92 protein-coding genes and 1 pseudogene (1 of these 93 cut by a window edge) are annotated in these 96,312 nt (G+C 43.5%); 80 read left to right on the forward strand and 13 right to left on the reverse strand.

What is annotated here, in order from left to right:
* The 42 genes from GPK60_RS10270 to GPK60_RS10475 form a co-directional block, all read left to right on the forward strand.
* Positions 1–99, forward strand: partial view of a VRR-NUC domain-containing protein gene (locus GPK60_RS10270; RefSeq protein ID WP_173725839.1) — the end only. The gene continues 354 nt to the left of window position 1, outside the view; the window shows 99 of its 453 coding nt (coding positions 355–453); its start codon lies off the left edge, out of view; its stop codon occupies positions 97–99.
* Positions 100–261: 162 nt separating this feature from the next.
* Positions 262–1,041 (forward strand): AAA family ATPase, encoded by a 780-nt coding sequence (locus GPK60_RS10275; protein ID WP_215659844.1) that lies wholly within the window; start codon positions 262–264, stop codon positions 1,039–1,041.
* A gap of 3 nt (positions 1,042–1,044) precedes the next feature.
* Complete coding sequence (locus GPK60_RS10280; protein ID WP_215659846.1) at positions 1,045–1,317, forward strand: hypothetical protein; 273 nt, start codon at positions 1,045–1,047, stop codon at positions 1,315–1,317.
* 4 nt (positions 1,318–1,321) lie between these two features.
* On the forward strand, positions 1,322–1,717 hold the full coding sequence (locus tag GPK60_RS10285; protein WP_252191365.1) for a hypothetical protein: 396 nt from the start codon (positions 1,322–1,324) through the stop codon (positions 1,715–1,717).
* Between the two features lie 18 nt (positions 1,718–1,735).
* Positions 1,736–3,058: a ParB N-terminal domain-containing protein gene (locus GPK60_RS10290; protein WP_215659849.1), complete on the forward strand. Its 1,323-nt coding sequence runs from the start codon at positions 1,736–1,738 to the stop codon at positions 3,056–3,058.
* Between the two features lie 71 nt (positions 3,059–3,129).
* Positions 3,130–3,741 carry a type II toxin-antitoxin system PemK/MazF family toxin gene (locus tag GPK60_RS10295; RefSeq protein WP_215659852.1) on the forward strand — a complete coding sequence of 204 codons (612 nt, stop codon included), beginning with the start codon at positions 3,130–3,132 and terminating at the stop codon, positions 3,739–3,741.
* On the forward strand, positions 3,738–4,331 hold the full coding sequence (locus GPK60_RS10300; protein WP_215659854.1) for a hypothetical protein: 594 nt from the start codon (positions 3,738–3,740) through the stop codon (positions 4,329–4,331). Before GPK60_RS10295 ends, GPK60_RS10300 begins: the two co-directional genes overlap by 4 nt.
* The gene (locus GPK60_RS10305; RefSeq protein ID WP_215659857.1) at positions 4,324–4,752 is read left to right on the forward strand and encodes a single-stranded DNA-binding protein; all 429 of its coding nucleotides are present in this window, start codon (positions 4,324–4,326) and stop codon (positions 4,750–4,752) included. The genes GPK60_RS10300 and GPK60_RS10305 overlap by 8 nt, the downstream gene beginning before the upstream one ends.
* A 23-nt stretch (positions 4,753–4,775) precedes the next feature.
* Complete coding sequence (locus tag GPK60_RS10310) at positions 4,776–5,150, forward strand: hypothetical protein (RefSeq protein ID WP_215659860.1); 375 nt, start codon at positions 4,776–4,778, stop codon at positions 5,148–5,150.
* Complete coding sequence (locus GPK60_RS10315) at positions 5,119–5,562, forward strand: hypothetical protein (RefSeq protein WP_118041374.1); 444 nt, start codon at positions 5,119–5,121, stop codon at positions 5,560–5,562. The genes GPK60_RS10310 and GPK60_RS10315 overlap by 32 nt, the downstream gene beginning before the upstream one ends.
* 226 nt (positions 5,563–5,788) lie before the next feature.
* Positions 5,789–6,298, forward strand: coding sequence for a hypothetical protein (locus tag GPK60_RS10320; RefSeq protein WP_252191366.1), 510 nt, complete (start codon positions 5,789–5,791; stop codon positions 6,296–6,298).
* A gap of 77 nt (positions 6,299–6,375) precedes the next feature.
* Positions 6,376–6,915, forward strand: a complete 540-nt coding sequence (locus GPK60_RS10325) for a phage terminase small subunit P27 family (RefSeq protein WP_118004651.1) — start codon at positions 6,376–6,378, stop codon at positions 6,913–6,915.
* A gap of 3 nt (positions 6,916–6,918) precedes the next feature.
* Complete coding sequence (locus tag GPK60_RS10330; protein WP_215659863.1) at positions 6,919–8,718, forward strand: terminase TerL endonuclease subunit; 1,800 nt, start codon at positions 6,919–6,921, stop codon at positions 8,716–8,718.
* Positions 8,719–10,125, forward strand: a complete 1,407-nt coding sequence (locus tag GPK60_RS10335; RefSeq protein WP_215659866.1) for a phage portal protein — start codon at positions 8,719–8,721, stop codon at positions 10,123–10,125.
* Between the two features lie 2 nt (positions 10,126–10,127).
* Positions 10,128–10,952, forward strand: coding sequence for a head maturation protease, ClpP-related (locus GPK60_RS10340; RefSeq protein WP_252191367.1), 825 nt, complete (start codon positions 10,128–10,130; stop codon positions 10,950–10,952).
* Between the two features lie 20 nt (positions 10,953–10,972).
* A complete protein-coding gene (locus GPK60_RS10345; protein ID WP_215659868.1) occupies positions 10,973–12,205 on the forward strand; it encodes a phage major capsid protein in 1,233 nt (410 codons plus the stop codon).
* Between the two features lie 51 nt (positions 12,206–12,256).
* Positions 12,257–12,565, forward strand: a complete 309-nt coding sequence (locus tag GPK60_RS10350; protein WP_118004646.1) for a head-tail connector protein — start codon at positions 12,257–12,259, stop codon at positions 12,563–12,565.
* Positions 12,562–12,879: a phage head closure protein gene (locus GPK60_RS10355; RefSeq protein ID WP_118041367.1), complete on the forward strand. Its 318-nt coding sequence runs from the start codon at positions 12,562–12,564 to the stop codon at positions 12,877–12,879. The genes GPK60_RS10350 and GPK60_RS10355 overlap by 4 nt, the downstream gene beginning before the upstream one ends.
* Before the next feature lie 28 nt (positions 12,880–12,907).
* A complete protein-coding gene (locus GPK60_RS10360; RefSeq protein ID WP_118041365.1) occupies positions 12,908–13,357 on the forward strand; it encodes an HK97-gp10 family putative phage morphogenesis protein in 450 nt (149 codons plus the stop codon).
* A 9-nt stretch (positions 13,358–13,366) separates the two neighbouring features.
* Positions 13,367–13,726, forward strand: a complete 360-nt coding sequence (locus tag GPK60_RS10365) for a hypothetical protein (RefSeq protein ID WP_215659871.1) — start codon at positions 13,367–13,369, stop codon at positions 13,724–13,726.
* 2 nt (positions 13,727–13,728) lie between these two features.
* Complete coding sequence (locus tag GPK60_RS10370) at positions 13,729–14,364, forward strand: major tail protein (RefSeq protein WP_118004642.1); 636 nt, start codon at positions 13,729–13,731, stop codon at positions 14,362–14,364.
* Between the two features lie 28 nt (positions 14,365–14,392).
* The gene (locus GPK60_RS10375) at positions 14,393–14,710 is read left to right on the forward strand and encodes a hypothetical protein (RefSeq protein WP_215659874.1); all 318 of its coding nucleotides are present in this window, start codon (positions 14,393–14,395) and stop codon (positions 14,708–14,710) included.
* A gap of 86 nt (positions 14,711–14,796) precedes the next feature.
* Positions 14,797–15,234 (forward strand): hypothetical protein, encoded by a 438-nt coding sequence (locus tag GPK60_RS10380; RefSeq protein WP_252191368.1) that lies wholly within the window; start codon positions 14,797–14,799, stop codon positions 15,232–15,234.
* 16 nt (positions 15,235–15,250) lie between these two features.
* Entirely contained in the window at positions 15,251–18,616 is a 3,366-nt protein-coding gene (locus GPK60_RS10385) for a phage tail tape measure protein (RefSeq protein WP_252191369.1), read from the forward strand.
* Between the two features lie 9 nt (positions 18,617–18,625).
* Positions 18,626–19,321, forward strand: a complete 696-nt coding sequence (locus tag GPK60_RS10390; RefSeq protein WP_215659881.1) for a phage tail domain-containing protein — start codon at positions 18,626–18,628, stop codon at positions 19,319–19,321.
* A 12-nt stretch (positions 19,322–19,333) separates the two neighbouring features.
* Complete coding sequence (locus GPK60_RS10395) at positions 19,334–21,604, forward strand: phage tail protein (protein ID WP_215659884.1); 2,271 nt, start codon at positions 19,334–19,336, stop codon at positions 21,602–21,604.
* Between the two features lie 16 nt (positions 21,605–21,620).
* Entirely contained in the window at positions 21,621–21,851 is a 231-nt protein-coding gene (locus GPK60_RS10400; protein ID WP_118004637.1) for a hypothetical protein, read from the forward strand.
* Between the two features lie 2 nt (positions 21,852–21,853).
* Entirely contained in the window at positions 21,854–22,147 is a 294-nt protein-coding gene (locus GPK60_RS10405; RefSeq protein WP_118004636.1) for a hypothetical protein, read from the forward strand.
* Between the two features lie 28 nt (positions 22,148–22,175).
* A complete protein-coding gene (locus tag GPK60_RS10410) occupies positions 22,176–23,237 on the forward strand; it encodes a BppU family phage baseplate upper protein (protein WP_215659886.1) in 1,062 nt (353 codons plus the stop codon).
* A 91-nt stretch (positions 23,238–23,328) separates the two neighbouring features.
* Positions 23,329–23,760 carry a hypothetical protein gene (locus tag GPK60_RS10415; RefSeq protein ID WP_118004634.1) on the forward strand — a complete coding sequence of 144 codons (432 nt, stop codon included), beginning with the start codon at positions 23,329–23,331 and terminating at the stop codon, positions 23,758–23,760.
* Between the two features lie 2 nt (positions 23,761–23,762).
* Complete coding sequence (locus GPK60_RS10420) at positions 23,763–24,161, forward strand: SH3 domain-containing protein (protein WP_215659889.1); 399 nt, start codon at positions 23,763–23,765, stop codon at positions 24,159–24,161.
* 3 nt (positions 24,162–24,164) lie between these two features.
* Positions 24,165–25,460, forward strand: coding sequence for a hypothetical protein (locus GPK60_RS10425; RefSeq protein ID WP_215659892.1), 1,296 nt, complete (start codon positions 24,165–24,167; stop codon positions 25,458–25,460).
* A 394-nt stretch (positions 25,461–25,854) separates the two neighbouring features.
* Entirely contained in the window at positions 25,855–27,210 is a 1,356-nt protein-coding gene (locus GPK60_RS10430; protein ID WP_215659894.1) for an RNA-directed DNA polymerase, read from the forward strand.
* Entirely contained in the window at positions 27,119–27,445 is a 327-nt protein-coding gene (locus GPK60_RS10435; RefSeq protein WP_173816733.1) for a hypothetical protein, read from the forward strand. The genes GPK60_RS10430 and GPK60_RS10435 overlap by 92 nt, the downstream gene beginning before the upstream one ends.
* A 1-nt stretch (position 27,446) precedes the next feature.
* A complete protein-coding gene (locus GPK60_RS10440) occupies positions 27,447–27,599 on the forward strand; it encodes an XkdX family protein (RefSeq protein ID WP_082426029.1) in 153 nt (50 codons plus the stop codon).
* A complete protein-coding gene (locus GPK60_RS10445) occupies positions 27,596–27,841 on the forward strand; it encodes a hypothetical protein (RefSeq protein ID WP_173717169.1) in 246 nt (81 codons plus the stop codon). Before GPK60_RS10440 ends, GPK60_RS10445 begins: the two co-directional genes overlap by 4 nt.
* The gene (locus GPK60_RS10450) at positions 27,831–28,136 is read left to right on the forward strand and encodes a hypothetical protein (RefSeq protein WP_071144195.1); all 306 of its coding nucleotides are present in this window, start codon (positions 27,831–27,833) and stop codon (positions 28,134–28,136) included. The genes GPK60_RS10445 and GPK60_RS10450 overlap by 11 nt, the downstream gene beginning before the upstream one ends.
* A 51-nt stretch (positions 28,137–28,187) precedes the next feature.
* Positions 28,188–28,541: a hypothetical protein gene (locus GPK60_RS10455; RefSeq protein WP_226972216.1), complete on the forward strand. Its 354-nt coding sequence runs from the start codon at positions 28,188–28,190 to the stop codon at positions 28,539–28,541.
* On the forward strand, positions 28,538–28,903 hold the full coding sequence (locus GPK60_RS10460) for a hypothetical protein (RefSeq protein WP_055296889.1): 366 nt from the start codon (positions 28,538–28,540) through the stop codon (positions 28,901–28,903). The genes GPK60_RS10455 and GPK60_RS10460 overlap by 4 nt, the downstream gene beginning before the upstream one ends.
* Positions 28,896–29,258 (forward strand): hypothetical protein, encoded by a 363-nt coding sequence (locus GPK60_RS10465; RefSeq protein WP_215659900.1) that lies wholly within the window; start codon positions 28,896–28,898, stop codon positions 29,256–29,258. Before GPK60_RS10460 ends, GPK60_RS10465 begins: the two co-directional genes overlap by 8 nt.
* Positions 29,255–30,061 carry an SH3 domain-containing protein gene (locus GPK60_RS10470; RefSeq protein WP_215659901.1) on the forward strand — a complete coding sequence of 269 codons (807 nt, stop codon included), beginning with the start codon at positions 29,255–29,257 and terminating at the stop codon, positions 30,059–30,061. The genes GPK60_RS10465 and GPK60_RS10470 overlap by 4 nt, the downstream gene beginning before the upstream one ends.
* An 11-nt stretch (positions 30,062–30,072) precedes the next feature.
* Positions 30,073–30,726 carry a hypothetical protein gene (locus GPK60_RS10475; protein ID WP_215659904.1) on the forward strand — a complete coding sequence of 218 codons (654 nt, stop codon included), beginning with the start codon at positions 30,073–30,075 and terminating at the stop codon, positions 30,724–30,726.
* 65 nt (positions 30,727–30,791) lie between these two features.
* On the opposite strand, the gene GPK60_RS10480 is transcribed toward GPK60_RS10475, so the two are convergent.
* Positions 30,792–31,193, reverse strand: a complete 402-nt coding sequence (locus GPK60_RS10480; RefSeq protein ID WP_055055840.1) for a type II toxin-antitoxin system HicB family antitoxin — start codon at positions 31,191–31,193, stop codon at positions 30,792–30,794.
* Positions 31,194–31,226: 33 nt separating this feature from the next.
* The gene (locus GPK60_RS10485; RefSeq protein ID WP_055055841.1) at positions 31,227–31,409 is read right to left on the reverse strand and encodes a type II toxin-antitoxin system HicA family toxin; all 183 of its coding nucleotides are present in this window, start codon (positions 31,407–31,409) and stop codon (positions 31,227–31,229) included.
* A 117-nt stretch (positions 31,410–31,526) separates the two neighbouring features.
* Between GPK60_RS10485 and GPK60_RS10490 the strand changes: the two are divergent.
* From GPK60_RS10490 to GPK60_RS10500, 3 genes and pseudogenes are all read left to right on the forward strand, one after another.
* Positions 31,527–31,697: pseudogene (locus tag GPK60_RS10490) on the forward strand (ABC transporter ATP-binding protein); the annotation flags it as partial.
* Entirely contained in the window at positions 31,694–34,138 is a 2,445-nt protein-coding gene (locus GPK60_RS10495; protein ID WP_215659908.1) for an ABC transporter permease, read from the forward strand. The pseudogene GPK60_RS10490 and the gene GPK60_RS10495, both read left to right, overlap by 4 nt.
* A gap of 346 nt (positions 34,139–34,484) precedes the next feature.
* Positions 34,485–34,721, forward strand: coding sequence for a DUF6061 family protein (locus tag GPK60_RS10500; RefSeq protein WP_118280433.1), 237 nt, complete (start codon positions 34,485–34,487; stop codon positions 34,719–34,721).
* Between the two features lie 265 nt (positions 34,722–34,986).
* On the opposite strand, the gene GPK60_RS10505 is transcribed toward GPK60_RS10500, so the two are convergent.
* The 4 genes from GPK60_RS10505 to GPK60_RS10520 form a co-directional block, all read right to left on the reverse strand.
* Positions 34,987–35,904: a HAMP domain-containing sensor histidine kinase gene (locus tag GPK60_RS10505; protein WP_118280432.1), complete on the reverse strand. Its 918-nt coding sequence runs from the start codon at positions 35,902–35,904 to the stop codon at positions 34,987–34,989.
* 19 nt (positions 35,905–35,923) lie between these two features.
* Positions 35,924–36,679 (reverse strand): ABC transporter permease, encoded by a 756-nt coding sequence (locus tag GPK60_RS10510; RefSeq protein WP_118178324.1) that lies wholly within the window; start codon positions 36,677–36,679, stop codon positions 35,924–35,926.
* The gene (locus tag GPK60_RS10515) at positions 36,672–37,586 is read right to left on the reverse strand and encodes an ATP-binding cassette domain-containing protein (protein ID WP_118178323.1); all 915 of its coding nucleotides are present in this window, start codon (positions 37,584–37,586) and stop codon (positions 36,672–36,674) included. The genes GPK60_RS10510 and GPK60_RS10515 overlap by 8 nt, the downstream gene beginning before the upstream one ends.
* Before the next feature lie 79 nt (positions 37,587–37,665).
* Positions 37,666–38,349: a response regulator transcription factor gene (locus GPK60_RS10520; RefSeq protein ID WP_118178322.1), complete on the reverse strand. Its 684-nt coding sequence runs from the start codon at positions 38,347–38,349 to the stop codon at positions 37,666–37,668.
* A 191-nt stretch (positions 38,350–38,540) separates the two neighbouring features.
* Between GPK60_RS10520 and GPK60_RS10525 the strand changes: the two genes are divergently transcribed.
* On the forward strand, positions 38,541–38,873 hold the full coding sequence (locus tag GPK60_RS10525; protein WP_242999547.1) for a helix-turn-helix transcriptional regulator: 333 nt from the start codon (positions 38,541–38,543) through the stop codon (positions 38,871–38,873).
* A 75-nt stretch (positions 38,874–38,948) separates the two neighbouring features.
* On the opposite strand, the gene GPK60_RS10530 is transcribed toward GPK60_RS10525, so the two are convergent.
* From GPK60_RS10530 to GPK60_RS10545, 4 genes are all read right to left on the reverse strand, one after another.
* Positions 38,949–39,695 carry a DUF6040 family protein gene (locus tag GPK60_RS10530; protein WP_215660000.1) on the reverse strand — a complete coding sequence of 249 codons (747 nt, stop codon included), beginning with the start codon at positions 39,693–39,695 and terminating at the stop codon, positions 38,949–38,951.
* Positions 39,634–41,355, reverse strand: a complete 1,722-nt coding sequence (locus tag GPK60_RS10535) for a MobA/MobL family protein (RefSeq protein ID WP_040893156.1) — start codon at positions 41,353–41,355, stop codon at positions 39,634–39,636. The genes GPK60_RS10530 and GPK60_RS10535 overlap by 62 nt, the downstream gene beginning before the upstream one ends.
* Positions 41,356–41,684: 329 nt before the next feature.
* Positions 41,685–41,999, reverse strand: coding sequence for a hypothetical protein (locus GPK60_RS10540; protein WP_005608351.1), 315 nt, complete (start codon positions 41,997–41,999; stop codon positions 41,685–41,687).
* A 140-nt stretch (positions 42,000–42,139) separates the two neighbouring features.
* Entirely contained in the window at positions 42,140–42,370 is a 231-nt protein-coding gene (locus GPK60_RS10545; RefSeq protein WP_004843519.1) for a helix-turn-helix domain-containing protein, read from the reverse strand.
* 171 nt (positions 42,371–42,541) lie between these two features.
* On the opposite strand from GPK60_RS10545, the gene GPK60_RS10550 reads away from it, so the two are divergent.
* The 21 genes from GPK60_RS10550 to GPK60_RS10650 all read left to right on the forward strand — a co-directional run bounded on the left by GPK60_RS10550 (position 42,542) and on the right by GPK60_RS10650 (position 62,093).
* A complete protein-coding gene (locus GPK60_RS10550; RefSeq protein ID WP_015530715.1) occupies positions 42,542–43,171 on the forward strand; it encodes a helix-turn-helix transcriptional regulator in 630 nt (209 codons plus the stop codon).
* An 86-nt stretch (positions 43,172–43,257) separates the two neighbouring features.
* Positions 43,258–44,553, forward strand: coding sequence for a tyrosine-type recombinase/integrase (locus tag GPK60_RS10555; protein WP_008400148.1), 1,296 nt, complete (start codon positions 43,258–43,260; stop codon positions 44,551–44,553).
* A 254-nt stretch (positions 44,554–44,807) separates the two neighbouring features.
* On the forward strand, positions 44,808–46,328 hold the full coding sequence (locus tag GPK60_RS10560; RefSeq protein WP_215659911.1) for a hypothetical protein: 1,521 nt from the start codon (positions 44,808–44,810) through the stop codon (positions 46,326–46,328).
* A gap of 157 nt (positions 46,329–46,485) precedes the next feature.
* On the forward strand, positions 46,486–47,727 hold the full coding sequence (locus GPK60_RS10565) for a hemolysin family protein (RefSeq protein WP_215659913.1): 1,242 nt from the start codon (positions 46,486–46,488) through the stop codon (positions 47,725–47,727).
* Between the two features lie 129 nt (positions 47,728–47,856).
* Positions 47,857–48,795, forward strand: coding sequence for an IS982 family transposase (locus tag GPK60_RS10570; RefSeq protein WP_215659918.1), 939 nt, complete (start codon positions 47,857–47,859; stop codon positions 48,793–48,795).
* A gap of 110 nt (positions 48,796–48,905) precedes the next feature.
* Positions 48,906–49,337 carry an FdtA/QdtA family cupin domain-containing protein gene (locus GPK60_RS10575; RefSeq protein WP_215659921.1) on the forward strand — a complete coding sequence of 144 codons (432 nt, stop codon included), beginning with the start codon at positions 48,906–48,908 and terminating at the stop codon, positions 49,335–49,337.
* Positions 49,334–50,296: a glycosyltransferase family 2 protein gene (locus GPK60_RS10580; RefSeq protein WP_215659924.1), complete on the forward strand. Its 963-nt coding sequence runs from the start codon at positions 49,334–49,336 to the stop codon at positions 50,294–50,296. The genes GPK60_RS10575 and GPK60_RS10580 overlap by 4 nt, the downstream gene beginning before the upstream one ends.
* The gene (locus GPK60_RS10585; RefSeq protein ID WP_215659927.1) at positions 50,280–51,380 is read left to right on the forward strand and encodes a DegT/DnrJ/EryC1/StrS family aminotransferase; all 1,101 of its coding nucleotides are present in this window, start codon (positions 50,280–50,282) and stop codon (positions 51,378–51,380) included. Before GPK60_RS10580 ends, GPK60_RS10585 begins: the two co-directional genes overlap by 17 nt.
* A gap of 6 nt (positions 51,381–51,386) precedes the next feature.
* The gene (locus GPK60_RS10590) at positions 51,387–51,947 is read left to right on the forward strand and encodes a GNAT family N-acetyltransferase (protein ID WP_215659930.1); all 561 of its coding nucleotides are present in this window, start codon (positions 51,387–51,389) and stop codon (positions 51,945–51,947) included.
* 18 nt (positions 51,948–51,965) lie between these two features.
* Entirely contained in the window at positions 51,966–52,487 is a 522-nt protein-coding gene (locus GPK60_RS10595; RefSeq protein WP_215659933.1) for a GtrA family protein, read from the forward strand.
* On the forward strand, positions 52,484–52,876 hold the full coding sequence (locus GPK60_RS10600) for a hypothetical protein (RefSeq protein ID WP_215659936.1): 393 nt from the start codon (positions 52,484–52,486) through the stop codon (positions 52,874–52,876). Before GPK60_RS10595 ends, GPK60_RS10600 begins: the two co-directional genes overlap by 4 nt.
* Before the next feature lie 30 nt (positions 52,877–52,906).
* Positions 52,907–55,027 (forward strand): YfhO family protein, encoded by a 2,121-nt coding sequence (locus tag GPK60_RS10605; RefSeq protein ID WP_346727764.1) that lies wholly within the window; start codon positions 52,907–52,909, stop codon positions 55,025–55,027.
* A 301-nt stretch (positions 55,028–55,328) separates the two neighbouring features.
* Positions 55,329–55,631 carry an urease subunit gamma gene (gene ureA, locus GPK60_RS10610; protein WP_022118357.1) on the forward strand — a complete coding sequence of 101 codons (303 nt, stop codon included), beginning with the start codon at positions 55,329–55,331 and terminating at the stop codon, positions 55,629–55,631.
* 59 nt (positions 55,632–55,690) lie between these two features.
* Complete coding sequence (ureB, locus tag GPK60_RS10615; protein ID WP_022118358.1) at positions 55,691–56,050, forward strand: urease subunit beta; 360 nt, start codon at positions 55,691–55,693, stop codon at positions 56,048–56,050.
* An 11-nt stretch (positions 56,051–56,061) separates the two neighbouring features.
* Positions 56,062–57,783, forward strand: coding sequence for an urease subunit alpha (gene ureC, locus GPK60_RS10620; protein ID WP_215659942.1), 1,722 nt, complete (start codon positions 56,062–56,064; stop codon positions 57,781–57,783).
* Positions 57,784–57,979: 196 nt separating this feature from the next.
* On the forward strand, positions 57,980–58,486 hold the full coding sequence (locus tag GPK60_RS10625) for an AmiS/UreI family transporter (RefSeq protein ID WP_173865901.1): 507 nt from the start codon (positions 57,980–57,982) through the stop codon (positions 58,484–58,486).
* A gap of 1 nt (position 58,487) precedes the next feature.
* Positions 58,488–58,967, forward strand: a complete 480-nt coding sequence (locus GPK60_RS10630) for an urease accessory protein UreE (RefSeq protein WP_173865900.1) — start codon at positions 58,488–58,490, stop codon at positions 58,965–58,967.
* Positions 58,924–59,748, forward strand: a complete 825-nt coding sequence (locus GPK60_RS10635; RefSeq protein ID WP_330592306.1) for an urease accessory protein UreF — start codon at positions 58,924–58,926, stop codon at positions 59,746–59,748. Before GPK60_RS10630 ends, GPK60_RS10635 begins: the two co-directional genes overlap by 44 nt.
* Positions 59,749–59,762: 14 nt before the next feature.
* A complete protein-coding gene (ureG, locus tag GPK60_RS10640; protein ID WP_022118363.1) occupies positions 59,763–60,371 on the forward strand; it encodes an urease accessory protein UreG in 609 nt (202 codons plus the stop codon).
* Between the two features lie 111 nt (positions 60,372–60,482).
* Positions 60,483–61,298 carry an urease accessory protein UreD gene (locus GPK60_RS10645; protein ID WP_215659945.1) on the forward strand — a complete coding sequence of 272 codons (816 nt, stop codon included), beginning with the start codon at positions 60,483–60,485 and terminating at the stop codon, positions 61,296–61,298.
* A 45-nt stretch (positions 61,299–61,343) separates the two neighbouring features.
* Positions 61,344–62,093, forward strand: a complete 750-nt coding sequence (locus GPK60_RS10650; RefSeq protein WP_215659947.1) for a prolipoprotein diacylglyceryl transferase family protein — start codon at positions 61,344–61,346, stop codon at positions 62,091–62,093.
* Between the two features lie 14 nt (positions 62,094–62,107).
* On the opposite strand, the gene GPK60_RS10655 is transcribed toward GPK60_RS10650, so the two are convergent.
* A complete protein-coding gene (locus GPK60_RS10655) occupies positions 62,108–62,920 on the reverse strand; it encodes a LytTR family transcriptional regulator (RefSeq protein WP_215659949.1) in 813 nt (270 codons plus the stop codon).
* Positions 62,921–63,200: 280 nt separating this feature from the next.
* On the opposite strand from GPK60_RS10655, the gene GPK60_RS10660 reads away from it, so the two are divergent.
* The 11 genes from GPK60_RS10660 to GPK60_RS10710 all read left to right on the forward strand — a co-directional run bounded on the left by GPK60_RS10660 (position 63,201) and on the right by GPK60_RS10710 (position 85,210).
* Positions 63,201–71,126, forward strand: a complete 7,926-nt coding sequence (locus GPK60_RS10660) for a Calx-beta domain-containing protein (RefSeq protein ID WP_252191372.1) — start codon at positions 63,201–63,203, stop codon at positions 71,124–71,126.
* Between the two features lie 70 nt (positions 71,127–71,196).
* A complete protein-coding gene (locus GPK60_RS10665) occupies positions 71,197–71,343 on the forward strand; it encodes a hypothetical protein (RefSeq protein ID WP_215659953.1) in 147 nt (48 codons plus the stop codon).
* A gap of 79 nt (positions 71,344–71,422) precedes the next feature.
* Positions 71,423–75,184 (forward strand): AMP-binding protein, encoded by a 3,762-nt coding sequence (locus GPK60_RS10670; protein ID WP_215659955.1) that lies wholly within the window; start codon positions 71,423–71,425, stop codon positions 75,182–75,184.
* Complete coding sequence (locus GPK60_RS10675; protein ID WP_215659957.1) at positions 75,159–75,644, forward strand: hypothetical protein; 486 nt, start codon at positions 75,159–75,161, stop codon at positions 75,642–75,644. Before GPK60_RS10670 ends, GPK60_RS10675 begins: the two co-directional genes overlap by 26 nt.
* Before the next feature lie 15 nt (positions 75,645–75,659).
* Positions 75,660–77,852 (forward strand): NHLP family bacteriocin export ABC transporter peptidase/permease/ATPase subunit, encoded by a 2,193-nt coding sequence (locus GPK60_RS10680; protein ID WP_215659958.1) that lies wholly within the window; start codon positions 75,660–75,662, stop codon positions 77,850–77,852.
* A 39-nt stretch (positions 77,853–77,891) separates the two neighbouring features.
* Positions 77,892–80,078 carry an ATP-binding cassette domain-containing protein gene (locus tag GPK60_RS10685; RefSeq protein WP_215659961.1) on the forward strand — a complete coding sequence of 729 codons (2,187 nt, stop codon included), beginning with the start codon at positions 77,892–77,894 and terminating at the stop codon, positions 80,076–80,078.
* 6 nt (positions 80,079–80,084) lie between these two features.
* Positions 80,085–81,080, forward strand: a complete 996-nt coding sequence (locus GPK60_RS10690; RefSeq protein WP_215659963.1) for a phosphatidylglycerol lysyltransferase domain-containing protein — start codon at positions 80,085–80,087, stop codon at positions 81,078–81,080.
* The gene (locus GPK60_RS10695) at positions 80,986–82,725 is read left to right on the forward strand and encodes an MATE family efflux transporter (RefSeq protein WP_215659966.1); all 1,740 of its coding nucleotides are present in this window, start codon (positions 80,986–80,988) and stop codon (positions 82,723–82,725) included. The genes GPK60_RS10690 and GPK60_RS10695 overlap by 95 nt, the downstream gene beginning before the upstream one ends.
* 29 nt (positions 82,726–82,754) lie before the next feature.
* The gene (locus GPK60_RS10700) at positions 82,755–84,452 is read left to right on the forward strand and encodes a PP2C family protein-serine/threonine phosphatase (protein ID WP_215659969.1); all 1,698 of its coding nucleotides are present in this window, start codon (positions 82,755–82,757) and stop codon (positions 84,450–84,452) included.
* A gap of 23 nt (positions 84,453–84,475) precedes the next feature.
* Positions 84,476–84,886, forward strand: a complete 411-nt coding sequence (locus GPK60_RS10705; RefSeq protein WP_215659972.1) for an ATP-binding protein — start codon at positions 84,476–84,478, stop codon at positions 84,884–84,886.
* Positions 84,887–84,913: 27 nt separating this feature from the next.
* On the forward strand, positions 84,914–85,210 hold the full coding sequence (locus GPK60_RS10710; RefSeq protein ID WP_215659975.1) for an STAS domain-containing protein: 297 nt from the start codon (positions 84,914–84,916) through the stop codon (positions 85,208–85,210).
* Here GPK60_RS10710 and GPK60_RS10715 read toward each other — a convergent pair.
* The gene (locus GPK60_RS10715; protein WP_252191375.1) at positions 85,158–87,320 is read right to left on the reverse strand and encodes a S8 family serine peptidase; all 2,163 of its coding nucleotides are present in this window, start codon (positions 87,318–87,320) and stop codon (positions 85,158–85,160) included. The genes GPK60_RS10710 and GPK60_RS10715 overlap by 53 nt on opposite strands.
* A gap of 378 nt (positions 87,321–87,698) precedes the next feature.
* Here GPK60_RS10715 and GPK60_RS10720 point away from each other — a divergent pair, with 378 nt between their 5' ends.
* Positions 87,699–93,794 carry a glycoside hydrolase family 2 TIM barrel-domain containing protein gene (locus tag GPK60_RS10720; protein WP_215659981.1) on the forward strand — a complete coding sequence of 2,032 codons (6,096 nt, stop codon included), beginning with the start codon at positions 87,699–87,701 and terminating at the stop codon, positions 93,792–93,794.
* A gap of 208 nt (positions 93,795–94,002) precedes the next feature.
* Positions 94,003–95,733, forward strand: coding sequence for an ABC transporter ATP-binding protein (locus tag GPK60_RS10725; RefSeq protein WP_022118366.1), 1,731 nt, complete (start codon positions 94,003–94,005; stop codon positions 95,731–95,733).
* A 378-nt stretch (positions 95,734–96,111) separates the two neighbouring features.
* On the opposite strand, the gene GPK60_RS10730 is transcribed toward GPK60_RS10725, so the two are convergent.
* On the reverse strand, positions 96,112–96,312 hold a 201-nt coding region (locus tag GPK60_RS10730; RefSeq protein ID WP_215659985.1), incomplete at its 5' end, for a hypothetical protein.

Raw genomic sequence — 96,312 nt, forward strand, 5'->3', positions numbered from 1 at the left:
GAATATCTGAATTTGTCGGATGCGGTACACATGGAGAGAAATCTGAACATGAGCATCCCGAACAACAGCATCCTCAAGGACGGGAAAATCAAGAATTGAGGAGAAAAGCGATGAAAGTATTGATTGCGTTAGGTATTGCAGCGGTTGTCATGCTTGCGATGGTATTTCTTGCGGTGATTTTATTCGTGGCAGCAGTTGCGGTCGATATAGCGTCCGAATTTATGGACTAAAAAATATAACAGGATAACAGGAGGAAACAACATGAGAATTATTGCAGTAATGTCACCAAAGGGAGGAATCGGAAAAACGACGACATCCGATTCAATCGCCTATATGTTGGGCGAGGAGCAGGGAAAGAGAGTGCTTGTGTTAGACGGAGACCCGCAGGGCGATACATCAAAGACGTTCGGGGTATTTGAACCGGACGGAATCGGAATGAGTGAGCTGCTTGAGAAACATGAATGTGTCGGCGGTACATACAAAACGGGTGATTTGATTCGCCCGACGGAATACTCACACGTTGACATCATTCCGGCGAACGGCTATCTCATGAAAACGGACATGAATTTGCTGCTCAAGTCAGAGGACAATCAAGTCACACGATTGCGTGAGGCGTTGGAGGAGGTAGCAGACGCATACGATTATTGCATTTGTGATTGTGGTCGACTGCTTGACATGGTGGTCATCAATATCCTCATATCGGCAGAGTTAATCATTGCACCCGTAAAGGTTGGAGGATATGAAATCGAGGCATTGCAGAACCTTGAGGAGCAGATTGAGGACTTGAGAGACATCAATCCGGATTTGAGAATCAAGGCACTTATGACCATGCGACAGAAAAACAAGACCTCTCTTGAGGTTGAGGAGTGGCTGAAAGCAGATTCCGGATTTGACATGTTTGTCACTCCGGTTCGCCGTTCCATTGTTGCAGAGAAATCAACAACGGCAATGATACCACTCCCGAAATTTTCAAAGCGTGGAATCGTGTCTCAAGATTACAGATGCGTTGTGCATGAGTTACTCAAGGAAATGGAGGGGTAGGACATGAAAGAACATGATTGGGCGAAATTATATGCGGATGCAGATAAATTCATGAAAAAAGTCGGAGGCACTGATTTCAATGTCAAAACAAACATAAAAACCGAAAGATGGGGAGAGGCACTTGTGACGGTAGACATCCCAAAAAGAAACAATCCCATTGCAATAATGAGAATGGATGCGAATGAATATTGCAGCAGATGCAAAGGGTTCAGACGAGACGGAAAATTATATCTCACATACATGTTGAGAATAGAGAAAATAAATGCGGAGGATTAAGCACATGGGAAACATCGTGAAAACAGCAAAATGCAGATTCTGCGGTCAAATGACGCAGATTGAGGCAGACGAAGAACTGACAGCAGCACAGGCAGAGGAACAGGCAACAATGACATGTAACTGCACAGATGCGGTTGAGTATCAGAAAGAGAAACAGAGAAAAGAAAAGGCGATGCAGAACGTCGCTGTATTGTTCGGAGAGGCAGCAACACCGGACAAAAGATGCGGAGAGGGAATTGTGAAGATTCTCAAGGCAGCAGTTGAGGAAATTTACACCGGAGGACTGGCAAAGGTCACGTTGAACCTCCGTGGAGGCGTGAAAGCCTCTATTTCGCAGAACAGCAAGGGCGAAATCAACGTCGAACGTACCGAGACAAAAAAACAGAAACTCACAGAGTAATGACAGGAGGGTGAACAGATGGCAGCAGGATTCAGCGTGAAAGACGCACTCAACAAGAACAGCAAAGCAGGGATTGACGAATCTCCGAGAGCAAGATTCCGCACAAAGGACATTTCAATTTTCAAGATGTACCGCAACGACATGAATTTTTATAGTGTTGCAGACATCGAAGAACTGGCAGGAGACATCCTCCTGTCCGGTTTGAAACAGAACCTCGAACTTGTATATGCACCGTGCGAAAAAGGCGAATACAGAATCGTCGCAGGTGAAAGACGGTGGGAGGCTCTCAAATACCTCGTATCAAAGGGGTATAAAGATTTTGAACTTGCAACCAGTAAATTGACCACACCACAGGACGATGACGAGGAACAGGTTGAAATTATCATCGCCAACTCATACCGTTCAAAGACCATTTCCGACATGATTGAGGAGGAAACACGCCTCAAGGCATCTCTTGAGCGTATGAAAGCAGCAGGAAAGAAAATCAAGGGATATGACCTGCAATCCGGACGATTGAGGGATGTGATTTCCTCAATGCTGCATGTGAGCAAAACAAAGATTGCACAGATTGAGGCAATCAATAACAATCTGATTCCGGAATGGAAAGAGGAACTCAAGAAAGAACGCCTCACATTCTCCGCAGCTTATGAATTGAGCGGAATGACGGAGGATGAACAGCGTGAGACACTGGGGAAATTTTCAGAGACCGGAGAACTGACACACAAAGAAGTGAAAGACATGAAAGAGGCGAAAGCAGCAGGGCAGCAGGTGTCAGAATCCGACACGGAAGAAAACGGCATGAATCCTCCGGAGGCAAGAGCGGGCGACGATTATGAGACACCTCATCCGGAGGGAATCACATCTCTCTGTTATTCCTGCACCGAATATGAGACTTGCAATGTTAAGACCGGAACATGTACCTCATGCGACCAGTACAAGAACCGTGCAGAGGCATACAAGACCGACGAACAGAGGTATTCAGAGGAACAGGATGCAATCGACCGTGAGACAAAGAAAAAACTCCGTGAGATGGAACAGGAGGAGAAGATGCAGAAACTCCCATCAACAGCACCGGAGGAAATAAAGACAATCAGAGTGTCACAGGACAAATTCGAGGAATACACGGGAGAATATAGGAAACCGTACATGATAACAAAAGACGACGGATTCAAGGTCGGAAATGTCGTCAAATTAGTAGTATTTGTAGCAGGTAAAGCAACCGGAGAGACGGCAGACATGAGAATCACCTGCAAAGACGATGACATCACATGCAGCGGACTGTCAGACGGTTGGTGCGTTATCGGTTTAGGCGTGGCACAGAGGAGACAGAATGAGTTATAAACAGAGACACCCGTATTTGATGCAGCTTGCATATATCATCAAATACAGTTTGAAGAATTGGAGGAAAAGACATGAATAACATCAAAAGAGGCGAAATGTTCTATATCAGCAGAGGGGGGGTGTCGTATAGCGGGAGCGAACAGCACTCCGACCGTCCGGCGGTCGTTGTAAGCAATGACAAGAACAATGAGAACAGCAATGTCGTTGAGGTTGTATATATGACCACGCAGCCGAAAACAGACCTCCCGACACATGTAACAGTGAGGTCAACAGGCAGACCAAGCACCGTTTTATGTGAGCAGGTCTATTCGGTATCAACAGAACGCATCGGAACGTATATCGGGGAGTGTTCAGACAAAGAGATGGAGAACATCGACATCGCTCTCATGATTTCCTTGCAGCTTGACGGCAACATGAAAACCTCGAAGAAATACAATGAGACAATCAAAGAGCAACAGGAGGAAATTGACCACCTCAAAACAGAAATCGAGGAAATGGAAAAAGACTGCAAAGAACTGATTGAACAGGTCAACCAGTATGCAGCAGCCAACACAGAGAAAAATGAGAAAATCGCAAAAATGGCATCATCAGAGGAGACAATCAGATTGCAGACAGAAAGAGACACATACAAGACCATGTATGAACAGTTACTCAACAGATTAGTGAATGGAGGAGCAGCATGAACAAAAGCACATTAAAGGCAGAATTTATCAATGCGAAAATCAAGGATGCAAAATACATCGGAGTGAGTATCAAGACGGAGGGCAGCAGTCAGCCGGAAATCATCATCAATCCGAGAGAGAATTTCGATGCGAAATTTGATTATTACATGGAGGCATACGATGACGATTTGATTCTGAATGCAGCAAAGGGCAAAAAGGACATCCGCATCGTGGCAGCAGGACACGGAAACCGATTCGAGGACATTGAAAACCAGTTAATCGGGGAAAAGGGCAAAGGTTGGAGAGAATTGATTGCAGGAGCGATTGACAACGCCTATGACCGTTTGGTTGCAAGCACACCTCCACAGACGGAGGAGGAAAAGACCCATTGCGAAATGATAAAAGAGGCAGTCAAGGGAATGTTTATCAATGAGAGCAGGACGGCAGCAGAGGCAGAGTTCATCAAGACCCATATTGTTGATTATGAGAAAATATTCGATGTCTGCATGAATGGCGATGACCTTGAGTTCAAAAAAGGACTTGTCAGATTGCAGAAAATGCAAAATGAATATGTGATGCAGAGAGAACGGGAGGAAACGGCGAATGAATAAAGTTATATTGATGGGGCGACTTACAAGAGACCCGAATGTCAGATATACACAGCAGAACAGTTCACAAGAATCCATGTGCGTGGCACGTTACACACTGGCAGTCGACCGCAGAGGTGCAAGAGACGGGCAGCAGTCAGCGGATTTCATTTCCTGCGTTGCATTTGGCAAAAACGGCGAATTTGCAGAGAAGTATTTCAAGCAGGGAACAAAAATTGCTATTACGGGCAGGATTCAGACAGGTTCATACACCAACAGAGACGGTCAAAAGATATATACGACCGATGTTGTGATTGAGGAACAGGAATTTGCAGAAAGTAAGAAAGCAGCAGGAGAACAGGAGCAAAATGCGGGTTATACGGATGCAGGTGACGGGTTCATGAGTATTCCGGACGGCGTTGACGAACAACTCCCTTTTGCGTAAATGGAAAGGAGGAGCGTGATAATATGGGAATTATGAGCATCGTGAAAAACGTGATTGAGCATTTCAGAAAAGCCGGAAAGACAGAAAATGAGATTTCGGACATGATTGAACAGGCAGCAGACAGGGCGACAGTCAACAAAGGCGTTACAGAAAAAAAGGAATATAAAAGACCGGAAATCAAGGTCGAAACATCGGCAGAACAGTTCGTCGAGGCAGTCATGCAAACGGGTGTCACAGCGGAGCAGGTAAAAACGGCAATTATGAAAATGTGCGATTCGCAAAGATGCACAAATCGCCAAAACACGAATAACTGGCGTAAAATGCACGGTCTGCCTATGAGAAGAAAGCAGAAAGCGAGGAAAAAGCATGAAAGAGGAAAAAGAGCAGACAGTCATTGACAAAACCCTGCTATATCTCGAAAACTATCGTGAAATGGAGCGGTACATCAAAGAGGCGGTATCAGAGACCTCTCAAGTGCCGGATATAGGCAAATACAACATATCAGCAGAAAGAGCGTTCCTGCAATCGGTTAGAGAGTGCCGTGCAGAGACGGTCATTCTGTTCGAGCATCTCAAACAGGCTCTTGCATCACTCAAAGAGGATGCAGAGGCAGCAGGTGAGGGGTACAAGTACGACGCACTTGAGGCAGTCTATATCAAGGGCAAGACATACGAGGATATAGTAAGGGAGACAGGATGCGGACGCAACTCACCGAAAAAGTGGTGCAAGGTCATGATTCAACGCCTGTCAATCAAATTATTCGGTGCAAAAGCGATTGAAAATGATAAAAACGGAGTGAAAACAGGGTGAAATGAGGGTGAAAATAGGGGTAAAAAGTGGGTGAACAAAAGGCAAAATAAACGTGATAATATGTTAGCGTGAACAGTTGAGACGAGCGATTGCAGATATGCAGTCGCTTTTTTCTTGCCTGTTTGCCCTCCTGTTATATGCGGGTAAGTGTACACAGTAATGTGCATAACTGCCCGCCTCTTGTGGATAACAGGACAGGAGAACCAATGAAGAGAGGAGAACGCAGATGCTTTTGAAATCATGCAGGTGTGGCAAGTTGATTCCACAGTCAGTAAAGATGTGCGAGGAATGTGAGCAACGGCAGCAGTCGAGGCACATGATATACAACAACACACGGCGAGACAAGAGAGCAGCCGAGTTCTATGTGTCAAAGGAATGGCGGGCGATGCGGGAGCATATCATTGAGGTCTATGACAACGTGGATATATACGCATTGTATGTCGAGAATGAACTACTCACATGCGAACCAGTACACCACATAGTTGAACTTGAGGACGACTGGGAACAACGCTTGAATCCGTTCAACCTCATACCTCTCAACCATAAGACACACAACACAATCACTGCTCTGTATAAGCAGAGCAAAGCGAGCATGAGAGCAACACAGAAACAGTTGAGGTCACTGATTGAGTACCACTTTCGAGAGGCAGGGGGATATAAAAAAGTTTTGTACGATTCATTTCTAGTCGCACCCCCTCTTTTGTTTGGAGAAAACTCCCCACGGGAATTTCAGTAGACAGGTGCATCCGAAAGGGGTGTCAGAATGTGACACAAAATCACTGAAATGTTGACGGAAAGGGGGTTTGTTGCTACATGGCAGGACAGAGACAACCCACGGATTTGGTTGTTATGAACGGGCGAAAACACCTCACAAAAGCAGAAATTGAGGCACGAAAAAACGCCGAGGTTGTAGCACCGAACGACAAAGTGAAACCTCCGTCATATTTGACACCGGAGCAAAAGAAAAAGTTCCGGAAGATTGCGAAAGAATTACTTGAAATCAAACTGATTGCGAATGTTGACTGCGATGCACTGGCGAGATTACTCATTGCACAAGACCAGTACATCGAAATCACGCAGCAAATCAGAACAACTCCATTGATGGAGGATGTTCCGGTATATGAGACAAAGACGAATCCGGACACGGGAGAAAAAGAACGTGTGCAGGTCGGTACAAGGCAGGTCGTGAACGGTGAACGTGAGCGTCTCATGATTATTCAAGACCGCTGCATGAAACAGTGCAGACAGGGAGCATCGGATTTCGGATTGACAGTCTCCTCACGCTGCCGTTTGGTCGTACCGAAACCACAGCAGCAAAAGCCGGAGAATAAATTTGCGAAATATGCAAATTAAGGTATGGCGAAAACAGGAGAAACACAAGACCGCTGCACACAATACGCCCTTGATGTTGTTTCGGGCAAGATAACAGCCGGAGAATATGTCCGACTTGCATGTCAAAGACACCTCGACGACATTGAGAAATCGAAAGCAGCACCGTACAAATACTATTTCGACGTTGAAAAGTCAGAGGAAATCATCAATTTCGCAGAGGAATTGACCATTGCAGAGGGCGAAGAAAACGAGCATGTGACCGCATATCCGTTCCAGTGCTTTATTTTAGGGTCACTCAACGGGTGGAGAACAAAGGAAAAATCATACAGACGGTTCAGAACGTCCTATGTGCAATTAGGCAGACAGAACGGAAAATCGTTCATCAACGGTATTTTGGCATGTTATTACGGGAATTTTGACGGGTACAAGTACGGAAAAATCTTTTGTACAGCTACCAAGCAAGACCAAGCGAACATCGTTTTTGACGAGGTCGCAAAATTCATCAATTCGGACGAGGATTTGTCGGAATGGTTCAAAGTGCATGACCACAACCACACGATTGACTGTCTATTGACACATTCGGAAATCAAAGCGTTGTCCGGTGATACAAAGTCGCTTGACGGACACCGTGCGTATTTGGGAATTGTCGACGAGTATCACGCACACAAGACGAATCAGATGTACAAGCTGCTTGAGGGAGGTATCAAGAAACTCAAGTCGGCATTGATTTCAGTCATCACGACAGCAGGGTTCGACCTCAAATCACCCTGTTATAAATTGTATGAATATTGCTGCAATCTGTTAAAGGGCGTTTTTGAAAACGACAGTCAGTTCGTATATATCGCACAGATGGACGAGCATGACGACAGATATGTTCCGGAGAACTGGATAAAAGCGAACCCGATTCTTGAATTTGACAGGGATGCTCTTGAAAACCTCATACCGATTGCACATACCGCCCGTGATATGGGCGGGGAGGATTTACGAGATTTCCTCGTAAAGCAGTTGAATATGTGGATGCAGTGGTCAAATTCACTGTATATCAAGGACATCGCAAAATGGAAAGCATGTGCCGTTCTGAAATCACTCAAGGATTTCAGAGGGTCAAAATGTTATGTCGGGGTTGACCTGTCATCCGGAGGCGACTTGACATCAATCGCAATCGTGATTCCGTTCATGGTTGACGGAGTAAAGAAATATTTTGTACACACACATTCGTTCATTCCGTCCTCAAGGGTGGATGAACACATCAAGACCGATAAAGTACCTTATGACGTATGGATTGAAAAGGGTCTTGTGACAGTGACCGAGACACTGGGAGGAATAAAGACAGATTACAAATACATCATCAAATATCTTGAGGATTTGGTGAAAGAATACGACCTCAAACCACAGTTGATATGTTATGACCCGCACAACGCATCGGCGTTCCTGTCAGACCTTGAGGCGTTGGGATTCGATTCAATCTCTGTCACGCAGACAGCGAAAGAGTTGAACGATGCGACAGTTGATTTCAGACTTGAGATTTTGGCGGGCAACGTGGAAATCGAGGGAATCGAGGTCGGAAAAGAGGGAAACAAGATTGTTGTTCCTGCCGATGGTTTGCTTGTGTGGTCTATCGCAAACGCAAAGACCATCTCAAACAACTACGGCGAAATAAAAATTGACAAAGACATCACGACAGAGAGAATCGACCCGATTGACGCTATCATCGACGCATGGAAACACGCAATGAAAGAGGAATACCGTCCGGATGTGAATGAGACTGTCAATGAATGGCTTGAGCAATTTGAAAAATACATGAAGAAAGGCGGTGAGAAATAAATGAATCCGTTTCAGAGATTAGGAGTGAAAATTTCAAATTGGTGGAGAGGTGAACCACAGGACAGCGGAGGCGTTGTGACACTGAACTCACCGTCGTTCATTGAACGGATAGGACTGAAAAGAAAAGGGAAACCGACATCAGAGGTCACATATTTCACATGTCTCAAGATGCTGTCGGAGACCCTTGCGAAAATGCCTATCAAATATTATCAGAAAACGGACAAGGGAATCATTGAGGCAGAGGCGACGGACACATCAAAGCTGCTCTCAAAAAGACCGAATCCGTTTATGACACCAACGACATTTTGGAACACGGTTGAAATCAACCGCAACCATTACGGAAACGCCTATGTGTACATGAGAAAGAAGTTTGACCGCAAGAAATACGGCGGTGAAATCAAAATCGTTGATTTGTGGGTTATGCAGTCAAATTGTGTGCAGATAGTCGTTGACGATGCGGGAATATTCGCAGGAGTTGGGCGTTTGTGGTATGTCTACACAGACCCGACATCCGGTCGTCAATATGTGTTCAGCACAGACGAGGTCATGCACTTCAAAACATCATTCAGTTTTGATGGAATCACAGGACTACCAGTGCAGCAGATATTGAGAGACACGGTTGCGGGTGCATCTGAATCACAGGCGTTCATGAATAACTTGTATGAGAGCGGTCTGACAGCAAAGGCAACTCTTGAATATACCGGAGAACTGAACGAAAAAGCGAAAACAGCACTTGTCAAGTCGTTTGAGGAGTTCGGCAGCGGGGCGAAGAATACAGGAAAAATCCTGCCTGTCCCGTTGGGGATGAAACTCACACCTCTCGACATCAAACTGACAGATTCGCAGTTCTTTGAACTGAAAAAATACAATGCACTGCAAATCGCCGGAGCGTTCGGAGTAAAACCGAATCAAATCAACGACTATTCAAAGTCGTCATACAGTAACAGTGAGATGCAGCAGTTATCATTCTACGTCGACACAGAACTATTCATCATCAAGCAGTATGAGGAGGAAATCAATTTCAAGATGCTGCCGGATGAAGATGCAGACGACGGATATTATTACAAATTTAACGAAAAGGTATTGTTCCGCACCGATTCAAAAACACAGATGGAATATTTGAGAAACGGTGTCGGGGGAATGATTATCAAACCGAATGAGGCAAGACGTAAACTCGACATGGAAGATGCGGAGGGAGGCGATGTCCTGCTTGCGAATGGCAGCATCGTTCCGTTGACTATGGCGGGAGCAGCATATTTGAAAGGTGCATCCGAACCGGATGAAACCGAAGAACCGGAGCAACCGGAAGAAAAGACAGAGCCGGACACAGAGCAGCCGGACACAGCAACAGAACCGGACGAAACCGACGAGGCAGAGGACGAGGATGAACAGGAGGGAGGTGAATAATCATGCCAAAGAGACGTTTTGATTTCACAAAGAAGAATAAACGCAGCGGAAAAGTCGAAAATGTCGGCTATTTGGATTTAGAGCAGGACGAGGAACAGAGCAGATGTTCCTTGTATTTCTACGGTGACATTGTATCGGCAACATGGGAATCCATGTGGTACGAGGAGGACAGATGCCCGCAGGACATCGCAGATTTTCTCAACCAGTTAGATGGCTATGAGGACATTGATATTTATTTCAATTCCGGAGGTGGAGACGTATTTGCAGGACTGGCAATCTATAACCAGTTAAAACGATACGACGGACACAAAGTCGGTTATGTCGACGGAATGGCTGCATCCATCGCATCGGTCATCATGTTCGCTTGCGACGAACTGCATTTTGCAACAGGAGCACAAGCAATGATTCACAAACCGTTGTGCATGGCATACGGCAACGCAGACGATTTCAAGGCAGTAATAAAACAGTTGAATCTCTGCGAGGATTCAATCCTTGACGTTTACATGGAACATGTGCAGGAGGGTGTCACAAGAGACAAGATTCAGAGCCTAATGAGCAATGAGACATGGTTCGACAGTAAGAAGATGCAGCAGTATTTCAATGTCGAAATCGAAGAAAAGGCAGCAGTCGCAGCGTGTGCATCCGACTATTTTGAGAAATACAACAATATTCCGGAGGCACTCAAGGGAACTGAAAAAGAAAACATTGTCGATGCGGTGCTTGCAGAACTGGAAAAGAGAAACAGTGCAGCAGCACAGGCAGAGGAACAGAGAATCGAGGCAGAAAAGCGGGAGATTCTCGATGATTTATACCTTTACGGTATGTAAGAAATGGAGGACAGAAAGTCATGAATAAGGAATTACAGAAGTTATTGAAACAGATTAACGACAAGAAAAATGAAGTCAAGAGCCTTGTGAACGACGGAAAACTCGACAAGGCAAAGGCAGCAAAGGAAGAACTCAAGGAGTTACAGAACAGATTCGACCTCCTCTATGATTTGGACGAGGACGAGCAGGGCGGTATTGAGGATAAGGTCAACAAAGGCACTGCAAAGCAGGTCGGCGGTGAGAAAAAGGTTGACAAAAAGAACCTTGTGAAAGCGTTCGTCAACATCGTAAAAGCGGGATTCCTGCACAGAGAGGCAGACGAGGCAGATGTTGAGGTGTACAAGAACGCACTCACATCCGACACAACCGCAGGAAGTGAGGGAGAGGTCGGAATCGGCGTGACTATTCCGGAGGACATCCGAACAGACATCATCGAACTGCGTCGTTCATCCGACAACCTTGAGCAGTATGTCAATGTTGAGGGAGTTGTGACAAAGACCGGAACACGAAACATTGAGGTCGATGCAGAATCAACACCGTTCGACAACGTGGATGAGGCTGCGGATTTTCCGGAGATGGACGAGCCGGAATTTTTACCGATTGAGTACAAGGTCAAGAAAAAAGGTGGAATCCTCAAGATGACCGCTGAACTGCTTGAGGACACAGCAGCCAACATCATGGCGTACATCAACAAATGGATTGCGAAAAAGACAAAGGCAACCCGTAACGCAATGATTCTCAAGGTACTCAACGAAATGACAAAGGGAAAAGAGGTCACAGTGGAGAATCTCGACAGCCTCAAGGATATTTTCAATGAGCAGTTAGACCCTGCGATTGCAGAATCCTCAATCGTCATCACAAATCAGAGCGGTTTCAACTACCTCGACAAGTTAAAGGACAAGGATGGAAACTATATTTTGCAGAAAGACCCGACACAGCAGACAAAGGGAAAAATGCTTTTCGGGGAATACAGAATCGTGAAACTGTCAAAGAAAACGCTCAAGTCTACACCGATTATGAACAGCGATGGTCATACAATCGACGGGTACAAGCACCCTGTTTTCTGCGGTGACTTGAAAGAGGCTATCACACTTTTTGACAGAAATGTTCTGACAATCGACCTCAATGACAAAGGTGCGGGGTTATGGGATAAGGACATGACAGGTCTCAAGGTTCGTGACCGTTTCGATGTGCAGGCTGTTGACAAGGATGCAGTCATCAAGGGTGAAATCACAGAGATTGTCAACGGGTAACAAGGCAGCAGGGCGGTGAATCCGTCCTGCTATTGAAAGCAGGTGAAAAACATGACGGATGAAGAAAAAGAGAAATACAGAGACGGTCTGATTGCCACATGCAAGGTATATTGTCACATCGACTATGATGACGACATGGAAATCCTTGAATTGATGTTTGATGTGACCATGCAGGAAATGACGGAACTGATTCCGAATTTCGACCAGTACAGCCTCACAAGCCGTCAAAAGCTGCTTGCATTTATATCCGTGAAAGAACTCTACGACAACCGTGACAAATACCGGAGCGACACGAAACTGCTTGCCTCTGCTGCCTCCTCAATGCTTTTGAAAGAAATATACGGAGGTGCAGCACAATGACAGGCAGAATCAAGATAATTCGCAAGGTGTCGAGCGTTGTTGATGGCAGACGGCAGCAGGAGGAAACGGAGTTTTATTCCTGTTGGTGCGAGGTCAAGAGTTTGGGAACAAATGAGAAATACACAGCCTTGCAGACCGGACTTGAAAACACAATCGTTTTTGAGACACGAACGTGCGACAAGATGGAAGAAATCCGACTGAACTTGAAAGAGTTCTATGCGGTGTACAAAGGCGTTGAGTTCAAGATATATGATGCGTCTCCAATGTTCACGGACGACAGGAAATACCAGTTGAAATGTAGAGCGGGAGCATAGTGTCATAATCTGACACCGGAGGGATGTGATGAAAATTGAAATGGAATTTCAAGGCTTGAAAGAACTCATGAAAGCATTTGAGGATGCAGCAAGCGACGAGGACATCCGAGCAGTCAACAAAAAGATTGTTGAACAGGGGGAACCAGTCGTGAAACGCATTATGTCGGGGAAGATTCCAAAATCGGCAGATATAAAGTTGAGCGGTCGAGGATTCGGCTCAAAATCATCGGTCACATCACACGCAGCGGACAGCGTTCCACTGGGGGCGGTCAAGGTGAAAGACACCGGAGCGTCAGCGGATGTCGGATGGGAAAAGTCGGATAATAGTGAACACTTTTATGTGAAATTCATTAACTGGGGAACTATTTACAGACCGCCTCAAGAATTTATCTATGCGACAGGGCGTGAGGCAGATGCGGAACTGCAAAAAATCGCAGAACAGGAGTATCAATCCTATTTAGATAACACAATGAAATGAGGTGATAGCGTGAACAGTCAGGACATCATAAAAGACGCATCGGATGCGTTGCAGCAGATTTCAGACAGGGGAATCACTGTCATGCAAGGGTGGTATGACAAGGACATCCATGAAACACATGTGACCTTGTGGGATTTGGGAGAAGTCGACGAGAACTTTTCGGATGATGATGCGGAGGGAGTGACGCTGTCATTGCAGGTCACTATTTTTTCGGAGAGTGACGAGGTTGAACTTGCGAGGGAAATCAAGAAACTCATGAAAGAAAAAGGCTTTTCGTTTGAGGGCAGGAACGGAGACGATTCCAAACCGGAGGACGGAATCTATATGAAAGCACAAAGATTTTCAAAATTTTATGAAATGGAGGAATAGACATGACTGAAACAGTAACACCATTAAGCGAAACAGTATCACAGATTGTTAGAAGTAGAACATGCGGTTGTAGGGATTTCTACATCGCAAAAATCACACAGAATGATGCAACAGGATATGTTGCGGGAACTCCGGTGAAACTGGCAAGAGCAATCAAAGCGAAAGTTGATGAAAAATGGACTTCTGAAAAGATTTACTCCGATGACGGAACGGAGGAGGTCATCAACTCATACGAGGGAACAGAGGTCGAACTTGAGGTCAATGCACTTGCACCACAGGACAGACAGATTTTATTCGGGCAGTTATACGAGAACGGTTTCCTCATTAAGACAGCCGACGACAAAGCACCGGAGGTCGCTGTCGGATGGCGTGAGAGAAAACTGAACGGAAAGTATGATTTCAAATGGTTATACGCCGGAAAGTTTGCAGAGGGAATCAGTGAGGAGGCAAGCACAAAAGAGGGCAAATTGTCTCCGACAACAAAGAGCATCAAGGGTTCATTCTACGAGAGAAGTCTTGACAATGCGTATGAGATTTCGGTTGATGAATCAAATCTTGTGAAAGAGAACACAAAGGCAGCAGAAGCAATCAAGAGTTGGTTTTCAAAGGTGCAGGAAAAGAACGACGCAGCAGCGTAACAAGGGATATATAACAGGAGGATAAACCATGAAAAGAAAAATCATCATCAGCAACAAAGAGTTTACAATGCCGAAAATGTCGATTGATACATACACGGAGTATCTCGATATTGCGGAGCAGATTGACGCACATCCGAGATATACAAAACAGGACATTGAAATAATGGCGATGTTTGTCTGCAAAGCATACGGAGACCAGTTCACCGTTGAGGAATTAAAGAATCCGGAGACCGGACTGGATGCAGCAGGTTTGATTCTTGAGTTCCAGTTCATTGACGCAGGAATCGGGGAAGAACTCACCAAACGCATGGAGAAGATAGAGAAAAATTTTCAGAGTGGCAAGTGATACCGGAAATAGAGGTCACTTGCAGAGGGAAAAGATATTTTATCAACTCCATAACAGTGGAGCAGTACAAAAAATATATCAGTCTCATGGAGAAAAACAGCACGGAAAAGATTTCCGGAGTGATGTTTTTCAACACAAAGATAGTGCAGGAGTTATTCGGAAATGAATTGACGCTTGCGGAAATCGGGGAGATTGATGTGATTGATTTTCTAACGGCAATCAAGACGGTTCATTTTGTGATGCAGAACATAATTGCAGAGAAACTATTGAACATTGTCGAGGTTGAACAGGTGGAGAAAGAAAAGTCCGCATTTGACGAATACGACCGTGAAAACGGGTATGAGGACGAGCCGGAAGAACCGGAGGAAAATCAATGGAAAGTCTGCGGGGAGATTGTCGACCGTGTTGTAAAAATTGCGATTCGGCTTTTGAAAAACTCATACAGTCAGTGCATGAAAGAAAACATTGTCACGTTGTTGGAATACTTGCGTTTTGAATTAGACACAATCAACGAAAATCAGTAAGAGAGGAGGCGACCGAATGGCTTATACAAGCGTCAAAATTTCTGCAAATTCAAGTGATTACCAGTCACAAATGAAATCGGCAGCAGCACAAATGAAAGTCCTGTCTGCGGAATATACGACGGCAGCAACGAAAGCAAAGTTGTTCGGTTCGGAAACAGACAGCCTCAAGGCAAAAGCCGAATCGCTCACTCAAAAAATCACGGTGCAGAAAGGCATTGTGCAGTTAAATAGTGAGCAGCAGGAAAAGTTGACAAAGAAACTGTCAGAACAGAAAACAAAGCAGGAGGAACTCAAGGGAAAGATTGACGCTGCGAAAGAAGCCTATGCAAAGTCGACAGAGGAGACGGGGAAGAACTCCGAGCAGTCAAAAGCCTTAAAAGAGGAATTAGACAAACTCGAACAGGAGTACAAGGCAAATGAAACAGCAATCGGGAAAACAGAGACGGCTCTTGCAAATCAGACAGTAAAGACAGAAAAGTCAAAGACTGCCCTCATGAATATGGAGGCAGAACTGAAAAATGTTAATGAACAGTTAAAAGACAATAAACTTGAAAAATTTGCGACTGCTTGCGATACGGCGGGAACAAAGATGGAAAGTTTCGGAAAGAAAATGTCGGTTGTCTCTGCCGGAATTGCGGGCATCGGTGCAGCATCTATTGCAGCGTTCAAAGAACTCGACGAGGGATATGACACCATAGTGACAAAGACCGGAGCAACCGGAGAGGCACTTGAGGGATTGACAAAGTCTGCGGATAATGTTTTCGGCACAATGCCGGAGGATATGTCAACGGTAGGTGAGGCAATCGGAGAGGTCAACACAAGATTCCATACAACAGGAACGGAACTTGAAAAGACTTCAAAACAGTTCATACAGTTTGCAACAATCAACGGAACAAACGTCACACAGTCAGTTGACCAAGTTGACAAAATCATGAAAGCGTGGAACGTCGATGCATCACAAACGGGAAACCTGTTAGGATTGCTCACGGCAAAGGCACAGGAAACCGGAATCTCCGTTGATACGCTTGAATCAAATGTACTTGATAACAACGCAGCATTCAAAGAAATGGGTCTGTCATTGCCTCAAGCAATCAATTTGATGGCTCAATTCGATGCAAACGGTGTTGATTCCACTCAAGCGATGGCAGGTCTTAAAAAGGCATTACAGAACGCCACATCAGAGGGGAAATCAATGGACGAGGCGTTGTCAGAGACCATCGGCAGCATCAAGAACGCAAAAACAGAGACCGAGGCGATGCAGATTGCAACGGAACTGTTTGGAAAGAAAGGTGCAGCAGAAATGACAAAGGCGATTCGTGAGAATCGAATCGACCTCACCAGTCTGTCGTCATCAATGGAGGAATACGGAACGACGGTCGAGGACACCTACAACGGAACTCTCGACCCGATTGATAATGCAAAAGTTGCGATGAACAACGCAAAACTGGCATTGTCGACACTAGCATCCACAGCACAGACATCCGCAGCACCTATGATTGAGAAACTGACCGGAAAGATTCAAGAGTTGACAAAGTGGTTCACGTCGCTTTCTCCGGCACAGCAAGAAACAATCCTCAAAGTCGGTCTCGTGGTTGCTGCTATCGGTCCGTTGTCAATCGGATTCGGAAAAGTGGCAAAGGGAATCTCTGACACGGTAACGACCGGACAGAAATTTGTGTCCGGAGCTGCAAAGATAATCGCAAAGATTACGGCAAAGACAGCAGCCACGGCAGCGGGAACGGCAGCAGATACGGCAGGAACAGCAGCCACGGCAGCACATACGGCAGCTACAACAGCAGCCACAGCAACAACCGGAGGAATGACAGCAGCACAGACCGCATTGAACGCAGTCATGAATTTGTGTCCGATTATTCTGATTGTGACACTGATTGCCGGACTGATTGCAGCGGGTGTCGCCCTATATAAAAACTGGGATACGGTCAAGGAAAAACTGTCCGAATTGTGGGGCAATATCAAAGAAAAATTCAATGCAATCAACGAGACCATCACGGGAGCGTTTACGAAAGCGAAAGAGGCGGTTACGAATAAGGTCAAGGAAATCGGTGACAGCATAAAAAACAGCACCATAGGACAAGCAGCCTCAAAAGTATTCAACGGCGTAAAGGACACGGTTCACAATGTCATGTCGGCAGCGACCGAAACGGCAAAGGAAAAACTGGGGAACATGAAAACCGCCTATGAAGAAAACGGAGGCGGTATCAAGGGCGTTGTTGCTGCCGGATGGGAGGGAATCAAAGGATATTATTCAGCAGGATTCACATTCGTTGATAATTTATCCGGAGGAAAACTCTCTGAAATCAAATCGAAATTCTCTGAAAAGACATCAGAAATCAAAACAAAGGTTTCCGATGGTTGGGAGAATATGAAAACCACCGTCACCACAAAAATGACGGAATGGAAAACCAACGCATCAAACAAACTGAATGAAATAAAGACGAATTTCTCAACAAAGGTTTCAGACATCAAGTCAAATGTTTCAACAGGTTGGGAGAACATGAAAACCACCGTCACCACAAAAATGACGGAATGGAAAAACAATGCATCGAATAAATTGACGGAAATCAAATCCGGATTTTCCTCAAAGGTTTCGGAGATAAAAACGAAATGGTCGACGGATTTCACGAACATAAAGGACAAAGCGACCTCCCTCATGGAGACAGCAAAGTCTAATGTGTCAACAAAACTCGACCACATGAAATCCGCATACAGTGAAAAAGGCGGGGGAATCAAGGGAATTGTGTCTGCTACGTTTACGGGCATAAAAGACACAATGAACTCTCTCATGAGTACGGCGAACACTCTGACAGGTGGAAAACTCGACAGCATCAAATCAGCGTTCTCAAGCAAATTAGCGAGTGCGAAATCGACCGCATCGTCTGCGATGGAGAACATCAAATCATCATTCTCCTCAAAGATGGAATCCGCACACGGAGCGGTGACAGGTGCATTGTCAAGAATCAAATCGGCGTTCAATTTCAAATGGTCATTGCCACACTTGAACCTGCCTCATATTAGCGTGAGCGGAGGGAAAGCACCATACGGAATCGGAGGAAAGGGTTCGCTCCCATCATTCTCGATTCAGTGGTATAAATCCGGCGGTATCATGACAAATCCGACCGTGTTCGGAATCAACGGCAACAGTCTCATGGTAGGAGGCGAGGCAGGTGACGAGGCAATATTGCCACTTGCGGAATTTTACAACAAATTGAACAACATCCTTGATAAGAAACTGGATGCGGTTCAAAAATCAAATATTGTGTATGTGACGAATCACACATACATCGACGGAGACGAGGTTGCAAGTAGAACCGTGTCGAGAGTTGATGCACAGATGGTCACAGACAAAAGGAAAGGGAGGTAAAACAAGGCGATGAAGATAAACGGAACAGACATCAGAGTGTACAACGCAAAACAGTTGACCGCCGATGTGCAGCCTCCCTCAATCATGAATAATTATGAATGGTTGTCGGGAGCAACACTCCCGACAGAACTTGAGACAGATGTTCATATGGGTCATTTGAAACTGTCAATCTATTTCAAGGGCAAGGACAGGAACAGTATCATCCGTTCTGCGTCAGAATTTATGATGAATTTCACAAAGCCGTGCAGGTTGGAACTTGACGGCTACAAAGGAACATATATCGGGTTCATCACATCAAATGACTATGAGAAAAAGAATGTGAAACAGAGGTACGTCGTAAATGTGGAATTTGACGGCTTTTTCGTCGATGACGACCTCTCAATCACATTCGACGGGAAAACCTCCGCATCGTTCTATAAAGTGGGGACAAGAGACACTCCGTGCGTTGTGGAGGTATATGCAAAAAGCACCTTGACGAATTACACAATCAACGGACTGGGAGAGGACATCGTTGTTGAGAGCCTTGCAGCAGGAAAAACAGTTGTGATAGATGCAAAAACCGGACTTGTGACAATAGACGGGGCGAACGCATTTGACAAGGTGGATTTGTGGGAATTTCCGGTATTAAAGGCGGGAGAAACGGCACTCACATTCTCCAACACAAAGGCAAGAGTGACGGTCAGATACACTCCGATGTGGATTTAGGAGGTGAGAGCGTTGCAGATTTTTGATGATAAAAAGAAAAGAATCGGAACACTGTCCGGATTCAAGGATAGGGCAATCACCACGACACTGGATTCCGGAGATAAGGAATTGACGTTTGACTATCCTGCATCGGGAGCGTTGGTTGACCTGCTCAAAGAAGAATATTATATACGCACTAAAACGGACGAATTTGTTCTCAAAGCAGTCGAAAAAGGGGAACAGTTCAACAAATACACCGCCGTCCTCAATGTGGAGGAATTGGAGGGAACGGCGTTCCCATATGGGTTTGAATCGGATGAACAGACAATCAAAGCGTGTCTTGAGTTTGCGTTCGAGGGTACGGGGTGGCATGTCGGAACATGCACAGTCACAAAGAAAAGAACCATTGACGAGCAGGAGAGCGTCACGGCATGGGATGTCCTGCAAAAGTGCCTCACGACATACCGTTGTGAGTGCATCATTCACTCACTGACAAAGACAATCGACATCTATGACAGGATAGGAAGTGACAGAGGGTGTTATTTCATGGAGGGATTGAACCTCCGGAAAATATCTTTGAAATCCGACACCTATGATTTTTATACAAGAATCTATCCGATAGGCAAGGACGGCATCACGCCGGAATGGTTGACCGGAAAAGATTACATCGACAATTTTCAGTATAGTTCCAAAATCAAGGCGTATGTGTGGAAAGATGAGAGATACACCAACACCACAAGTCTGATTGAGGATGCGACGGCAAAGATTGAGGAAATGTCACGACCATACAAGGCATATACTGCGGAGGTGGTCGACCTTGCGAAAGCGTCAGAAAAATACAAAGACATTCTTTCATACGGAATCGGAGACACGGTCACACTTGTGTCAAAGAAAACCAGAACGAAAGAAAAACAGAGGATTGTCAAAATCACGGAATATCCGGAGACACCGGAAAAGAATACGGTTGAGATTTCAAATGCGAGAAAGACATTTGCAGAGATTCAGAAAGAGGAGACAGCAGCAGCGACCGAGGAGGCAATCTCAATCTCCAACAGGGCAACAAAGAAAGTCCTTGAGAACTATTCGACCACGGAGGAGATTGAAACCAAAATCACGGCATCGAAAAAGGCAGTCGAGGCGGGTGTTGCCTACACTCTGAAAAATTATTATACATCCGTGCAGATGGATTCCTTGATAAAAGCCACAAAAGAGGAGATTTCTCAAGAGGTAAAACATGTTGAGGAAAACTCAATGCACAACTATGTTGTGAATGGAGATTTTTCAAACGGACTTGATGATAATTGGTACAACAGTAATGAGACAAACAACTCCGTGATGGATGTGTCCGGTTTGGGTACGGTTGCAAAAATACTGAAAACATCCTCAAGCAGTTCCTATATACGGCAGAATTTAGGGAAAATACCTGCGGGAACATATCGTGTGAGATATAAGGCAGCAACAGCAGCAGGGTACGAAAGCACGGCAAGGGTGCAGGTGGGGGCGTTGGGAAGTTATTCAACGACATCCTCCGGAATGCTAAAGAGCAAAGAGTTCACGACGATTGAACGTGAAATCACGGTATCAGAGGGAACGAAATATATTTACATTTACGCATACACACAGAACGCACCCGTGTATATCACAGATATTGAGATATTAGGATTGTATTCATTGTATGCGGATGCAAAGATTCAAGTGACTGCGGAGGAAATAACCTCCGAGGTCAACAAAAAAGTGAACAGCGATGATTTCGGAACACTAATCACACAGAACGCATACAATGTCCGAATTGCATTCAACAAAGGCAGTTCGTACATGCAGTTTGATTCGACAGGAATCACGATGTACACAGGAACTATCACAGACAACACAAAAAGAACACGGTTCGATTACAACGGTGAACATTTCTATCGTGACGGAAAATATGTCGGAAAAATCGGAACAAACACCATGATAGGGAATGACAGTCAGAGAGGACTTGTGTTTGACATAGAATATGACACAGCATATATGTCATGGGCGAACAAGGAAAGTGCAAACGGCAGTTCGTACATGATGAAATGGGCGTACTGCACACAACAGTGCAACAATTATGAGGCGAATATGCTTCATGCAGGGGCAGACATTAACATGCACTATTATAAATTGAGAAACGTGAGTTTTGAAGATGGGGCAATCAATGGAACATTGACATTCAAGCAACCTTTAGCAGTGAGCAGCGATGGAACATTGTCAAAATGGTCAACAGCAACATTGACATTCAAGAATGGGATTTTGATTTCGGGTGCATGGAGTAACGGATAAAACAGGAGGAAAAACAATGCAGATGAATGACGAAAATATTCAAACAGAGGAAATCAAACAGGCAGCAGAGCCGGAGTTCAAGTTTCCGGATGATGCGGAAAGCACATCAAGACCAAACGAGACAGCAGAAGTTGTGACAAGAGAAACCGCAGAGGAAACAAACACGGAACTCTTGCAGAGCATCGACAAGAAACTTGACATGTTACTTGCAGCACAGGCAGCAACGCAGGCAGCAAAGGAGGAATAATCGTGAATACACCTATCGCAGTAAGAATCGAATGTGCAAAGGGAGAAATCCTCAACGCTATGGAGGCAATACAGACAAAACATGCGTTGCCTCCCTGCATCATGGACGGCGTTCTTTCTTCTGTACTGGCAGAGGTGAGGAGTGAGGCAAAGATTGAACTCATAAACTCCACAAATGCAATGATGGCAGAAAAAGACGAGGAACTTGAAAAGGCGAAAAAAGCAGCAAAGAGAACCTTGAGAACCGAACCGGAAGAACAGACGGAGGAGGAACATCCGGAGAATCCGGAAGAATAAGCAGTAAACGCCGAGAGGAGGTGAGAGCATGGCAGCGTTGACGAAATTGACGACGAACATCAATCTTGAGATGTCCGGAGACACAAAAAGATATTTAGTATCTGCAAAGCAAGGAGACAAGGCAACACGATTCATCGTTGCAAAACTACTCAATAACGGTGAACCGTACACAATTCCGACAGGTTCGAGAGCGGTCATCAATATTGCAAAGCCGGACGGGAAACATGTGTACAACACATGTACATATTCCGGTTCGGATGTGACGGTCGAACTGACAAATCAAGCACTTGCAGCCTCCGGAACGGCATATTGTGACATTGAAATCCGGACAAGTGATGATTCACAGATTATCACATCTGCATCGTTCACGATGGAGATTGAGAAGTCACAGAGGGATGAAAATGCAATCCTGTCATCAAATGAGTTCACAGACCTTGAGAACAGAATCAAGGGGCATATTGAGACCATTGAGAACACGGATGCAGCAGTCAAGAAAGCAGAATTGGCAAGGGTGACGGCAGAAAATGCAAGGGTAAAGGCAGAGGGTGAAAGAGCAGCAGCGGAAAAGAGCCGACAGGAAAATGAGAACACCCGCATCCAACAGGAGAAACAGAGGCAGCAGGACACATCGCAGGCAGTCAAAAACGCCGAGGATGCGACCGCAGCGACCAAACAGGCGACAAAGGACTGCAAAGAGGTCACAGACAGGGCAGAGGATGCGTTACAGAATCAAGAGCAGCTTGAGGCGACTTTGAACACGGCGACGCAGATTCGACAGGAAGTGTCACAGATGCAGTCGGCAGTCGAGGAGACAAAGAAACAGGTTGAACAGGATAAAAAGGATATTGATGACACGATTCAAAATTCCCTGCTTGCATCCGCAGAGAAAATCCTTGAGAGTGTGCAGGACTATTTCAACCGTGCCGAGGCTTTATATTCGAGCATGTATCTTGATTGTGACGGTGAAACACCATACCTGCGAACCGTGACACCGATTTTTATTGATGGAGCAACGCCACAGGTCAGACGGGCAAATGAGGGCGTTGATTTCGACGGAGGAACGCCGACCTCCCGACAATTAGCAGTATAATTCCACGATACTGGAAACAGACGGCGAAACGAACACAAAAACGTGATTGTGTGATATATTCCATAATCACGGGGCAAAGGAGGTTGAACAGATGGCAGCAATCAGACCATGCACCGGAACAACGGCAGACTGGAAAGCGGTTGAGGACACACTGATTCTCAAGGAAAGAGAGGTCGGAGTTGAAATTGACACATCCGGTCATTATTTAGTCAGACAGGGAGATGGTAAAAACAAATTCTTTGATTTGCCGATTATCGTCAATAATGCACGTTATGAGGAAATACTGGAATTGACACAGGGGTACATGAACACCGTGAACAATTTCAGCAAGAACATGACGGAGGCGACCAACAGTGCAAACAGTGCTGCAAAGACGGCAAGCGATGCAGCAGCATCCGCAACCGCAGGAGCAAAGGCGTGTGAGGGCATTGTGGACGGTCTCAACACTATGGTTGACACAGTAACAAAAAAGACCTGCGTTCTCTCGATTGAGGACGGGATTTTGACGATAAGGGAGGCTTGAGCATGACTTACAAGAAAGTAACACCGATTTCAAAAGGCGTGTTGAGAATCAGAAGTGAACCCGATGAAAGCGGGAGAGTGTGCGGTTCGGTATCTTATGGCGAGGAGGTCACGGTCGAAACGACAAAGGTGACATCGAAAAAAGGTAAAGAATATTACAGACTGGCGGGATATGGCTATATTTTAGCGTCACAGGTAAGGGATGCAGAATCGCAGACAGAGGCAGAGGCGAAAGTGGATGCAGCGGTCAAGAAAGCGGAATCAGCAGCGAGAAAAGCAGAACAGGCAGCAAAGGCGTGTGACGGCATAGCTGCCGGAATGAATGTCGTGATTGATTCTGTCACAGGGAAAGCGTGTGAGATTGGAATGACCGACGGAAATATTGTTGTAAGGGAGGCTTAACACATGGCAAGCGGAGACGTAATTGTAAAAGTAGCAGACAAAGAAACACTCGACCGCACCTATGCGAATACAAACGCAATACTGGCAGCAGTCGGGGAGGATGTAAGAGTAAAGGGAGTAAAGCGTTACGGACTGAAAATCAATAAAAATGACAGCAATCCGGCGACACGCTGCACATACCTTTTCGATGCGGTGGGAATGACACCTGCTGCGATGAACTATTCAACCGGAGCATTTGATTTCGGAGACTGGGGAGATGTCTTTTTTGTAAAGAACAACTATCCGGCAATGGTCAGATATGACGGTACAGAAGATTATAAACTTGACCCGAACGACCACACAAAGAAAGCGGACGGAACAACGGCATCTGATGTCGCAAACACGGCATACGGAGGAAATGCAATGAGTGTTTTCGATGGCAGCGGTGACAAGGGCAAAATTTGGCTCTCACAGTTTGAAATCGGAAACTATGAGTACATGATTATTTCAAACGTCCAGTATGATGAATCGTACAACGACGATGCGTATGTAAGAGAGGACGGCTCACATGCGGATAAACTCTATTATCCGATGTTCGGCGGTTCATACGACGGAACACGCATCCGTTCTCTTGCAGGACAGACGCTCATGTACAATACAAACGCATCGACAGAAATTACAAGAGCAAAAGCGAACGGCAACGGTTGGAACATCGGTTCATGGAGCAAAAGAAACCTGTTGGATTGTATGCTCAAGATTATGTCAAAGACAGACAATTCACAGACAGCGTTCGGACAGGGGCAGACATCCGGATATGTGAACGACGCATCACAGAACTACGGACACCTTGCGACCGGAACATTGACAAACAAAGGACAGTTTTTCGGTTATAAGGACACGACCCATGAGGTCAAAGTGTTCTACATTGAAAAATGGTGGGGCAACCGTTGGGATAGAATCAACGGTCTGTTGATGGTCGGAGGAGAAATTCTTGCGAAAATGACACCTCCATACAATCTGACCGGAAAGGACTTTGAAAAGGTCGGAATCACATTCGCATCATCCGGCAGCGGTTGGCAGAAAGGAACGAAGTCAAGCAGATTCGGACGCATTGTCAATTCAACAGGTGGCAGCAGTAGCACATACACATGTGACTATTTATGGTGGAACGCCGGAATAACTGCGGTCGCCCTTGTCGGCGGTAGCTGTAACAATGGCGGTGGTTGCGGTGTGGATTACTTGCATTTGTACAATTCTGCGGGCGATGCGTACTGGGGCATCGGTGCGTCCGTTTTCTTAGAACAGCCTATCGCTGCGTAAGCAGCAGGGGGAGGAACGGAGGGGGAACGCCTCCGCTATTCCCGCCGTTAGGCGGTGTGGTCGTTTTTAGAAAAATGAATATAGGGATATAGGGTGCGGTGTCGGGCGGTGTTCCTGCTCCCTGCGGTCGCCCTTGTCGGCGGTAACTGTAACAATGGCGATTATTGCGGTGTGGATTACTTGAATTTGAACAATTCTGCGGGCAATGCGAACTGGAACATCGGTGCGTCCAATTTCTTCTCATATCGGAGCGTTTAATCAAATGCAGCCTATATCCCACGCCACAAGGCGAAAATCATTCCGGATATAGGGTCGGTTGAGTAAGCATCCGCACAAAAACCGATAGGAGATAAGAAAATACTATATGAGAAGTTACAACAACCTATATGAACCAATGTTGCAAGACGACTACATAAAACAGCGTTTTATAAATGCATCCAAAAAGAAAAAGAACAGGAATGATGTGCGGGAGGTATTAGAGAATCTCGATGAACACACAGAACTCTTGAAAAAGATGTTGACAGAGGAGTTGTTCATTCCGGACTATCACAAACCGAGCATCATCAACGAGAGCAGCAGCAAGAAAACACGCCGTATATTGAAACCGCATTACAAATATGAGCAGGTTATTCATCATTGTGCAATAGGTCAGTTCAAACCGATTGTGATGAATGGATTGTATGAATTTTCCTGCGGGAGCATACCGGACAGGGGCGTTCATTACGGAAAAAAGTACATGCGGAAATGGCTTGATTCATACGACGGGAAAAAGTTCTTTGTTCTCAAGATGGATGTACACCATTTCTTTGAATCCATAAACCGGAGAATCCTCAAGAGAAAACTCAAAGCAGTAATTCGGGATAAACGGTTTTATAGATTACTCTGCATACTGATTGAACATGACAAAATAGCACTCGTTGCAAAGATTTTGACGGATGCAGGTGTTGAGATTGATGCAGAACAGACAAAAACGCTTGTCGGGTGCATAGCATTTGACGACATCTCCGGAGCGTTGGAGGTCTTGAGGGAAATCGGCATCGCCGGAGCGATGTTCGAGGAACTGAAAATAATTATTGAGGAGATGCGAAAAGGCGTTCCGTTGGGATATTTTACATCACAATGGTTCGGCAATTTTTACTTGAAAGCACTTGACCACTACATCAAGGAGGAACTCCATGCAGAACATTACATGCGATACATGGATGACATGGTGATACTGGGTAAGAGCAAAAAGAAACTGCATAAGATGCACAGGGCAATCGAGACATATCTGAACGACAACCTTGACCTTGAGATAAAAGGCGACTGGCAGGTGTTTAGATTTGAATATCCGGTGATGAAAGACGGGAAACCAGTGCTTGACGAGAACAGAAAGCAGGTCACAAAGGGGCGTATGCTTGATTTTATGGGATTTCAATTTCACCATGACCGGACAACCATCCGGAAATCAAACATCGAGGCTGCGAGACGCAAGGCAAACCATATTTCAAAGCAGGATAAAATCTCATGGTATAACGCATCGGTGATGTTGTCGTATATGGGATTGTTCAAACACACGGACACATACAACTATTACATTGAATACATCAAACCGAAAATCAATGTCAAGAAACTCAAGAGGATAGTTTCAAAGCATAGCAGAAAGGAGAATGAGCAACATGACAGACTGGAAAAAGGTGACAGGAACACAGCCGGAACGTCCGGAGGAAATCGACAGGACATCGTCTCCGTCAACGGTCTATCTGCGTAAGAACATCGAGCAGGTGGAGAAAGAGGTTGAGGGAGCAGACGGAAAGATGCAGACCGTGACCGAATGGCAGTACGACGAAAAGGAAATGACGGTTGAGGAATATGAGAACATGGCTCTCATGAAATCCGTCGTTGAGGAGAATACATCCGGAATCGTCGAATCAGTAACACAGTTTCAGAAAGATGCGGTCATCGACGAATACACCGCACAGTTAATCGAGGAGGGGTTGATTTAGTATGAAAATGCTTGTTGAAAGTCTCAAAAGAATGTACAAAAAAGGCACTCTCACAAAGGAACAGATTTCCGAGCGTGTCGCAAAGGGCAGTATTTCAGCGGATGAATATGAATATATCACAGGAGAAAAATTCTCCGGCGGTGATACAGAATGAGTCCGCTTGAAATAATATCACGATTGTGCGATGTGACGGAGAACCTATCCGCAATCGTGAAAAAGCAGCAAACAATCATTGAACAGTCGAAAATCGAGGAGACGGTCAAGGCAGAACTCCGGCAGGAGGTAGAGGAGACAGACAGGGAGATGGATGTTCTTGAATACCACATGAGGAGATACTGCGACACCGATGACATCGAGGCGACAGAGTTCGGAAAGGAGAACGCCGTTGACGATTGAGATTTCCCTGTTGCTCTCCGGAGTATCTGTTGCGTTTGCGATTTTTTTCGGTATCTGCTCAAAGCAGAGAAATGAGAAAAAGGACACACAGGAAGATGCGGAACAGAGAGCAACAACCGACACGATGGTGATGGTGAAACTTGAGAACATCGCAGACGACCTCAAAGACATCAAACGGGAATCGAGAGAGAACCGTGAGGAGATGAAAACATTGAGAGAGCGTGTTGTCATTGTGGAACAGTCACTCAAGAGTTATCACAAGAGACTGGACGGAGAACAGCATTCCGACCGATAACAGGAGGGCAGGAAACGGGCAAGAATCAACCTCACAGAAAAGAGGCAATACATGAGAATGACAGAACAGGAACGTCGCATCAGAATCCGGCATCTGAAAAGAATGTATCGGATAAGAGAGCGAAAAGAGAGACATGACAAAAAGGTGTCCGGTCTGTTCATGAAACGTGTTGTATTCACTTTGATTCTTGCAGCATTTATCTTTACAGTCGTGATGATATTTGTGTTTTTGCGGATGGGTTCAGAGCCGTCGACACTGATTGAGAATGTATTCAGATTTCTTTCAGTTGAGGGCGGTGCAATGGCACTCATTAAGTCCGTGAAAACGGTCAAGGGAACAAAGTCAAACGGAGAAATACAACACAATGACGAACCGGAACAGGATGACGAGGAGGTACAAGGATGAAATACATCGTCGAGAATTGGTTTGTGATTGTGGGTCTGATTGCGGTATGTGCAGCGGGAGGATATGCAGTATATGTTTTCGTGAAAATGCCGTCAGACAAGCAGTTGAACAAAGTGAGAGAATGGCTGCTCTATGCAGTCACAAAGGCAGAAAAAGAACTGGGAGGCGGTACAGGTCAAATCAAGCTGCGTTATGTATATGACATGTTTGTCGCAAGGTTTGCGTGGCTTGCGAGAGTGATTTCTTTTGAGGCTTTTTCGATGATGGTCGACGAGGCACTTGAGAGAATGAAAAAGATGCTTGAGAGCAACAAAGCGATGCAGACGCTTGTGAGCGGTGAGGCAGGTGAGGTCAATGAGTAAAATCGTAGACTTTTTCATGCAGAACGCAAGGACAATCGGGATTGTGTACGTTGTGGGTGCGGTCGTCGTATTTTTAGCGATGACAGCGTTTTACATTTGGGTCGACAGAGCAAGCAAAAAGGAACAGGAGCTTTACTATGACGAATATTATTATCCGGATGACGAATTTGCGGAAAGAATGTCGGTGGTAGTATGGTTTATTCTTTCATTGGGATGTGCGATTTTATGGGTCGGTATTCCGTTACTGATTTGCGGGTTGATTGTGTACACAGAACTTGAGGAACATTGTCCGGAACTTATGGGAGACGTGACGGACAGAAACACAGAAGAATTTGACAAGGAGGAAAACAAATGATTTCAAATTGCGGACATGATGAAAATAACAGATACAGCGGAGGAAAGGCAGGAGACCAGACAGGTACAGAGTGGAGGGTTATAAATTGGTATAACAGACCGTGGAAATGTGTCCTCCGTCATCCGGATGCAAAGGTCAGAAAAATGATTGCGAGCATGGCAAAGGCAGCAGCAGTCAACAATAAAATCGGATATGACCAGTCAGAGAGATACACATTTTGGGAGCATCTCAAGGCATCGAATTACGACCCTGCACAAATCACGATTGCGTGTGAGGCAGATTGTTCATCCGGTGTCGCTGCAATCGTAAAGGGTGCAGGTTACAGACTGGGAAATGAGAAAATGAAGAATGTGAGCATTTATCTCTATACCGGAAACATGAGAGCGGGTCTCAAGGCAGCAGGATTCGAGGTGTTGACAGACAGCAAATATCTGACATCGGATGCGTATTTGCTTGAGGGAGACATCCTCCTCAATGACAATGCTCACGTTGCAACGAACCTCACGGACGGGGCAAAGTCATCCGGAACAGGTGCATCCAACACAACAACAGTCAAGAGCAATGCAAAGGTCGACGTTGCACACGGGTTCAACAAGAGCCTTGCAGGAACTTACAAGGTGACTGCATCCGGATTGAATCTCCGTGCGGGAGCAGGAACAGGAAAGTCAATCCTTGCGGTGATGAAAAACGGTGAGAAAGTCCAGTGCTATGGATATTATAACGATTGCAACGGTGTGAAATGGTTGTATGTGGTTTACAAGAACATCGTCGGATATGCGTCAAGCAAGTATTTGAGCAAATAGGAGGGAAAATCATGTTATACTATTTAGGCAAAGGAACAGAGTTCAAGAAAGAGGACTGCAAAGAGTACAAGACCATTGAGGGAGCAATGAAAGCAGCAGCAAAGGACGAGAGTTTTGTTGTGTGGGATGAAAACGGAAACCTCATCGGCTCACTCACGGACAATGTTCCGGAGGGAGCATTGCAGACAAATCCGGACGGCAGCGTCAACACATACGATGCAGACGGAAACAAGGTCGGAACAGTCGATGCAGAAACCGTTGAGAAAATGACAACATTTGAGAGTGACGAGGATGCAGCAGGGCAGCAGGAGGACGCAGAGGACGGGGGAACAGCATCAAACGATGCAGAGACGACAAATCCTCCGTATGAACCGGAAACGGGCGAGAATGGGGCAAATACAGAGCCACAGGAGGCAGAGGACGAGCCGGAGGACAAAGTCATCATCCCGCAGGGAAAAATGAAAGTGACGGTCATTTGCGACGGCTCACTCAATATCAGACGTTCCGCAGCGTGGGGCAATGAGAACATCTGCGGTCGTGCTATCAGAGGACAGTCATATTACGTGAAAGAGATTCATGTTGTGGACGGAAAGAAGATGGTCAGAACAATCGGCGACCTTTACCTCTCCGGAGAATCGGAGCATGTACAATTCGAGCAGTTATAAGAGCATACAGACAAAAAAAGAGGACGGCATCCGGAAACGGGTGTCGTCCTTGTGCTATAATGGATTTATGAACGTGCTTGAATTTTGGCAATCAACGCATCCTGCAAAACTTTTGAATAGTTGATACCGTAATTTTCACATGCAGTATTGAGCCATGCAGGAATACTCAAAGTTTTCTTGACTGCCTTGTCATTGTACGCACGGGCGTATTCGTCGAGGTTGACACAAATCAAATTGACAAGTGCTGCATCCTCGTCCTTTTCGACTGCATCAAGAGGGGTCGGAGCGGGAAGAACATCACCATCACGCAAGGATGTGAATAAATACTGACCGCAAGCCTCTTGAGCCATTGCGAAAGCGTCCGCAAGGTTATCTCCGTAAGTTGCTAAATCATTGAGGTCGGGGAAAATAACTGAATATTTCCCGTCGTCCTCCGGATAAAAAACAGCAGGATAAATATAATTCATGATAACGCTCCTTTCTTTAATGGGTGGCAGGTCTCATTTGAGACCCGCCTGTTTGAGTATGGAGTTGACAACCCTTTGAGGAATGTCGCCTCGATGATTTGGGATTGTAACTTTTCCCGTTTTGGTTGGGTGTTTGTATTGGTGATGTGAACCTCTCACATCTACCAACTCCCATCCGTCATTGAGGACTATTTTTTCAATTTCTCGAAATCTCATTTGTATTGTTTCCTCCTTACAAGTATATAATAACACGTATTTTACGTAATGTCAATAAAAATATACGTAAAATACGTAAAAAATAACAGAGATTTTCATACTACTAAATTGAACCTACCGACAGGAAATCTTGATTCTAAGACCAGTGATGAGGTAATCGCCCTGCTTAAGATGACAGCAAAAAAATATGGACAGACAATTGTAATGATTACCCATGATGACGAAATTGCACAGGTCGCTGATCGTATTCTGGTAATTGAGGATGGACAGGTGGTGGATTTTAGATGAAGACAATAAGCAGGATTGCATATAGCAATGACAAAAAGAACAAGACAAGAAGTATACTGGTTATGATGTCCATATGTCTGACTACGATGCTGCTTGTGATTATCAGTACTGTGGGAAATGGAATGATCCGTTTACAGAAAAGTCAGGCGGCAGGCTCATATGGAAGCAATTATGGTTTGTTTGTCGCAGCAGATGCCTCGCAGTTAAAAGAAGTAAACCGCCGTGCGGAAATAGATGCTACAGGCACTATGTGCACCGAAGGTATCATAAAAGGCAATGAAAACGGCGGGTTTGTCTGCATGGATGAGACTGCAAGAAAAATGCTTCCCTATAATAAGGAATATGAGTTAAAGGAAGGAAAGTATCCGGAAAAAATGCAGGAAATTGCCGCCGGAAGAGCTTTTTTTCGTGCAATGGGATATGATGATGTAAAGGTCGGAGATACGGTTACACTGGATTACCGTGCAGGGATGCGGTCAGAATATAAGCCGGAAGAGTTTGTTGTCAGCGGAATCCTATATGACCGGGATGAGTATACCATCGAGGCATCTTATGTTGCTTTCGGGTCACAGGAGTTTTATGATGAGCACGTCGCAGAGAATGACAGACAGTATAATATTTATTTTACTTTAAATGATTCTGCAAATGTATCTATGAATAATATTGAACCGGTTATAAAGCAGATTGCAGCAGCTTGTGGAATCGAAGAAAAAAATGTTATAGTCAATGATCTTTATTTGCAATGGGTCTTGCAGCCGAGTTATGAAACGATTGCGGTATGCGGGGTTTTGATTCTTGCAATTGTACTTTTCTCTGTTGTGGTCATTTATAATATTTTTCAGGTCGGTATTGCCAACAAGATACAGGAGTACGGAAAAATCAAGGCTCTGGGAGCGACAAAAAAGCAGATGAAACAACTGATCTTCAGAGAGGGTATGTTTTTGACAATTTTTTCAATACCGGTTGGATTGCTTCTTGGTTTTCTGATTGCAAAATGCGGTTTTAACTGGCTGGTAGAACAGGGAAACCTTGTATCAACCGGAACGGGCTCTATGGGAGTCCAAAATCAGCAGGTACCACTGTTTTCCCTGCCTGTTATACTTCTATGTATTTTCGTATCATTTCTTACCGTTGCTTTGGCACTGCGCAAACCAATGAAAATTGTTTCACGGATTTCACCTATCGAAGCAACACGGTATTTAGAAAATGCAGAAACACAAAAAAAAGGAAAACGAAATGGCAGAAAAAATGTCACCGTGTTTTCTATGGCAATGGCAAATGTAACGGGTAATCCCAAAAGAACTATTGGGACTATCCTCACAATGGGTTTTTCTTGCGTATTGTTTGTGATTATCTCTAATTATGTGGGAAATATTGACACGGAGCATGAAGCACGTCTTTCCGTTAATCATGGACAATTTGAACTGCAGCTTGACTATTCTGCTGAGTATGATGAAAGATATCCGGAGAATAATCTGGATACGATTCTGACGGATGATCCATTGAATGATTCGCTGATTGAAGAAATCAAAAGCATTCCGGGAGTAACAGATGTCATGACGAGAGAGATTGTCTCTGTGAATCTGAACGGAACAAGATTTCCGGCTGATATTGTGAGTAAAAATGATTTTGATTTTATGCGCCAGGACGGGGATATTGGCTCTATGGACTATGATCAGGCGGTAAAGAATGGTGATATTTTCTTTGGCTGGTCAACGTGGATGGAACAAGATGGATATGCTCCGGGTGAATCCATTGCATTTGACTTTGAGAATGGAAGTGGAACCTATACCTATCAGGGAAAGATTGCAGGATCTTTTGTAAGTGCGGACACTTATCTTGTCATTCCGGAAGGTGTATATCGTTCCATGAATCCGAGAGGAACAGCCTATGGCTATCTGTGGGTGGACTGTGATAAAAAAGATGTGGCATCTGTAGAACAAAGTCTGAATACTTTGATTTCTAATACTTCGCATATAAAAATGGATACTTATCATGCGCAGTTACAATCTGCCGAATTTGCAAGCAGCATGATGAAGCTTGGCTGTTATCTGTTTATGGCTATTGTAGGACTCATCGGTTTTATGAATATGGCAAACACCATGATCATGAATATTACGACAAAAAAGCAGGAATATGGTGTATTACAGGCTGTGGGTATGACAAATAAACAATTAAATTTGTGCCTGCAGTTACAGGGACTGATTTTTACGGTTGGTACCATATGCGTAGCTTTGATCATTGGTCTGCCGCTCGGCTATGCACTTTTTTCCTATGCAAAACATAATGGAATATTTGGAATGAATATCTATCATGTTCCAATCGTACCAATTTTTATTATGATTTTTTTGGTCGGTCTGTTGCAGATTGTACTTTCCTGCGTTTTAAGCAGTAATCTGAAAAAGGAAACGCTGGTAGAAAGAATAAGGTATCAGGGATAGCAAGTAATATGTAATGAACTAGGTCTTAACGAAGAGGAGAAATAGATAATTTCCAGTTGATATTTCACTTATTTTAGGATATTTAATAACTGTTATATTTGATTATCAAATTCCTCATAAACCCTTGAAAATACTAAGTTTGTAGCAAGTGAACTTTCCCTTACTCTTTCCCTTGCGTTATATTCTCCCATTGGCTTTCATGAACCTTAATATGGGAAAAATTAAGGGAAAGAAAATTTCATAACACAGTATAACATATAACAATAATGACATGGTGAACTGATTGAAATGTTTTCGATATTTAACTCTGTAACTGATGATTAAAAGAAAATGGAGATAAGATACGATGAGAACAATTTATGCAGAATACAACATAAACCACGATAGTATTGATGTTTACACAAGTGCTGGATATATGCTTCGCATTGATTGCTGGGAAGCTGAAAAAGATTTAAAAACCACATATGGATCAGAATGTGCGCTTACTTCATTGGCTGTGGATGAACCTTTGGAATATGCGAGATTATATCTTAATGGTAATTTACAGATGTGGGTGGATGCAGAAGATTCACTTGAATTATAGGCAATTTAAACAAAAGTTTATATCTGATTTTTGATTGGAAAAATGAACGAGATGCAAACAAGGCAAGAGACTCGTTAACACAGATATTTTTTACATAATCAAAGTGGCAGGGGAGAAATCTCTGCCGCTTTTCTTCTTAGTAGGACCATTCATAATTCATTTATTGATATTATTCCTTTGAACGAGTATCCTCCTACGCCACCATGTTTGTTTTAGAATATTATTTGCACGAAAAATGGCGGATTTGAAACCGCCATCAAGTTTTTTATCCTTTTTGTTTAGGAAAGCACACTACAATTTCAAAAACATTATTATTTAGAGAAGCACTGATAGAACCGCCCATTTTTACTGTTAAATTCTTTGCTATTGTGAGACCCAAACCGGTTGTTTTGCGGGAACGGGATAAATCTGTTGTATAAAAACGATTAAATATTTTGTCTATATCAGATTCATTTATGCTGTCTGTAAAATTCTGAAAAGAAAAATGGTAATTTTCATTATCATCATAAGATGAAAAATGATAATCACTTTTCCCATGTGACAAGGCATTAGAAATGATATTTTCAAAAATTCTGGTTACTGCTTTTTCATCTCCATAAAATGGAAAAGAAATCTCTGCAATACTTAATACTGGAATGATTTTGCGTTCCTCAAAAGATTTAAAAAAGGAAACTGCAACAGAGCGTAAAACAGCATTTAAATCAAATGTAGTATAAGAAAAATCCATTTCATCAGCCTCTATTCGTGCAAATTCAAACAACTGATTTAGTAACTGATTTAAAACATTCAATCTTTCGTTTATAATAACTGCTGCATCTAAATCTTCCTCGGACAACTCAGGTGATTGTAGAAGCATTTGTGTATAGCCTTGAATAGCAGTCACAGGTGTTCTAAGATCATGGGCTAAATTTGTAATTGTTTCTTTGATTGCCTCATCCTTTTTTTGTAATGAATATACTTGTTTGTGGTAAACTCGAAGCAATTCATTTAAAGCATTTACAAGATCGGTTATATCGGAAGAAGGAAAATCTAATGTCAATTCCGCATGGGTAAATGAATGTAAAAGTGTTTGCAATTTCTGGCTTAACCGGGTTACCTCCCTACGATGAAACAAGTAAAATGATAAAACAATAATAAGAGATAGTGTCACAATGATAGCATATATTTGAAGTACCACACTCATAACATTATCCCTCCCTGCATTATGTAATATCTCTTTTCTTGAAAATTGTTCCTATAACTCCACCAAATATAATCATATAGGCGAAGAAAATGATAATTGCGGTTGGAAGCCATTGAACTGCCATATCTATTCTTGTTTTATTGATATTACTAATTGCCCAAAAAATTGTGATGTTATATCCTAAGCCCAAAATACTTTCCAATCCATGAAGAACCAGATAACCAAAAAATATAAGCAAAGCATTAACTGCCATGCTAACTGAACTGTTTCTTATGAGAAAAACAAGTGAAATTGCGAGCGTTGATACAGCCATATGATATAATGCCTCACAGAATATGTAGGACACTATATTGCTAATGTTTGTAAAAGTAAAACCGCTTATTCCAAAAAAAATTTTATTACATAACAAACCAATTAAAAAGGCAGACACCAAAAAAAAGGATGATACAATCCAGCCAATTACCAATTTTGAGAAGAAGTAACTCCATCGTGACAGACCTTTTTCTATATAATGTTTTACAGTCCCTTGACGAAAATCATTTGAGAAATAGTAGCTGCAAAAAATAATCAAAGGGAATACAACCGGGTAATAATTAAAAAAAGAATCCCAGTAATTTGCAGAAACTTTCGTACCTACCAAATATTCCCTCATGCCAATTGTTGCTTTTTGTGCATAAGCACATAAGAATATCCATCCTGTCATCATAAGAAAACATACTTTCAAGACTTTTCCATGTATTGTTTTATAAAAATCAGCTCTAATTAAATTAAGCATTGACTATGCCTCCTCTCATTTTTTCATTAAAGTAATCTTCCAGTGACTCCTTTGTTACAGTACATTCATCAACAGAAATTCCATGATTAACCAGTAAGGAGTTTACAATTCCGGGATTGTCTACATATTCAAAAATCCGAATATTATTATCGGAAAGAATTTCGTAGTTTTTAGTATGGAGATTTTTCTCTATTAAAATAGCGGCCTGTGCAGTATCTGATGCCTTAATTTTTAAACAACATTGACATTTTTCATTTAATTCTTTTGCAGTAATTTCTTCAATCAGCTTGCCATTTTTAATAATGCCGTATTTCGTTGCAATTTTTGACAATTCCCCCAAGATATGACTGGAAATCATAATGGTAATATGTTCTTCCCTATTTAGTTTTAATAAGAAATTCCTCATATCTTGTATTCCAGTCGGATCTAAGCCATTGATAGGTTCATCAAGAATCAGAAAATCAGGATTTCCCAGCAAGGCAACGCCAATGGCTAAACGCTGTTTCATACCTAACGAAAATTTTTTGACAATTTTATTTTCATATTGTGACAAACCCACCTGCTTTAAAATTTGTTGTACAGATTCTTTGCTTGACAGTCCATATGCTTTTCTAAATACTTCCAAATTTTGTTTTGCGGTTAATTCTGTATAAAGTGCCGGAGATTCAATTACGCAACCCATACGATAACGCTCGGTTTGAGGAACAAAATTTCCAAATAGTTCAATAGAACCTTCTGATGGTTCGACCAAACCTGCAATCATTTTCATTAAAGTAGACTTACCAGCACCATTTTCTCCAATCAAGCCATATATTTCGCCTTTTTGAATAGAAATGGATACTTTATCAACAGCATAATAATTTGTGTATTTTTTAGATACTGTGTTCGTTCTTAGTATATATTCCATGATATATCCCTCCTTGTGATTTTAGTGTAAGGGATAAGTTTAAGTAAATTATTTTCTAAATCTAAGGATTTCATAAAGATTATATGTCCATCTTAAACCCAATTCCCCAAACCGTTTTAATATACGATTTACTATTATCTATTGCAGCAATTTTTTTGCGTAAGTTGCTGATATGAACATTGATAGCATTTTCAGTTCCCTCTAAAGCTTCATTCCATAATTGCTCATAAATCATATCTTTCGTAAATACTTGTTGCGGATGTCCCATAAGCATTTTCAATATAGCAAACTCATTTTTTGTAAGGGGCAATTTTTGATTTTTTAGAGTGGCCTCCATTCCTATTGTATCTAAATTTAAATCGCCACAACATAACAAGGAATTTGATGTATATTGATTTTCATAAATCCGTCGTAAAATCGTTTCAATCCTTGCAAGTAGTTCTTCTATATCGAAGGGTTTCGTTACATAATCATCAGCACCGTTTTTCAATAAGAAAATTTTACTTTTAGAATCTTCTTTTGCAGATAGACCGATTACAGGTACATTTTTTGTTTTCTTTATTTCTGCTAAAACTTGTTCACCAGAAAGACCGGGAAGCATTAAATCCAAAATAATCAGATTAACTTTTTGCTTTTCAAGAAAAAGAAGGGCTTCTGTTCCTGAATAAGCAGAATATGTTATATAACCATTTTTCCGAAGATATTTAACAAGCATATCATTGATGGCCATATCGTCATCAACTATTAGAATTGTGTAATTCATATAAAATACCTTTCTTTAACATTGATCAATTTGCAGAATATAATTTTATGGCATATTCGTATCAACTTTATCACAATCGTTTGCTATATTCAATCATGTGGCTATTTGATAGTGAAATAAAATACTATTTAACATCAAATTTCACTACATTCTCATAATTCAACCCGAAATGTACAATGATATAGGGTGATATGAGAATGAACCAAGATGAAATCAGGTTTGACTTTCATGGGCTCGGGCTGGCAATCAAACAAGCTAGAGAAGAAAGAGGCTGGACACAGGCCTATGTGGCGGAGCTAGTCAGCAAGACAGACCGCACGATTATGAATATTGAAAACAAGGGACAACATCCCAGCTTCAATTTATTTTTCAAACTCGTTACCATGTTCGATATTTCCGTAGACCAGTTTTTCTACCGGGAAGAACAGCGGGACGAACACAGTTGCAGAAAGCACATTATGTTAGTTTCCAATATTATTTACATTGCTGAAACAATGAAACAGACATATCCTAATATAAATTGAAAAGGAGAGAGTATAATAGCAGGGGACGATGTGTGTTTTATCCCCTGCTCGTATACGTTTTTTATCATATTTTCATCAATATAGCTTGGTATCTAACTGATTTTTCAAATAACATCTAAGTCCAACATATACTCCCTGCAAAAGTATAAAAAGCAATAGAAGATTTATTGACATTATTTTTTTGATTGATTCTCCAAAAAAAATAATGACAGAAGCACTCGTCAGTATCATCAGTAGGGTAATAACATCCCAACAGTTTTTCTTATATAATTCTATAACCTTTATTTCTATCAGTATCGCCAGTATCCCTGTCCCTGCCACACATATTCCTACAATCAATATTAGCAATAACCAATATATGATTCCGGCTATAATCTCATTTGGAATTTTTGTGCTGATCTGTGCCGCAGATTGCCCAGCATCAATCGTCCATCCGATAAAAGTCTGTATGAATGATGTTAAATCGTTGAAAAATAATTTACAATCGACAAGGAACATATCTGACTGTACTGCCTGAAAAAGAGTGGTTGTCAACGAATACCATGCAAGAAGGAACAAGGTTGTTTGGAACATTACCGTTTTTGCTTTATATTGTCCTGCAAGTTGCTCTTTTTGTGTTTCGTATCTTGCTTTTGCATTCTGATAGGCTGTCCGGTCACAGGCTTCGCATTTTTTATAGAGTACCGGCTTTTCTACCGGTATCTCTACGATTTTCTGATGTGTCCGGGCATAATCCCGTTGTTGTGTTAAGCATCGTATTTTATCTTGACATTCCTCTATCGTGACGTTTGCGCTTCGCAGCTTCTCTTTCTCGCTCCGCAATGCTCTGTCTGCCAGCTTCAAGTCGTTCTTTAATGCTTGAATATTCCCGGCTCTGTTCTCTTTGTTTAATTTCTCGTTCAAGGTCAGAGATTCGTTGAGCTGCGTCTTCAGTTCCACGATAAGCTGGTCTTTCTGTTCCAACTCTTCTTGTATCTCCTCGGTCAAGAGCAGAAGTTCTTCCAACTGTTCGGCGTTCTTTAATTCTCTGGATTCGTTCATCTATATCACGTCCTTTCTCTACCTGCTGTTCCAGTTCAGCAATTCGGTGTTCTGTTTCAGTAATAAACTGTTTTCGCTGTTCAGCTTCTGTGCCAATATCTGCCATTGCTGATTTTCGTTTTCCAAAAGTTCTATCTTCGTTTTCTGTTCTTCCATCTTGGAAAGTAGTTCCTCGGTATTTGGCAAAATGTTGAGCAGCTCGGATAACTCGCTGTTTAATTTTTGCAATTTCTGATTCTGTTCCTGCATAAGAGAGAGTTGGGTGTCCCGGTTCTGCATTTCCAGAAGCATTTCTGCCATTAAGGTCTGCTGTTCTTCGATTTGCCCAATCATGGACTCCATTAAGGGTATAATTTCCCGGCTTTCTTCTAATGTCATTTAATCGCTCCTTCCATAATGATAATGCACCTGATACTTTCCCAAAGGTGTCCAGTATCTTTTGCAATAACGTGTTTTGTTGTTTTATGATTTGATTTTCCGCTACTTTCCACGAACCTTTTATTTCCTGCCCGGCAAGAAACTTTTGTTCAATCTTTCTTGCGTCAGCACCTTCATGGATGGTAGGAATCTGGAGTTTTCCCTGCTTTTCGTAAGAACGGTGATCGACCTGATTATGCAAAGGCAGATGTTCATTACACACCTTTGCCCACTCGCTCCGCCACAGTTCACAGTTTTTTGGATTGTTCCATCCCGTAGCATCGGTCAGTACCCGTTTCCATTGCAGGCGGTTTCTTGCACCAATCTTCTGGATTCCGTTTTCATCTAATACAGGGATACGGATTCCATGACGGTCAGGGTTTTTCTTATCCTGCCACCAGTTCGGATGGGATTCATCAATCACGATATTTCCGCTTTTATCTCTGACAAAATCCCAATCTTTGACTTCTTTCTTCCCCCAAGAATGATCCGGGTTAAAAGGGCGCATTGTCAGAAGCAGATGGACATGAGGATTGCCATCCCCTTTGTCGTGGATACTCCAATCAGCACACATTCCCTTATCCACAAATGTTTTTTTGATATAGTCGGCTGTATATTGAATCTGTTCCTGTCTGCTCCATTCTTTGGGGAGGGCAAATTCAAATGACCTGCCAAGTTGGGCATCTGCACTTTTTTCAATCTTCAATACCTCATTCCATAACCGTTGTTTCTGAAATGTGATTTTAAATTTTTCTAAAGCAGCTTCTTTATCTTCTGACCTTTTGTATCGGACAGATTTTTGAAAGCGTTTTATATTTTCTTCTGGTACTATCTGCCATTCAGGAGGTGCGTTTTCGCACATCATCAGACTGGTGTAGACCACTTCTTTTTTAGAAGTGTAATAACTGATTCGCCCGGTTTCCTCGTTTTTCATCACATCCCCATTGAGATATGCGGAAGCGGAGATAACAGATTTCCCTTTACTTCGTCCGACTATTTTGATTGTGTAATGAAAAATCGCCATGTCTGGATTCCCCCTTTCTGCACATCCGGCATAGATTTCCGGCAACATTGCTTTCAGTTTTAGAAAAAGCAGTATTGCCGGAACGCCCTCTGCGTAAGAGTGCCCTGCGCATAGCAGCCTGCATGGAATGCGCCCCTCTGGCGAAGAGTGCCTCCTGCGGCATGAGCAGGTCTGGCTGAAAGCCCCGCCGACGGAACGAGCCCGGCAAGCGTGAGCGAAGACCGGTTGCCACTTGTGGCAAACTTATTGGGACGACCTCTGGTTGTCCATAAGTGCGCCCTTCATGAAAAAGCAATGAAGGGAATGAAAAACTCATCCCCCCCCCGCCATTACACTTCCTCCATATCGGTATGTGTTTCTTTCTGCATTGCCTTTGAAAAAAATTTCCCATTGGCTTCCTGCTTTTTCAGAAAACCAATCAGCTTTGGGATGTCCTCTTCCTCGATAGGCGCACCGAGAACGGATTCCACCGCACCGCCAACCTGACAGAGCCTATGGGTTCGTTTTTTACTTTCTTCGGCTTTCTTTCGTTTCAGAAGTTCTTTCTTCTGTGCTGCATATCGTTTTGCTTTTTCAAGGCTTTCCTGTTCCTTCTTTTCCATTTCAAGCATTCGTTCTTCATAACTTTTTGTTGATTTTGCCATGATTACATTCCCCTTTCTTTTACAAACATAAGTTCTCGGTTGCGTATCAGAAGAAGCACATGGTATAATCTTCTTGCGTGTAGGTATATCATGGCTTCGGTCTGATAGAACCTTTGGCGGTTTCTTTGGAAGCCGCCTTTTTAATTTGCCGCAGTTCTTGTTACGGCTTTTACATTTCCTCTATCCCTCAAATCACGACCTTCATTCGCTTCCATAAACATTTCCAGAATATCGGTTTTAATCAGGACTTTGCGACCAACCTTTAATACTGGAAGTTTCTTCCATTCTACAAGCTGTCTTAAGGTGTTTCTGCCGATTCCCGTATAGTCAGCAGCTTCTTCGATGGATAATGCAATTTTTCTTTGCGTCATATAATCACCTCCTTATAAATTGCATTATGCAATTCTTGTGATGTAAGTATATCCTTTTCATATCTTTTTGTCAAGCGTTACGAAATATTAAAAATAATTTTTAAGTTGCATATTGCAATTACAGAAAAACAATGCTATAATTCATACATACCGAAAAAGGAGGCAGTCAGCATGAAAGATAAAGAACTACGCAAGCTGATAGGCAGCAGAGTAAAACAGCGCCGTCTGGAATTGAATCTGACACAGCCTTATGTCGCAGAAAAGATGGGTGTTACCGCTTCTACAATCCTGCGTTATGAGAATGGTTCGATTGACAATACGAAAAAAATGGTGCTGGAAGGTCTTTCGGAAGCACTCCATGTATCTGTGGAATGGCTCAAAGGGGAAACAGATGAATATGAAACCGACATTACGGATAAGAGAGAGTTACAGATTCGTGATGCGATGGGAGATATTCTGGAACAGTTACCGCTTGCCCTTACCAAAGAAGAAGATGCTTTTTCAAAAGATTTATTACTGCTGATGTTAAAACAATATGGTCTGTTTTTGGATTCCTTCCAGTTCGCCTGCAAAAACTTCAAGGGAAATGCAGGTCAGACGGATATTGCCAAAACAATAGGGTTTGAATCGAATGAGGAATATAATGAGATTATGTTCTTAAGGGAAATCACTCCTACCATCAATGCTCTTAATGAGATGGCAGACGTTGTAAGGCTCTATTCCAAGAAACCAAAAACAGCAGAACAAAGGCTTGCAAATCTTTTATCAGAAGTCTTATACGAAGATTCCGAATCGGTATAGTAAGACAACCGGAGTTATGATATACTTACACGCACGAAGCATTTCATCAGTTCCGATTGTCTAATATCGAAAGGAGATATACGATTATGGCAAAAGGATCTGTAAGAAAAAAAGGAAAGAAATGGTACTACCGCTTCTATGTAGAGGACGCAAGCGGCAATCTTGTTCAGAAAGAATGCGTTGGAACAGAAAGCAAAAGTGAAACTGAAAAGCTGCTCCGTCAGGCAATGGATGATTATGAGAAAAAGAAATTTGTTGCCAAAGCGGAAAATCTCACAGTCGGACAACTTCTGGATGTGTGGGCAGAGGAGGAATTAAAAACAGGTACGCTCAGCAATGGTACTGTGGAGAATTACCTCGGAACAATCCGAAATATTAAGAAACACCCATTGGCAGAACGGAAATTAAAAAATGTAACCTCTGAGCATTTGCAATCCTTCTTTGATTTGCTTTCCTTTGGGGGAGTTCATCCCGATGGAAAAGAGAGAAAGGGTTACAGCAAAGATTACATCCATTCTTTTTCCGCAGTCATGCAGCAGTCCTTCCGCTTTGCAGTATTTCCAAAACAGTATATTACGTTCAATCCCATGCAGTATATTAAACTGCGGTATCAGACGGACGAAGTTGATTTGTTTTCGGATGAGGACATGGACGGAAATATCCAACCAATTTCACGAGAAGATTATGAAAGACTGCTTGCGTATCTTCAAAAAAAGAACCCAGCCGCAATACTTCCAATCCAGATAGCCTATTATGCCGGGCTTCGTATTGGAGAAGCTTGTGGTTTGGCATGGCAGGACGTAAATCTGGAAGAACAATGCCTTACCATAAGACGCAGCATCCGATATGATGGCTCAAAGCGCAAATATATCATCGGACCAACTAAGCGGAAAAAAGTGAGGATTGTTGATTTTGGAGATACGCTGGTAGAGATTTTCCGTAATGCCCGGAAAGAGCAGTTAAAAAATCGAATGCAGTATGGAGAACTTTATCACACGAACTACTACAAAGAGGTCAAAGAGAAAAACAGAGTGTACTACGAGTATTATTGCTTAGACAGAACAGAGGAAGTCCCGGCAGATTATAAAGAAATTTCTTTCGTCTGCTTAAGACCTGATGGCTGTCTGGAACTTCCGACTACTTTGGGAACGGTATGCAGAAAGGTAGCAAAAACATTAGAGGGATTTGAAGGCTTTCATTTCCACCAGTTACGTCACACCTATACAAGCAACCTTTTAGCAAATGGAGCTGCCCCAAAAGATGTGCAGGAATTGTTGGGACACTCAGATGTCAGTACCACAATGAACGTCTATGCTCACTCCACAAGAGATGCGAAACGAAAATCGGTTCGGCTTCTTGATAAAGTGGTGGGCAATGACTAAAAAATTTCCCTTATTTCCCTTGTGATTATCTCATAAGGGCAAAAACAAGGGAAACTACATATCATTTTACTAATGGACAGGCGGGAAAGCCTGTAAAATGGGAAAGTTAGAGGGATAATTATATAAATTCCAGTTTAACAACTTGCCCTTTGAGAGAGGAAAAATCCTTTTCTCAAAGGGCTTTTTCTATTTATACAGATATTCGAAAACTACAGGATAAAGCCAAAACTTCATATACTCTAAGCACAAGGAGGTTGAGGTTTGGTTATGAACAGCAGTTTGCCAGAAGTACACTCAGAACTTGTTTTGGAATGATCAGAGAAGAACATGCCGTTGAACGGGAGTTGCAGTTATGTGGGTATTTTTGTATAATAACTTCCGGATATTATACACTTCCGCTGGAGGACAATACAAAAGTATCCAGCCTGAATTTTAACAGGGACTTCCTGACAGCAGAATGGATTCGGGTCAGTGAGTTTTCCGGGTCATACACACAGCTTCATGTTTCTTCACAGAGAGAGCTGGAAGTGGCTGCAAAACTGCTGAAGGGTGATTATCTGCATCGAGCAATTGTATTGGAAGAAGATATTACCATAAGCAATCTGACAGAACCATATTTTGACCGCCTGGAATACGATTGCTATATCAAGGGCAGTTATACAGAAAACGGAGAAGAAAAGCACCATACGATCACGCTGGAACATGCGACAGCACCGCTGATCAATGAAAATGTCGGTACGATTGACGGAATAGATATTCTGGGAACGGTAAACGGCAAAGAAGAAGCGTCCGGTGAGGATACTTGTTTCGGAGCTTTTGCCAGAAAAAATTATGGTGCAATACAAAATTGCCGCATAGTCGGAACGACAAACAGTTTTAATGAGATCATCAGATCTCGTATTGAAGGCAGTGCAGAATATTTTGGCGGTTTTGCAGGACATAACTACGGATATATTACAAACTGTGAAATACACGACACTGACATCGTATGGAATGATCAGGAAGCTGCAAAAGAAGGAAGAAAACAGGCATACGTTGGCGGAATCATAGGGGCGAATGATGCAAGAGCTGTTCTTTCCGATGGCAAAATGCACAATGCAGCGGTTGGTGTGCTGTCAGACCATATCCGGGATACCGCACAGACGGTTTATCTTGGAGGCTTTGCAGGAAGCAGTTCCGGAAAAATTCAGAGAGGAATCCTGGAAAATGGAAAAATCGGCAGCATTACAACAAGATCAGATGTTCAAAGCATTGGCAGACTGTATGCGGGTGGAATTGCCGGAAGAGATGATAAGCAGACACAAGAGAGTGAGGATGCGTTCCGCTATGAAAGCAGCATCACGCAATGTCAGATTATGAACACCAGTGTAGGCAGTGCATACACCGCAGGCGGCATCATTGGAGAGAACAATTTCAGTGTGATCTCTGAAAATACGATGGATGGAGTATCGGTTTATGGCGGATGCGAGTATGCCGGACATATTGCCGGAATCTGGAGAAGTACCTGTTGTGCAGCAAAAGATAATTATATAGCAAATGCCAGGACAGCTACCGATACCGGAACAGCAGACATCGCTGCCGGATATGCAGAAAAGCCGGATGTTTATGATGGTGTCCATGCGACAGTCATGGTTCGTGCAAACGATAACAACACGAAAGTAATAACAGGAGAGCAAAGTATGTCATATAAAAAAGGATATTTTGTGTGCTACGTTGCTCACAAAGGAGCACATCAGTTATTCTATGAGATGAAGTATTCAGGCAGTGAATGGTAAGAAGAAAAACGAACGCTAAGAAAAGCTTCCCATTGACACTGTGACGGCTATCTCATATAATAACAACAGAAAACAGATTACAAAGAAAGACAGGGCATGGTCTGTTGTCAGGGTACAACAGGCCATGCTTTTTTGAAAGGGAGGTTTTTTATTTATCATGTCCAGTGACTCGACTTCATTGGTTATTATTCTGGTCTGTCTTGTTTTGTCCGCATATTTTTCAGCGACCGAGACAGCCTTTTCCACGATGAGCCATGCACGTATGAAAACAATGGCAGACAAAGGTGACAAATCCGCAGCACTTGCACTTCAGCTGGCAGACAATTACGATACGCTGCTCTCGGCGATCCTGATCGGCAACAACCTGGTCAATATTTTGCTCTCATCTGTGGCGACACTGCTCTTTGTCAAATTTCTGGGTGAGCAGACAGGAGCGAGCGTTGCAACAGCTTCCGTCACGGTTGTCGTGTTGATCTTTGGCGAAATCTCACCGAAAAGCATTGCCAAAGAATCGCCGGAGAAATTTGCCATGTTTTCCGCACCGTTTATCCGTGCCCTGATGGTGCTTTTAAAACCATTTATCTGGATGTTTGCTCAATGGAAAAAGCTGCTTGTCAAACTGTTCAACAAGCCTTCGGATGACCGTGGGATCACGGACGAGGAGCTGATGACGATCGTAGAAGAAGCAGAACAGGAAGGCGGGATCGATGCCGATGAAAGTACACTGATTCGCAGTGCGATCGGTTTTATGGATCTTGAGACAAGTGACATTTATACGCCGCGTGTGGATATCGAGAGTATTCCGCTGGATGCGACAAAAGAAGAAATCGCAAAAATGTTTCTGGATACCGGATTTTCAAGACTTCCGGTTTACGAGGAAGATATCGACCATATTGTCGGCATTGTCAACCAGAAAGATTTCCATAATTTCATTTATCATACCGACCGACCTCTGAAAGATATCATCCGCCCGGTGCTGTTTATCACACCGACGATGAAGATCGGTGTCCTGCTGAAAAAGCTTCAGGACAGTAAAACCCACATTGCGATCATTCTGGATGAATTTGGCGGAACGGAAGGTCTGGTTACGATCGAGGATATCATTGAAGAGCTGGTTGGTGATATCTGGGATGAGCATGACCGTGTCATTAAAGAAATCGAAAAAATTTCCGACCGGGAATATCTGATGAGCGGATCGGCAAATATTGATAAAGTGTTTGAACTGCTGGATATTGAGAAAGCGGTGGATGTCAATACTTTGAGCGGCTGGATCATGGAGGAACTTGGGCAGATCCCGAAAGAGGGCGACAGCTTTGTAAGTGACGGCGTGAAAGTAGTTGTCCTGAAAATGGATGACCATCGTGTGGACAAAGCGAAAGTCTATCAGGAAAAACGTTGATGATTTATAGCAGAGAAAATACTGGATAACTAAAATACCTCGTTGTGCTAAATAAAAATAATAAAGAAACTTCAACAAAATGTGCTATCCTGCTTGTAGGAAATACAAAAAACGAAAGGAGGCATCATTATGTTGAAGTTCCAAAACAATAATACCACAATCATAGCAACTTTTGAAGACTTTATTTTCACTGTTTATGTTATCATTGATGATCTCTATCATCAATTTGCTCCGGATGAGGTTATCCACAGGAGACGTGTTTTGGATGCAAAATTATCGGATCCTGAAATTATTACGATTAGCCTTTGCGGCGAATTAGCTGGCATTGATTCTGAAAATGCCTGGTTTCACTTTGTAAAGCGAAATTATCGTCACTTATTTCCAAATCTATGCAGCCGAAGCCGTTTTAACAGGACAAGGCGGGCTTTGATGCAGACAACTGAACGGTTACGTCAGAAAATGCTGTCTGCTTTTCCAGTTCCTGTCAGTCCTTACTGTATCATCGACAGTTTTCCGCTTGCCGTCTGCAAATTCGGACGGGCACGGTTTTGCAGGTCTTTTCGTGGATATGGTGCAGATTATGGGAAATGCCCTTCCAAGAAAGGAACCTATTTTGACTATAAAGTACATGTCCTTATTACTCTGGAAGGATACATCACGTCCTTTGAAATTACACCAGTATCTGTAGATGACCGTCAGGGTTTAAGGGATATCGTTGAAAATCAAAGCGGTCTTACAATTCTTGCAGATAAAGGCTATGTTGGAGAAGCCCTTATGCTGGAAATGCAGGAACAAAAGAATACTCTTTTGGCATTAAAACGCTCCAACAGTAAGTCAAAGTGGTCAACTTCTTTCCGACAATTAGTATTTAAGCTTCGCAGGAGAGTGGAAACGGTCTTCTCACAGTTAAGCGAGCAATTAAATGCAGAAAGAGTACTGGCTAAAACTTTTCAGGGATTATGCACACGCCTGGTAAACAAAATTCTGGCATATAATCTTTGCATTGCCTTAAACAGTATTTTTCACGAAACTTGTGACATTGGAAAAATCAAAGAATTGATTTTCTGATTTTTTGCTTTTGTCAAACTGTAGGGATTTTTTGCCCTTTCACAGGATTTTTGCAAATTCGTTTTAAATAGCACAACAAGTTAAAATAGTTTTTGAGAAAGGAAAAAGAGATGAACAAAAGAGAAGTTAAAATGTTGGAATTTCCGCAAAGAGGAGACAAAAGAGGTCATCTTGTCATTGTAGAAGGAATGAAAGATGTTCCTTTTGATATAAAAAGGATTTTTTATATTTACGGTTCAGATAAAGACGTAGTGAGAGGACAGCATGCAAACTTGAAAAGTCAGTTTGTTTTGGTTAATGTTGCCGGAAAAAGTAAGGTTCGGGTAAAGGATGGTCTTGGAAATGAAGCAGTATTCAGTCTGAATCGTGCACATACAGGTATTTATCTTCCGGAAATGATATGGAAAGATATGTATGATTTTAGCGAAGATTCAGTTTTGCTGGTGCTTTCCAGTGAACATTATGATCCAGAGGAATATATCAGAGACTATGATACCTTTGTTAAAATGGTACATACAGAAGAAAAGAGAGAAAAAGAATGAAAGTTTCAATTGTGATACCAGTTTATTACAACGAAGATAATCTGTATCCCCTTTATGCAGATATAAAAGAAAAATTTATTGACAAAATCGATTATGATTACGAAATTGTCATGGTTAATGATGGATCAAAAGACCGTAGTTATGAAGTTATGCAGGAACTGGCAGATCAGGATCCCAACATAAAAATTGTCAGTTTGTCACGTAATTTTGGTTCACATGCGGCTATTCTGTGTGGTTTGGAAAAGTGTACAGGTGATTGTGCGGTAGTAAAGGCAGCGGATCTTCAGGAGCCTACGGAGCTGATCCTTAAAATGGTTGAAAGCTGGAAGCAGGGCAATAATGTTGTGCTTGCAGTAAGGCAGGACAGGAAAGAAAGTTTTGGAACAAAACTGTTTGCAAATACATATTATTGGATGGTCAGAAAAGCGGCATTGTCCAATATGCCAAAAGGTGGATTTGATGTGTATCTGCTGGATCAGAAAGTTATCCGGGTATTATTATCACTGGATGAGAGAAATAGTGCACTGACTGGACAGATTCTCTGGAGTGGTTTTAAAACGGAAGAGATACCCTATGTACGTCTGGAAAGAGAAATAGGAACGAGCAAATGGACATTAAAAAAGAAAGTACGTTTGGTGGCGGATACCCTGTTCAGTTTTTCAACGTTGCCAATTTCACTGGTTACTATGATTGGAACCCTGTCCTGCGTTGGTGCACTTATATGGGGAATTGTTGTTCTGGTATGTAAAATCATGGGACTGATTCAGGTAAGTGGATGGACAACCCTGTTCATTTTTAATCTGTGCAGTTTTGGGATTATTATGGTGACACTTGGTATTCTTGGAGGTTATTTGTGGAGAACCTTTGATGCTTCCAGAAACAGACCGACTTATATTGTCGAAGATGAAAATACATTAGAACAGAAAAAAGGAGAGAATAAACATGAAGATCATGCCTAATCGTCTGGACCGCGGATTTGCAATGTATCAGAAAGAGTTTGAACAGAAAGCTTTGGAAGTACTCAGATCCGGCTGGTATGTACTTGGAAACGAAGTAAGAAGTTTTGAAACGGAATTTGCAGACTACCTGCAAGTGAAGAATTGTGTTGGAGTTGCAAGTGGCCTGGATGCATTGTGGATTGCATTCCGTGTTCTTGGCATTGGTGCGGGTGACGAAGTGATCGTACAGGGCAATACTTACATTGCAAGTGTAATGGGAATCACGATCAATGGTGCAACACCTGTTTTTGTAGAGCCGGATGAATACAACAATATCGATGTTGACAAAATAGAAGAGAAAATCACAGAAAAAACAAAGGCAATTCTTGTAGTGCATTTATATGGTCAGGCATCTAATATGGGAAAGGTGGTAAAACTGGCTCAGAAATACCATTTAAGACTGGTAGAAGACTGTGCACAGTCCCATGGTGCATGTTTTGATGGGAAAATGACAGGTACATTTGGCGATATCGGCTGTTTTTCTTTTTATCCATCAAAAAATCTGGGAGCATTTGGTGATGCAGGAGCGATTGTTACAAATGATGATAAGATTGCAGAAGATGTAAGAGTTTTTCGCAACTACGGAAGTGAGAAAAGATACTACAATAAAGTAGTGGGTGCGAATTCCAGACTGGATGAAATGCAGGCAGGTCTTTTGCGTGTACGTTTGCAGCATATGAAAAAGATTACGGATGAAAGAGTAAGATTATGTAAAAGATATCAGAAGCTTCTGGATAATCCGTTATTACAGCTTCCAAAAGTAAGAGAAGGTGCAACAACGGTATGGCATCAGTTTGTGATTCATTGCAGACGTAGAGATGAACTGATAGAATATCTGAATCAGAAAGAAGTCGGAACGATCATTCATTATCCAATTCCGCCGCATCTGTCAGAAGCATACCAGTATCTTGGCTTAAAAGAAGGGGCATTGCCGATCACGGAACAGTATGCAAAAGAGGTTGTTTCGATTCCGCTGTATAATGGAATGACAGAAGAAGAACAGGATTATGTCATCAACTGCCTGAATGCCTTCGGAAAGGAATAACAGACTATGAAACATCATTATAGTGCAGTATATGGAGAAGTAACCATCCGTCCTTTAGAGAGAAAAGATATCGAAAATCTTCGTATCTGGAGAAATGATGCATCTCAGACCAGATTTTTGAGAAATATCGGACATATTACCAGAGAAATGCAGGAAAAATGGTATGAAGGATATTTGCAGGATACAGATTCCATCGTATTTGCAATCGAAGAAACAAAAAGGCTGAAGCGGATGGTCGGAAGTCTGGCATTATATAATTTTGAAAATGGTCAGGCAGAGATTGGACGGCTTCAGGTTGGTGATCTGGAAGCCAGAGGTCATGGAATTGGTGGAAAAAGCTTTGTACTGGCTATGGCTGTAGGGTTCAAAAAACTGGGATTGAAAAGAATTTATGCGTCAGTAAACAGAGAGAATCTGGCAGCATATAAAAGTTATACGAAAATCGGATTTCAGGTGTGTGGCAGTCATGCATCACCAGTAGATGGTATTGAGGATGAAATCGAAATAGATGAAAAACGCTGGTCAGATAAGACTCCATATGTTCATGAGATCACGTTATTTTCGTAAGACAGATAGGATAAAATCATGGAAAATGTAATAAAACGTTGCTGGAGTTTTTTTGAACAGGTATGCTACCTGATTTTGGTAAAAATACTACGTATAAAGATCAGTCTCAAAGCATGGGAAGGTCTTATGCAATTTATAAAATTTGGGATTATCGGTGTAAGTAATACACTGATTTCCTATGTGATTTATCTTGTAGCACTGGTTGTTTTTCAGAAAAATAACTGGTTTGGAGAAATGGATTATCTGATTGCACAGATATTAGGATTTTTGCTGAGTGTTCTTTGGTCTTTTTACTGGAATCGCAAATATGTATTTGCTTCAGACAAAGAAGCGATCCCATGGTTTCAGGCACTTGTAAAAACATATTGTTCTTATGCTTTTACAGGGATATTTTTAAATACGGTGTTATCTATATTATGGGTAGAAAAACTGGGAATATCTAAAATGCTTGCTCCAATTTTAAATATTTTTGTGAGTGTTCCTTTGAATTTTGTAATGAATAAATTTTGGGCGTTTAAAAAACAGGAGAGAAAAGAATGACAGTAAAAAAGAAGAATAAAATAGTGATACATATAGGAGTGTTTGCATTATTTCTTTTGATCAGTTTTTTGATGAACTGGTCTCTTTTGCTAGGAGAAAATTTGATGAAGTGGGATATCTGGGATGCAGAATATCCATTCCAGGTACTTATGTCGGAAGCGATCAAAAATCATACATTACCACTATGGAATCCACTGATGCGTAATGGGACACCACATTATGCAGTTTTAGGAATGCCGGTGTGGTACATTATTACACTGGTTATGGCATATGTCGGATATACACCTGTAACAGTAGCATTTTGTTACGCAATTCATATTGCGATTGGCGGTTTTGGCGTATATCTGTTGGCAGGACAAGAATTGAAGAATAGAAAAGAATTGTCTTAGAGTGATGATTGTGCCTGTTTTTTGGTTGGAGTGCTTTATTGTGGAAGTGGTTTGTTTTTATCTAATGCGCAGCATATTATGATTATTATATCAGCTGCATGGATTCCGTATGTCTTTTTAGGAATGTGGGCTTTTTTGCAGAAAAAACATTTGATATTTGCACTGGGAACCGGATTTGCAGCATCCCAGCTATTACTTGGTGGATATCCGGAGATGTTTTTTAATCTGTTTTTGTTTTTAGTTCCATATACTTTGTATTTTGGATACGATAAAAATAAGACATTTTACAAAAATGTAATTTCCTGTGCCGGAAAGTTTATTCTTGTTTGTATTTTTACCGTTATATCCGGTGCAGCGATACTTCTTCCTTTTTTGAAAAATATGTCACTGATCACCAGAGGAAATGGTCTTGGGCAGGTAGCAAATGGGTATTCACCGTTGATATATTTATCTATTCTATTTCCGGAAACGTTAAAATTTATACCGGAACCGGCTGGAGTGAGTATGTCAAATTTCTATATGGGGATCATTACATTGTTACTGTTACCTATGATACTGGAAAAAAAACAGAAAAATAAGAAATTATATGGTAGTCTGGCTGTGATATCTTTTTTTATCTGTATGGGAAACACTTCATTTGTACATATGTTGTTATACCGTTTTGTTCCAATGTATGCTAGTTTTCGATTTCCTACAACGAATCGGGTTTTTCTGATGATTTTTGTTATGCTTACACTCGTTCCGGTTTTATCAGATATTTTGAAGACAGGAAAAATTTCCCTAAAGGTACTGAAAGTCACACTAATTTTGACGAGCGTTACATTACTTGCTGGAAGTATTTCGGGAGTGATAGTCAATGCTGTGAAATCTAGTTCAGAAATAGATCTTACGAAGTTGCAGGGATTTGCAGAGTCGGCTATAAGAGTTTCTATTATATTAAGTGTTTATTTTTTTGTTTTTTATACTATTTATAAAAAACAGGTTTACAGATTGTGGCGAAAAGGTTTTATAGTAGGAATTGTAATTGTAGAGGTCTTTACATGGTCCTTTTTAGAAACACCACTTACAATTGCTAAATATGCACCAGGGGAATATTCTTCAAACCAGGAAGTTCGAGATGACATTGACCAGCAATTTAGCAATTATAATCAGAGAAAACTAGGAGTGAATTTTACAGGAGCTGCTCGAAGTACAAGTCGATATAACAATCGAGTAATATTATATAATAAAACTTTTGATGAAGAAGGATATTATTCTTTTTTACTTTCTGCTACTGAAGATTTCAGGCAGACTTATAATCGAAGCATTATAGAGCAGAACCCGGTCGCTTATTTTACCAATAATGTAGTGACATCAAATGATATATCCTATAAAAAATGGATCAATCGGTGCAGCAATGATCCGGAACAGATTTTTGTAAAAAAAGGACTGGATGAAACAATCACATCGTCTCAGAAGCTGGAAGCGAAAGTTGTGGCAAGAGAAGAACTGAATCTGATAAAAACAGAGAAAGGTTGTCAGATTGCTGGGGAACTGAGTGCGGCGGAAGATAAAACGGGAAGAGTCCGGCTTTATCTTACAGGTAATACAGAAGATGAGATTTTTCTGAAGATCAGATTTACGGACAGTAATGGAGAGCAACAGTCTTATAAAGGTGATTTTACGGTAAAAGAAGAGGAAGGCAAAAAGTATGTGGATATTTATTTCCCTTCCGTAGAGCAGGTATATCAGCAACTGAAGATTACAGGAGAAGCTATACAGGCAGAAAAGGCAGAACTGGTACAAATGGAAAGAATGACTTCAGATGGAACGGTTGATGTATCGTGGTTTGGATTTAACAGTATCCAGATGACAGTAGATGCACCAACAGAAGGATATGTAACGCTTCTTCAGTCAAAACATAGTGGTTGGACGGCATATGTGGATGGAAAGAAGGCAGATATCAGTACAGTCAATCGTTGCTTTATGGGATTGCATGTTACCCGGGGAAAGCATACGATAACAATGAAATTCCGGCCAGTAGAATGGTTTATTGGTGTTGGCTTTTCGGTATTGTATGTGATAGTTATGGTAGTAGTGTTTATCGTATATTTAAAGAAAAAACAGCATATTCCATCAGATACCGCAAAAAACATTCAAAAAACTGCTTGACGGAAAAAATAAAATCGACTATAATGCATAGCAAATCCATAGGGATAAAGACGCAGACAATGGAGCCTGTAAAAGGGAGCCATTGTCTGCGTCTTTTTGTGATGCCAGGGTCAGAAGCCTGAAACCACGATGTGCTTGCACAGGAGTGGTTTTATGGCTTAATGACCCGCCCCAACATGAGCATAAAAGTGGAGCGTAAGCTTCACGATATGCGAATGGTGGGTAGAATTGTGAGAGTACGAAGTACGGAACAATTCGTGGGCATCTTATAACTTTTACTTAGATGAACAGGAGGATTACTATGAGACTTACCCCGAAGGAACAGGAAAAACTGATGCTTCACATGGCGGGAAATCTTGCCAAAGAGAGAAAAGAACGCGGCGTGAAGCTGAATTATGTAGAGTCGCTTGCTTATATCAGTTCGGAACTTCTGGAACTGGCACGTGACGGAAAAACGGTTGTGGAGCTGATGCAGCTTGGAACGAAGATCCTTACCAAAAAAGATGTTATGGATGGTGTTGCAGATATGCTGGAAGAAGTACAGGTAGAGGCAACTTTTCCGGATGGAACCAAGCTGGTAACGGTACATAATCCGATCCAGTAGACAGAGGCAGCCCCGTAGATGATTTGCGGGCGAATCTTGAAGAAGGAGGACAACAAACCATGAAAATCGGTGAAATTATTCCGGCAGACAGAGAGATCACACTCAACGAAGGAAAAAACACAGTGAAAATTCTTGTTGCGAATAAAGGAGACCGCCCGGTGCAGGTGGGATCTCATTATCATTTTTTCGAAGTAAATAAATGCCTTTCGTTTGACCGTGAGACAGCTTATGGATATCATCTGGACATTCCGTCAGGAACATCAGTTCGTTTTGAACCGGGCGAAGAAAAAGAGGTTCAGCTCACACAGATGGGCGGCAGAAAGCGTGTATTTGGATTAAATGACCTGACAAGAGCCAGAGCAGAAGAAGACACGAAAAAAGCTTCTATGGAAAAAGCAGCATTAAAAGGTTTTGTATAGGAGGATGGCAGATGAGCGTAAAAATTTCCGGTGAAAAATATGCAATGATGTACGGCCCGACCGTGGGCGATAAAGTAAGACTGGCAGATACAAGTCTTGTCGTTGAAGTGGAAAAAGATTTTACCACCTATGGAGATGAAATTAAATTCGGAGGCGGAAAAACCATCCGTGACGGTATGGGACAGTCTGTTAAGACCTGCAGCAAAGACGGAGATCTGGATCTGGTCATCACAAATGCACTGATCGTGGATGTGACCGGAATCATAAAAGCAGATATCGGTATCAAAGACGGCAAAATCGTTGGAATCGGAAAAGCAGGAAACCCGGATATTATGGACGGCGTAACTCCGGGCATGACGGTTGGAGCTTCCACAGAGGCACTGGCAGGAGAAGGCATGATCGTAACTGCCGGCGGAATTGATACCCACATTCATTTTATCAGCCCGCAGCAGATCGACTGTGCACTGTACAGCGGTGTGACAACAATGATTGGAGGCGGTACCGGTCCGGCAGACGGAACCAATGCAACGACCTGTACACCTGGACCGTGGAACCTGAAAATGATGCTCAAAGCAGCAGAAGAATATCCGATGAACTTGGGATTCCTCGGAAAAGGAAACTGTTCGGATGAGGCACCGCTGATCGAGCAGGTCAAAGCAGGTGCAATGGGACTGAAAATTCATGAAGACTGGGGTGCGACACCGGCTGTTATCAACCACTGCCTGAATGTAGCAGATGAGTACGATGTGCAGGTAGCAATCCATACCGATACGCTGAATGAGGGCGGATGTGTCGAAGATACCTTGGCAGCGATCGGAGGTCGAACGATCCATACTTACCACACCGAGGGTGCAGGCGGAGGACACGCACCGGACATCATCCGTGCAGCGGCAGCAGGAAATGTACTTCCGTCATCCACAAACCCGACCATGCCATACACGGTCAATACACTGGATGAGCATCTGGACATGCTGATGGTATGCCATCATCTGGACAAAAAAATCCCGGAAGATGTCGCATTTGCAGATTCCAGAATACGTCCGGAAACCATCGCAGCAGAAGATGTTCTGCATGACATGGGTATCTTCAGTATGATGAGTTCGGACTCTCAGGCAATGGGACGTGTCGGCGAAGTTATCACACGTACCTGGCAGACAGCAAGCAAAATGAAAGACGAACGCGGAGCACTTCCGGAAGACGAAGGCAAAGGAAACGACAACTTCCGTGTAAAACGTTATATCGCAAAATATACGATCAATCCGGCACTGACACATGGTATTGCAGATTATGTAGGGTCTGTGGAAAAAGGCAAGTTCGCAGACCTGGTACTGTGGAAACCGGCATTCTTCGGTGCAAAACCGGATATGATCATCAAAGGCGGCATGATCATTGCATCCAAGATGGGTGATGCAAATGCATCCATCCCGACCACACAGCCAGTTCTCTATCAGCCGATGTTCGCAGCACATGGAAAGGCAAAAAATGAAGCATGCCTGACTTTTGTTTCCAAAGCAGCTTACGATGCAGATATCAAGGATGCATACGGATTGGAAAAAAACGTTGTTCCGGTAAAAGGATGCCGTACGATTGCCAAGAAAGACATGGTATTCAATAACCGCACACCGAAGATCACCGTAGATCCGGAGACTTATGAAGTGACGGTCGACGGAGAATCTATCACATCCAAACCGGCACAGAAACTGCCGCTTACACAGCTGTATAACTTATTTTGATGTCCAAGGGAGAAATGGACATAAAATGGATGCTTGCATACATTTTTATGTCTATGAATCCCGCCAAATCATGAAAAAGCAGCCATTTTTCGCAGAAAAATGAGCGGATTTTGAATGATTGCAAAATTGCGAGAGTTATATTATAACGGAGCAATTTTGAGGACATCAATTTAAATAAAGAGTTAGGAGGAACAAAATGTTAGGAGTTTGCCTTTTATTTGTGGGAATTGTACTGATCAACAACGGCATGTGTACGCTGTACAAAGTCGATGGCAAATCGGCGGCAGTGATGAATTTGCTGACCGGAGGCCTGTCGGTCTTTATCAATTTCGTGAGCCTGGTACAGGGCAACTATTATGCGGCAGGAACCGGACTTCTGTTTGGATTTACCTATCTGTTTGTCGCATTCAGCAAGATTTACAAGCTCAGCCCGATTCCATTTGCATGGTTTTCCACCTTTGTTGCAGTCAATGCACTGATCTTTGGAACCATCGAGGGAATTACCGGAAGTGCAGCACTTGGAATTACCGCAGATATCCGCTGGGCAGGTATCTGGTATCTGTGGGCAATCCTCTGGGGAACTGCATTTGTAGAAGATATCATGGGCAAAAAGCTCGGAAAATTTGTACCGCTGCTTCAGGTGTTTGAAGGCGTGGTCACCGCATGGATTCCGGGAATCATGCTGATCTTAGGAGTATGGTAGAATGGTTTGTGAAAAAGTAATCGGAAAATTAAAAGATGTGGATATCGCAGGAAAAACAGTAGAATATGTGGATATCGAATGGCATGAAGCATTTAAAAAGATCCATCGAAAAGTGACCGGTCAGGGTCGTGAAGTGGGCATCCGTATGGATGATTCCATTCTGACAAGAGGACTGTTTCAGGATGATGTGATCTATGATGCAGACGGTGTGGTGATCGTGGTCAACACACCGCCGTGCGAAGTGATCGAAGTATCGCTTGCACCGGGACACGAAAAATATGTTGCAAAGGTCTGCTACGAGATCGGCAACCGCCATGCACCGCTTTTCTGGGGCGATAAAGAAAATACCTTTATCACCATTTACAATGAGCCGATGATGGCGATGCTGGAAAAACTGCACGGTGTAAAAGCAGAAAAAACCGTGCGGAAACTTGATTTTGACCGACGGATTTCCGCAGCGATCCACAACCATCATCACTGAGAATATAAAAGATATTACGGTGCCGGGGCAGAATGTGCTCCGGCATCACAAAAAGAGAGGAACGGATATGGACAGAGAACAGGAGATTCGCCGTTTCTTCTTATTGCAGGTAAATGACGCACTTTTCCCGATCGGAGGCTATTCTCACTCGCAGGGACTGGAAACTTACATCCAGCAGGGAAGCGTCTGCGATGAGAAAACAGCGGCAGAATATATTCATAAAAAACTGCGTTTCGCACTTGCTTATACCGATCTGCTGGCAGTTCGTCTTGCGTGGGAACTGGCAGATCAAAGTGATGCAGACGGACTGGATGAGCTGGAAGAAATCCTCGGAGCATCCAGGATTCCTTTTGAACAGCGGGAAGCGTCCAGAAAAATGGGTTCCCGTTTTGCAAAAACAATCGAAAAATTGCATGCAGAAACGATGCCGATGAAAAACAGAGAAATTTTTGAAGCGTATCTGGACGCAAGAAAGGGAAAAGCGGTCAGTCACTGCATTGTGTACGGAGTTTTCTGTGCGGCTCTTGGAATCGAGGAAGAAGAGACGTTGTATCATTATTTATATGCACAGACTTCCGCAATGGTAACAAACTGTGTCAAAACCATCCCGCTCAGTCAGAGTGCAGGACAGCAGCTTTTGAGCGGATGTTATCCGGAATTTGCAGAAATTCTGGAAGAGATCCGAACTTACAGCGAAGATGACCTGTGCCTGTCAGCACCGGGATTTGATATTCGTGGAATCCAGCACGAAAAACTGTATTCCAGATTGTATATGTCATAGCAGGAGGAAAAAGTATGTCATACGTGAAAATTGGAGTTGCCGGCCCGGTAGGTTCCGGAAAAACAGCACTTATCGAAGCATTATCAAGAAAAATGGCAAAAGACTACAGCATTGGTGTCATCACCAATGATATTTATACAAAGGAAGACGCACAGTTTCTGGCAAAAAACAGTGTTCTTCCGGTCGAGCGGATCATCGGTGTGGAAACCGGCGGATGCCCGCATACGGCAATCCGTGAAGATGCCTCGATGAACCTTGAAGCAGTTGATGAAATGATGGAGCGTTTCCCGGATATTGAACTGCTCTTTATCGAGAGCGGCGGAGATAACCTTTCCGCAACCTTCAGCCCAGAACTGGTAGATGCCACGATTTTCGTGATCGATGTTGCAGAAGGAGATAAAATTCCGAGAAAAGGCGGTCCTGGTATCACAAGATCAGATCTGCTTGTCATCAACAAAATCGACCTCGCACCATATGTCGGAGCAAGTCTGGAAGTCATGGAACGTGATTCAAAGAAAATGCGTGGTGACCGTCCATTCCAGTTTACCAACATCCGCGGGGATGAAAATGTGGATAAAGTAGTAGAATGGATCAAAAAAAGTGTATTGCTGGAAGATCTGTAAGCATAATGTTCGACTTGAACGCAGAGAAGCGGATTGTGAATGTCCGCTTTACTTCACAGCAAGAATATAAGAAGCATTCTTGAAAAATAAAAAAGAAAGGCGGACGAACATTTGACAGAAAACAAATTCGGAAAAATATCCAGACTGTCGATCCGCACCGGAAGCCGGGATGGAAAAACCATAGTGGAAGATCTTTCCTTTACTGCACCTTATAAAGTTATGACACCATTTCCAAAAGAAGATGGCGGAATTTCCATTATGCCGCTGTGTGCTTCGGCCGGAATCATGGAAGGCGATGTTCAGGAGTTCACCTTTCAGATTTCCGAAGGAAGCAATCTGGAATTTCTTTCTCAGTCTTTTGATAAAGTGCATAAGATGAAAGAAGGACTGGCACGCCGGAGTGTGACGGCAGAAGTGAAAAAAAATGCAGTTTTCTGTTACTATCCGCAGCCGGTGATCCCATATGCACAGTCTGCATTTAAAAGTGATATGAAAATCCATCTCGAAGACGAAAGTTCAAGATTCTTTCTGATGGAAATCATTTCCTGCGGTCGAAAAGCATCCGGGGAACGCTTTCGCTACCGGAAGTATGCATCGAAAGTTTCCGTCTGGCGAAGCGGCAGCCTGATCTACCGGGACAACACCCGCTATGAGCCGGAAAAAATGGATATGGAAGGCATCGGTATGTACGAAGGTTACACGCATATGGCAAATATCTTTCTGACCGGCGGCAGCGAAGAACTGCAACAGAATATCTGGGAGATCCTGGAACAGGAACCGGAGTGCGATGGCGGCGTGACAAAACTGGTGCAGAATGATCTCGCTGTCCGGATATTCGGACAAAGAGCACAGAAACTGCAGGAAGTGGCAGAGAAGATAAAAGAAAGTTTCTTTTTGCACTCCGTTTATGATATGATAATAGAATAATGTCGCATTTTCCGGCATGAATCAATATCAGGAGGGAAAAAAGTTGTGCTTAAGTATATCGGCGGAATAGAGGCTTATGATTTTTTTATTAATCTGGGAAGTGTGATTGGAAGTATTCTTCTGATCGTTTTATACTACCGTAAAAACAGATCATGGAAGAAAACCGCGGAAGTGTATCTGCTTGCATTTGCGATACTGGAAGTTGGAATGTTTGCAGGAAGGCTGGTACGTGGTCTTTCATATGGGGAAGAGTGGAATATCTTTCATATCATCACACAGCCAAACGGAAATCATTTCATTGGGCGTGTGCTGTTTACAATGTGGGTTTTCCCGGTTTTGTACCGGGCGATTTTCCGAAAGGAGAAAGGGGAGTGGACGGGATATCTGGATCTTCTGTGTGTTTTCCTTGCATTTCAGCATATTTTCAACCGGATCGCCTGCCTGTGTGAAGGGTGCTGCATGGGGAAACCTTACAGTGGGATATTTGCATTCTGGTATCGTGCAAACGGGAAGAGTGGTGCAGGGTTCAGTTATCCGGTCTGGCCGGTGCAGATTTTTGAAATTTCAGGCATGGTAATTTTGCTGATATTATTTTTTGCTTTGCACACAAAGAAAAAACATTTTGCAGATGTGTTCAGCATGGGGTTTGCAGTCTGTATTTTTCTTTCAGAATTTATGATGGATCAGACAGGGGTGCTTCTGATTGCCGGACTTAGTGTGATCCAGTATGCTGCCATTGTACTGTTTGTGACCGGTATCTTTATACACCGGTGTTTTAAAAGCAGGCAGAGATGATGGCTGCCGGAAGATCAGTCTTCTTCTATCGTATAAAGTTTCATCAGCTTCTGACGCAGTTCATTGTATTTTCTCTGCGGAACAGGAAGCTCAGTCCCGTCTACCAGTGTGATCTGATAACGCTGGATCGAACGGATAAATTCAGGATTTACAAGATAGCTGCGATGGATCGCGATCAGATTGTCTCCGACTTGTTTTTGCAGGTCGGAGATACTGTTTTTTACAAACTTTTCCCCGGATGTCGTCTGTATCACACATTCTTTTCCAAGTGCAGAAACGAACAGAATTTTGGATATTTCAAAAAAAGCAAGCGAGCCGTTTTCAATACAGGCAGAAACACGTCCGCTGTCTGTTCGACGATGAATTTCGTTTATCAGGTAACGGTGAGCCATTTTGCCTATTGTGTTTGGAAAGGCTTCTTCTTTTACGATTTTCAGTTCTCCGATCGGATTGGAGATGTGCATATGGCAGATCTTCGGACCTTCTTTTGTTTTTTCCCAGACAAAGGTACATCTTTGCTGAGCCTGCAGAAAGAAATCTGCACTTTCGTCAGTCACCACACGGTAATTACCGGTTATAACGCAAAGTGATGCATTGCTTTTGGCTAAAAATTCTGCATTGAGCAGATGACATGGCGGGATTTCCTTTGCATTGGTGCGAAAATCATCTTCCACTACCTCACGGGACAGCATGAACTCATCTTGTCTTGCACCACACCATATTACTTCTTTTGCACAGTAACTGATCACAAACTTATAGTCCTTTTGCCAGTATCGGGTCAGACATTCGTAGGTCAGGTTAAGCATCTCGGTTTCAAATTTTTTCATAGGAACCGTCTCCCTTCATTATTAAATTGTTTTATAATTTTTCTCTTCGGTTCTTTTATAGCATTTTCACTTATCAAAGTCAATTAACATGAGTTAAACAGCCATAAAAAACAAAAAAAGCAATTTTCGTTCCGCTATATCTGCTTTTGTTCCATAACAATTGCATTGTGTCTGGATTTTGTTGTAAAATTTATATGTATACCATGAAATAACAGAATAAAAATCTGAAACATGGAGAAAGAGGAAAATTTAAAAAAAAGGAGGAGAAAAAGTGAGGAAAATGAAAAACAAACATGCAGGGCAAAAACTGAGACAGCTTCTTGCGGCAGGTCTGAGTTTTTCCATGGTTTTCAGCGGCGTACTTCCGGCTGCGGCAGCAGGGACGGAAACGCAGGCAAGAACCGTGGCGGGGACACCGGTCACAGAAGAAGAGCTGAAGGAAGCTCTTGCACAGGATGCAGCACTTTATCCGGAAGGCGGCTTTGAATTTCTTGAGACGCAGATTTCCGGGGAAGAAGGTACAAAGAAGCAGCTTATAATCGTCCGCAGAGGCGGCACGGATCAGACAGCTTCCGTGGAGTTCAAGGCAGTGGATGTATCTGCTACATACGGTGAAGACTATCTGCTGACTGTAGATGACGGGATCTTCAGAAAGACACTGGAAGGTACAGGAAGACCGCTGACGGACACCAACTCGTATATGCAGGTCTTTGAAGATACCGGGGAAGAGACAGAATCAGAGGCTTCGGTGGTGGAAGCCCAGACAGAAGGAAAGCAGGAAGTGCAGGCAGCAGTCCGCAGGAAAAGCGGCGGCTCTTTGCAGGCTGCCAGGGACAGCTATCTGGATGAAGATTCCAGCTATGTGAACTGGCAGGAGATGGATGAGGCACAGAAGCTGGAAGAAGAGAAAAAGAAAGAAGCTTATAATGAAGCATATAATGAATTTGCCGGAAATGTAGAAGGGACATCTTATACATTTACCTTTAAACCTGGCGAATACATGAAGACTATCGATATCGAAACAATAGATGATGATATTGCAGAATCTGACGAGCAGGTTGTATTTCTCCTGAGCAATGTAACAGCAGGTACACTTGGAACGACGGCAACTGCATATCTGAACATTATTGATAATGAAGAATCAGAAAAAGCGATTTTTGCCATGAGTGCCGATGAAATTACGGTAGACCGCTCTGCAGGGAAGGCAACGGTCATCATCAACCGTGTTTCCGGAAACAACAAGATCGCAAGTGTAGTGATAGGAACCGGTTCCGGAACAGCAAAAGCGGGAACAGATTATGAAGAAGTGACAAAAGAAGTTGTTTTTCCGCAGGGTGTGACGTTCCAGCAGGTAGAGATTCCACTGAAAAATTACGAAGGTGCACCGGAAAATGCACAGTTCCAGGTTGCACTGGATCCGGAAAAATCATTTGTGGAAGAGGGATGTGCGATTACGACCATCAATCTCACCAATGAAAATGCAGCAACAGAAAGTCTGGCATCGGATGAAAAGATCAGCACGTCAGACAATCAAAAACAGACAAAAGCTGCAGATAAAAGTGAAAAATTTGCTGTCAGTACATCAGCAAGTGTCAGCGGCAGGAGAAAAAGTTATTCCGGCAGAATAAATGTCAAGACAGGGCTTGAGCTTGCAACGGCAGATTATATTGAAGTAGAGTGGAAGAGTAATGAAGGTTCTCACACCTGGACAACAGGAAAGAAATGTAAGAAAAAGACACATACAGACAGCAGCAGAAAATCGTATCTGTGGCTGAACGGAGAACGGGTGGCATCCCGCAGCGATACTTTTAATACAAGAACCGATAAGATTATCCTGAAGGGAAACAAACAGAAAAACAACAGCCAACTTCAGCTTGAAGTTTATACTACAAACGAGAACCAAAATGCAACGGCACGCGTCAGCAAGATCACGGTGCATTATCCTGGTTATGAATTCCGCATCGTTAACGATCAGTATAACAACAATAACAACAGCAATTATTATCAGGAAAAGATCTATACGGACGATGAGGGAGCAATTGCCGAACCGGGTGCTTCTTACAAGTACAAGCTTGGAAATAAGATCACAATCGCAGAAGCAAAGATTGCGAAGAACGGTGAGGGTAATTTTGACAGCAGCACCGGAAGTGCAACACTTTATAAATTCGGTGAAGCCATTCAGGTACAGCACAAATGGACATCAAATACGACATCCAATGGTGTAAAGATCGAGGCAGGTGCAGGCGGCAATGTCTATTTTGCGGGATATGCACTGGAAGAGCCAAGTTCTAAAACCTATACCTATCTTACGCCGGGTGAACTTGACAGTTTTAACCAGACATTTCTGAATAAATATAAGAAAAATATGTACAATGGAAATGTTTTTGTGCTTCATCCGATTTACCGTCCGTATGAGGCAAGAGTCATGTTTCAGAATTCAAATACGGCGAAAGGATTTTATGCAAACGGGTTCGGCACGAATACTATTCTGCGTTGTACATCTCTTGATACACTGAAAATCCGTGCAGTGGCAAACAAAGGCTACGCAGTCGGCGGTTTTGAGATCGGAACCTATGTGGATGATTCTGTACGGGGAGAAAATAAAGATATTGACCGTGCAAAGAAAGCGAACGAATACTATAGAGAAGATAAAAATATTGTAGCAGCAAATACACAGAAATATGCATCCGGAAACTATACGAAGAGCAAAGTAAAAACGGTAAAGCAAAACAGTGCAATTCCAAATGTCATTACCTTTACTCCGACCGGAGAGTATACTTACCTCAATCCGACGTATACGGTTCCGACGATCACAGTCGAGATTGACCCAAAGAACAATGATAAGAAAAAAGGTGCTGTTATCTATACACCGGATGAGGGTGATGAATCAAAAGTACAGCAGGGCGATTATCAGACTCCGATGGTCATCCGGGGTATAACCATGAATAAACCGTATACACTTACAGCGGTAACGGAAGACGGTTATAAGGCATATTTCAAGAATTTTACCGGTGATTCTGATAAAAACGGTGTGATCACTTCGACAGAGCAGGCAGATGTGGCAAAATACAATTTTGTAAGAACTGCAAGCAATGGAAATATCTATACGTTTTTACCGTCTTTCGAGAAGACTCTGATTTATTACGGCTTCCTGCCAAAAGTGAAAAACCGCTATGCCGGTGTGATCAGCGGTGTGGTAGCTTTAAAGGACAAGCCGGTATTTGGCAGTAAAGAAACTAAAAAAGCGATTAACGGTGTGCAGGTATCTGTGGCAGGTCAGACAGGCGTTACAAAAGCAGATCGTGAATTTGGCGGAATTGACGGAAATGGCGGAGATGGTTATTTCTATTTTACAGACCGGGATTTTGTGTCAGGTGAAAATCAGACCGTAAGCTTTGTTTATGGAAATGTGACCATGTCAGCATCCCAGGCAGTCAATGCAGCAAATACATATGTTCTGGATGCATATGATACGATCGGTATATCCGCAGCAGATGCATTCCGCATAGATGGCAATCATGCAGTTAAGATTGCACCAAGCGGCATGACAAATGGAGAATACGATTATCGTATCGCAATCCAGGCATACTCAAAGAACGATGCTGTTTCTGCAAAAAAAGCAATCTTCCGTTTCTACCGCAAAGACGGAACGGAAATCTCCGGAACAGAAAAAACGGTGGAAAGTACCAATCAGAACTTTACACTGGATTTTAATCCGGGCAAGCTTGGAATCACGACCGGAGCATATATGACGGTGCAGTTTGTTGATCAGAAAGGCGTTGCCTACTATGAACATGAGATGGGATTCTACTTTGCACAGGCACTTGGGCTGATGAGCTTTATCTCAAGCTTTAACTTTGGCGGTGCAGAAAAAGTGATGGATATTATCGGCGTGATTGATTCGGCATTCAATTTCGGATGGGATGGAAATCTGGATAAGATTTCAACAAATTCAGACGACAATCAGACGAAGACGATCAGTATTGGCTACAGTTTCAGCTCAGATGATATCGACCTGAGTGTGAAAGATGCAGCAGAAGCCCAGAAAGATCCAGCTCTTAGTGCAGACCAGAAAAAGGAAAAGAGAAAGAAAGCAGCAGAAAGTGCCGTAGATAAAAATGGTACAAAAAACAAATCAAAAGCGGAAGTCGGAGGATCTGCATCGGTTGAAGTCGGATTTGCACTTAAAATTGAAATCTGTCAGTCCCAGAATCCGAAACATAAAGGGGAATGGTATTTCAAAGATATGGTGCTTGCGGCAAATGCAGCGGCAGGTGTGGATGTACTGATCCAGTATGTGACACCGATTGGAGTTCCAATCCGTGTTTCAATTGGTACAAAAGTCAGCGGTTCTGCGACTTTTGTGATAGAGCAGGCAAACGGCAAAGAGTACTATTTTATTGATAAGAGTGCAGGAGAAAATAAAGACCGGGACGATGCTATGGATACTTCGACCGGAAAAATTGATATCTTTAATTTTAATCCAAAGAATGCAGACCGGGCGATGAATGCGTATGGAATGTTTAACATTTCACCGTCACTGGATCTGGGTGCAGGAGTCGGATTTGAGTTCCTGAACCTTGATGTACATGGTGCAGCTGAATTTGATATGAATTTCTACACACTCAGAGATCAGAAAAATACCGGTGATGTGACACTGAGTGCTTACATTAAAATGAAAATTCTGTTCTTTGAGAAAAAATGGAATATCGCAAAGAAAACGCTCAATATGTTTGGCGATGCGAGCAGCATCAATGACTGGGACGGCGGAGCAGATTATCGTTATGAAAGTCTGGCAGGAATGGAACATATATCAAGAGATTATCTTGAAAACCGTTCGCAATGGATGGGAGAGAGCAACAGAAAGACAAGAAGTCTGGCTGACAGTTCAGGTCTGATGGAAACGATCCTGCTGGAAGGTATGACACCAAACCCGGATATTCAGATGGCTGCAATCAGCGAAAACAAGATTCTTGCACTGTTCCTTGCAGACAATCCGGATCTGTCTGTGGAGAATGGAATTCAGCTTTACTATTCAATCGGAACGTTCGATGGCGATTTCGAACGATGGAGCAGACCGCAATGTATCGAAAATGATAAAACAACAGACGATGCACCGGTGCTGAAAGATCTGGGTGACAGAGGTATTTTTGCAGCATGGTCCAGTGCAGACCGTGAGCTGACTTCGGATGACGGTGTGATCGATTCTCTGAATTCCATGAATATCCACGGAGCATTTTTCGACAAGACAAGTAATTCCTTTGGAGAAATCCAGGAGATTACAAAGACAGCACCTTATATTTATGAAGACGAAGACGGCGATCTGATCGGCGATCTGACAGCAGATATCAACCCGCAGATTTCAATTGATGAAGAATCCGGCAGAATGCTTGTATTCTATACCAAGACGGAATACAGCAGCAGTGCACAGGATGATCAGGGACTGGTCGGTGATGTTGCAAACGCCTACAGTGTAACAGCATATCGTGAATATAATCTGACAAATGGAACCTGGGTTTCTGATTATGAAGGATCCTCCGTATCACAGGATTATGAAAAAGCATGGTACGGACAGAAATTCTTGGATATCGTTCCGAAAAAACAGGTAAAAGAAAAACTGGATTCCGAAGGTTACTGGACAGAAACACCGGAAATCACAGACTTTAAGCCTTATACTTACACAGCAGAAAATGGTTCTCTGATCGAACAGGATCCGATCGTCATTGAATCCTGCGTGACTACATACAACAGACTGGCACTGTATGCATACGTACTGGATTACGACGGAAACAAGGCAACAGAGAGTGACCGTGATATTTATCTGCAGATTTACGATTACAAAAACCGGATCTTTACACATCCAATCATGGTAACCTCATCGGATGGAGTTGGTGAGAGCAATATCAGCTTTGTGAAAAATGGAGACTCCAGCATTCTTACTTATCTGGCAGAGAATACGCTGTATGCGATCCCGGTTGATTCTATTGCCGACAATCTGGTAAAAGCAGATACAAAGCTGTATTACATCAACAAGACAAAACCAGATGGAAATGAATCGGAAGATACGAGCGTGTATATGCCTCCAACCGTAGTTGCAGGAGACAAACTTGCAGAGCAGACATCAGGTTCAACGGATGATGCAGAAAGCAAAACAGCGGATGCACAGGAAAATATCAATACGGACAGAACCGGAAGGATCACGGATTACCGGACAGCTTCTGATGGAAGATATATCTACGCATTCTGGCTGCAAAATGATGTCGTACTGAAGGACGGCATTGAGCCGAATTCGGAGGAATCTCTGAAAGCAGAAAATCAGATTGCAGAATCTCAGATTTACGGCGTACGTCTGGATCTTCTGAACGGTGTGATCACCGATCCGGTCAAAGTAACAAATGAAAAAGGTGCAAATTATGTAGACCTGGCGAGTGTCAGTGTGCAGGCAAATGATTCAGCAGACGGTTCCGGCGATGTAAGCAATGTCAGAATGTTTGCTACCAAGACAAAATCAAAAGTAGAAGTCTTAAGCGGCACAGATGAGACCGGAAAAGAACTGACACAGGAAATCGTGACGGCAGATACAGACAGACAGATGCTGGTGGCACTGAACTTTACACCAGAAGGTGCATTAAGTGAAAAGGGTACTTCGCTTGAGGATATTACTGCCGGAAAATATGCACAGGGCACGATAGAACTGTACAATGACGGCATGGAAACTTTAGAAGGACTTACCGTTACCGTAAAAGATGCATTTGGAAATGAAGTCCATACACAGAAAATGGATGACGATGAAAAACTTTACGGTGGAAAAACATGGGTGATCGGATTTGCAATGCCGGTTGCAGAAGATGCAGTATCTGCAGGATTTATCTACACTGTGACAGATGCAGGAAATAAAGTTCTGCTACAGGGCAGCTGCAGTGAGAAGATTCCGCTCCAGATGGATGTTACATCACTGAAAGCAGAGACAACACAGAGAGGAATCATAGAATTTGAAGCAGAAGTGACCAACAACAGTGCACGATACTCCGGCAGTCAGAAGATCAACATCAGTGCTAGAATTGGCGATGCACAAGATTACAAGGTGATTACTTCACTGACAACAGATAATCTTTGCCCGGGTGAGAGCGGTACTTACAAACTGAGTTATCATTATGATAAATATGACAAACTGTTCAAGACCGGCGAAGATGCAGATGCCGGAGATCTGCAGGCGACAACCACGTTCCGTGCAGAAGCGGCTGCGGGAAGCGGACTCCTTGCTGAAGATGATATCACCATGAAAGCATCCAAAGAGCAGAAGCTGAGAATGAATGCAATTCAGAAAATTTCTGTTGTGGATGATCAGAACAGGGTTGTGGACAAAGGCTATACGATCGAAGAGAAGAAAGTTGCACAGCTTAATACACTGGTAGAATCTTCCGCATATAAAGGCAGCCAGTATGAAGGAATGGATGATGCAGTGAACTTCGACAAAATGAATCCTTATGGACTGAGTGTACGTTATGTTTCCGACAATGAAGAAGTGCTGAAAGTTTATGACAACGGAAGCATTCAGGCAGGCAGGATGGGAACAGCCAATGTAACAGTTTATGTAACACCGGCAGCAAATGAAGTCAGCTATAATGAAGAACAGGGTGTTGTCACAAAAGATAATTATCCGACACTTCCGCAGGAAATGATTCGTACGCTGACGCTGAGCATTCAGGTAACGAAAGCAGGTGCAAAGCCGATACCGGAGCCGAAGCCAACACCAGAGCCGAAGCCAACACCAGACACTGCTAAAATCGGTGAAAGCTACAAAGTGAAAGGCAAAACCTATAAAGTAACTTCTTCCGGTGTGACACTTATCAAAGTGAAATCTGAAAAGAAGATTACAGTTCCTGCAGCCGTGAAGATCAAAAACAAAACTTATAAAGTAACTGCAATCGGAAAGAATGCATTTAAAAAGTCAAAAGGCAAACTGAAATCTGTCGTGATTGGCAAAAATGTCCGCACGATTTCAGCAAATGCATTTAACGGATGCAAAAAACTGGAGAAGATCACAGTGAAATCCAAAGTCTTAAAGACTGTTGGAAAAAATGCGATCAAAGGTATCAGCAAGAAGGCAGTGATCCGTGTTCCGAAAACAAAACAGAAAGCTTATAAGAAAAAATTCACGAAGAAAACGGGCTTCAGAAAGACGATGAAGATTCGGAAATTCTGATTCTGGAATCCGAAAAGTTTTTGAACCAGACAAGACATCAGAAGATGACACAACAAAAGGAGGAAGAAACATGGCAGATGACAAAAACAAAAAAGAGAAAAAAGGAAAAGAACTTTCACTTAACAGTCTGAAAAAGGTGACAGGCGGATCAGGATTGAAAAAAGTAAAGTTCGAAGAAACACATGATATTACGGAAGATATCAAAAAAAGAATGTAGTTTGAGATAAAAAATCAGGTGCCTCTGTCCATGGACAAATGGACAGGGGCTTTCCCTGTATATAAGGAGGAGAGGCATTTTGCCTGAAAATTATAATCTGACACCGGAACAGGGAAAAATATGGCAGATACAGAAGGCGTGGAACGGTACGGATATCTGTAATGTGGGAGGAATCTTAAGACTGTCCGGAAAAGAAGATGCAGATATTTTGGCCCGGGCAGTCGGGATTTATGTACAGACGCAGAGTGCTTTCTGGCTCAGGATGAACCGCTATGGAAAACAGTATTTTGAGCAGATTTTTTCCTATGAACCGGAAATATATGATTGCAGGAAATCGGACAGGGAGGAAATGGCATCTGCCGTGCAGCAATGGATGTGTGAGCCATTTCATATATATGATGAGCATTTGTTTGAATTCCGGATTTTATGTCTGCGAGATGAGAACGTTGTATATGGAAAATTTCATCACCTTATTGCAGACAGTTATGCGATTTCTCTGGTTGTAAAAATAATAGAAAAGATTTATGAAGATCTGGAAAAAGGGATCGAGACTTTTGAGACAGACCGGAGGTTCCTTGAAAAAGTAGAGAGAATGGATACTGCCTGCAAAGAGAACAAAACGGAAAAAGAAGAACAAAACGTTCCGGATGAAAAACAGAAAGTTTTCCCGGATAAAAGGGTACAGATACCGGACGCCGGGATTCTGGCAGGCTGGCTTACGGAAAAAAAACAGGATAATATTGCAGAAATCGTAAAAATTGCAGCAGAAAAGAGAATAAGCTGGTATCATAAGCGATTTGACTATAAGGAACTGAATGCATTTTGCAGGAAACGGCGTATTTCAGTGGAGTCATTGCTGTATGCAGCACTGACAATTGGGCTTTGCAGGCTGAAAAATTGCAATACTCTGAGTATTGGCAGAAATCTGATCAACCGGGGAGCAGAAGAGCGGAATGTGATCGGGATGTATGTGGATACAAAAAGCATTCTGCTGGAACCGGATTTTACAATGCAAGCCGGGCAGTATGCGGCACAGATCAAAAAAGAACTGGCTTTGCAGGCGGCAGGGAAGCGTAAAGATTACGGTAAGTTTGATCTGGTAGTTTCTTATCGTCCGGTGCGTTATCTTCCATCGCCAAAAGATGGTTCCTGTACGGAATATATGGCAGGCTCGGTGGAAGTTCCGCTGAAACTGTTTTTAAATGATGACGGAAAAGATCTGGAACTGATCATCAGATATCAGAAAGATATATTTACAAAAGAGGAAGCGGAAAGACTGATCCGCCGAGTGGTCTTTCTGATGCACCAGATTGTTTCGTATCCGGAAACAAAAATCGGGGATCTGCAGCTGCTCGAAGAAAAAGAAAAGCAGCAGATCGCAGAGTTTCAGGGAGAGATGTGCTGGAAATACAGAGAGTCTCTTGCAGAACGTTATCTGCGAATGGCAGAAACATATCCGGAGAGGGAAATCCTTATCTGGCACGGAGAACACTGGACTTACCGGCATTTTCACGGGCTGGTTACGGCAATCGCAGGGCTGATCAAAAAGCACGCAAATTTTGCAAAAAGCAGGATCATCGGACTTTGCCTGAAAAGAAGCCCATCTCTTCCGGCGTCTATGTATGCCGTATGGCTGTGCGGCTGTGCTTATCTTCCGGTCAGCATTTACGATGCAAAAATCAGAAAAGAAAAACTGGCAGGGCAATGTGCCATGATGCTGACGGATGCATTTCTTGAATCTTATTTAATGGAAGAAGAGCTTCTGGGAAAAAGCAGTGGAACACAAACAGGGTACAGCAGCCTGGAATGCTGCAAGATTTGTCCGGAAGATGCGGCATATCAGATGTATACTTCCGGGACAAGCGGAGAGCCAAAGGCAGTGCAGATTTCGCACCGGTCTTTAAGCTGCCGCCTGGAATGGATGGAAGATACTTTACAGGAATACACGCAGGTCATTCTTCAGAAGACAAGAAATACTTTTGATGTTTCCAACTGGGAACTTCTGCTGCCTCCGGCATTTGGAAGGGTGGAAGTTCTGACAGATGATAAAATGGAAGCATCCCCGGAAGAAATTGCCGGGATCATGCAGAAAGAACACGTGACGATGCTGCATTTTGTGCCATCCATGTTTGAACAGTTTCTTTCCATGGCAGAACGCAGAAAATGGAAATTTCCAGATCTGGCGTGCATCATTCTTTCCGGTGAGGCGGCAAAGGCAGAGGACATCCGAAGGGCAAAAACTTTATGGAGTGAAGTGGAGATTTTTAATCTTTACGGGCCAACGGAATGCACTATTGATGTAAGCTTTTACCGGTGTAGTGGAAAAGAAAGCGAAATTCCGATCGGGAGACCGCTCTGGAATACAAATCTTACGGTACAGAATGACAGAGGAGATGTTCTGCCGCCGGATGAGATGGGCGAACTGGTGATCCGGGGCGAACTGACAGGGATTGGTTATAAAGAAAACGGGATTCCTTCTTACCGCACCGGGGATCTGGCAGTTTTAAAACAGAATGGATATCTTTACTATCTTGGCAGGAAGGATCGCCAGGTGAAAATTCGAGGTATGCGGGTGAATTTAAGCGAAGTCGAGAAGAGCCTTGAGCAGCTTTTTACAGGAAGCCGGCATATTGTACTGTGCATCCGGGAACAGTTGGTTGATTTTTTTGAAGGAAATGTTACAGAAGAAGAAGTAAGAGGAAAAGCGGCGGAACAACTTCCGTATTATGAAGTGCCCTCAGAAGCAGTCCGTGTTGAACACTTTCCGCTTGGAAAACACGGAAAAATCGACAGCAGGGAACTGAAGCGGCAATATCTGGAAAAGAAAAAGAAACGCACAGTGAGAAGAAAACTTTCCGGAGACTGGGAGATCCGGCGAAAAGAGGAAATCATGATACATCTGGCAGAGAAGCTGCTGGATGGCGGAACGGTCACAGAAAAAGATAATTTGCTGGATCTTGGCATGGATTCGCTGGATATCCTTCGGTTCCAGGCAGAATGTGAGCGTTATGGGATTTTTCTGGAATATGCAGGAATCTGTGCACATCCGGTGATCCGTCAGCTGGCACAGCAGAGTATGAAAGTAACGGCAGCAGACGCAGTGGGGCAGGAAGCAGTGACTTTTCTCAGGATGGAGCAAAAAAAAGTGCTGTTTCTGATGATTCCGTTTGCAGGCGGAAGTCCGGCGGCATTCTGGAGGATGCAGGATCTGCTCACCGGCAGAGCCGATCTTGCAGCAGTCGCTCCGGCAGTTTTTGGCGAAAAAAGCATTGAAGAGATGGCAGGCGAGATCATGCAGCTGGAGGTATTGCAAAAATATCAGAAAATATATCTTCTTGGAGACTGTGCTGGCAGTGCACTTGCTCTGGAGCTTGCCGGAAGAATGAAAGAAAAGCTGGAAAGACTGATACTTTGTGAGGCACTTCCGTATGAAGGTATTTCTATGGGAGGCAGCGTGTTCAGCATATGGGATCTTTTGCCGGATCAGGCAGTGAGGATCCTGCTGCAGAAGATCCGAAAAAAGCAGTTTCAGGTTGGAGATGGGTTTCTGGAGAGTTTCCGAAGGGATGTAAGAAAAAGTGCAGTCTACATAAAAAAAAGAAAAAAGATCTGCATACAGGGAAAAGTAACACTGATTTTCGGAAGTGAAGATCCGTTGACGGCAGGTTATCGGAAAAAATATAAAAAATGGAGAACCTGGCTTCCAGTATCTTATCATGTGCATAACCTTGGCGGAAAGAAGCATTTTCTGACGGAGGATGCACCGGGAGAACTTATGAAACTGATCGAGACACAAGTGTGGAGAAAGGAGCAGTATGGAGAACAAAATATTCAGGGATAAGAGTGTGGAAAAAATTTCTGATCCGGAACAGCTGGATGATTATATCAAGGTTACACATCCGGCAGGTTTTCTGTTCCTCGGGGCAGTTTTTCTGCTGATCCTATCCTTTATGATATGGGCATCACTGGGAACACTGGATGTGACAGTGGATTCCCGGGCATTTGCCAGAAATGGGATCATGCTCTGTTATCTGACAGAAGAAGAGGCAGCACAGGTGGAAAAAAATATGAGTGTGGCGGCAGGAACAGAAAAAGGAAAAGTAGAATCTGTTGCAGAACTTCCGGAAAGTTATAAAAGCATGGCAGAAGAGCTTGGCGGAGAAGAAGAGGTGCATGCACTTGGGATCAACGAAGACGAATGGAGGTATCGGGTGAGCATTTCCTGTAAAGGCGAAGATGGCATGACGGATGTGTCGATCGTGACGGACCGTGTCAGCCCGATGCGATATCTTTTTCATTAAAGGGGGCACTTTGCTATGAAATACAGATTTCAAAGGAAAAAAACGATTCCAAAACCACAGAGAAAAGCAGTGAAAGTGCCGGCAGTCATGCAGATGGAAGCACTGGAGTGCGGAGCAGCATCTCTTTGCATGATCCTTGCCTATTACAGGCGGTGGGTTCCTCTGGAAGAAATGCGTGCAGCCTGCGGAGTTTCAAGAAACGGATCAAATGCCCAGAATATCTATTTGGCAGCGGAAGATTATGGGCTGAAGGTGAAGGCCTTTAGCTATGAGATGGAAGAACTGATGGAAGAGGCGACATTCCCATGTATCATCCATTGGGAATTTCAGCATTTTGTGGTTCTCAATGGATTTAAAAAAGGAAAAGCATGCATCAATGATCCGGCGAGAGGCTGTATAGAAGTTTCGATGGAAGAATTTGATGAAAGTTTTACAGGTGTCTGTCTGACTTTTGAGCCGGGCGAAGATTTCCAGATGGGCGGCACGAAGAAAAGTATGCTGGAATTTTGCAAAAAACGCCTGCGGGGTACGGAAAGTATCGGACTGTACCTGCTGCTGATCTCCACGGCACTTGCTTTTCTCTCGATCCTGCAGCCGATTTTTTCCAGCATTTTTGTAGATCGCCTTCTTGAGGGGCAGACAGGAGAATGGATACAGTTTTTTGCAGTCGGTATTGCAGGGGTGACGCTGCTGCAGATTTTACTTTCCTGGATTTCGCAGGATAAGCTTCGGAAAATCCGCGGAAAACTCGCAGTCTCAGCAAATGCAAAGTTTATGTGGCATGTGCTGCGCCTGCCGGTAGAATTTTTCACCCAGCGGATGGCAGGAGATATCGCCGCCAGACAGAAGGCAAACCAGGATATTGCTGCGAAACTGATTCAGACGTTTATACCGATGATCTTAAATTTTCTGATGCTGATCTTTTATCTGATCGTGATCTTCCGTTACAGTCCGATTCTGGCACTGATCGGTGTTTTTTCCACGCTGCTTAATGTACTGGCAGCACAGAAAATTGCAGAAAAACGCACCAATATCACACGGGTTATGATGCGGGATCAGGGAAATCTGGACGGCATAACGTATGCGGGCATTGAAATGATCGAGACGATCAAGGCAAGCGGAGCAGACAATGGCTTTTTTGAAAAATGGGCAGGAATACAGGCATCGGTCAATACGCAGAAAACGCGTTATACAGAAGTCAGTACGCTGATGGGCATGATCCCGATGCTTGTTTCTTCCATATCTGATACGCTGATCCTGGCACTTGGAGCCTGGTTTGTGATGCAGGGCAGATTTACGGTTGGCATGGTACTTGCCTTTCAGGGATTTATGCTGGCATTTCGAGAGCCAGTTGAAGATTTTATTTCGGCAGGCAAGGATCTGCAGGAGATGCGAAGCAATATGGAGCGGGTAGAAGATGTATTGGAGTATCCGACGGATCCCTTTACGGATCAGGATCCGCTTCTGGAAGAAGGAGAATATGACAAACTGGACGGCTCGGTAGAATTAAAGGATGTTACCTTTGGCTATTCAAAACTTTCCGATCCGCTGATCGAACATTTTAACCTTTCTGTTCAGCCGGGTCAGCGTGTGGCAATCGTCGGAGCTTCTGGCTGCGGCAAATCTACGATATCGAAACTGATCTGCGGACTGTATCAGCCATGGGAAGGAGAGATTCTTTTCGGAGGAAAAAAAGCATCTGAGATTCATCATCAGGTCTTTACCGGATCGCTGGCGGTTGTTGATCAGGATATTATTCTCTTTGAAGATACGATCGCAAATAATATTAAAATGTGGGATTCCACGATCGAAGATTACGAAATGATCCTGGCGGCCAGGGATGCACAGCTGCATGAAGATATTATGAACCGTGATGGTGGTTATCAGTACCGGATTCTCGATGGAGGAAGGGATTTTTCCGGAGGACAGAGACAGAGGCTTGAAATCGCCCGTGTGCTGGCACAGGATCCGACGATCATCCTGATGGATGAAGCGACCTCAGCACTGGATGCCAAAACAGAATACGATGTGGTAAATTCGATCAAGGCACGGGGCATCACCTGTATTGTAGTTGCACATCGGCTTTCAACGATCCAGGACTGTGATGAGATCATTGTCATGGATAAAGGAAAGATTGCAGAGAGAGGCAGACATGCAGAACTGATGGAGGCAGGCGGTCTTTATACAAAGCTTGTTTTAAGTGAATAAGAGGAACCTGACAGAAGATATGTCAATGGAGGTGAGAAAGTGGGCTGGTTTGATGAACAGATCAAACAGAAAGTAAAACAGGATGAGATGGCATTTTCAGATGCTCTGCAGGGAATGGCAGGAGCTGTTATGGGAAGAGGGCGTATCTGGAACAGTATGCAGGACGAACGCAGCGTGGCGGTTGAAGCGATCGGCAGGATTCTGGCATTCTACCGGGTAAAACCAAGAGAAATACCGGGAAGCCTGAAAGATTTTGAGAGTATTCTGGAGTATCTGTTAAGGCCGTCCGGCATTATGCACAGGCAGGTAGTACTTCGAGGTGAATGGTATAAAGACGCTGCGGGAGCCATGCTTGGGATTTACCGGAAAAGCCAGAAAGCGGTGGCACTGATCCCGGATGGTGCAAGAGGTTACCTTTTTGTAGATGAGGAAACCGGAAGAGAAGTAAAAGTGAGCGGGAAAAATGCAGATCAGATTGCAGAAACTGCCCTGTGTTTTTATAAACCACTGCCTTTAAAAAAAATTCAGGCAAAAGAACTGGTCATGTATGCGATAAGGACTATGTCTGCTTCGGATTTTGTGGCAGTGCTGTTTGCGGCGGCAGCTGTTTCCATGATCGGGATTTTCCCGGTGTGTGCAAACTGGCTGATTTTTGAGAAAGGAATTTTCCCGGGCGGTCTGAACGTGCTTCTGTCATGTACGGTTCTTTTGCTTGGAACCGGTATCGTGACGATCCTTTTTCGGACGATACAGCAGATGCTGCTTGCCAAAATGAAGACCAGAATGAGCATCTGTATGGAAAGTGCGGCCATGATGCGGGTGCTGACACTTCCGGCGAAATTTTTCAGACAGTACAGCACAGGAGAACTGGCAGGGCGGCTGCAGGATTTAAATGGCATCTGCGATCTGGCACTGGAAGCACTTTTTGTCATTGGGACAGCAATCATCAGCTTTTTTGTGTGCATGGTCCAGATATATGCTTTTGCACCGTCACTTATCTGGCCGGTACTTCTGATCGTGCTTGCATTTCTTGTTTTGCTGATACTGCAGAGTATGGCACAGATCCGGGTGCGAAGAGAATCTGTGAAACTTTCGGCAAAAGAGAGCGGGCTTGTCTTTTCCCTTTTTCTCGGGATTCAGAAAATCCGTCTTTCCGGGGCACAGCAGAGAGCTTTTGGAAAATGGGCGAAACAATATACCGAAAAAGTAAAATTGGAATATCATCCGCCATTTTTTATAAGACTCGAACCGGTGATGCGTATGGCAGTGCTGCTCATCGGCAATATCCTGATCTATGAACGGGCGGTTCGTACACAGATTCATGCAGCAGACTATATGTCTTTCCATGTTGCCTGTGCCGTGCTTGTGAGTGCATTCTCCATGCTGGCTTCCATGTCAGTAGTTTTCGGACAGATATGTGCGGTGTATGATATGCTGCGTCCTGTTCTTCAGGAAGTGCCGGAAGTTTCGCAGGAGAAGCAGATCGTTACCAGGATTGGCGGTGGCATTGAGCTGACAAATGTATCATTCCGCTATCAGGAATCCATGCCGATGCTTTTTGAAAACCTTTCCTTGAAGATCAGGCCGGGACAGTATGTAGCGATCGTCGGAAAAACCGGCTGCGGAAAATCAACGCTGATGCGGCTGATGCTCGGGTTTGAACAGCCGCAGAAAGGAGCTATCTATTATGACGGAAAAGATCTTGCAGGGCTGGATCTGAAATCACTGAGAAAATTTATGGGTGTGGTCATGCAGAATGGAAAAGTATTTCAGGGAACTATTTACTCGAATATTGTGATCTCAGCACTGGGGCTGACAATGGAAGATGCATGGCGTGCGGCAGAAATGGCAGGGCTTGCCGAGGATATCAGGGAGATGCCGATGGGGATGCACACACTGATCGCAGAAGGCGGAGCCGGATTTTCAGGCGGTCAGAAACAGCGTCTGATGATTGCAAGAGCTGTTGCGGCAGCCCCAAGAATTCTGTTTTTTGATGAGGCGACCAGTGCTCTTGACAATATGACTCAGAAGATTGTTTCGGAGTCTCTTGATAAACTGAAATGTACAAAGATTGTGATCGCACATCGACTTTCAACGATACGCCAGTGTGACCGCATTGTGGTTTTGGATGAAGGGAAAATAATCGAAGATGGAACCTATGAGGAACTGATTGCACGCAAAGGCTTTTTTGCCGGGCTTGTGGAACGTCAGAGAGTGGAAGGATAGAGAAAAGTGAAAGAAATACGGAAAGACAAAGTTTCCTATGTGGGGGAGATTACGTTTGAACAAAAAGAAAGCATCGAAAAGATCCGAAAAAAGTACGGCCATATTCTTTCTTCCCATGCATTTGCTTCTCTGTGGATATGGAAAGAAAAAATGGGACTGACGGTGCATACAGAAGAAGATTTTTTTGCTGTGAAAAGCACTTTATATGGAAAAAATGCCTGGTTTTTCCCATGTGGGGCAGAAGAAAAAAAGAAAGCATTTCTGAAAAAGCAGATGGAAGAAGAAAATTTCAGCCTGTATTATATGAGGGAAGAAGACAGGCTGTTTCTGGAAGAGGAATATCCCGAGTGCTTCTGCATAGAAAAAGCAGAAGAAAGTTTTGAATATATTTATAAGCGGGATGCACTGGAACGGATGGAAGGGAGGGAGTTTTCACATCTGCGAAAGGAATTGCGGAAACTTAAGCGGAAACATGAGCTTTATGCCGTTTCACTGAAAGATCAGGATTACCCGGAACTGCTGAAGCTTTTTGAAGAAAAGCAGCAGCCCCACAGCAGAGGATATGCGGGACTGGAAGATGAAGGAATCACAGAAACAGTACTTTTGCATCACAGAGAACTGGAGCTGTCCGGGGTACTGATCTTTGCGGATGGAAAACCGGCAGCATTTGCTGTGGGATTCCCACTGACGGAAGACACTATAGATGGCTGTCTGGAAAGACATGACCGCAGTATATCAGGTATTTCATATTATACAGAGCGGGCGTTTTTCAGGCTTTCCGATCCACAGTTCTGCTTTATGAACGGGGAAGAAGACCTTGGCATATCAGGACTTCGGATGATGAAAAAGCATTTAGGACCGCAGAAATGTACAGAAATCTGGAGAGCGAAAAAGAAAGGAGGGTATGATGAAAGAGAAAGAGAGAGATCATTTTACCGGGAAAATGCTGGGAAGACTGCTTGTACCATCAATGGTTGCGGCAATCGGACTGGCAGCAGGTGACATGGCAGATGCGGTGGTGATCGGTCAGCGTATGGGGGCTACCGGGCTTGCGGCAGTCAGCCTGGCACTTCCGGTTTTTATGATGATCAATGTACTGGTACACGGATTGGGGATCGGAGGTTCTGTCAGATACTCAAAGTATATGGGAGAAGGAAAAGAAGAGAAGGCAGTGGAGAACTTTAATCAGATTCTGCTGGCAGGACTGACAGTCAGTGCATTTCTGGCAGCCTTTGGAAATCTTTTTCTTGCACAGGTTATGGCACTTCTTGGAGTAAAAAAAGATGCAGGGATGCTCTACGAGGTCAGCCGGGAGTATGTCCGCACGATTTTTACCGGTATGCCGGTTCTGTTTATATCCTACATTCTGAATTATTACCTGCGAAACGATGATAACCAGAAACTGGCAAGTTTTGGATTTACCGTTGCAAATCTCTGTGACGTGGCCATGAATATTATATTTGTGCTGGTTCTGGATATGGGGACATTCGGGGCTGCACTTGCAACAGTACTCGGACAGGCGATTGCAATCATCCTTTATCTTCCGGGGATTTTCAGAAAGCGGCATATACTGCGGCTTCAGTTTTCCGGGTTTCACATCCGGGAACAGTGGGAATGTTTCCGGACAGGTTTTGCCACATCGGTGCAGTATATCTGGCAGTTTCTGTTTCTGCTGATCATCAACCATACGCTCCTGTATTACAGCGGAGAAAATGGCGTTGCCGTGTTTGATCTGATCCAGAACGTGTCGTACCTGATCCTGTATCTGTATGACGGCACAGTAAAAGCCATGCAGCCGCTTGTCAGCACATACTGTGGGGAACATAATGAAGAAGGCAAAAGAACAGTCTGCCGTCTTGGACTTTTATGGAGCAGTGCCGCAGGCATTGTATCTGCCACTGTACTTTGCCTGTTCCCGTCACTGATGTGCCGGATCTTCGGACTGACGCAGCCGGATGTTATGCAGCTTGGAAATCTGGCAGTCCGCATTTACAGCGTCGGAGCACTGGCAGGAGGCGTAAATGTTCTAATCGAAGGTTATTATCAGTCCTGCGAAGAAGAAAAACCGGCATTTTTCATGGCAACACTTCGGGGAGCAGCTGTACTGATCCCGTGCACACTGGTGTTTGCACCGCTTGGGATCAGGTGGTTCTGGTTTTTATTTCCGACCACAGAAATCATTTCACTTCTGATTTTTCTGGCCTGGAAAAAGAAAAATTATTTATCCGATTCGCTGGATCCAAATCGTATTTTCCGTGTGACGATAAGGAACAGCAGTGAAGATCTGGGAAAAGTGCTTGGCGAAGTGGAAAAATTCTGTGAAAAGTGGGATGCCAAAGTCCGGCAGATTTATTATATGACCATGACGGTTGAAGAACTCTGTCTGCTGATCTTCAAGAAAGGGTTTGAAGACGGAAATTCGGGTTATATGCAGATTACACTTATCGCAATGGAAGATGGTGTATTTGAACTTCATATCCGTGATAATGCAAAAATTTTCAATCCATTTTCGATGGAAACAGAAAAGGTGAGCAAAGATGGAACGTATGATATGGATGCCATGGGTATGCTTGTTATCAAACAGAAAGCAAAAGATTTTTTCTATCGGCAGTATCAGGGATTTAATTCCCTGATCGTACGGGTCTGATTTCAGACCGAAGAAAGGAGAGAGAACAGATGAAAGGTTCGCTGAAACTGAAAACGGTGCTGACAACTCTGATCGCAGCAGTTCTTCTGATGGCGGCAGCGGCAGCGATCAGCTATCAGGTGTATTCCGGAACGATCCGCAGACAATATAAAACAATGACAATGAATCTGGCAAAAACAGAGGCTGTGACGGTGAATGCGGAAGATGTGGCGGAAGTAAGGGATGAAGTGATGAAAATTTACCGGAACATCTGCAGGGACAATGGTGGAGTTCCCGATTTTGGAAACTTTACGCAGGAGCAGTGGGAAGCATATTATCAAAATTTTGAGAATGTCCCGCAGATGCCGGCGTATAAACGGACATTACAGCTGCTTCACGAGATCAGCAATGCAAATGATATCAATTCGATCTACATCGGATACATGGATGTAGAGACGTACTATGGAATTTATCTGGTGGATGGTTCGCTGAATGCAGAAGCCTGTCTGCCGGGAGCATGCGATCCATTTGAAAAGAGCAACGCAGAACAGATGAAAAAAGGAAATTATGATTTCCCGGCATATATCACAAATTATGAAGAATATGGCTGGCTTTGTTCAGCAGGTGCAGGGATTTATGATGACGATGGTGAAGTCGTGGGGACGGCCATGCTGGATATTTCGATGGATGCGGTTATGAAAAATCTCCATGGATTTTTGTTTAATCTGTGTTTGGTACTGACAATGATCACGGTTGTGATCTGTCTGGTGATTTTATACGGAATCAACAAAACACTGCTGCTCCCGGTAAAGAGTCTGTCAGAGGCAGCGACATCTTTTGTCAGTGAAAAAGAAAAAAACAGTACAGAAAAAGTACAGTCGGCCATCTCAAGGCTGGACATACATACCGGGGATGAAATCGAAGAACTGAGTGACTCGATCAAAACCATGGAAAAGGAGATCAACGATTACATTGATCATCTGACGGAAGTAACGGCAGAAAAAGAACGTATGGGTGCGGAACTGAATATAGCAAAGCAGATCCAGGCATCCATGCTGCCCTGTATTTTCCCGGCATTCCCGGAACGCAAAGAGTTCGATATTTATGCAAGCATGGATCCGGCAAAGGAGGTCGGCGGAGATTTCTATGACTTCTTCCTTGTTGATGCAGACCATATTGCAATGCTGATCGCCGATGTATCCGGAAAAGGAGTTCCGGCGGCACTGTTTATGGTCATTGCAAAAACCATCTTAAAAAACTCTGCACAGAATGGATTTTCACCAAAAGAAGTGCTTGAAAATGTCAACAACCAGCTCTGTGAAAACAACGAAGCGGAGATGTTTGTTACCGTATGGCTTGGGATTATGCAAATTTCCACCGGGAAAATGCACTGTGCAAATGCCGGACATGAATATCCGGCAGTCCGCCGTGCCGGTGGCAGCTACGAGCTGTTCAAAGACCGCCATGGCTTTGTGCTGGCAGGAATGGAAGGCACAAGATACCATGAATACGAAATCCAGATGGAAAAAGGAGACAGTATTTTTGTGTATACAGATGGTGTGGCAGAAGCAACAAATGCAGAAAATGAACTTTTCGGAACAGACAGGATGCTGGATGCACTGAATCAGAATCCGGATGCTTCCTGTGAAGAACTGCTGAACAACGTGCGTAAAGAAATGGATGGATTTGTAAAAGATGCACCGCAGTTTGATGATATAACAATGCTGTCCATGCTGTATAAAGGATAGAGAAGAGAGGAAGGAGGATGACTATGACAGAACTGAAAGTAGATGCAACCCTGGAAAACCTGGAGAGGGTACTGAGTTTTGTGGAAGAAAGACTTGAAACATGCAGCTGTTCGATGAAAACAATCATGCAGATCCAGATTGCGGTGGAAGAAATTTATGTCAACATTGCCTCGTATGCCTATAAAGAGAAAAAGGGCGAAGCAATCATAAAAATAGAAACAGATCAGGAAGTGCCGCAGGTAAGTCTGACGTTTGAAGACTATGGAGATCCTTACAATCCGCTTCTGAAAGAAGATCCGGATATTACGCTCTCTGCAGAAGAACGAAAAATCGGAGGGCTTGGAATATATCTTGTCAAAAAGAGCATGGATAAGGTAGAATATAAATATCAGGATGGTAAAAATATTTTTACCATCAAAAAAAATCTGAAATAAAATGGAAAATTTCAAAAGGAGGAAACTATGGAGATCAAAAAAATGCAGGATGGTGACAACCTGACGATTGTACTGACAGGAAGACTGGATACGACCACAGCCCCACATCTGGAAGCAGAATTAAAAAGCAGCATCGGTGGGGTGACGTATCTGATCTTTGATTTTGAAAACCTGGAATATATTTCATCTGCCGGACTTCGTGTGATCCTTTCCGCACAGAAAGTGATGAACCGCCAGGGAAATATGGTGATTCGCAACGTAGATGAAAATGTCATGGATGTTTTTGAAGTAACCGGCTTTGTCGATATCCTGACGATCGAATAACTGCTTTTCTGGAAATATTGTGAAACGCATGTCTGCCGATGGAACGTATATACTTGCCAAGTCTGATCTTTCGCAGATTTTTACAGTTCTGAAAAGTTTTCGGAGCAATTCTGGTAACCCTGAAACGCCGTTTGCCAATCCGGATCGTGTCCGGAATGGCAACGGTTTTCAGGGTTTTCTTTTTTACAGTCAGACCATAAAGACACAGCGTACCGCCGGAAGCACGAAGCGATGTGATGCGGTATTTCAGTTTTCTGCGGCGGATACTCTGACCGACTGCCAGCTTTTTCTGACTGCCGGAAAAATCCTGTGCCTTGTCAGGATCAGCAGTTTCTGATGTTTCCGGCATTTCAGAGTCAGGTTCTGTCTGCCTGACCTTATCTGTTGAATCAGAGAGAACCGTTATGCGGACTTTTCGGATCAGTCCCACAGAAGAAACAGCCGAGACGACAGCCGTGCCTGTGCTTCTGGCGTGAAGTGTACCGTTTGAAGAGACAGAGACGATCTCAGGGGCAGAACTTGAAAAAACAATGCTTCGGTCAGCAGTGGTATTTTCCGGAATATAAGCGACAGAAATCTGCACAGAATTTCCGGTTTTCAGGACAAGAGGATCGGAAATGGACAGCGAGATATTCTGGAGCGGAATGTTTTTAAAATCAGTTTCCATGGCATGGACGGAAGTTTCCGCCTGAAAGTGAAATAGGAAAGAGTCAGCTGTTTTTCCGGAACATGCAGCATCGAGTGTAAGTTTCAGCTTTTCCCGGTCAGAACTATGTTCCGGCAGAGTCAGCACGCCGCTGTAAGCAAAGGAAGAAAGAGCCGGAATGACAGAAGGAGACTCCTGATCCGGGAGGATCTGTGCACCGGGGATGGAACATCCGGCATCAAAAGAAACATCTGCGGCATCGGCACCGCTGTTCTTGAGAAGAAACGAAAAGCGGTACTGTCCGCGGCTGCCTTCCACATAATGCAGAGATGCACTTTGGCAGGTCAGCTGTGGTTTTGGAAATGACGCCAGAAGTGATGGCAGATGCAGCCTGGAAAAAAGATATTTCGTCTGATAACTGTCTGTGTATAAAAGATCAGAAATGCCGCTGTTCATCAGAAGGGAAGTAAGTTCCCGGGCAGTATAAAGATGATCACTTTTACAGCCGGCACACAGAAGTGCGGCAGCACCGGAGACAATTGCGGCAGACATGGAAGTGCCGCTTTTGTATTCGAAACTGCCGCCCGGCACAGAGGAAAAAACAGATTCGCCCGGAGCGGCAATTTCGTAATCCTCACCGGAGGTGCAAAGATGATCCCAGTTGGAGAAAGAGGAGAGAGTATGTTCTTTCCCATAAGACATCACACCGACCACAAAAGGAAGAGCCGCAGGATAGTAGCTACGGCCCCTGGAAGAGCCTTCAGATGTACCCATGCTTCGGTTGCCGGCAGAAGAGATAAGGACAGCATTTTCAGAAGCAGCAAACAGGGCATCATAAAGAGCCTTGCTGCAGCTGGTCATACTGACAGAGAGATTGATGACATCAGCTCCGCGTGAAGAGGCATACTGCAGTGCCTCGATCAGAGCCTCATCCGAAAAATTACCGTAAGCATCCCCTGCTTTGATGCAGAGAATTCGGATATTGAATGGATTTTCATTTGCAGAAGCACCGACAGTCTGCAGGATCGTTCCGGCAATATGGGTTCCGTGACCGGCAATCGTTCCGACAGAATCATCCATCGGATCGCTGTTGTGTGAACAGGTATTGATTCCGTAAATATCATCCAGATAGCCATTTTTATCATCATCCATACCGGCGGTGCCGTTTTTTTCTGCCATGTTCTCCAGAAGATTTCCTGCGATAAGCGGATGTGTGTAATCAACACCGGTATCAATCACGGCAACGATCACCGGAACACCGACAGGTTTTTTTTCGGAAAGAAGTGACCATGCCTCCTCTGCACCGATGTCCGTCAGAAACCAGGGCAGAGTGTCAGAAAATTCTGTATTGTCGGCAGAGGGAGATGTGAAAGCCGATATACGTTGTCCATGAAAAAAACAGCAGGACAGGATCAGAAATAACAGAACCGGGAATATACTGCGGCGTGTTTGAAATTTTTGCATCACAGGCACTACCTCCTTTGAAAATCCATGATGAAACAGTACTTTATAAATGAATGGATTAAAAAACGGTACAATACGGCAAAAAATGGAAGAAATGTACAAAGAACGCACATGGTTTATGTGTAAAATTACTAAATAAATTATATATGAAAAATTAAACAGCGTCAATATAGACAAAAGCGAGAAAATATACTATAATAAACACAACGAGTATCCATGAAGGATATCGAAAGTCCCGCATGACGGGACTTCATTTTTCGCAGAGATTTTCAAAATGACAAAAAGTCTGCGAAAAGAGAGAAAGAAAAAGAAAAAATTGCAGCTGAAAGGGAAACGGAACGGCTGCAAAAGAAAAAATGCATAAAAGGAGGAATGTACATGCATTTGAGAAAGAAAATTTTGTCTGTAGTGTTAGCCGGTGCCATGATTGGCGGTGAGCTTCTGACCGGCATCGGCAGTTTCTCACTGAACGTCAGTGCAGCCGACAGCAGTTTCGCAGGAGAAGAGTGGTATGACCAGATTGCCACAGTAGAGGAAAACAGAGAGCCGGCTCATGCGTATTTTACACCATATGAGTCAGCAGAGAAAGCTTTGACCAATGAGAAATCCGTTCTGGATGAGGATGCATCCGAGTCCGCTTACAAACAGTCTCTGAATGGTACCTGGAAATTCAAGTTTGCCCAGAAACCGGCAGACCGCGAAAAACAGGCAAAAGGTGCAGATGCAAAAAATTATGTGGAGAACTGGGATACCTCAGGCTGGAATGATATCAAAGTTCCAAGTTCCATCCAGACGATCAAGGATGCAGACGGCAATTTTAAATACGAAAAGCCGATCTATGTAAACCAGAGATATCCGTGGCAGAACTATGAAAATGTCAGCCTTGGAGCAAACGTTACAGCACCGACCGTAAACAACAGTGTCGGCCAGTACAAGAGAACCTTTACCGTTCCTTCAGACTGGGATGGAAGAGATGTTTTCGTATCCTTTGAAGGTGTAGAGTCCGCATTCTATTTATATGTAAACGGACAGAGAGTCGGATACGGCGAAGACAGCTACACAACGGATGAGTTTAACATTACAAGTTATCTGAAAAAGGGTGAAAATACCATCGCTGTGGAAGTTTACCGCTGGTCTACCGGAAGTTATCTGGAGAACCAGGACTTTATCCGTATGAGCGGTATTTTCCGTGATGTAAATCTTTACTCGAAAGCAAAAGTAGAGATGCGTGACCTGTTTGTAAAAACAGATCTGGATAAAAACTATAAAGATGCAACCCTGACGCTGGATGCAGATATCCGTAATCTCGGTGATGATACAGCAGCAGGCAAGAAATATACCGTATCTGCTGATCTTTATAAGATCGACGGCAAGACAAAAGTGTGGTCTGAGCCGATGGTGATCGAAGCAACTGTTCCGGCAGCAAAGGAAAGTGTGGCAGAGAAAGCAGACGATAAGGGAGCAACCTTTAGGGGAAGCAAACAAGTAACCAATCCGGACAAGTGGTTTGCAGATACTCCGAATCTGTATATGCTTCTTGTTCAGTTAAAAGATGAAAACGGCAATGTCATTGAGACGACTGTTCAGAGAGTCGGATTCCGCAAGATCAGCAAAGCAGATATCAACGAAGCAGGTCAGGAACAGGTACAGATCAACGGTGAAAAGATCATGTTCCGTGGTACAAACCGTCATGAAACAGATGACCAGGACGGACGTGCAATCTCCAAAGAAGATATTACGACGGATCTGAAGATGATGAAACAGTTCAATGTCAATGCGATCCGTACCAGCCATTATCCGAACAATCCATATATGTACGGACTGGCAGATGAGCTGGGTATTTATATCTGTGATGAGACGAATGCAGAGTCCCACATCGGTGCGACAAGCAGCAACATCCCGTCCGGATATCCGATCTGGAATACTTCCGTTATGGACCGCACCCAGAATATGGTAGAGCGCGATAAAAACCATCCATCCGTAGTGATCTGGTCCCTTGGTAATGAGGCTACTTACCAGGCTTACAATATGGATGAAAACTACTGCTTCTACAATTCCACACAGTGGATCCTGCAGCGTGATCCGTCCCGTATCCGTAAATACGAGCGTGACAACCGCTATACAAAGGGTGACCGCACAAAATCCATGGTAGATATCTATTCCTCCCAGTACTGGGGTGTAGATTCTGTCAAGAGTCAGGTAACAAACACGGGCAATAAGCTGCCGTATATCCAGTCTGAGTATGCCCATGCGATGGGAAATGCCCTTGGTAACTTCAAAGAGTACTGGGATATTTTCCGTAACTACCCGAATGCGCAGGGCGGATTTATCTGGGACTGGATCGATCAGTCTGTTTCTACAAAAGTAGAAAATACAACAACTTACACGATCACAGATTCGAACACCGGTGTTGCAACGAAATTTGACGGAAAAGTTACCGAAGGACGCAACAATACAAAAGCGATCCAGGGAACTTATGCAGCGACGGACAGTGCAAAACTGGCAACCAACAGCACAACCGGTATCACACTGGATGTATGGGTAAAACCATCGGAGAACTTTACAAAATCCGCACAGGCGTTTATCTCCAGAGGAGACAGCGACGGCTACAACCTTCAGATTGACCGCTATGGTAAATTTGAGTTCTTTGTAGACGGATGGAGCGGTGGTACTTTATCCGCAGATATTCCATCTGATTTCACAGACGGAAACTGGCATCGTCTGACGGCAACTTATATCGGTACCGAGTACAAGCTGTATTACGATGGAAAACAGCTTGCAACAGGACAAAGAACCAACAAGACAACCTGTGATGCATCCAGCAATCCGATCGACATCACCATCGGAGCATCCGCAGACCAGTCCGGAAGAACCTTCAACGGTGCAATCGACCGTGCAGCCGTGATCAAAGGTGTTATGACAGAGGAACAGATCCAGAATACAAACGATAATCTGGACGCAGTAAAAGATAACGTAGCTTATTCTATTGACTTTGGATCTGCTTCCATTAAATCAGAAGGAACAAACTACAAAGACAGCACATACTTCGCATACGGCGGAGACTGGGGCGAGACGGTAAATGATAATGATTTCTGTGCAAACGGTATCTTAAATGCAGACCGCACACCTTCCGCAGAACTGTATGAAGTCAAGAAAGTACATCAGGAAGTTTCCTTCTATGATGACGGTGAAGCAGCAAACGGAAAAGTCCGTGTTGTAAACGAGTTCCTGAACACCAACCTGAACAAATACAATGTCTCCTGGACATTAAAAGAAGATAACAAAGTGATCGGAAGCGGTCAGCTTAGCGAGGAGCAGAAGAACATCGCACCGCAGGCAGAAGCTACCGTAACACTGGCAAACTTCCCGAAAGTAAGTGCGACAGCAGGTTCTGACTATACACTGACACTCTCCGTAACACTGAAAGAAGATGCTGCGTGGGCAGGCGATTATTACGGACATGAAGGTGATGAGATTGCATTTGAAGAATTTGATCTTGCTTACACTCCGGAAAAAGCACAGCCAACGATCAGTGCATCTGACATGGATAAAGTAAACGTAGCAGAGAGCGATGATGCGATCACTGTTACCGGAAAGACATCCAAAACAAACGGCAAAGCATTTGAAGTTGTGATCGACAAAGCACAGGGTTACATCACCAGCTACAAAGTAGACGGCAAGAGCCTGCTGGAGAACGGACCGGTTCCGAACTACTACCGTGCACCGGTCAGCAACGACCCATCCTTCTCCACAGCGATGAAGAATGCAGCACAGAACTTCACGCTGGATGAGAACGGCATCACTGTAGATAAGAAAGACAAAGTAGTCAACATTCATGTATCAGGAAGCATTCCTGAAGTAAATACACCGAACAGCATTGATTACATGATCTATGGCAATGGTGAGATCGTAGTAACCAATACGGTTACACCGAGTGCTTCTGCAGGAAATATTGCAAGAATCGGTATGAAGATGACAGTTGCAAAAGATTACGAGAAGCTGACATACTACGGAAATGGTCCGCAGGCAAACTATGTTGACCGTAACACCGGTGCAAAACTTGGTATATACAACAGCACCGTAACCGAACAGTTTGAAAAAAAATATGTAAAACCTCAGGAAAACGGAAACCACACAGGTGTAAGATGGACAGCACTGACAGCAGAAGACGGAACAGGTATCCTGGTATCTTCTGACAGCGAAATGGAATCCGGAGCCCTGCATTATAAAGCAGAAGATCTGGCATCCTACCGTCATCCATATCAGGTTCCGGTACAGGAAAATACCATTCTGACTGTTGACCTGATGCAGCGCGGACTTGGAAATGCAAGCTGCGGTCCGGCTCCTCTGAGCAAATACATCATTTCCGCAGGAAAGACTTATACACAGACATTTAGCATCCTTCCTCTGACAAAACAGACATCAGATGAAGAAAAGATGGTAAAGAGCAACGAAGACGTGAAATCCGGAATGCCGCTGACCGGAATCAAAGTAAACGGCAAAGAACTGGACAACTTCAGTGACGGACAGAATGAGTACACTTATACACTTTTAAGAGGAAGCTACGAAGAAGGAAAGGTTCCTCAGGTAGAAGTGATCAAAAAATCAAATGATGTTAATGTAACTATTACACAGGCAACAGCAGTTCCTGGCACAGCGACCATCAAAGCCGTTTCTCCATTTGGTGTAGAAAAGACTTATACGATCAACTTCAAAGTTCAGGATGAACTGTATGTATCCGATATGGACTGGACAGTTGACCAGGGCGGATACTTCGAAAACACAAGAGATGCCTGCGGATGCGGAAATCCGATGGCAGTCTATGTAGAAGGCACAAAACAGAGCTTTGACAAAGGTGTGGCTATGCATGCACCGGCAGAACTGGGCGTTAACCTGGAAGGCAAGGGCGTAAGCAGATTTACCGCACGCATCGGTATCAGTGCAGACCAGACACTTGGAAACAAAGCAGATGTAAACTATGTGATCAAAGGTGATGGCAAAGAGCTGTACCGCAAAGACCATGTGATCTCCAACGGACAGTCCTACCTCGTAGATATCGATGTATCCAAAGTAAAAGATCTGCGTCTGATCGTAGAAGAAGGCGATGCAGATTACAATGACCACGCACTGTGGGCAGATGCAAAATTCACGTTCCAGAGTGAAACTCCAGATCCGAAGCCGATCAAAGTAGCAAGCATCAGCGTAACAGCTGATAAGACAGAGCTGACCGTCGGTGATACGATGCAGGCATCTGCAGCTGTATTACCGGAAAATGCAGACAACAAAGAAGTTACATGGACAAGCTCAGATGAAACAGTGGCAAACGTAAGCGAAGCAGGTCTGATCACAGCAAAAGCAGCCGGAACAGCAACCATCAAAGCAACAGCAAAAGATGGAAGCGGAGTATCAGGAGAACTTGTGATCACGGTAAAAGCAAAACAGGTTACTCCAGATCCGGAGCCGGTCAAAGTAGCAAGCATCAGCGTAACAGCAGATAAGAAAGAACTGGAGATCGGCGATACTGCTCAGGCAGCTGCAGCTGTATTACCGGAAAATGCAGACAACAAAGAAGTTACATGGACAAGCTCAAATGAAAGTGCAGTAACAGTAAACGAAAGTGGTCTGATCAAAGCAATTGGTGTTGGAAGTGCAGATATCATTGCAACTGCAAAAGACGGAAGCGGTGTAACAGGCAAAGTTACCATCACGGTAAAATCAAAAGATATTGATCCGGTACCGACTCCGACCCCTGCACCGGCAGAAAAAGTCGAAGAGCTGAACAAGGCAGTCAAAGAAGCAGAATCATTCAAAGAAGCAGATTACACAGCTGAGAGTGCAGGCAAACTGAAAGCAGCACTGGCAGAAGCTAAGAAAGTTCTGGAGAATAAGGATGCTACTGAGGCAGAAGTAAACGCAGCACTGAAAGCAGTCAGCGATGCAAAAGCAGCTCTTGTCAAGAAAGATGATAACAATAACAACAACGGAAACAATAATCCGGCACCACAGGTTCCGGCAGTTGGAACAACCATTACAGTAAAAGGCGTTACTTACAAAGTAACGAAAGCTGATGCAGTAAACGGAACGGTTTCTGCAGTGAAACTGAAAGCAACGAAGAAAACAAAAGTTACGATCCAGGATACAGTAAAAGTTGGAAATTACAGCTTCAAAGTAACCACGATCGGTAAGAATGCTTTCAAGAACAACAAAAAACTGAAGAGCATTGTGATAGGAAGCAACGTCAAGAGCATTGGCTCCAATGCATTCAGTAAAGCGAGCAAGCTGTCAAGCGTAACTTTCAAGGGAACAAAGATCGTGAAAGTTGGCAGGAATGCATTCAAGGGTACTTCTTCTAAGATGAAAGTTACAGTTCCTAAGAAGATGAAATCCAAAACGCTGAGAGCACTGAAAAAGAACCTTCAGAAAGCAAAAATCAGCAAAAAGGCAACTTATAATAAAGTAGCGAAAGTAAAGTAAATAAAAGAATCTCTTGAATAACAGAAGTTCAAGTTGTAACGAGAATCGTCGCATGCTACAATAGGCATGCGGCGATTTTGTATTCATTGGTATATGGTGGCTGACCAGAATCGCATGATAAGTCTTGCGTGTCAAGCGGATATTCGCAATTGAAGCAGGGGACTTCCTTGATTTGGTTCAATCATAATAACGAAAGAAGGTAATAAAAGTGGAGACACTGAAAAAGTTTGTGAAATATTATGCACCTTACAAAGGTGTGTTTTTTCTGGATTTGCTGTGTGCAGCGATTATCAGTTTTGTGGATCTGGCATTTCCACAGATCCTTCGCAGTCTGACAAAAACACTGTTTTTAAAAGATGCAGCTGTGATCTTACAGGCACTGCTTCCTATCGGGGCAGGATTGCTGCTTATGTATGCAATACAGGCGTTGTGCAAGTATTATGTGACGTGTCAGGGGCATATGATGGGAGCAAGGATGGAGCGGGATATGCGCCAGGAATTGTTTGAGCATTATGAAAAACTGTCGTTCTCTTATTATAATCAGCATAATTCCGGTCAGATGATGAGCAAACTCGTATCAGATCTGTTTGACATTTCTGAGCTTGCACATCACGGACCGGAAAATCTGTTCATTTCACTGATTAAGATTGTCGGAGCCTTTATCTTCTTATTTTTTATCAACTGGAGACTGGCAGTGCCGCTTCTGTTTCTGGTTGTGCTGATGCTGATCTTTTCCCTGCGTCAGAATCGCCGTATGCAGGCAACGTTCATGGATAACCGACGCAAGATCGGAGATATCAATGCGAGGCTTCAGGATACCCTTTCCGGGATCCGTGTCGTACAGTCTTTTGCAAATGAGGAGATTGAGCGGAAGAAATTTCAGAAGAGCAACGAAGGATTTCTGGTATCCAAAGATGCGAACTATCGTTGTATGGGAAGTTTTATGAGCAGCAATCTGTTTTTCCAGGGACTGATGTATCTGGTGACCCTGGTCTTTGGCGGATGGCTGATCGCACACGGAAAAATGGAAGCAGCAGATCTTGCCATGTATGCTCTGTACATCGGAATCTTCATCAGCCCAATCCAGATCCTGGTTGAGCTGACAGAAATGATGCAGAAAGGCCTGTCCGGATTTCGCAGATTTCTCGATGTGATCGAGACAGAACCGGATATTCAGGATGCCGAAGATGCAAAACCACTGACCAATGTATGTGGTGATGTATCTTATGAAAATGTTTCCTTTCATTATCAGGATGATGAGACACCGGTACTGTCTCATGTCAGCTTTCGGATTCCGGCAGGCAGATCGATCGCACTGGTCGGACCGTCCGGAAGCGGTAAGACCACGATCTGTTCGTTGCTTCCACGTTTTTACGATGTGACGGAAGGAAAAATCACGATTGACGGAAAAGATGTCAGAGGACTGACACTTGAAAGTCTGCGAAATCAGATCGGACTGGTGCAGCAGGATGTCTATCTGTTCTGCGGAACGATCCGGGATAATATCGCTTACGGAAAACCAGAGGCCTCCATGGAAGAGATCGTCGATGCAGCGAAAAAAGCAAATATTCACGATTTTATCATGTCACTGCCGGATGGATACGACAGCTACGTCGGTGAACGCGGAACACGCCTCTCAGGAGGGCAGAAACAGAGAATTTCCATCGCCAGAGTTTTCCTGAAAAATCCGCCGATCCTTATTTTAGATGAGGCAACGAGTGCACTGGATAATGAGAGTGAACGATGGATTCAGAAAAGTCTCGAAGAACTGGCAAAGAACCGCACCACAATCACGATCGCACACCGCCTTTCTACGATCCGCGGGGCAGATCAGATTCTTGTTGTTGCCGATAATGGGATCGCAGAGAGCGGAACACATGAAGAACTGCTGAAAAAAGGCGGGATTTATGCACATTACTGTGAACTCTCGGAAATGTGACAGATTTTTCAAAGGCCAGTGCAGATAGCAGGCAAATAAAAATTGACCGTTGGTTTCCCGGCAGGTGTAAGGAATGGAAATGCCGGGTTTTTAAAATACTGTTTGCAAATGAACAGTATTGCATGTGCAAATGAACGAATTCCCCGAAGGGCACGTAAAAGTGCCTTCTTGGGAATTGTTCATTTTGCACATTGCTATACGTTTTTGAACGGCCATAGTTTTTAAAAACACTTCATATCATATTTTACACGCTGGCAGGAAACAGCCTTCCACACCGCCAGTGTACGCAAACAGGTTTTAGAACCAAAGCTTTCCGCATCAACTTTCTTGTGTACAAAACAAAAAAGACAGAGGCACAGTGACGGAAATTTACTACCGTTACAGTGTCTCTGTTTTTTCGTGTTTTGTAATTTGGCATGAAAGGACTGTTCCGCTTAAGCGCCCCCCGGCAAGCCAGGAGCTTTTAGCAATGTGCAAACGAACGGTATCGTAAAAAATAGTGCGTAAAATAATACAGCCATGATGAATTCGAAAACAAATCGCTCTGACGGTAGCAAGGCTTCCGTCGTGAGGTTTGCG

Source organism: Ruminococcus sp. MCC718, assembly GCF_018783905.1.
GTDB lineage: Bacteria > Bacillota > Clostridia > Lachnospirales > Lachnospiraceae > Hominisplanchenecus > Hominisplanchenecus faecis.

Excerpts from the sequence above, each read along its gene's own strand:
- GPK60_RS10275 (WP_215659844.1), top strand. The coding sequence starts at position 262 with ATGAGAATTATTGCAGTAATGTCACCAAAGGGAGGAATCGGAAAAACG.
- GPK60_RS10280 (WP_215659846.1), top strand. The coding sequence starts at position 1,045 with ATGAAAGAACATGATTGGGCGAAATTATATGCGGATGCAGATAAATTC.
- GPK60_RS10285 (WP_252191365.1), top strand. The coding sequence starts at position 1,322 with ATGGGAAACATCGTGAAAACAGCAAAATGCAGATTCTGCGGTCAAATG.
- GPK60_RS10290 (WP_215659849.1), top strand. The coding sequence starts at position 1,736 with ATGGCAGCAGGATTCAGCGTGAAAGACGCACTCAACAAGAACAGCAAA.
- GPK60_RS10295 (WP_215659852.1), top strand. The coding sequence starts at position 3,130 with ATGAATAACATCAAAAGAGGCGAAATGTTCTATATCAGCAGAGGGGGG.
- GPK60_RS10300 (WP_215659854.1), top strand. The coding sequence starts at position 3,738 with ATGAACAAAAGCACATTAAAGGCAGAATTTATCAATGCGAAAATCAAG.
- GPK60_RS10305 (WP_215659857.1), top strand. The coding sequence starts at position 4,324 with ATGAATAAAGTTATATTGATGGGGCGACTTACAAGAGACCCGAATGTC.
- GPK60_RS10310 (WP_215659860.1), top strand. The coding sequence starts at position 4,776 with ATGGGAATTATGAGCATCGTGAAAAACGTGATTGAGCATTTCAGAAAA.
- GPK60_RS10315 (WP_118041374.1), top strand. The coding sequence starts at position 5,119 with ATGAAAGAGGAAAAAGAGCAGACAGTCATTGACAAAACCCTGCTATAT.
- GPK60_RS10320 (WP_252191366.1), top strand. The coding sequence starts at position 5,789 with ATGCTTTTGAAATCATGCAGGTGTGGCAAGTTGATTCCACAGTCAGTA.
- GPK60_RS10325 (WP_118004651.1), top strand. The coding sequence starts at position 6,376 with ATGGCAGGACAGAGACAACCCACGGATTTGGTTGTTATGAACGGGCGA.
- GPK60_RS10330 (WP_215659863.1), top strand. The coding sequence starts at position 6,919 with ATGGCGAAAACAGGAGAAACACAAGACCGCTGCACACAATACGCCCTT.
- GPK60_RS10335 (WP_215659866.1), top strand. The coding sequence starts at position 8,719 with ATGAATCCGTTTCAGAGATTAGGAGTGAAAATTTCAAATTGGTGGAGA.
- GPK60_RS10340 (WP_252191367.1), top strand. The coding sequence starts at position 10,128 with ATGCCAAAGAGACGTTTTGATTTCACAAAGAAGAATAAACGCAGCGGA.
- GPK60_RS10345 (WP_215659868.1), top strand. The coding sequence starts at position 10,973 with ATGAATAAGGAATTACAGAAGTTATTGAAACAGATTAACGACAAGAAA.
- GPK60_RS10350 (WP_118004646.1), top strand. The coding sequence starts at position 12,257 with ATGACGGATGAAGAAAAAGAGAAATACAGAGACGGTCTGATTGCCACA.
- GPK60_RS10355 (WP_118041367.1), top strand. The coding sequence starts at position 12,562 with ATGACAGGCAGAATCAAGATAATTCGCAAGGTGTCGAGCGTTGTTGAT.
- GPK60_RS10360 (WP_118041365.1), top strand. The coding sequence starts at position 12,908 with ATGAAAATTGAAATGGAATTTCAAGGCTTGAAAGAACTCATGAAAGCA.
- GPK60_RS10370 (WP_118004642.1), top strand. The coding sequence starts at position 13,729 with ATGACTGAAACAGTAACACCATTAAGCGAAACAGTATCACAGATTGTT.
- GPK60_RS10375 (WP_215659874.1), top strand. The coding sequence starts at position 14,393 with ATGAAAAGAAAAATCATCATCAGCAACAAAGAGTTTACAATGCCGAAA.
- GPK60_RS10380 (WP_252191368.1), top strand. The coding sequence starts at position 14,797 with ATGGAGAAAAACAGCACGGAAAAGATTTCCGGAGTGATGTTTTTCAAC.
- GPK60_RS10385 (WP_252191369.1), top strand. The coding sequence starts at position 15,251 with ATGGCTTATACAAGCGTCAAAATTTCTGCAAATTCAAGTGATTACCAG.
- GPK60_RS10390 (WP_215659881.1), top strand. The coding sequence starts at position 18,626 with ATGAAGATAAACGGAACAGACATCAGAGTGTACAACGCAAAACAGTTG.
- GPK60_RS10400 (WP_118004637.1), top strand. The coding sequence starts at position 21,621 with ATGCAGATGAATGACGAAAATATTCAAACAGAGGAAATCAAACAGGCA.
- GPK60_RS10410 (WP_215659886.1), top strand. The coding sequence starts at position 22,176 with ATGGCAGCGTTGACGAAATTGACGACGAACATCAATCTTGAGATGTCC.
- GPK60_RS10415 (WP_118004634.1), top strand. The coding sequence starts at position 23,329 with ATGGCAGCAATCAGACCATGCACCGGAACAACGGCAGACTGGAAAGCG.
- GPK60_RS10420 (WP_215659889.1), top strand. The coding sequence starts at position 23,763 with ATGACTTACAAGAAAGTAACACCGATTTCAAAAGGCGTGTTGAGAATC.
- GPK60_RS10425 (WP_215659892.1), top strand. The coding sequence starts at position 24,165 with ATGGCAAGCGGAGACGTAATTGTAAAAGTAGCAGACAAAGAAACACTC.
- GPK60_RS10430 (WP_215659894.1), top strand. The coding sequence starts at position 25,855 with ATGTTGCAAGACGACTACATAAAACAGCGTTTTATAAATGCATCCAAA.
- GPK60_RS10435 (WP_173816733.1), top strand. The coding sequence starts at position 27,119 with ATGACAGACTGGAAAAAGGTGACAGGAACACAGCCGGAACGTCCGGAG.
- GPK60_RS10440 (WP_082426029.1), top strand. The coding sequence starts at position 27,447 with ATGAAAATGCTTGTTGAAAGTCTCAAAAGAATGTACAAAAAAGGCACT.
- GPK60_RS10445 (WP_173717169.1), top strand. The coding sequence starts at position 27,596 with ATGAGTCCGCTTGAAATAATATCACGATTGTGCGATGTGACGGAGAAC.
- GPK60_RS10455 (WP_226972216.1), top strand. The coding sequence starts at position 28,188 with ATGAGAATGACAGAACAGGAACGTCGCATCAGAATCCGGCATCTGAAA.
- GPK60_RS10460 (WP_055296889.1), top strand. The coding sequence starts at position 28,538 with ATGAAATACATCGTCGAGAATTGGTTTGTGATTGTGGGTCTGATTGCG.
- GPK60_RS10465 (WP_215659900.1), top strand. The coding sequence starts at position 28,896 with ATGAGTAAAATCGTAGACTTTTTCATGCAGAACGCAAGGACAATCGGG.
- GPK60_RS10470 (WP_215659901.1), top strand. The coding sequence starts at position 29,255 with ATGATTTCAAATTGCGGACATGATGAAAATAACAGATACAGCGGAGGA.
- GPK60_RS10475 (WP_215659904.1), top strand. The coding sequence starts at position 30,073 with ATGTTATACTATTTAGGCAAAGGAACAGAGTTCAAGAAAGAGGACTGC.
- GPK60_RS10480 (WP_055055840.1), bottom strand. The coding sequence starts at position 31,193 with ATGAATTATATTTATCCTGCTGTTTTTTATCCGGAGGACGACGGGAAA.
- GPK60_RS10485 (WP_055055841.1), bottom strand. The coding sequence starts at position 31,409 with ATGAGATTTCGAGAAATTGAAAAAATAGTCCTCAATGACGGATGGGAG.
- GPK60_RS10495 (WP_215659908.1), top strand. The coding sequence starts at position 31,694 with ATGAAGACAATAAGCAGGATTGCATATAGCAATGACAAAAAGAACAAG.
- GPK60_RS10500 (WP_118280433.1), top strand. The coding sequence starts at position 34,485 with ATGAGAACAATTTATGCAGAATACAACATAAACCACGATAGTATTGAT.
- GPK60_RS10505 (WP_118280432.1), bottom strand. The coding sequence starts at position 35,904 with ATGAGTGTGGTACTTCAAATATATGCTATCATTGTGACACTATCTCTT.
- GPK60_RS10510 (WP_118178324.1), bottom strand. The coding sequence starts at position 36,679 with ATGCTTAATTTAATTAGAGCTGATTTTTATAAAACAATACATGGAAAA.
- GPK60_RS10515 (WP_118178323.1), bottom strand. The coding sequence starts at position 37,586 with ATGGAATATATACTAAGAACGAACACAGTATCTAAAAAATACACAAAT.
- GPK60_RS10520 (WP_118178322.1), bottom strand. The coding sequence starts at position 38,349 with ATGAATTACACAATTCTAATAGTTGATGACGATATGGCCATCAATGAT.
- GPK60_RS10525 (WP_242999547.1), top strand. The coding sequence starts at position 38,541 with ATGAGAATGAACCAAGATGAAATCAGGTTTGACTTTCATGGGCTCGGG.
- GPK60_RS10535 (WP_040893156.1), bottom strand. The coding sequence starts at position 41,355 with ATGGCGATTTTTCATTACACAATCAAAATAGTCGGACGAAGTAAAGGG.
- GPK60_RS10540 (WP_005608351.1), bottom strand. The coding sequence starts at position 41,999 with ATGGCAAAATCAACAAAAAGTTATGAAGAACGAATGCTTGAAATGGAA.
- GPK60_RS10545 (WP_004843519.1), bottom strand. The coding sequence starts at position 42,370 with ATGACGCAAAGAAAAATTGCATTATCCATCGAAGAAGCTGCTGACTAT.
- GPK60_RS10550 (WP_015530715.1), top strand. The coding sequence starts at position 42,542 with ATGAAAGATAAAGAACTACGCAAGCTGATAGGCAGCAGAGTAAAACAG.
- GPK60_RS10555 (WP_008400148.1), top strand. The coding sequence starts at position 43,258 with ATGGCAAAAGGATCTGTAAGAAAAAAAGGAAAGAAATGGTACTACCGC.
- GPK60_RS10565 (WP_215659913.1), top strand. The coding sequence starts at position 46,486 with ATGTCCAGTGACTCGACTTCATTGGTTATTATTCTGGTCTGTCTTGTT.
- GPK60_RS10570 (WP_215659918.1), top strand. The coding sequence starts at position 47,857 with ATGTTGAAGTTCCAAAACAATAATACCACAATCATAGCAACTTTTGAA.
- GPK60_RS10575 (WP_215659921.1), top strand. The coding sequence starts at position 48,906 with ATGAACAAAAGAGAAGTTAAAATGTTGGAATTTCCGCAAAGAGGAGAC.
- GPK60_RS10580 (WP_215659924.1), top strand. The coding sequence starts at position 49,334 with ATGAAAGTTTCAATTGTGATACCAGTTTATTACAACGAAGATAATCTG.
- GPK60_RS10585 (WP_215659927.1), top strand. The coding sequence starts at position 50,280 with ATGAAGATCATGCCTAATCGTCTGGACCGCGGATTTGCAATGTATCAG.
- GPK60_RS10590 (WP_215659930.1), top strand. The coding sequence starts at position 51,387 with ATGAAACATCATTATAGTGCAGTATATGGAGAAGTAACCATCCGTCCT.
- GPK60_RS10595 (WP_215659933.1), top strand. The coding sequence starts at position 51,966 with ATGGAAAATGTAATAAAACGTTGCTGGAGTTTTTTTGAACAGGTATGC.
- GPK60_RS10600 (WP_215659936.1), top strand. The coding sequence starts at position 52,484 with ATGACAGTAAAAAAGAAGAATAAAATAGTGATACATATAGGAGTGTTT.
- ureA (WP_022118357.1), top strand. The coding sequence starts at position 55,329 with ATGAGACTTACCCCGAAGGAACAGGAAAAACTGATGCTTCACATGGCG.
- ureB (WP_022118358.1), top strand. The coding sequence starts at position 55,691 with ATGAAAATCGGTGAAATTATTCCGGCAGACAGAGAGATCACACTCAAC.
- ureC (WP_215659942.1), top strand. The coding sequence starts at position 56,062 with ATGAGCGTAAAAATTTCCGGTGAAAAATATGCAATGATGTACGGCCCG.
- GPK60_RS10625 (WP_173865901.1), top strand. The coding sequence starts at position 57,980 with ATGTTAGGAGTTTGCCTTTTATTTGTGGGAATTGTACTGATCAACAAC.
- GPK60_RS10630 (WP_173865900.1), top strand. The coding sequence starts at position 58,488 with ATGGTTTGTGAAAAAGTAATCGGAAAATTAAAAGATGTGGATATCGCA.
- ureG (WP_022118363.1), top strand. The coding sequence starts at position 59,763 with ATGTCATACGTGAAAATTGGAGTTGCCGGCCCGGTAGGTTCCGGAAAA.
- GPK60_RS10655 (WP_215659949.1), bottom strand. The coding sequence starts at position 62,920 with ATGAAAAAATTTGAAACCGAGATGCTTAACCTGACCTACGAATGTCTG.
- GPK60_RS10660 (WP_252191372.1), top strand. The coding sequence starts at position 63,201 with ATGAAAAACAAACATGCAGGGCAAAAACTGAGACAGCTTCTTGCGGCA.
- GPK60_RS10665 (WP_215659953.1), top strand. The coding sequence starts at position 71,197 with ATGGCAGATGACAAAAACAAAAAAGAGAAAAAAGGAAAAGAACTTTCA.
- GPK60_RS10675 (WP_215659957.1), top strand. The coding sequence starts at position 75,159 with ATGGAGAACAAAATATTCAGGGATAAGAGTGTGGAAAAAATTTCTGAT.
- GPK60_RS10680 (WP_215659958.1), top strand. The coding sequence starts at position 75,660 with ATGAAATACAGATTTCAAAGGAAAAAAACGATTCCAAAACCACAGAGA.
- GPK60_RS10695 (WP_215659966.1), top strand. The coding sequence starts at position 80,986 with ATGAAAGAGAAAGAGAGAGATCATTTTACCGGGAAAATGCTGGGAAGA.
- GPK60_RS10700 (WP_215659969.1), top strand. The coding sequence starts at position 82,755 with ATGAAAGGTTCGCTGAAACTGAAAACGGTGCTGACAACTCTGATCGCA.
- GPK60_RS10705 (WP_215659972.1), top strand. The coding sequence starts at position 84,476 with ATGACAGAACTGAAAGTAGATGCAACCCTGGAAAACCTGGAGAGGGTA.
- GPK60_RS10710 (WP_215659975.1), top strand. The coding sequence starts at position 84,914 with ATGGAGATCAAAAAAATGCAGGATGGTGACAACCTGACGATTGTACTG.
- GPK60_RS10715 (WP_252191375.1), bottom strand. The coding sequence starts at position 87,320 with ATGCAAAAATTTCAAACACGCCGCAGTATATTCCCGGTTCTGTTATTT.
- GPK60_RS10720 (WP_215659981.1), top strand. The coding sequence starts at position 87,699 with ATGCATTTGAGAAAGAAAATTTTGTCTGTAGTGTTAGCCGGTGCCATG.